The following is a 113,673-nucleotide window of genomic DNA, read 5'->3' as shown; positions in this document are numbered from 1 at the left end:
GTCGGCGAGAACCAGGTCCGGGCAGCGGTGGCGCTGCTGGACGAAGGGTCGACGGTTCCGTTCATCGCGCGGTACCGCAAAGAGGTCACCGGGATGCTCGACGACGCGCAGTTGCGCACGCTCGAGGAGCGCCTGCGGTACTTGCGTGAGCTGGACGAACGCCGCCAGACGGTGCTCGAGTCGATCGAGAGCCAGGGCAAGCTCGACGACGCGCTGAAGGCGCAGATCCTCGCCGCGGACACCAAGTCCCGGCTCGAGGACATCTACCTGCCGTTCAAGCCCAAGCGCCGGACGAAAGCGATGATCGCCCGGGAGAACGGTCTCGAACCGCTCGCCGACGGGCTGCTGTCCGACCCGGACGTGGAGCCGTTCGCGGCCGCGGCCGTGTTCGTCAGCGCTGAGGTCCCGGACCCGCAGGCCGCCCTGGACGGTGCCCGGGCGATCCTGGTCGAGCGGTTCGCCGAGGACGCCGACCTGATCGGTGAGCTGCGCGAGCGGCTGTGGTCGCAGGGCCGGCTGGCATCGGCCGTGCGCGAGGGCAAGGAGACCGACGGCGCGAAGTTCTCGGACTACTTCGAGTTCGACGAACCGTTCACGAAGATGCCGTCACACCGGATCCTCGCGCTGTTCCGCGGGGAGAAGGAGGACGTGCTGTCGCTGACGGTCGAGCCCCTGCCCGCAGGTGTCGAGGTCGACGGACCGACCGAGTACGAGGCGGCCATCGCCCGCAAGGGCGGCGTCGACAACCAGGGCCGCCCGGCCGACAAGTGGCTGGTCGAGACGGTGCGCTGGGCCTGGCGGACCAAGATCCTCGTGCACCTCGGGATCGACCTGCGGATGCGGTTGCGGCAGGTCGCCGAGGAGGAGGCGATCCGGGTCTTCGCGGCGAACCTGCGCGACCTCCTGCTCGCTGCACCGGCCGGCACCCGCGCGACGATGGGCCTCGACCCGGGGTTCCGGACCGGCGTCAAGGTCGCCGTGGTGGACGCGACCGGCAAGGTCGTCAACACCGGCGTCATCTACCCGCACGTCCCGAAGAACCAGTGGGACGAGTCGATCGCCACGCTGGCGCAGCTCGCCGCCGCGCACCAGGTCGATCTGATTGCCATCGGCAACGGTACGGCGTCGCGCGAGACGGACAAGCTGGCCGCGGAGCTGATCGCCAAGCACCCTGAGCTCAAGCTCACCAAGGCCGTCGTGTCGGAGGCGGGCGCATCGGTGTACTCGGCGTCCGCCTTCGCCTCGCAGGAGCTGCCCGGGATGGACGTGTCGCTGCGCGGCGCGGTCTCGATCGCGCGTCGGCTGCAGGACCCGCTGGCCGAGCTGGTGAAGATCGACCCGAAGTCGATCGGCGTCGGCCAATACCAGCACGACCTCCCGGAGAACTCGCTGTCCCGCTCCCTCGACGCAGTCGTCGAGGACTGCGTGAACGCGGTCGGCGTCGACCTCAACACCGCCTCCGCACCGCTGCTGACCCGCGTCTCCGGGATCACGCCGGGGCTGGCCGACAACATCGTCCTGCACCGCGATCAGAACGGGCCGTTCGCGTCGCGTTCGGCGTTGAAGGAGGTCGCGCGGCTCGGTCCGAAGGCGTTCGAGCAGGCGGCCGGGTTCCTCCGGATCCCCGACGGCGCGGACCCGCTCGACGCGTCCAGCGTGCACCCCGAGGCCTACCCCGTCGTACGGCGGATGCTCGATGCGACCGGTCAGGAGCTGAAGGCGCTGATCGGGTCGGCCGAGCTCAAACGGCTGAAGGCCGCTGACTTCGTCGACGAGATGTTCGGTCTGCCGACCGTGACGGACATCCTGGCCGAGCTCGAGAAGCCCGGGCGGGACCCACGACCGGCGTTCAAGACGGCGGTGTTCGCCGAAGGTGTGGAGAAGCTCGCCGATCTCAAGCCCGGGATGACGCTGGAGGGTCAGGTCACCAACGTGGCCGCGTTCGGTGCGTTCATCGACATCGGCGTCCACCAGGACGGGCTCGCGCACGTGTCCGCGCTGTCGAAGAACTACGTCAAGGACCCCCGCGAGGTGGTCAAGCCCGGCGACATCGTCACCGTGAAGGTGCTCGAGGTCGACATCCCCCGCAAGCGCATCTCCCTCACCCTCCGCCTCGACGACGAGCCCGGCGCACCCGCCGGTCGCCCCGGCGACCGCGGCCAGACCGGCGGCCGAAGCGAGAGCGGCAGCCGCGAAGCCGGCCGTGGCGAAGGCGGCCGTGGCGAAGGTGGCGGGCGCGGCAACCGCGGGCCTGGCGGCCAAGGTGGCCGAGGTCCTGGCGGTCAAGGCGGTCCTGGTGGCCAAGGTGGTCGCGGCGGGCAAGGCGGTCGCGGCGGCCAGGGCGGTCGGGGCGGCCAGGGCGGTCGGGGCGATCAAGGTGGCAAGGGTGGCCGCGGTGGCCAGGGCGGTTCCCAGCCCGAGACCCCCATGGACGAGACCTCCCTCGCCGACGCCTTCCGCAAAGCCGGCTTCACCGTCCGCTGAGCGAGCACAGCACGGACCTTTGCGTCAGCAGGCAAAGGTCCGTGCTGTGAGCACCAAAGACTCCAGGCCGACTAGCATCGGCCGATGGCACGGATCGAGTACGCCGACCCCGCGACATTCACCGGAGAGCTGCGGAGTTGGGCCGAGCGGATGCCGCCCGACCCCCGGATGTTCCTCGCCTTCGGCCTGGCCCAGGGGACCGCGGAGCTGGTCATGCAGCTGGGACAGGCGATTCACGACAGCCTGGAGCTCAGCGAGCGGTCGGTGGAGATCGCGGCGGCGGTGGTCACGCACGCGACGGATTCGCCGTACCTGCGGTTCCGGCATCGACCGCCCACCGACGTGCTGACGACGGCGGAGCGAGACGCGCTGCTGGGTGGCGCCGACGACGTCGAGTCGTTCGACGAACGCGATCGTACTGTCCTGCGATTCGCCAAGGCACTGGTCGAGAACCCACACGTCGACGACGACACGTTCGCCACCGCCCGCCCGCACCTGTCCGATCGCGAACTCGTCGAGCTCGTCCAGAGCTTCAGCTACTACTGGATGCTCGGCCTCCTCGACGGCGCCCTCCAGCTCGGCGACCGCCAGCCGTAACTGGCTGGCAAGCTCTTGCGTGACAGCTCAAAGGTAGGTGCTGAGAGCAACGGCTTGGTTATCGTCGGCTCATGAGCAGACTCAAGCGAAGGTTCGTGACGGGCGGCGCGATCGCGGTGTTTGCGGCGGGAACGGCGGTGGCGACTCCGGTCGCCGCGTTCGCCAACCCGACCAACGAGGTGTACACGACGTACGCCGCTTGTGAAGCTCGCGCGGCGACGATCCGGGACGGGATCACCGGCGCCGAGTGCAAGCCGGAGGCGTCTGGGTGGCCGCCGCGCATCTACTGGCGTCTGTACGTCTACAACTGAAGTCAGCGCAGATCCGCGAGGTGGCCGCCGGGGTCGCCTAGGTGGACGGCGGTTGCCTTGGGTGCGTAGCCGAGTCGCCGGTACACGCGGTCAGCTCCGTCGTCGCCCGGCGTGAGCCAGGCGAGGGTGGCGCCGGCAAGCTCGAAGGCTTGCTGGGTCGCGTACGCCGTACAGATCCCGGCCAGCCCGCGCCGTCGGTAACTGTGAAGCGTCCCGACACCCGCAATCTCGGTGACGCCGTCCGCGACGGCGGTCCACGCAGCAGAAGCCGCCGGTACGCCGTCGACCCGGACGAGCACGCATCCGCCGTTCGCGGGATCCGGCTGGTACTCGAATGCGGACAACTCGTCCATCTCGTACGCCGCGGACGAGACGGCGTTCGCCTCGGCCTGCTGCTCGTCCGACTTCACCAACTCCGTCGTCACACCGGCCGCGGCTTCCGGGAACACCAGGTCGGCCGGCTCGACAACAAGCAGCGGCAGGTGCGAGGCGATCGTCATGCCATTGGCCTCGAGGGCCTCGGCCAGGCCCGGGTTGGCCTCCTCGACCAGTTCGGCGTGCAGCCAGCGGCCCTCGGCGCCGAAGGCCTGCCGGAGGGTGTCCAGCGCCCACGGCACCTCTTCGGGATCGAACGGCTGCCCAGGCTCGGCCGCGAGCACGCTGGACCGGTACCAGGCATCACTGTCGTGCAGCAGGCCGGCCAACGGCCCCGCGATGATCTGCCGCTTCGATCGCGACAATCCAGCCAGCTGAGCCGCAGCAATCCGCGCACCAATCTCCATGCTCGGACCCTACGTCCCCCGCCCAGACCCACTCGACCGGTTATCCACTCGTGGCGAGCAACAACAAGTCCAGCAGCCGATCGAGATCCGCGGCTACCGGCGGGCGAGCCAGTACGACGCTTAGTCCGTCGACAGCTCGTACGACGTCCGCCCGGACAACTGATCGAGGTCGGGCCTGTGCGGCGGCCAACCTGCTGATCACCTGATCAGCACGGCCCGAGCCCGCCAACAGCTCAGCCCCGACGGACGGCGGCTCAGGAGGCGGCTCATCTCCGATCCGCACCTCGAGCCGGGCACCCAAGGCGGTCGCGAGCCGGTCGAGAGCCGATACGGTCGGGTTGCCGCGCCCGTTCTCCAGATTGGCGATGTATGGCACCGACAACCCCGCATCAACGGCGACCGACGCGATCGTGCGTCCGGCCACCTTGCGTCGTTCGCGAAGGATCTCACCCAGTTCCACACCGCCAGCCTATTCTCACAGAACACTCTTGCCAAGATCTATCTCGTCAAGATAGCTTCCCGGACCGTGAGGCCACTACGGAACCGTGACTTCCGCCGCCTGTGGAGCAGCGGCGGGATCTCCGGGCTGGGCTCATGGCTGCTGGTGGTTGCGATCCCGTTCCACGTGTTCACGCTGACCGGATCCACCGTGGCGACCGGGCTCGCACTTGCACTCGAGGCGCTGCCGGCCTTGCTGCTCGGACCGTGGGCCGGGGTGCTGCTCGACCGATGGGATCTGGCCCGCGCGATGTGGATCGCGGATCTGGTCAGCGCCGCGGCGGTCGCGCTCATCTTGTTCGCCGACGCGGACCGGATCTGGCCGATCTACCTGGCGATCCTGGTGGAGAATTCGGCCACCACGGTCTTCCGGCCGGCCGCACGTGCCTTGCTCCCCGCGGTCGTTGGCACCGGCAACGAACTCGCCGCGGCGAACGCCCTGAACGCCTTTACCAGCAGCGCAATCCGGCTCGCGGCACCACCGCTCGGAGCGCTCCTCCTCGCCGGGCCGGGGATCACTTTCGTTCTCGCCGTCGACATCGCCAGCTATTCGTTGTCAGCAGCAATCATCACGACCATCCGAACCCACAGGCACCCGACCACCACCTCGTCGGCAGACAAGGCCCTGGAAGGCTTCCGGTACGTCGCCAACGACCGGACCCTCCGTGGAATCCTGCTCGGCCAAACGATCTTCCTGACCGCGAACGCCGGCCTGACCGCCTTGCTCGTTCCGTTCACCGTCGACCGCCTGCACGCGCCCGGCTACGTTGTCGGCTACCTCATCTCCGGTCTCGGGGCTGGTTATCTGGTCGGCGCCGCGCTGAGCACCAAAGCCTGGCTGGGCATTCGCAACCGCCTCGCCCTCACCCAGTTCGCCACGGCCGCGGCCTTCTTCGCCCTCTTCAACGCGCCGACAATCGCCACCGCAGTCATCGCCGCGATTCTGATCGGACTCCCCGGCAGCATCTTGTTGATCACGGCGGAGACGGCGATCCAGCGGATCACTCCGGTCGCCATGCTCGGCCGCGTCGGCGCGCTCTTCTTCGCCGCGGATTCGCTGGCCCTGCTGGTCGGCGCACTCACCGCTCCGGCCGTGACCCTGCTGCTCGAGCTGCCCCTGACGCTCAATCTCCTGGCAGGATTCGCGATTGTCGCGGTGCCGGTGACGCTGATCGTCGTACCGATGCGTGATCGAGTGCGTGCCAACAGTTAGCAGGACGTCATAGATTTCGACTCAGGTGGAAAGGCTCCGGGGTGTCCGAATCGTTATTGGCAAATAGCTGCAAACATTCTTGACAGGGCTTTCCAGCGGCCGTGGAGTGGACTGCCGCGACGGCCCTGACCAGCGGATTCGCAGGGTTCCCCTACTCTCCGTCAAGGGTGTGTAAAGGTCCTTTCGGAAGTATTCCGGGGCACGGTCCCGGTGAGGTGTTCTTTTCTCAGCACCGGACAAAGCCGTCCGGGGCACCGACACCACTGCAGAAGGACCGCTGATGCCCGAGACGCTCGAAACCCCCGCTATGCACCGCCGGGTGCGGGTCTGGTTCGGCGCTCACCCGATCGCGGACCACACCGCCGGCGCGGAGCAGGCAGCACAGTACGAGGAAGCCATGCGGCGGCGCTTCGCCTCCTGCCGGGTGACCAGCGAGCCAGTGCTCGCCGACACCCTGAGCGGCGGCCGCGGCGACACCATGGTGGAGCCAGGGCGATGACCACCCGGCCGACGCTGCTCGGGTACGTACGGGCCGACGCGCTGAGCTGCGCGGAGGAGCTGGCCGCGGCGACGGATTCACTCGTCGCCTTCGCCACGGCCGAGGGGTTCACCCTCGGCACCGTCTACACCGAGCGCGATGCGGCCGAGTCCGCGGCATTCCACGCACTGCTCGAGGAAGTGAAGCGGTCCGACGTCCGGGCGGTCGTCGTACCGACGATGAACCACCTCGGGGCGGTCGGTACCCCGGCGGCGCTGGGTCAGCTGGAGCTGTACCAGGCCCAGAAAGTTGCCCAGAAAGTTGCGCAGACAACTCCATAGACAAGCGGAGCTGACGTCTTGACCCCTGCATCGGCGTCGGTTCCGCTCTCCACCTCCACAGCTGCACCGGGAATGCCCGGGCGGTAGTGGACCACCAAGGCCCCACCGGCTGCTACCGGTGGGGCTTTGTCGTTTGGTGGGTCAGCCCACCAAGTCAGGGGTTTGTGACCCGGAACCTGGGTCACAAACCCCCGATCTGGTGGGCTGGCCAGGCAAATTGGGTGGTGATGGCCTGGCGTGGGGGTCGGGTCAGGCGACTATTTTGTAGCCGTAGCGTTTCATTACGGCGGCTACTGAGGTGTTGAAGATGCCGGTGACCTCTAGCTTGAAGTGGAGCTGGACGGCGCGGATCACTCGCTGGAAGTGCAGGTGCTTCGAGACCCCCGCCGCTGGGACGGTTTCGGCCTTGGTGATCGCGCCGACCTTCGGGTGGGCCGCCCAGGCGATCACCCGGGCCCGATCGGCTCCCCACACCCCGGTCATCACGTCATGGGTCCGCGCGTACGCCATCGCGGCCAGCGAGATGGTCGAGTCCGGCACGGGCTCCTTCGGCGGATGCCCCTTCAGGTACAGCTCCCAGGTCATCCCGTAGAACCCGGCCGGCCCGTCGTCCTTGCCGCGGTTGGCCAGCCCGTTCCGCTTGTGGTGGTACTCGACGACCTGCGTCGCCGCACCCCGGGACAGATCCTTGTCGCCGACCGCGATCGCGTGCACGTGATACGGCCAGTTGCCCTGCGACGGCGTCCGCAGCCAGGCGGCGAACCCGACCTTCCGCAGCGCCGTCACCACCGCGACCCGCTGCGCGGCGCTCTTGGTCCGGACGTCGATGTCGACCGCCCCGCCCCCGTCATGGGTGCCGGACGACGCCTCCACCCCGCCCTTGTTGTACGAGCCTTGCAGGATCGCGAACTTCGAGTGGTAGATCCCCTCGGCCGCCTCCACCATCGCGACGGTCCGCTGGTTCATCGTCCAGCCCCGCCACGAGATCCTTGCCTCAGGCATCTTCTTCCCCGATCGCCCGGGCTGCCCCGAAGCCCGCCGCGAGGATCGCGTCCGCGTCCTCCGCAGCCCCCAGCGCCTCCAGCTCGTCCAGGTCGGCGTCGGTCAGTTCGTCGTCGAACACTTCCGGCATTGCGCGTCCTTCCCCCTTGACGTCCGCGTGCTCCCCTTGGCACGCGAAATCGCCGTCCAGCGTAAGACGCCCGCAGGCCATGGGTCGAGGGACTTCTGGGCATCCAAGGTTCGGGGAACGTAAGGTTTTCTGTTCGTCCCGCGCGCCGGGGGGTGTGGGATCGGCGTGAGTGGGGTACCTCTAGGTGGTCCCGCGGTTCGGTCAAAGCCATTCGGGCATGGGTGGTGTTCACCGAGCCGCGAGTTCTCCCACTGAGGGGCGGGAGAACGACCGGTCCGGCGGGCGCATCTCTCCCAGGATGCGCTCGCCGAGCTCGGTGCCTCGGCCGCCGGGCCGCTACAGGGCCGACGCCACGAACAGGTAGCGGTTCAAGCTGAAGAAGTAGCCGGCCCCGAGCCCGCGCAGATCATCGGCCCACGCCTGCGCCTCGTCCGCGGTGATGCCACCATGACCGGGCACGAACCGGGCCACGATGTCGATCAGACCCGCGCTGTACGTGCGATCGTCGTACCCTGTGTTGAGGATCGGCACGACCTGCTGATGGGTCAGCGTGAAACCGGACTTGTCCAGTACGTCGGCCATCGTCCGGGGCAGATGCGGATCGACCAGATGGTCCTCGAACGCCGTCAGCACCCGCGCCATCCGCGCGTCGTCGCTCGACCGCCACACCACCGATCCCCAGTCGGTGTCGAGCAGGACGACGCGACCCGCGGGCCGCAGCACCCGTCGTACCTCGTCCAGGGCGCCCGCCACGTCGTCGACGTACTCGAAGACCTGCGTGGACACGACCACGTCGAAACTCTCGATCGGATGCGGGATCCGCGCGACTGTCGCCGCCTCGAGCTCGATTCCGGGCCCGTCCGGTCCGTCGGCGCGCGTACTCGCGATGGCCAGCATGCTGTCGCTGATGTCGATCCCGCAGATCCGCCCGGTCGTCCCGACCTCGGCGGCCATCTCCGCCGCCAGCAACCCGGGCCCGACGCCGACGTCCAGCACCCGGTCACCCGGCCGCAAGGCGAGCGCTGCCCGGACCACCCGCCGCTGCTCGACCACGTCCGGTGTCGTGTACATCGCCTCGATCTGTCGCGACACCTCCGGGTCGAACTGCAACCCGTCCGTCTCGACCTCGCCCAGCTCAACTTCTCCGCCCATGCCCACATCATGGTCCGCCATCCCTCATACCGGGAGGGCATTTGGAAATCCGGGCGCGCTGCCCCGGGTTGCCCCGCTACCGTCGCAGGGTGATCGAGCTGCCCGAGACGTTCCTCCGGATGCCCCGCTGGTGGACCGAAGGGCGGGCGTGGCTGGCGTCACTGCCCCAGGCCGTCGACGATCAGTGCCGCCGCTGGAACCTCACCATCGACGGCCCGGTCGTGCACGGGTCGAACGCGATCGTCGTTCCGGTTGTCCAGGACGACCTGGCGCTCGTACTGCGGATGTCGCTGCCCGGAGACGAGATCACGCAGCAGGCCCGTGCGCTGACATGGTGGGACGGCCGCGGGATGGCCATCCTGTACGACGCCGACGTAGCAGCCGGGGCGATGTTGCTCGAGCGGTTGTCGACGCCGCTGTCGACCCGGCCGATCGACGAGGTGATCGCCGTACTCGGGCAGCTGATGCGCAGGCTCGCCGTGCCCGGACCGGACGACGCGCGCTCGACCGACGAGATCGTGCGGACGCGATCGGCCGAGCTGGAGCCACAGTGGGAGCGGCTCGCCCGGCCGTTCGACGCCGCGATCCTGCGCGAGGCCCTGGACGTCGCCCCGACCGAGACCACGTCGACGGCCGCGGTCAACGGCGACTTCCACTCCGCTCAGGTACTCGCGGGGCACCGGGAGGCGTGGTTGACCGTCGACCCGCTGCTGTACCGCGGCGATATCGAGTTCGACCTCGGTCGCGTCCTGTGGTGGGACCTCGACAAGATGGCCGACATCGTCCCGTACTTCGAGCTGGCGGTCCGCGAAGCCGGTCTGGACCGGGACCGGGCGCGCGACTGGGTGATCTGGCGAACGGTCGACTACTGGCTGTACGGCTTGGACGCCGGCCTGACCGAGGATCCGGTCCGTTGCGCCCGCCTGATCAAGGCCCTCTCAGGCTGAAGAAGCCTTGTAAATGAAGCGGCTGCGCATCATCCGGGGCGTGTCGGCCGCGTTGGGTGCGATCGAGTGCAGGATCCACGGATGGGTCAGGAACACGTCACCGGCCTGACCGGTGAGCTCAACCACGCGAACCGGCAGACCGTCGACGTCGGCCGGCTCCATCGGGTCTACCGACCGCTCCTCCGAGGTCAGGTTGCGGAACCACGGATCCGACCGCAGTACGGCGTCCCGCACAGCCTTGAACTCCCGCTCAGCGGCGGTGGTCAAGAACCGCTCGATCACCTTGTGCGAGCCCGCGACCTGCGGTGTCCCGCCGCCACCCGGGACGAGGTCGCCGATCAGCGCCCAGAGCTTCACGGCCTCGGGCGGCTCCTCGTAGCCCACGTCGGTGTGCCACTGGCGATGCGGCACCGCCCACGGCACACCCTCCGGCATCGTGACGAGGACCTGCCCTTGATGCCGAGGCTCGATCCACTGGCCGAGCAGCCCGTCGAGCGCCGATCGCACCCGCGGTCCCATCGCGGCGAGCGCCCCGCGGGACGACTTGGTGGTCTTCAGCCCGACCGGCCGCAGCGTCGTCCAGGTCGACCGGTCGTTGCGATCCATCCCGTGCCGGGCGGACAGCTCCTTCCACAACACCTCCCGCATCCGCGCGGCGTCCTCGGTGGAGAAGGCGGCCGGGAGCTTCACGATCCCGTCCCGCTCAAAGATCTTCAGCTCTTCGTCGGTGAGCATGCCCTCCATGCTGCGCCCGGCCGCCGCTCACCTCCACCGAATTAACAGCCCCTGCCCACCCCCCGTTCTCTTTCCTTCCTTGACCTAGCACCCCCTGCCTGCCGGCAGCTTCCCCTCCAGCAGGTACGTCGAGATCGCGTCCCGTGCGCACTCCGAGTTCAGGAACGCCGTGTGCCCGTAGGTGTTCTTCGCGACGAACAGCTTGCTGTTGTCGATCTGCCGCGCGAGGCTCTTGGCACCGGTCAGCGGCGTCGACGGGTCGTTCGACGTCGAGGTGATCAGGATCGGCGGCACGCCGTGCACCGGCGTCGGCTTCCACGCGTTGCTCGGCGGGATCGGCCAGCCGGAGCAAGCGGCCGCGGTCGCCCATCCCTCGACCGCCGCACCGACGCGGGGTGCGACCACGTTCGCGAGTGCGAGCCGTGCGCGGGCGTCGGCGTACCCCTTGATCTCGCCGGGCAGATCCATGCACGAGACGGCGGTGTACGTGGTCTCGGGATCGCCGACGTAGCTCGCCGCGGCGAAGTCGCTGCCGTCACCCTTCGCGGCCTTGGCCAGCGCGGTCGCGAGGTCGGCGAAGTTGTTGCCGAACAAGGCCAGCGACGGCAGCATCGACGGCAACGCCATCCGGAGCGTGTCCCCGCTCACCGGCCCGTTGGGCCCGGTCAGCGGAGTCTTGTCGGCCTTGCGGACCGTCGCGTCCCAGAGTGCGCCGACGTCCTGCCCGTGCAGTGCGCACGAGGCGTCCTGGTCACACCAGGCGATGAAGCGGTTGAAGCCGCCTTCCATCTGCTTCGCCTCGTCGAGCATCAGCTTCGTCGAGCCCTGCGCGTGATCGAGAATCCCGTCGAGCACCATCCGCCCGACCCGCCGCGGGAACAGTTGCGCATAGGTCGTGCCCAGGTAGGATCCGTACGAGATGCCGAGGTAGTTGAGCTTCTGCTCGCCCAGCCCCGCCCGAATCGCGTCCATGTCCCGGGCCGCGGTCCGGGTGTCGAGGTTGCGCATCAGCTCGCCGTGCTGCTTGATGCACTGCAGACCGGTGGCACGGCTGGACGCGACCATCGCGTCGTACTGCGCCTTGGTCTTCGGGAACACGGGTACGCCGGGGCGCAGGTTCGGACCGCAGTCCAGCGAGCTGCTGTTGCCGGTGCCCCGCGGGTCGAAGCTCACCAGGTCGTAGCGATCCCGGAACTGCGGCGCGAACAGATCGGCCAGACCGTTGGCGAACAGCGTGCCGCCGGCTCCACCCGGACCGCCAGGGTTGAAGAACAACGCACCGAGCTTGTGCGCCTGATCCTTGGCCGGGACCTTCGAGACGAAGATCGTCGTCGTCTTACCGGTCGGTTTCGACCAGTCGAGCGGCACGGTCAGATTGGCGCAAAGCTCGACCGCGTCGGGTTTGCAGGGCGCCCAGTCGAGGCCGGCGGCAGTCGCGGTCGCCGTACTCGCGGGCGCCGCCGCGAACACCAGGGCCCCCACAACCGTTGTCACAGTCAACGATTTCCACATGGGGACCAATCTAGGCCGGAGTCAGTGCTCCGGGGCGAAATCGTGGAAGCCGATGAGCTTCTGGATCTTTCGGTCCTCGGTGAGGACCACGATGTCGGTCCCTCCGGCCACGGGTTCCTGCCCTTCCGCCTGCAGGAACCAGGTCCAGCGCAAATAGGTGTGGTGCTCGTCGATGTCGCCGACGCGGACGAAGGACAGGCCGGGGAACATCTGCTGCGCGGCGCCGATCAGCTTGTTCAGCTCGTCGTGACCGTTGGTCTCGAAGCTCGGGTCGACGAAGGTGGCGTGCTCGGTCCAGGTGCCGGCGATCAGCTCGGCGCGGCGGTCGGCGTCGGTGGTGTTCCACAGCGCGAAGTACTGGTCGGCGAGAGCGTTGGCGTTCATGGTGTCTCCTCCTCGGAGTGTTGATGCCGAGAACCTTGCCGCCGCAGGCCGAATCTGGTCGATGACGTCGGAGGTAATGGCGTTGTCTACGGCAGCGGTTACGGTCGGACCATGGCAGCGACGATCGAGGAGACGTTCCAGCGTCCTGTGGGTGAGCTTCTGCGCGGTTGGCGGGAGCGTCGCCGGCTGAGCCAGTTGGAGCTGGCGAACCGGGTCGACGTGTCCACCCGGCACGTGAGCTTCGTCGAGACCGGGCGGTCCCGGCCGAGTCGCGAGATGGTGCTGCGGCTGGCGGAGCATCTCGACGTACCGCTGCGCGATCGCAATCAACTGCTGCTGGCCGGCGGATTCGCGCCTGTCTACAGCGAGGCGTCGCTGCACTCACCCGCGATGCTCGCGGTCCGGGCCGCGCTGCGACGGCTGCTCAAGGCCCACGAACCGTATCCAGCGTTGGTGGTCGACCGCTGGTGGAACGTCGTCGAGGCGAACGCCGGCCTTCGGCTCTTCACCGACGACGTCGACGAAAAGTTGCTTCAGGCACCGATCAACGCGCTCCGGCTGACCCTGCACCCGGACGGCCTGGCCCGCCGGATCGCCAACCTCGCCGAGGTCCGCGCCAGCGCCCTCGCCGGCCTGCAACGCCAGGCCGCCGCCACTGCCGACCCCGAGCTCCAGGACCTGTACGACGAACTCCGCGCGTACGCCGTGGACGACGCACCGACCCACCCCGGGCCGGCCGAGGTCGTCGTACCGTTCCGGCTGACACACAACGGGAACGAGCTCTCGCTGCTCACCACGATCGCCACCTTCGGCACCCCGCTCGACGTCACCGTCTCCGAGCTGATGATCGAGTCCTTCTATCCCGCCGACGACCGAACCACCGAGTACCTCAGGGAGTTGGGATGAATCCGGCGCGCGAGACCGCCGACACGATCGAGCTGCATCTGCAATATCTCGACCGGTATCGCGGGATCATCGAGACGAAGTTGTCCGGACTGGACGAGGCCGGCTTGCGGACGAGCCCACTGCCATCAGGGTGGACGCCGCTGGAGTTGCTGAAGCATCTGGTGTTCATGGAGCGGCGCTGGCTGCGCTGGGGATTCGCCGGCGAACAGGTCGACGAGCCGTGGGGTGATTCGGGCGGCGACCCGGATGGAGCCTGGTCGGTGCGCGAGGACGAGACGCTCGCGGACTTGCTCGGTCGGCTGCACGCAGGCGGTGCGATCACGCGGCAGTTGGTGACCGGAGCCGACCCGGCCGCGCTAGGTGCGGTCGGTGGACGGTTCGGGGCGGACGACCGCCCGACGCTGAACTGGATTCTCTTCCACGTGTTGGAGGAGTACGCGCGACATGCCGGGCACCTGGACGTCGTCCGGGAACTGACCGATGGGGTCACCGGCGAGTAGGGCAGGGGGGGTGACCTACTCGCCGGTGGTCGCGTTCCTTACCGGATCGAGGAGGGATGACCGGTGGGGAACGCGGTGGGGAAGCTCGGCGTGGGGATGCCGGGCTTCGTCGGAATGGTCGGCTTGGTCGTCGGGAAGGACGGCTGCTGGTGCTGCTTGCCCGGGTCGACGGTGATCGTGACGCCACCGGAGACCTTCACCGTCGGGACGGCCGGCTTCGGCGCGGACGGCTTGACCGTCGGCAGCGACGGCTTGGCCGGCAGGGACGGCAGCGACGGCTTCGGGCCCGGCGCGGTCGGCTTGTCGGTCGGTACGCCGTGCACACAGTCGGGCAGCGCGGTCGGGACCGGCTCGACCGGCACGTTCGGCAGCTTCGTCGACGGCAGGCTCGGCTTACCCGTCGGCAGCGAAGGCTTGGCCGGGAGGGACGGCTTCGTCGGGAGCGACGGCTTGGTTGTCGGCAGCGTCGGCTTGCCCGGCAGCGTCGGCTTGGTCGTCGGGAAGCTGGGCTTGGACGGCAGCGTGGGCTTCGTGGTCGGGAAGGTCGGCTTCCCCGGCAGGCTCGGGTGACCCGACGGCAGCGACGGCCTACTGGTCGGGATCGACGGCTTACCCGGCAGGTTCGGCGTGCTCGGCAGGTTGGGCTTGCCAGGCAACGACGGGTGGAAGGTCGGCACGCTGCCCGGCAGGTTGGGCTTGCCAGGCAACGACGGCTTCGTCGTCGGCAGGCTGTTCGGGTCGATTGTCTTGTTCACCGAGACGGTCACCTTCGGCAGCGCCGGCTTGCCGGGCACCTTCGGCAGGCACGTCGGGTCGACCGACGGCTTCGGAACCGACGGGACCACGGTCGGCACCGGTGGCTTGCCACCGCCGGACAGCAAGTCCTTCACGGGGGCAGGTCCCCCGACCGCGGCGGACACCGTCGCAACGGTCCCGGCCAGGGCGGTGACACCCGCCGCCGCCAGTCCACGGCGAACCCAGGTCAACCGCGTGCCGCGCCGCATCAGGTCGGCACTGTCGGGCTGCCACGGCTCCAGGTCGTACGCGAGAGCGTTTCGTAGGCGCTGCTCGTCACTCATCAGTTTCCTCCAACTCCGGTATCGATCAGGTCGGGTGCCAGACGCAGCTTGGCCAGCGCCCGGGAGGCCGTGCTCTTGACGGTCCCGGGTGCCATGCCGAGCAGTTCGGCGGTCTCGGCCTCGGAGAGATCCTGCGAGTAGCGCAGCGCGACCACGGCTCTCTCCCGGACGGTGAGACCAGACAGGGCCGAGAGCACGGCCTCCCTGGTCTGCACCTCCCCGGCGAAGTCCGCCACCGCTCGCTGGTCCCAATCGTTCTGCACCGGATCGCTGGGTACTTCGTTGTTCCAGCGCCGGCGGGCCTGGGAGAGGAATCGGTTGACCAGCACCCGTCGTACGTAGCGCAACGGGTCACCGCTCAGCCGGTGCCATTTCGGATAGGACCGCATCAACGCTTGCTGCACCAGGTCCTCGGCGGTGTGCCGATCGCCGCACAGCATCTCCGCGAAGCGGAGCAAGGGGGTCGACTGCGCCAACACGAAGCGCTCGAAATCGGCGTCCGCGGTCCGAGTCATCGAATCTCCTCTGCCTCTGTCACACCGGTCCAAACCCGTTGAGTGACCGATCGGGTTCTGTCCGGAAAGGAGAAATTAATTCACGGGCTATACATAGGCAGTGTTTGTTTGTCACATTGGGTGCACACAGCCTCACCGCCCCGGAGGTTCCACCCATGCGTATCAGTCGTCCTGCCGCGCTCGCCGCCTGTCTGGCCGTGACCGCCGCGATCTTTACCGCAACCTTGCCCAGCACCGCCGCCGTGCCGGATCCGGTCGCGATCTCTGCCGTCGCCGACTCGAGCAACGTCAAGCTCGAGGGAACCCGGATCATCCTCGGCGACGCTCCCGCCGCGATCGGGTCGACCGAGATCAGGCAACGCTCGGGTCTGGCCGAGCTCGCCCCGGTCCACTTCGGCTCCGCCACCTCAGCTGTCGTGGTCGGCTACACAGCCGGTACGCCGGACAGTTCGTCGGCGGAAGTCGACGTACGGGCGTGGGTCAACGACAGGTGGTCCGAGTGGACCGCAGTCACGGCCGGTACGCCGACGGCACTCGCCGGCGCCACCGACCAGGTCCAGCTGCGAATCATCATCAGTGCCCCGCCCGCCGGCGCGAACCCATGGGTCGGCGACCTGACCGTCCAGCCCACCGACAAGGCGGACCCGAGCCGGATGACCGTCCAGGCCGCGCCGCTGAAGTCCCGCGTCTTCGCCACCCGCGAGGGCCTGGTCGGCGGTACGACGGCCAACGGCCACGTGATCGTGAGCCGCGATCACTTCGTCGCCCTGCCGTCACGCCGCGGACTGTCCGGGAACGGGTCCGGTACGTACTCGGTCAAGGTCTGTACGGCGTCGCGGTGTGCGTTCGAGCCGGTGTGGGACGTCGGCCCGTGGAACACCAAGGACGACTACTGGAACCCGAGTGCCACCCGGGAGATGTGGAAGGATCTACCGCAGGGCAAGCCTGAGGCGCAGGCGGCGTACCAGGACGGGTACAACGGCCGGAAGGACCAGTTCGGCCGGACGGTCGCGAACCCGGCCGGGATCGACCTGGCCGACGGGACGTTCTGGGACGCGCTGGGGATGTCGGACAACGGCTTCGTGGACGTCACCTACCTGTGGACCGGCGACGGTGGCCGTGGCACGGTCTCGATTTCGTCCGGCTACCTGAACCTGCGGAACTCGGCGAGCTCCTCCGGCGCGGTCGTCGGGATGGCCGGCAAGTCGGCGCAGGTGACGGTCGAGTGCCAGACCACCGGCCAGAGCGTGACGGGATCGCAGGGCACGAGCAACGTCTGGCTCCGGGTGAACGCCGGCATGTACGCCGCCAAGGCGTGGATTGCCGCGGGCACCTTCGCCGCCTGCTGAACCGGCCACTGCGATCTCCAGGCCATCACAATCACGCGCTCCGCGGGATCCGCTGCGGCGAGCCGCGCGGAGCGGCCGATTGTGATGGCCTGGGGATCGGGCTACTTACCGATCGGGCTTGGCGTCGGTGGCATCGGCGTCTGTCGCGGCGCCTTCGTCGGCGGGCGAGTCGGCGCCGGCTGCGGCGTCGGCGGACGGCTCGGCGTCGCCGTCGGCGGCCGCATCGTCGGCGGAACGCTCGGGGTCTGCCGCGGAGTCGGGTACGGCTGCGGCGTCGGCGGCACGGTCGCCGGGCCCGGCCGGCTGCACTCGTCGGTTGGCGGGGCCGGATGCGGCACTGACGGCGAGGCGGACGGCGCGACCGGGGTCGCGGTCGCGGTCGGCACCTTCCTCGGCTGTTGCGGAGTCGCCGGCAGCGGTTGCGTCGCCGTCGGCGGGACGTTCGGCTCGTAGCAGGTGGGCGTCTGCCGCGGCGTGGGGGCCGGCACCGGCGTCGGTCCGTCCGCGCTCCGGGTCGGCGTGTCCGTCGGCGCAGGCCGTGGGGTCTGGGCAACTGACGGCGTCGCGACCGGACCGCCACGGACCGCTGCGTCGGCCGCCGAGCCCCCGCTGCGGGCAATCGCCGTACCGGCCACCGCGACGCCGATCACCGCCGCGGCCGCGAGCCCACTCAGCACCAGCCGGGTGACTCGCCGATTCCGGCCTGCTTCGTTCATTGTTGCCCTCCGCACCTATTTGACGTTCGGTCGGGCTGAAGGACGCAGGCTTGTGCACAAAAGGTTCTGCCTGAGCAGAACTTTGCTCAGCGCGGCGTGCTGGGAACGCTGGTCGGCGGGTTGGGGACCTTGTCCGGCGTGTTCTTGGACACTGACTGAGGGATCGGCGGATCGGGCGTGCCGGTAGGCGGAGCCGACGGGCCGACCCGAGGAGACGGAGTGCGGGGATCCGCCGGCGGCGGCACCGGGGTCTGATTGGTCGTCGGAGTCGGCCGCAGCGGAGTCGGTGTCGGCGTCTGTGTCGGCGTCTGTGTCGGCGTCTGTGTCGGCGTCTGTGTCGGCGTCGGTGTCGGCGTCTGGGTCGGCCTCTCCGTCGGCGCTGTGGGAATTCTCGGGACCGGCTCGCTGGGCGCGGGCGGACCGGGCTGGGCCGGCTGAGGTACGTCACCCCGGAGCTGATTGCTCCCCACGATTCCTGCCGCCGCGACCACAGCAACCGCCGCGGAGGCCACCAGCGCTGTGGCCACGCCACGGACCTTCCGGCGGCGGCGCGCCCCCGCGATGACCCGATGCGGGTCGAGCGGCGCGATGGCGTCGTCCGGCGCCAACGCGACGCGGATCTCTTCCTCGGTCACCGACCGGTGTTCGTCGTTCATGCTCTCTCCCCCACACCGCTCAGCTCCGGCGCGGACCGCAGTTTGTCCAGGGCTCGCGCGTTCGCGCTCTTCACCGTGCCGAGCGCCACCCCGAGAACCGCGGCCGTCTGTCGCTCGGTCAGATCCTCGACATACCGCAGTACGACGACCGCCCGCTCCCGACGGGTCAACGTCGCGAGCGCCGCACCCATCGCCATCCGCTGATGAACCCGGCCCGACTCGTCGGCCTGCGTCCGCTCGAAGTAGAGGTCCAGCTCGGCTGCGTCGCCGCTAGGCCGTTCCCGCCACGGCCGTCGTCGTACCCAGGACAGGTGCTGGTTGACCACGGCCTGCCGGACGTACCCGAAGGGGTCGGCCATCTCGATCCGGTCCCACCGCAGGTACGCCTTCTCCAACGCGGTCTGCACAAGATCCTCGGCCAAACCGGTGTCGCCGCACAACATGCGCGCGAAGTGCAGCAACCGTCCCGACCTGGCCAGCACAAACGCCGTGAAGTCGTCGTCACGACTCCCCGCTTCCGCCATTCGCTCTCCGTCCGCAGCCCTCATCACTCAGGACGCGGTGACCCGGCAAAAGGTTCTGCCGAGGTCAGGATCGATCGGTCGGCGCCGCCGCGACCGGGTCGGCCGGGACTGAGGTGGGCGCTGAGGTTGAGGCTGAGGTTGAGGCTGGGATCGCGCCGGCGAAGCGTGCGAGCGGTACGGCGTCGGCGGCCAGCCGGACCCGGTTGCGACCGGCGGCCTTCGCCGCATACATGGCCCGGTCGGCGCGGAGCAGCAGGTCGTCGACGGTGCTGCCGTCGGACGGGAAGATCGACACACCGATCGACACGGTCAGACGGAACGTATCCGGGTCCAGATCGGGCTCGTCCAGTACGCCGGCGCACATCGCGGCCAAGGGGCTCGCGGCCACCGCGTTGCGGAGCCGGTCGGCGGTCACGGTCGCCTCGTCGATCCCGGTGTCGGGCAGCGCGATCACGAACTCCTCGCCGCCGAACCGGCCGATCACGTCCTTCGCCCGGATCGCACTACGCAGAATCGTCGCCACCGCGCGGAGTGCCTCGTCGCCGACCAGATGCCCGTACCGATCGTTGACCACCTTGAAGTGGTCGATGTCGATCAGCAGCACCGCCATCGGCTCGCGCTGGGTCCGCGAGGTCCGCAACATCTCCTCGGTACGGCGACGCCACCAGTCGACTCTGGTCAGGCTGGTCTTCGGATCCGTCTGTGCCTCGGACTCCAGTTGGCCGAGCAGCAAGGCCCGCTGCGCGGTGAGAGTGATCGGGATGGCCACGAACGCGAACCACGGGCTGATCAGGCAGGCCGCGGCGAGCAGGCAGCCGAGGGTCGCGGCGGTCACATCCGTCAGCACGTCGTCCAGGCCGCCGACCGCCTCCCGCCGGCTGCTGCCGGGAATGATCAGCGAGATCGCCAGCCCACACAGGAGGGTGTCGGTCACGACGTACGTCAGCGCGCCGGCCACCATCGAGACGGCCAGGCCGAGCCCGCTGTCGCCGGTGAGCTCGCGGGCCGAAACGAAGACCGCATGCGCGGCGCCGACCGCGAGCACGCAGACCGCGGTCGAGAAGGCCCACCGGTACGGGATGCACTTGCCGGCGCGGATCCGCCACCAGATCCGGAGCAGAACCGCGACCAGGATCGCCAGCGCCGGGTGCAGGATGATCGCGGCCGCGATCATCCAGGCCGGGGCGAGGTCCTTGTGCAGCGCGCCACCACGGCGACGCCGGTTCTCCACCCGGCGGGCGCCTTCGACCGAGATCAGCGCCGACGCGGTCAGCGCGAAGACGACGTCCAGTCCGCGCCAGCTCGGCAGCTCGGTGAAGACCTGAACGCAGGATCCGATCGCGGCCAGGTCGACCAGCACCACGAGAGCGAACGCCGGGACCGTCAAAGTCCACAGCGCCCAGGAACGGACCGCTCGCCTACTCTGCGCAACCATCCGTACCACAGTACGACGAGTAAGCGTCTCGTCCCAATCCGCGACGGCATGCCGACCGATGACGAGTTGGAAACGATCGACAACGGCCGCCGGATTCAGTCGTTTGATCAACGATCAATCGGGCTCCCCCGCAGGTTTTCCCTTGCGCAGCAGGGAGAACCCGCAGTTCTCGGAAAAGAAGAACACAGGAGAGGAGAAGAGAAAGAGAGATCCTCAGCGACGCTTGCGGGCCGCTCCGAACAGTCCTCGGACGATCTCCCGGCCGGCCGAGCGGGCGAACTGCTTGAACGCCGACGACCCCACCACCTGCTCGACCATCGACTTCTCCTGCTTCTGCGCCCGCGGCCTCGGCTCGGGCGCGGAGGGCGCCTGCTGCTTCTCGGCCTCGGCCTGCTCGGCCCCCGCCTGCACCGCCGCTGCGAGCTTCTCGTACGCGGACTCCCGGTCGATCACCGCGGTGTACTTCGCGTTGTTCGGCGATGCCTGGACCGACGCCGTCAGCTGCTCCGCGGACGCGGGCGCCATCAGCGACTGCGGCGCCCGCAGCCGGGTCCACGCCACCGGCGTCGGCGCGCCCTTCTCGTTCATCACGGTCACGATCGCCTCGCCGATCCCGAGCTGCGTCAGCACCTCACCCAGGTCGTACGACGAAGTCGGGAACGTCGACACCGTTGCCTTCAGCGCCTTCGCGTCGTTCGGCGTGTGCGCCCGCAGCTGGTGCTGCACCCGCGAACCGAGCTGCGCGAGGACGTCGTCCGGCACGTCCTTCGGCGTCTGGGTCACGAAGAAGACGCCGACACCCTTCGACCGGATCAGCCGGACGGTCTGCGCGATCGAGTCCAGGAACGCCTTCGAGGCGTCGTTGAACAGCAGGTGCGCCTCGTCGAAGAAGAACACCAGCTTCGGCTTGTCCACGTCGCCGACCTCGGGCAGGTCGTGGAACAGGTCGGCCAGCAACCACATCAGGAACGTCGAGAACAGCGCCGGCCGGTCCTGCAGGTTCGGCAGCTCGAGCAGCGAGATGAGGCCCTTGCCGTCGCGCTGCTGCATCAGGTCCGCGGTGTCGAACTCGGGCTCCCCGAAGAACGCCTCGGCGCCCTGGTCGGCGAATCCGATCAACGACCGCAGGATCACCCCGGCGGTCGCGGCGGACAGCCCGCCGAGCTCCTTCAGGTCGTCCTTGCCCTCGTCGGAGGTGAGGTGCTGGATGACTGCGCGGAGGTCCTTCAGGTCGAGCAACATCAGCCCGGCCTTGTCCGCGTAGTGGAAGATCAGCCCGAGCGAGGACTCCTGGACCTCGTTCAGCCCGAGCACCTTCGACAACAGCACCGGCCCGAACGACGTGATCGTGGCCCGGACCGGAATCCCGGTGCCCTGCCCGCCGAGCGCGTAGAACTCGGTCGGGAAGCCGGACGCGGTCCAGTCCTGGCCGATCGACTTGGTCCGCGCCAGCAGCTTGTCGTTGCCCTCACCCGGCTGCGAGACACCGGACAGGTCGCCCTTGATGTCGGCGGCGAACACCGCCACGCCGGCCGCGGACAGCTGCTCGGCCATCAACTGCAGCGTCTTCGTCTTCCCGGTACCGGTGGCGCCGGCGACCAGGCCGTGCCGGTTCACCATCGCGAGTGGGATCCGGACCGCAGCCTCCGGTTTCGGCTCGCCGTCGACCAGCAGCGCACCGAGCTCGATCGCCGCCCCTTCGAACGCGTAGCCCTGCTTGACGGTCTCGACGACGTCGCCTGTCTCAGCCATGGCCGCATGCTATTACCTCACGTTCCTACAACCTGGGTATGACGTCGCACTCATCCGAAAGGTTGACTCTTTGTTCCGGACTGTTCCGGTGACGTTTATGACCTCTCGCTGGACCTTCGACCCCGCTAGACTTCGGGGGGTGATCTTCAAGCGCGTCGGGGAGGAACGGCCGTACCCGGACCACGGGCTCAAGCCGAAGGACTGGTCTGCTCTGCCGCCACGGCAGGTGCGGCTGGACCAGCTCGTCACGACCAAGGGCACCCTCGACCTGAACGCGCTGCTCGACGAGGACTCCACCTTCTACGGCGACCTGTTCGCGCACGTCGTGGAGTGGAAGGGCGAGATGTTCCTCGAGGACGGTCTGCACCGCGCCCTCCGGGCGGCGCTGCAGCAGCGCCTGGTCCTGCATGCCCGGGTCTTGGTCGTGGACTGACCACATGCTTGCTCACGGGGGGTTGAGCCGATGACCGCGATCCATCCGCAGCCGCGGCCGCACTCGCGGATCCAGTGGCGTACGCCGATCACGATGGTGATCCTGCTGGCGATCCTGGTCGGCGGTGGCTGGTGGGGCTGGAAGTCCCTGATCGACAGCAGCGCCGAGCCGACCTGCGTCGAGCAGAAGCTGCCGAACAACCGACTCCTGCCGAAGAACGTCGTGGTGAACGTCTACAACGGCGGCGCCAAGGCCGGCTCGGCGGCCCGGGTCGCGGAGGCGCTGAAGCAGCGCGGGTTCAACATCCGCAAGGTCTCGACCGAGCCCAACGGCGACAAGATCGACATCGTCTCGGTCCGCGGCAGCGCCGACAACTCCCCCGAGCTCCTGCTCATCGCCGGCCAGCTGAACCAAAAGGCCCTGACGGTAGGCGACGGCCGCACCGACCACACCGTGGACCTCGTCATCGGCGCCGGCTTCACCTCGGTCCGCCGCAAAGGCGCCCCCTCGGTAGCCGTCCCCGCCAACACCCTCGTCTGCCTCCCCGTGGTCCACCCCACCCAACCCATCCCCAAGGGCCAAAACCCCAACTAGCCAGACAGGTTGCTGGGTCCTGACAGACGAGCAAATTGCCTGGTCTACCCATCAAATCGGGGGTTCGTGACCCTGATAACGGGTCCGGAACCCCCGATTTAGTGGGTATGCCAGGCAAATGGGACTTCAGGAATGGGCTGCTGCAGCGCGGAGTCGCGGCGCTTGGGCGGCCGTGAGGTAGTTCAGAACTCACCCTCCGGCAAACCTGGTTCAGAGCTGTTCGCGGCCTCGTTCGCCGAACCAGCCGGCTAGGCGGCCGGCTCGGGAGACGGCTCGGAGACGTCGGACTGTGGGTTCGCGGAGGGGGCTGGGGGCGACGACCAGGAGTGAGTCGCCGGCACGGAGGACGGTTCGGCGGTCGGGGACGAAGGCTCGGTCGCCGCGGATGACGAGAGAGACCGACACGCCCGCCGGGAGGCGGAGCTCGGCGATCTCGACGCCGGCCAGGCGGGACTCGCTGGGGACGTGGACCTGGAGCATGTCCGCGCCCAGGGATTCGAGCGGCGCCACGTCGATGTCGACCTCGTGAGCGGCGTTCTCGTCGAGGACCTTGAGCCGGCGCGCAAGCCAGGGCAGGGATGGGCCTTGGAGCAGCGTGAAGAGCAGGACGAGCACGAAGACCACGTCGAAGATCCGGTCGGCCTGCGGCACGCCCTCGGCGAGCGGGATGGTCGCGAGCACGATCGGCACCGCACCCCTCAGCCCGGCCCAGGCGATGAAGGTCTGCTCGTTCCAGGGCAGCCGGAACGGCGCCGCCGACAGCGCGACCGACGCGAACCGCCCAACGACCGTGACCGCGATCCCGATCACGAGAGCGACCAGTACGTCGTTCAGCCGGAACCGCCCCGGCGACGCGAGCAGCCCGAGCATCACGAACAATCCGATCTGCGCGAGCCACGCGATCCCGTCCACGAACGACCGGGTCGCGACTCGATGCGGTAGCTCGGCCCGTCCGAGCACCAACGACGTCACGTAGACGGCCGCGAACCCGGACACGTGCAGCAGGACCGAGCCTCCGGCGTACGAAATGATCGCCAGCGACAGGACCGCGAGCGGGTACAGGCCGGCCGAGCCGAGCGCCATCCGGCGGATCAGGCCGACGCTGAGCCAGCCGATCACGAGCCCGAACAGCGCGCCCACCACGAGCTCGTAGAGCACCAGGCCGGAGAAGTACAGCAGGCCCTTCTCGCCGACCTCGCCGGTGCTGACCAGCGTGACCAGCAGCACGGTCGGCGCGTCGTTCAGCCCGGACTCCGCCTCGAGCGCACCCCGCAACCGTGGTCTGACCGGGACCCGCCGAAGCACCGAGAACACCGCGGCCGCGTCCGTCGGCGACGTCACCGCCCCCAGCAGCACGGAGATCTGCCAGTCCAACCCCAGGATGTAGTGCGCCACACACGCCACCACACCAACGCTGACCGCGACCCCGACGGTGGCCAGTACGACGCCCAGCGGCATGACGGGACGTACTTCGTTCCACCTGGTGGTGAGACCGCCCTCGGTCAGGATCACCACCAGCGCGGCGAACCCGAGCGCATGCGCCAGCTGCGCGTCCTCGAAATGGATGTGCCCCGGCCCCGACTCGCCGAGCACGAGCCCCATCCCGAGGTAGATCAGCAGCGAGGGCAGCCCGAGACGCCCCGACAGCCGCACGGCCACCACAGCGACCAGCAACACCGCGGCTCCGGCCAGCAGGATCCGATCAAGCTCCGTCACGTCCATGGTGGGGCCCTCTCGTCGCGAGCAAGGGTCCAGAGAGACGAAAACCCTGACGCATCACACAGCATCAGGGTTTCCGGATCTCTTCCACCCCGAGGGGCGGTTTTTGGCGGTGGCGGAGGGATTTGAACCCTCGGACGGGGGTTGCCCGTCACGCGCTTTCGAGGCGCGCTCCTTCGGCCGCTCGGACACGCCACCGCCGAGGACAATATCAAGGTCGATGACGAATGAAGAAATCGCGCAGCCGCGCACCCGCCTCGTCGGCCATCACTCCACCCACGACCTCGGGCCGGTGGTTCAACCGCCGATCGCGGACGACGTCCCACAACGACCCGACCGCGCCCGCCTTCTCGTCGTACGCCGCGAAGATCAGCCGCTCCAGCCTGGACAGCACAATCGCGCCGGCGCACATCGTGCAGGGCTCCAACGTGACGATCAGCGTGCAGCCGGTCAGCCGCCACTCACCCACGTGCCGGGCGGCCGCCCGGATCGCCAGAACCTCCGCGTGCGCGGTCGGGTCCCCGGTCAGCTCACGCTCGTTGTGGCCGCGCCCGATCACCTCGCCGGCGGCGTCGACGACGATCGCCCCGATCGGTACGTCGGGCAGCGCCTTCTCGCCCTCGTCCAAGGCGAGGCGCATCAGCCGCGCGAACTCGCGCGTCAGAGCCGGACTAACCAAGAGCTTCGATCGCCTCATGGAACTGGTTGCCGAACCCGAGCGTCTCGGCGATCTCCTCGAGCATCTCCTCCGGGTAGAGGTCGACGTCGTCGCACAGCGCGCCGAGGTCCATCGCGCTCAGGCCGAGATCGGCGAGGATCGCGAGGTCGCCGGCCGGGACCTGTTCGTCGTCGTCCTCGGCGAGCGGGATGTCGAGCTCGTCGACGACCTGCCGGGCCAGCGGCCACTCGGTCGCCGCGGTCACGTCGGAGATGAGCAGTCGCGCCCGGCCGCCGAGCACGCGGACCAGGACGAAGAAGTCCTCGTCGACCGAGATCATCCCCAGGACGCCGGCCTCACCGGGGTACCGCCGCAGTGCCGACACCAGCGTGGACAGATCGGGCTCACCGCGCAGCACCAGCGGTGTGACGGTCCAGACCCCGTCTTCGGTGTAAGCGGCGACCGCGAAGTCGAGATCGGTGGTCATCGGCCCAGCCGTGGCATCAGACACCGGTTCATCGTCGCAGACTCCCGCCGTACACGGGAGGTTTCTGCGATCTCGACGTGGTATCAGATCCACCAACGGTCAGTGATGGTACGTCGCTCTCCGCATCGCCTCCCGGAGTTGCCGCACCCTGGCCCGGCGCGGCGCGATCCGGTCGCGGAGGGCGCGGACCTCCTCGCGCTCGCGCAGGAAGGCCGCTCGGCGGCGCAGACGATCTAGTTGCTCAGGGCTCTTGGCGTCGGTCATCGGGTCGACTCCCTGGGGGCGAGGCAGGCAGAATCCAATGCACTTTCGAGTCTGACAGCGCGCGAGGTTTCCCGCGCCGAATCGCCGACCGGTACCGTTCGGACTTATGCAGATCCTCGTCGTGGACCATCCGCTCGTCGCCCACAAGCTCACCGCGCTGCGGGACGAGCAGACGGATTCGCCGACGTTCCGGCGACTGACCGAGGAGCTCGTCACGCTGCTCGCCTACGAGGCGACCCGGGACGTCCGCACCGGACCGGTCACCGTCCAGACCCCGGTCGCTGAGGCGCAGGGCGTCAAGCTGACCGCCCCGAAGCCCTTGGTCGTTCCGATCCTGCGCGCCGGACTCGGCATGCTGGAAGGGATGTCGCGGCTGCTCCCGACGGCAGAGGTCGGCTTCCTCGGCATGATCCGGAACGAGGAGACCCTCGCGGCGTCGACGTACGCCGAACGCCTGCCGGAGGACCTGTCCGGCCGCCAGTGCTACGTACTCGACCCGATGCTCGCAACCGGCGGCACGCTGTCCGTGGCGATCCAGTTCCTGGTCGACCGCGGTGCCGACCACATCACCGCGATCTGCCTGCTCGCCGCCCCCGAAGGCGTCGCCCGCATCGAGGCGGAGCTCGCAAACCTGGACGTCCCCTGCAACCTGGTCATCGCCGGCCTCGACTCCCACCTCAACGAAAAAGGCTACATAGTCCCCGGCCTAGGCGACGCCGGCGACAGGTTGTACGGCGTAGCGCAATGAAGGAAAGAACAGAAAGCTGAAGTAAGAGGAGGCGACGCCGGCGACCGCCTGTACGGCGTAGCGCAGTAAAGCGAGTTGGTGTCGCAAACACCTCGGACACCGCTGCGCGGCTGATCTGTTGCCGCCTTCGGCGGGCGCGCGAACTGCAGATCCGCGCTCATCTCGTTTGCGCGCAGAGGATGTGGTTGCGCGGTCTCCGGGCTGCTTGATCGTGCCAGTCGAGCTGGCGTGCCTCAAGGGCGCCTTCGGCGTCGCTGCGCGATCTTCGACCCTTGACCCACACCACCCCGACCAGGGAAGGACGCAGCTATCCCGGAGCCGCTCACCCGAGTGGTCGCGCGCCGAGGTGTGAACACGGCGGCGGATCGGTGTGAGGGTGGTGGGACGGGTGTGGTGGCATGCGGGTCACGGCGAGGGATATCCCATGAGATTGACCGTTCTCCCGTCGGGATTTCACGGGAGAACCAACCATCTCGTGGGATAACTCATGAAATGGAGGCCGCCGGGGTCGGGTTCGTGGTCGGTGGCGGGATTCGCCTTGTGGGGAAGGGGGTTGGGAGGATGTTTAGCCCGGATTGGGAAGAGATCCTCCCCTGGCTGGCTGTTTGCTAGACGGTGGTGGGGAGGTCGGCGGATTCCAGGGAGACTAGTTGGGCGGGGGTGGGGGTGGTTAGTTCGGCTAGGCGGTGGGCTTGGCGTTCGGTCATGGCTTGGAAGATTTGGCGGGCTGAGCGGCCGTTGCCGAAGCCCTCGCCGCGGGGGAGTTGCTCGAACAGGGTGGACAAGGCTCGGTGGGCGTCGGGGCTGAGCTCGTACTGGTGTTCGCGGGCCTGGAGTTCGACGATGGCGACCAGTTCGGCGGCCGTGTAGTCGTCGAACATCAGCGTCCGGGTGAAACGGGACGACAACCCGGGGTTGGACCCGATGAACCGCGACATGTCCTGCACGTACCCGGCCACGATCACGACCAGGTCCTCGCGGTTGTCCTCCATCATCTTGACCAGCGTGGCAATCGCCTCGGCACCGAAGTCGTTGCCGATGCCAACGGGTGACAGCGAGTACGCCTCGTCGATGAACAGCACCCCACCCATGGCCTGGGTGACCGCCGCGGTCGTCTTCGGCCCGGTGTGACCGACGTACTCGCCGACCAGCGACGTACGGTCGACCTCCACCAGGTGACCGCGCCGCAGCAACCCAAGCGCCTTCAGCACCCGCCCGTACAACCGAGCCACCGTGGTCTTACCCGTCCCAGGGTTGCCCGCGAAAACCAGGTGCCGCGACAGCGGCGGCGCCGGGAGACCGGCCTCCTGCCGCATCCGGACGGCCTGCATCAGCTTCACCATCGACTGGACATCGCGCTTGACCCGATCCAGGCCGATCTGGTCGTCGAGCTCGGCCAGCACGTCCTCGAGCGTCTCGTCGTCCGGCGGCATGCTCTCGGCCAAAGCCCCGATCGGGGTGATGGAAGCCATGCCGGCGGCGGCCGCGAGTGGCGTCTCGTCAACCATCGGTACGCCGTCGACCGTGCAGTCCTCGAAGACCGGACTCGCCCCGTCCTCCTGCCCGACCGCCTCAACGCACTCCCGAATCCGCAGGTGCTGGAAGACCGGCGCGGACCCCTTGCTCAAATGCAACGCCGGGAACTTCGTGCCCGTGACGTCACAGTCGGCGTAACTACCCCCAGCCTTCTCAGCCAGGAAGATCCCGTTCTTGGCAACCGACGCCACCCGCAACGCCCGCACGGTCGGCGTCGCGCCCGACCACACCACCAGGCCCGTCCCGGCGCAGTCCTCGATCGTCGACGCAGCGATGTCCGCCGCCGCACCGGCGCCGACCACGATCCCCGCCGCCTTCGCGTCGCTGACCCGAACCGCGTCGATGCTGACCAGGCCCGCGCCCGCCAACTCGATGCCGGTGGCCCCGGTTCCGCGGACCGAGGACGACCGGAAGCCTGTCGCCGCCGTGGATTCGAGGTGCAGGCCGGTCTCACCGCCGACGATCCGGCAGTCTTCCGCCTCCGTCGTGGCCGCGTCGATCACCGACAGTCCGGTCAGGCCGACATCGTTGATCCCGCACCTGGTCAGCTCAACTCGCGACGACGCGGTCGCGTGCACGCCGTGCTCCGCGCCTTCGCGGACGAGACAGTCCGTCAGCCGTGCAACCGCCGTACCAGTCAAATGCACAGCGCTGTACGACGGCCGATCGAGGCGACTGTCCGTCAGTGTTGCAGTCGCGGAATCCGTGACCAACAAGGCGTTAGCGCCCGCATCAGCAACCGTGCACCCGGCCGCCACCAGCTCGGCCTGATCCTGGACCACCAGCCCACTGGCCCGCGCATTCCGCACCCGGCAATCCATCAACTCACCACGCGCTGTCCCGGCCGCATGCACCCCAGGGCCGCCAGACTCGTCGATCCGTACGTCGATCAACCCGGCCGTCGACCCGTCTTCGAGCAGGACCCCCGCCATCCCGGTCTGCCGAATCACCCCATCAGTCGCATCAAGCCGACTCGAACCCCGCAACCGGAATCCGTACCCGGAGACCCCCGTCAGCCGCAGCCGCGATGCCTCCAGAAACGCAGTGCCCGACAGCACCACCCCGATCCCGTCGATCGACTCGATCACGGTGTCGTCGGCCTTGGCCCGAACCCGCCCGGACAGATGTACGGCGGCCAGTCGCCCCTTCTCCACCCGAGACCGATTGAGCATCAGCGTGGTCACGCCGTACCCGGTCAGGTCGGAGCCCTGCTCGGTACCTTCGTTGCCGCGGGCATGGATCCGCCCGCCGCTCACGACACAGTCGTCGAGCAGGAGACCGGCACCGGGCGCGACCCCGATCGCCGGGGTGTTCCCGCTGTCCTCACCGCTGGTCCGGATCGCCAGTCCACGCAGCGAACATTCGAGGCCCTCGGCAACCACCGTCGGTTCCCCGGGTACGCCGGTCAGCGTCACGCTGCCCTGGCCCTGTTCGGCCATCACGATCACCGACCGATCCAGCCGGAGCTGTTCGACGTACTCGCCGGGGCTCACGACAATCACGTCACCAGGCGCGGCGGCCCGCAGCGCCTCGGAGATCCGGCGGAAGGTTCCCCGCCCTTTGGGGGCGACGTAGCGGTTGGTCACTCTGCTCCTTGCACGCCCGGTGGTACCCACAAGCCGGAGTTCGTCGTCATCGTCTGCGGCACCGTAACACTGCCCGGAAGCACCAGGTTCGAGGTGGGCGACTGGTACCACGACGGGTTGATCGAGGCCCGGTAGGCGTTGGTCAGGAAGATCCCCTGGATCGACTTCTCGAACATCTTGAACGGAATCTGCACGAAGAAGTCGCCGACGCCCTGGCGGTGGAAGAACCGCGACCCGCCGAATCCGGTGGTCAGGTTCTTCACCAGGCCGGTGCTCACACCGGTCGTCAACGAGGCCACCGCGTTGATCGCGCCGTCGCCGACCGCATCCCAGCCCGACAGCTTGACCGTCTTCCCATCGGCGTTGGTGACCCCGAAGATCGCCGCGTTCATCGTGCCGTTGACGAAGCCGCCCAGTACGGACGAACCCAGGTTGAAGCCGTAGTCGAAGACGCCGCCGCGCCAACGCAGCGCAGCTTCGTTGCCGGCCCACTCGTTGGACCAGGTCCTGTCGTTGTTGATCGGCCGCCGGTTGAAGTGCTTACCGCCGTCGACGTTGGCGAGCCCCAGCTTGAGGTTGCGCAGTTCGCCGCCGAGCTTGGTCTCGAGCAACGCCGTGGAGACGCCGGTCTTGATCGCCCCGCTGACGGCGGCGTTCATGAGCGCCTTCAGCGCGTCCTTGCCGGTGAACGGCCGGTTCTGCGCGGCCGCGACGATCGCGTTGACGATCAGGTTCGCGGTGAACTCGAGCACGAACTCCTGGCCGAACTCGATCAGCGCCTTCTGCCAGATCAACCTGGACCCCGGCGCGTACCGTGCCTCCCGGAACGCCGCGCCGCCGGGCGGGGTGACCAGGTTGCCGTTGAGGGTCCAGTCGGACTGGGTCAGCCACGGCATCCGCTGCGGCTCCCGCACCCGCCGGCCCCAGCCACGGACCTCGCTCAGGGCGCCCCGGAAGTCGTACTCGTTACCGGTCAGCCGCAGCTGCCCGCCCTGCAACTCGAAGACCAGACCGTTGTCGGCCCGCTCACCGAGCAGATTCCCGTCCCGGTCGTACAGCTTCCACTGCCCGTGCCACGCGTCGGACTCGAGGAAGTTGTCCCCGAACTGCATCCGCTCCCGTACGACGGTGCCGTGGTCGAACTCCTTCCACCGTCCGAGCTGCGTGATCCCGTTCTCCAGCTGGTACTCACGAATCCGGACCGGCCCATCCAGGTGCAGCGGCGTTTCACGCACCACCTGTGCGGCCGCGCCGTCGACCCCCGGCATCAGGTCGCGACTGTAGTCCGCGCCCCTGACCCAATCGGGTCGCCAGCCACCCGTGCCCGTGCTCCACATCCGTTCCAGGTGCACCGACCCGGCCACCGGGTTCCCGAACTTGTCGAACTCGCCGCTGCGCCAGCCGTTCGGCGTCCACCACGAGTCGACGTACCGGCCGCCGTCGAGCATCCGCCGGTCGCGAACAAGGTTGCCGGCGGCATCGAAATCACGGAACGAGTCGTCCCACGAGAGCCTGTCGTCGGTGGACCCCCGGAACGAGAGCCGCTCGCCGCCACGACCGCCGATCGCAACCCCGTTGAGATCGACCTCGCGCCAGGTCCACCGCGACGAGGTGGTCGAGCCGATCGCCTCGATGAAGACCCCCTCGCGATCGGGGCTCCGGAACGAATGGCCGACCAGGTTGCCGTGCGCGTCGCGGTCCTTCCAGATCGTCTGGATCGACGGATCCGAGTACTCGCGGACGACGCCACCCGGCTTGCTCTCCCGGACGACGACCCAGTTCCCGTCCACGTCCTTGACGTCCTGCCAGCCGTCGCGGCCGAACAGCCGCCACCCACGATCGGCACCGGCCTCCCACCCGACGCCACCACTGGGGTGCGCCACCGGCGGTGCACCCGCGAGGTCGCCGACCTTGATCTTGGTGCCGTCCCCGAGGGTCCCGGACGCGCGGACGAAGTTGCCTCCTGCATCGAGATCCACCAGCCCGCCGTCGTTGCCGACGTACCGGGTGCCGTGCTGATCGCCCTTGCTCCAGCTGAACAGCTGGAACTTGTTGTCGCTGTGAAGGTACGCCGACGGCCCGGCCGGACGGGCATTGTCGAAGAGCGGTCCGTTCCGGACCAGGACCGGCGGCCGTTGCTCGCCCTGCCGGATCACGGTCAGCAGCTCGTTGCCGCCGTTCATGGCGCTGCCGGATTCCTTGCCCTGGCGGGCGAACTGAAGCCATGTGCCGTCGTGGACCGCCGCGCCGTCGATCCCGCGGGTCATCGTGTACTCGCGGAACTGGTCGGCAAGCTCCGGTCGATGCCAGGCGCCCCACTTCTGCTGCGCGACCACGGTCTCGACGCGGGTTCCGACCGTACGCGTGAAGGTGTCGGTCCAGCCGTCACCGATGCGCTCAAGCGTCCGGTTGCCTTGGGCAATCAGTCCACCGTGGTCGTCGTACCGGAACCAATGCCAGTTGCCGTCACCCTGCTTGATCGCCAGCACATGCCCGGTGCCGGCGTTGTACTTCTGCAGCCCGTCCCGGTACTCACGGATGGTCCGCATGGAAGTGTCCACATCGCGCCACCCCGACCCGGTGTTGTCGAAATGCCGCGTACCCCAGCCGGTCAGACCACCCGTCTGGTCGTACGTCGCCCATCCGGTCCGGCGACCGAACCACCCGAAGCCCAAGGTGTCCGTACGCCGGAAGCTGTCCAGCACCGAGCCATCAGGCAGCCAGCGCCGCTCGAACACATCCACCGGCTTGCCGGTCGAGCTGAGCAACTTGATCTGCCCATTGCCCGCACCCGACACATCCACGCCACCGTGATGGAAGATCCCGGTGCCGATCGCACCCGTCCGATCGACCCGGTGCCAGGTCCCGTTCAAACGGTCGACAACATAGGTGTACGGCGTCGCCCGCCCACCCTGGACGACCGGGAAACCCTGCTCTGCAAGGGATCCGGTCCGGGTGAACTGGTGGTACTCGCCACCCCGCGGCCCCGGCCCGGTGAGCTCGAGCCGCACGCCACCGTCCGCGTCGATCGTGACGGTGTGCGGCGCGGGCATCGCCCTGCCGTCGCCCGTGGTCCAGGTGACGCGACCGTTTTCGCGCGTGACCTGGCCGCCGGCAGTGCCGAGCGCGTGGCCGTCGAGGTTCGTGACTTCGCGGACCACACCGCCCTGCAGGTTGAAGACGTCGTACCCGCCCGGTCTGGTGACCCTGATCTCGCCGGTAGCCGCGTTGAAGGTGACGTCCCGGCCGGGGATGGGCTGGAAGGTGTCATCCAGTCGCCGCGCGCCCGTTGCGGTGATCTCCAGGAAGCCGGTTTCGCCGGGCAGGTTGACGGTGTGGCCCTGGGCCTGGAACGTCCCGGTGCCGTCGTACACCCGATAGTTGCCGCCATCAACGACTCTGTAGCCGCCGGCAACGTGGTCGACAGTCCCGGTACCACCTGCCGGGTCGTGCAGGAGGAGGTTGTGGTTGGCGTCGTGGATGACGATCCGCTGATCCGGTAGCGGGATCTGCCGGTCCAGGTAGAGGCCGGCGTCGTCGAAGGTCCGGGCGATGCCGGTGTTCTCGGTGACGCGGAAGCCGCCGTCGAACGTGGTGACGTCGCCGGACAACCTCGTCCCCGCGTCGTCGATCAGGCCAGGCTCCATCCCGTGCGCGCGGTAGAGGAAGACTTGGCCGAGATGGTCCGGATCGGCGACCCGGATGCCCGTCCCGGTCTGGATGCCGTTGCGGCCGTACCAGCTGACGCTGCCGATCGAGTCGTCGCTGATCCGGATTTGGCCGTTGCCGAGGAGGTCGGCTCGATGGTTCGGGACCGGCTTGCCCTGGAAGTCGACCAGCCGGATGCCACCGCGTGGGTCGGGCTCGGTGAACAGGGTGCCGTGGACGTTGAACTGGTCGGAGAGCACCCGGCCGTCGGCGACATGTACGCCGTTGACGTCGTACCGCTGCATGTGGCCGTTCGGCCCGAGGACGCGGAAACCGCCGTCGTCCAACTCCTGCACGCGGAAGCGTCCGGCGTCCAGTCCGGTCACCTGCGGGCGCCCGGCGTTCGGTCGGACCACGGTGAAGTGCTCGTACTGCCCGGTCAGCGGGAACTGCCGCTCGGGCTGTATGTGCACCATCTGAACAATGACCGGCTCCGGGTTGATGCCAAGAGCGGTCTTGCCGGTGATGTCGTCCCACATCCCCGGGTGGTGCGTCATGATCCACTCGGCCTTGGCCTGGGCGGGTGCGATCTTGACGACCTTGTCCGTACTCCAGCCCGCGAACCGCCGTGGCTCGCCGGTGTCCTTCGGGAACTCGACGCGGTACCAGTCCGCGAACGCATCCCGGTTACCCGGACCGGAGACGAAGTCCTGGATCTTCGCGACCCCGGCCGTTCGGCCCGCACCGAGCTCGGCGAGTGCGTCCTTGATCTCCGCGACCGCGACTTTCTGCTGCGGCACCAGGTGTTTCAGCCCGTCCGGCACGGTCCGGAACTCGAACAGCAGCGCGCTCTCACCGGCGATTGTGACGTCGTTGATGCCGTGCCCGGCCACCTCGCCGCCACCCAGGATGTACGCGCGGACCTCCTTGGCGATCGCCGGGTCGTCGAAGATCGAGGTCTCCCGCAGCAGCTTGAGCACCTGAGCCCGGTCGCCGGCCGACAAGCCGTCCAGGATCGTGCTCGGCGCCGTCCGCGGCAGCACACTCCACTCGTTCTTGACGGCCGGATCGGTCAGGCCCGGGAACGGCGACCGGCCGGGGAAGTCACCGATCGGGATGCCGTGCTTGTCCACCTGCTTCGCGGTGAACGACATGATCGACTTCAGATACGTGTACGACGATTCCACCTTGGCGGGATCGTCGAGCAGGTTCGGCGGCAGGTTGCGCAGGGCGTCGTCGGTGCGGAACTCCGGCTTGTACCAGGGGTTGTCCCGCAGCAGCCGCAGTTCGTTGGTCGCGTCAGTCCCGAACTGGGTCGCCTTCACGCCGACGGTCAGCTGCTGGCCGCCCAACGGCATCGAGACACTGCCCGGCTCGTCGAGATGGAGGCCGCTGCCGGGGGCGAGGACGTGGCGCTCGTTGGTGATCTGTAGCGCGAACTTCCCGTTGGTGATCGCTTCCAGCGGCTCGTGCGGGTTCGTACCGATCCGGCCCTTGAAGACATCCAGCACGAACTGCGTGGCGTCCTGCCGCAGGGCGGTCGACGCGATGTCGTCCAGGTGGGACGGATACGTGACCAGCTCGACCGTGTGCGTCTTCCAGGCGCCGCCGTCGGCTCCGGCGATTCCCTTCGGGTTGCGGTACGTGCCGGTGCTCATGTCCTTGGTGATCATGATCACCGGCGCGTCGGTGTCCACGTGCTTCACGAACGCGAACACCCGATCCGTGCCCTCGCGCAGCGCGACCACGAGCCCACTCAACTCGCTCTCGCTCCCGAACGACACCCCGTCGAACGTCTTCCCGAACCCAGGCGCCACCGCCCGCCTGCCGACGCCAGGTACGACGGCCCCCGGCGCATGCCCGGCATTAGTCGCCGCAGGCAACCGCGGCGCCGGCGGCGGCACCATCAGCTGCGGCGGAGGCGGAGGTGGCGGCGGCGCAACCTGCCCCGCAGCGGGCGGCGGCGTCTCGACGTGCGCGGCGGGCGGGGGTGGTGCGAGGTGTTCGGTGGCGGCTGCGCCTTGGAACTGGCCGTCGCGGGCGTACCGGAACTCGCCGTCGGGCGTCGTGACGAAGACGTCGTCGCCGAGGGCTCGGGTCGACGAGCCGGTGTCGCCGAGGGTGCCGTCCATCCGGCCGGCGCCGCCGCGCAGGTTGACGACCTCTCCGGCCAGCGGACCGTCGGTCAGGTGGATCGACTGCCCGACCAGGTTCGGCCGGTCGAAGCCCTGCTGGAAGTCCCACCGCGCCACGGTCTCGCCGTTCGAGCCGATCTTGGTGACCGTGATGTCGCGCCCGTTCACAGACCCGGTGAACGACTCGGCGCGCGACCCGGCGAACTGAACCTCGCCGTTCTCGACCTTGAACGAGACGCCACCCGCCGGAACCTCGTGGAAATCGCCGGCCCCGTCCAGCTTCGGCCGCTTCTGCACGCTCTTGACCTCGGCACTGACGACATCGAAGTCCAGATCGTGCGCGCGCTTGAACCCGGCCTTCGCGATCTCCAGATCCGCCTTGGCCGAATCCAGGTCCAGCTTGACCTGATCCCCGACCACCGGACCCGAGCTCGGCCCGTCGTTCCGCCCGCCGTGCAGGTCGAAGGTGTGCGAGGCCTTGGTGAGGTTCGCCTCCGTCTGCTGGATCCGCGCGAGGTCCTCCAGCTTCGCGTCGACCATCGGCCCGGTGTCGCCGGGGCGCCGAACCACATCGGCCTTCAGGCCCCGATCCATCGCCCAGGTCTCGTTGAACGACTGCGCCTTCCACTCCGTCGGTGTGAGCTTGAGGAACAGGTCGTTGTTGTGCAGCGTCCCGGCTCGCAGGTCGGTCGCGATGTTCGCGAAGCTCTCCCCGCTCCACCCGTGCTCGAACGTCGTCCTGTCGCCGATCTTCGCCGTCACCGAGACCGAGTCACCGGCCACGTCGTGAGTGACCGTGATCTCCAGGTCCTTGCCGAAACCTGGCTTGGTGACCGTGATGTGGTTCGTCAGCCCGTCCGGGTCCAGCTTCGAGATCGCCGTGACATCGTGCAAATCGTCGAACTTCTGCAGCTTCGCGACCTCGAACGCACCCGCGAAGTCGTCGAACGCCGTCTCCGCGGACAACCCCGGCCAGCGCTCGTTGATCAGGTCGTCCAGGTAGTTGTCCGGAATCTGGTTGGCCCGGACCGGGATCACCGTCAGCCCGTCGCGCTCGAAGATCGGCTCGTCGGTGCGCTGCAGGATCGACGGCGACAACGTCACCTCGAACTGCTCCGCGTTGAACGGCTTCCCTTCGCCGCCGACCGGGTGATAGCCCTCCGGATACGACAGCGCCAGCTTCCCGTGTGAGGGCGGAACCTCGATCTTGAACACGACCCGCTTGGCCGGATCCGCGCCCTCGGCCCACTGCGGCTGGAACTTCCAGTCGCTCGAGGTCGACATCGGCAACCGTTCGATGAAGTGTTCCGACTGCGCCGCGAGTGGGTCCATCGCCATCCCGCGATAGACGGTCGTCGTACCGACCGGTCCGTCGGTGAGCAGGCTGTCGGCGACGTCGTTGAACTCGCGGACGTCGCGAAGCAGGTTCTGGGTGGCGAGCTCCGGGTGGACGTACCCGCCGAAGCCGCGCTTGCCGGTGAACGTGGACGTGCGGATCTTGACCATCATCTCGCTGACGAAGGTGTACTTGTCGGCCGCCGTCAGATGGGTCCGAGAGATCTCGGCCTGCGCGACCCAGTGGGCCAGGTCCTCGCCTTGGAGGTGCGCGGGCGGTGTGAGGTCGGGCAGGTCCCGGGTCAGACTCGGGCCGAGCCCGACGAAGGAACCCGATCGGTCGTAGACCATCGCGCCCTGGCTCGACGGCACCTTGAAGGTGTCGTTCGCGTACTGGACCCGCACCTCGCCGAAGTCGTCGGTCGTCCGCACACTGTCGGGCCGTCCGTTGCTGATCGGAATGTCGAGCTTGTCGCCGTCGAACGGTCCACCGGTCAGCGTGAGCTGGTCGTGCTTCAGCACCGGCCAGTTACGGGCATTCAGCTCGTACGACAACGTTCGTACGGCGGAACCGTCCGCGCCGTACTCGGTGATCGTCAGCGCCCGCCCGTCCAGCACGCCCTCGAACTGATCGGCCTTCGCCCCGGTGAAATGGACGTTGCCGCCATCAACGATCTTGAACGCCGCTCCGCCCTCGGGGATCGGGAACTGGCCGGGAGCACCGCCGAGGAGTCGTGGCCGTTCCTTGAGCGATTGATTCAGCAGGTCGTCCAGGTGGAGCTGGACGTCGTCGGCGTTCGCGCCCCACTTGGCCTCGAAGGTGTTCTTCGCCGTACTCAGCTCGGCCTCGGCCCCGTGCAGGTCGGCACGCACCAGGTCGCCGATCGACGGACCGGTGGACGGCCCGTCCACCCGGCCACCGTGAACCTCGACGTCGCCGGCCAGGGTGTCGATGTTGGCCTGCGCCTGACGGATCTGGTGGAAGTCGTTCTCCCACCCGGTCCCTTCCGGCGCCTTGCCCTTGCCTGCGACCTCGGACCACTTCGCGGGCGTCGGCATCGACTCGAGGTCGATATGACCGTGCAGCACGTTCGCGCGCAGGTCCGAGGACAGATGCGCGAACTGCTGCGCGTTGAAGGTCCGGTCGAACGTGTGCACGCCGTCGGCCGCCCAGACCACCCGGACCGTGTTGGCCTTCGGATCGCGCAGGACCGTGATCACGATCTCGTCGGTGAAACCCGGCTTGCCGACGTGAACGGTCCGGGACAACCCGTCGACGCTCGTCGTCACATGGACCGTGACACCGTCCATACCGTCGATCTTCTGGAGAGCAGCGGCGTCGAAGGACTTCGCGAAGTCGTCGAAGACCGACGCCGAGTCCAGCCCGGTCACCTTCGAGTTGACGACCTCGTCGAGCTTCACGGCCGGCAGCGGCCCCGCGGTGCGCAGATCCGTCGTGACGTTCATCGCGTCGGTATCACCCGGCTTGTGGAACACACCGGCGTGGCCGGCCACGTCGGTATCGCCAATGTTGCCGCTGGTCGGGGTCTGCAGCTTGCCCTGCCCGTCGTAGTGCCACTGGGCGCCGTCCGGGCCCTTCACCTGGACCACGCCGTGGTCGAGCTGCTGGATGACGAGCTTGTCGGACAGCGCGCTCCCGTCCAGCGCGGTGATCCGGAAACCTCCGTCAGGAGTCTGGATCAGGACCCGGTCGTCGATCCGCGGCATACCGTCGGCCTTCGTCAGCCGCACGCCCTGATCGATCGCCATCCCCGTGCTGTCGAACCGCGTCGTCACTCCGGTCGAGGTGTCGGTGAACCGCAGCCCGCCGCCGCCGAGCGAATCCAGGCGACCGTTCGGCCCGCCACCGTGCAGGTCGAAGGTGGTCATCCCGTGAAAACGTTCGACCTTGACGACCGCGTTCGGGAAGTCTGCCAAGCCCTGCAACGCAACGTCGGTCTGGCCCGGTCCGAACGCGTGGTCGCCCTTCCCGTGAAACGTCGACGGCGGGAGAGGTACGTCGGTCTTCGGTACGGCGACCGCCTGAACATGCGCGGGTGGTGGGGTGGCCAGGTTCTGCATCCCGGCCAGGTTCACGTCCTGGAGGTGAACGTTGCCGGTAGCACCTAGCTTGAGGTCGGCGGCGCCACCGTCCAGCAGGTTGAAGGCCGCCTTCAGGTGCTGCACCATCGGCGAATCGAGACCCTGCATCGGGACGTGCGCCGGAGCCGGCCCGAGCGCGATCTCATCAAGCGATTTCCAGGCGTGGGCGGCCTGGAAGCCGTGCGTGATCTGGTCGCCGATCGAGGTCGCGAAGTGCGGGGAGATCGCTGGCACGTTGGCCCGCAGGCTGCCACCGACCAGGTCGTTGACGGTGCTCGCGGGCGGTGCCGCGATATGCATCGAGCCGACGTTGCTCGTCGCCGGCGCCGCCACGTGCACGCTCGCATCGACGTGAGTGAAGGTCGGTGACACCGGGACCGCGAGGTTGCCGGTCACACCGTGCAGAGCAGGCGAGGCGAAGTTCCCCGTGGTCGGCAGGCCGTCGACCAGCCCCTTGATCCCGTTGACGCCGGCCGTGGCGGGCTGTCCGATGTGCATCGCGGGCAGGTCGGTCTTCAGGTTGCCCGCCAGCCCGGTGGTCTCCGGGACGTGCAGACCGTTCTGCAGGTGGGTCTCGGGGACGGCGCTGAAGCCGATCTTGTCGGGCGTCATCCCGGCTGGATCGATGTGGATCTCGTCGGTCGCGGTGAAGATCTTGCCGGCCTTGAAACCACCTTCGGTGGCCAGGCCCAGGTTGTTGATGTGGATCGCCGGGATCCGCACCTCGGGCGCGGTGAGGTGGTCGAGGAAGGCCCGGCCGAACGACGGGGCCGGCGGCGGGACCGGGACCTGGCTGACCCCGCGGCCGACCGCGCCGATGACCTCGTCCGGGAGCTTAGTGGGCAGGCCGAACACGTGCTGCCCGGCGAATCCGCGCCCGATCACGCCGACCTTCAGCGCCTTCGTGAACGCCTCGAACTCGGTCATGTTGGGCATCGCCCGGAACGCCCGGAGGTCGTCGGCCGCGACCGGCAGGAAGATCCGGGTCCACTGCAGGCCGCCGAAGTGCGTACCGATGAACTGGCCGGTCCCGACGACGAACTTGCCGATCCCCCGGCCCACGGCGCTCAGTCCCGAGCCGATCGCGACGGTGAGCTTGTCGAAGCCAACGCCCAGCTTGGTGATCGCGCTCAGCGTGAACGCGCCGAAGTTGGTGGTCAGGTTCACGACCTGGATCGGGAAGGTCCGGATGTTCTTGATCACCGTCAGGCCGGTGTCGGCGAACTTGACGATGGTCGCCACGATCGGCAGTCCGCGCAGGCCGGTCAGCCCGGTCAGCAGGAAGTCCTTGGTGAAGACGTTCCGGAAGCCGTTCGCGACGCCCTTGACGATCGAACTGATGCCCTTGCCGATCCCCGACATGATGCTGAAGATCGGTAGCGCCTTGGTGGTCGGCGCGATCAGTCCCAGGCCGGCCAGGAACACGTCCAGGAAGCTGCCGTCGCCCTTGGCCATGTCGACGACGGCCTTGATGAACAGCGCGAGGTTGACCCCGAGCGCCAGCAGCGCGATCGGGCCGCCGAAGATCAGCGCCGGGATGATCAGGATGATCGCCAGCCACTTGAACGCTTCCCAGAAGAGCTCGCAGGACGAGACCGGGAGGTCGATGTTGACGCTCTTGATCCGCGCGGCGTAGCCGGACGCCTTGTCGCTCTGGTCGGTTCCGGCCTGCTTGGCGAGGTTCTTCTGGTGTTCCCGCTCCGGGTCGTCCTCGGCCAGTCCGCGGCCGGCGTTCAGCGCGGCGTCGGCGATCCGCTGCTGCTCCTCCACCACGCCGCGCCACTCCGTCAAGGCGGTACCCGCGGTCTCGAAGGCGTTGGCCACGTCCTCGATGTGGTCCTTCAGCTTGCCGTCCACCTTGCCGCGGAGCGCATCCGCGGTCGCACCGACGAAGACGGCGTCGTTGTTGGTGTTCATCACCGAGTTGATCGCGTCGGAGATCTTGCGCGCCTTGCCGCCGAGATCCGACAGGACCGTGGCCAGTTCGCCGATGGTGGCGGGTTCACCGGGCGTCGGGTCCGCGTCGAGTCCGATCGCGTCCCAGTCGGTCGGCCGCCCCATCCAGCCCTCCTCGGTCCTGTGCCCCAGCTGACCCCGTCCATGGCGGCCCCGAGGGGTCCTCCGTACTGACCACGCGGGACCGGCCCTCCGGGTTCAGATCGAAATGAACCGAACCAGGTGCCCTGGCGTGGTCAGTACGGAACCGTCGGCTGTCAGGAGGGGTTTGTGGGAGACCGGCTGAAGATCGACTACAACATGCTCAACGATGCCAAGCGCGATCTGACCGCGCTCTCGGACACCATCGACCCGACGCTGAACGGCAGCATCTTCAGCACCCTCGCGACCGAGGACAGCTCGTCGATCCTCGGCGCCTTCGACATCTACTCGGCCGTCTATGACCTGCACGACAACGCGGGCAACACGATGGACCGGGCCAAGAAGAAGATCAAGGAGCTGGCCGACTCGTTCGGCTCGGTCGGCGAGGCGTTCCTGCAGTTCGACGCAGAGCTCAGCCAGGGGATGTCGATCACCGGCAACAACCTGAAGCTCGGGAACTACAACCGGGACAAGGCGAACTGGGAGTACTACCAGGAGCACAAGTCCGAGTGCGAGAACATCCCGCCCGGCCAGGACGTCCCGGGGTTCTGCAGCGCCACGGATCCCGGTGACCCGCCGCTCGATCAGACCATCACCACCGATCGCGGCAACATCCACACCCATCTCACCCTCGACGACTCCGGCCAGGTCGTGAAGGAAGAGAGCACGGTCACGTACGACGGCAAGACGTACTACTCCGTCACCACGTACAGCGACGACCGGCACCACGCCGTCACCGACACCACGTACCCCGACGGCAGCACGGTGCACAACGACACCCACCTGAACGACGACGGCAGCGGCACGATGAAGACCACGAACAGCGACGGGACCTGGAAGGAATACACGCGCGGCGCCGACGGCTCCGACAACCCCGACCATCTCCCGGCCAAGTGGGTCGAGACCCAGGCCAGCATCGACGCGAACAAGCCCGACGACCCCGACGACACCCCGGAAGGCCCGCCGCCGCGCACCTCCGGTGGCGGCAGCAAGCTGAACTGACCCCCGATGTCCGGTACCACCCGTACTCCGACCCGATGGAAGGTACGCAGAATCCATGGCCTACAACGGCATCAACCTCGACTACGACAAGATCACCAGCGTCGTGAACCTGCTGCACAACGCCCACGAATTCATCATTCCGAAGGTCCAGGAGCTGCACACGCGGGTCGACGAGCTGGTCAACGACGGTCTGGTCTTCAAGCAGGCCAGTGACGTCATCCGGGACACCTACAAGCAGTTCGACACCAGCCTGACCCAGGCGGTCCAGGGCATCGAGTCGTTCAAGTCGATGTTCGACTCGATCAAGACGAACGCCGAGGACTTCGACAGCGGCATCGTCAAGGCGCTGAACGAGAAGAAGTAGCGGGCCACCGGCCGAACAGGGGCTCCAGGCTGGTTGCCTGGAGCCCTTTTTATTGGGGCCGGAGCACTGTCAGCGGGACCTGGACGGCGATCGGCTGCGACCCGGGCCCGGTGGTCAGGCCCCGACCGAGCCGCGGGGTCCCGCGGACGATGTTCATGCCGAGACGTACGCCGATCAGGTCGCCGTCGCTCGGCGTTCTTGCCTCCAGCAACAGACCGCGCCGGGCCCGCCGGGCGGCCCCCGCCCAGCTGCTCATCCCGCTCTGGAAGCCGTCCGTGGTCGCGCCGAAGACCAGGCCCAATCCCTCGTCGCGGCCGGAGACGACGATCTCCTTCAGCAGCTTGTCGGCCGACGGCGACATCATCAGATCGGCGTCGTCCATGATCACGACCTTCGTGCCGGGCAGCTGCTGCAGCACCGCTTGCAGCTGGTCCAGGCCCGGGTCGCTGTCCTCCATCAGCACTACGTGGGGATGGCGTTGCAGCATCCGCAGTGGCGACTCGCGCGGCGTCATCACGACCACCGACGACCCGCCGGCCAGCAGCGACACCGCGAGACAGGACAGCGCGTTGCTCCGCCCGCTTCCCGGCGGACCGAGCACGGCGAACGACGAACTGACACCGGCCAGGTCGACGCCGAGCGCGCCACCCTCGTCGCCACCGAGGCCGACCAGACCCCACAAGGGCCGCTGGTCCTGCGTGCGGACCTTCTCGTAGGCCTCGGCGAACTCGACCGACGTCGGCAGCGGCGCGACCGGGAACGGCCGGCGCGCGGGCGACACCTTGGCATCGCGCTTGCGCGCGTCGGCCGCGATCGACCGGATCGCGTCCACCTGGGCGGAGCCACCACCCTCGGCCAGTACGACGACCTGCGTCTCGGTTCCCGTGAGTACGTGCCAACCGCGGCCCGGCGGGACCAGCATCGGCACCTTCGCGTTCGGTAGCCCGGCGGCCTGGTAGTCGGTCCGGTCGGCCTGGCGCAGCAGCAGCTTGTGGTCGTTGTGCGCCGCCAGCCGGCCGCCGAGCAGCGTCCGCTCCGAGGTGCCGATCAAATGAATGCCGAGGGCACCGCCCTCACGCAGCAACCGGGTCAGCTGTCCCATCAACTGGCCGTGGTCGTGATCGTCAAGGATGGCCGCCAACGCGTCCCAACCGTCGACGAGGACCAGCACGTGCGCCGGCCGCTCGGCCTTCGGCAGCAGGGTGCGCAGCTCCGTCAGGCCGGTCGCGTTGTGCTCGCCGGCCAGCTCCTGCCGTTCGGTCAGCTCCTGGTTCAGCCGCTGGAGCAACCGCGTCAGGCGTTCCATGTCGTGCCGCGACACGATCGCACCGCAATGCGGCAAGGTCTCCAGCGGAGCGAGCCCACCACCGGCCGCGTCGATGCCGTGGATGTGCAGGTCGGCGACGCTGAGCCGCTTGGCCGCCGAACCGGCGATCGTCCGCAGGACCTGCGTCCGCCCGGATCGCGGCGACCCGATCACGTACAGATGGCCGAAGGTGGCGAAGTCGATGCCGGCGACCCGCCGTTCCTGCAGCGCGGGGATGTCCTCGAGCGCGTAGGGGACGAACATCTGCTGCTCGCTGGTGTCGGGCAGGTCGTCGAGGAGGACCTGCTCCGCCAAGGCCGGCTGCCACGGCTGCGGCTGCGGGGAGAAGTCGTCCAGTTGATCGGCCGCCGCGCGCAACGCCTGGACGAGGACGAGCAGGTCGGTCGCCGGAAGTTCGGTCCGTGAGCTCTCGTCGGGCTCCGGCGCGGCTACCTCCTCGACGGGCCTGCCGAGCTCGGTCCACGGCAGTTCGGTGACCTGCACCTGATCGGGGTCGACCGGCGTATCGGGCTCGGCGACCTCGGTCCGCTCCGCCCCGACCCACGCGGTCTGGAACAGGTCGGCCATCCGTGGGCCACGCCGCATCAGCGCCCGCCCGGGATTCGAGGGGCTGATCGACGCCGCCTCGTTCACGTCGACGATGTCCTGGCTCTCGGTCTGGTCGGTGACGCGGAGCGCGATGCGCAGGTTGGTGTTGGCCCGGATGTCCGCGGTGACGACACCGGCCGGTCGCTGCGTGGCCAGGATCAGATGGATGCCGAGCGATCGGCCGCGCTGCGCGATCCCGATCAGGCCGGGCACGAACTCCGGGATCTCCTTGACCATCGCGGCGAACTCGTCGATCACCAGCAGCAGGCGCGGCAGCCGGCGGAGCTTCGGATCGACGGTCCGCTTGTTGTGATAGTCCGGCAGGTCCTTGGCGTCCGCCGCGGCCAGGATCCGCTCGCGCCGCCGCAGCTCGGCGTCCAGCGACGTCAGCACGCGCTGGACCAGGTGCGAGTCGAGGTCGGTCACCATCCCGAGCGTGTGCGGGAGCCCCGCGCATTCCTTGAACGCGCTACCGCCCTTGTAGTCGATCAGGACGAACGTCAACTCGTCCGGCCGGTTCGCCACCGCGAGCGAGGCGACCAGGGTCTGCAACAGCTCCGACTTCCCGGATCCCGTCGTACCGGCGATCAGTCCGTGCGGGCCGTCGACGACCAGGTCGACGGTGAACTTGCCGTCGAAGTCCGCGCCGAGGACGAACGACGTACTCGCGGGCTTGCGCTGCCACCGTGACACGAGCTCGTCGGCGGTCGGCGGGTCGAGGTCGAGCTGCTCGAGCAGCTTGGTCGTCCGCGGCAGACCCGCGTCCTGATCCGGGCTGATATCGCGGACCGGCGCCAACGCGCGGGCGATCTGTTCGGACCACTCGGGCGTGACCAGGTCGGCCCGTACGTCCTCCTGGTCCGGGATCCCGGGCCGCCGTACGGTCAGCGTCTCGGCCTCCGCCGCGACCACGGCGCTGCACTCCTGCGGAAGCAACCGCTCGTCGCGATCGAGGCAGACGGCGTACACCCCGACCGACGGCCCGTCGGCCAGCACCTGGACGAAGCCGGGAACGTCGCGCAGCCGGCGCGAACCGTCCGCGATCACCACGGTCTCGGTGTCGACGACCTCCGTCGAACTCGACGAGGTCTCCGCAAGCCGGCGGCGGCTCTGGACCTGCGACACCAGCTCGCTGATCCGGGCGTTCGTCGTGGTCTCGTCGTTCGCGATCAGCACTGCCGCGGGAGCATGGTCCGGGCGCAGATGCGGCAGCCAGCGGACCCATTCCCACTCCGCCGCATGCTCGGCCTCGGCGAGTACGACGATCCGCAGCGCCTGCGGTGAGTGAAGTACGGCGGCCTGCACGGCCATCCAGCGGGCGAGTCCGCGGATCGTGTCGGCCGGACCGGCCAGGCCGACCACGCCGTGTCCGCGCAGCGGCAGGGCGATGGGCGCGTCCGGAATGGTCCAGCGAATCTGCTGATGGTTGTCCTCACGGCTCTGGTCGTCGAGGATCTTCAACGACGACTGGTCCGCGGTGCCGACGCGCAGCAACAGGTAGTCCGGATCGCTGCGACGGCGTTCCCACAAACGGCTGCCGGGCCTGGTCGCGAGCTGGGCGATGCGGACCGGATCCGGCGCGGTCACGTTGCGGATCAGGCGTTCGCGCGTGACGGCCGCCGCGATCTCCTCCTCCAGCGCGACCTTGCGGCCGAAGTAGCGACGCCTCGCCTCGATGTGTTCGGCCCGGTTGGTCCGACGGCTGGAGAAGAAGTTCATCGCCATCATGACCGGGCTGAGCATCGTGAAGACGAGGAAGTAGTACGACTTGAAGATCCCGACCATGACGAGTCCGAGCACGATCGGTCCGAGCACGACCGGCCACGCGAACGGCCGGTTCTGCGGCGGCCGCGGCGGCGGTGGTAGCCGGAGGCGCTCCTCGTCGAGGTGCGGCGCGAGCCGCGGCGGCCGGTTGTAGTCCAGGGTGAACCCGTCGTCGGCGAGGCGAACGGCGGCCAGCGGCTCGAGCACTCCGTTGCGGCGCAGCAGCACCGGGCCGACCGCGAGGTCCTCGTCCGGCGGCCAGTCGTTCACCTGACCGATCGCGACCTGGGCGGAGTCGACGATCCGTCGCCCCGGCCGCTCGTGCGCGGTCTCGGTGTCGTGCGTCCGGATGGCGCTGGTCGCGGCGTCGTCCTCGGGCGGACCGATCCGCCGGCTGATCACCTCGCCGGGCACCTCCTCGGTCCGATGCCACTGCGCGTCGCCGTCGGGTCCGACCGTGATCCACAGCCCCCGAGCCGGTACGCCGTTCCCGTCGAGCCGGATCTCGCAGAGCGGATCCGCGCCGATCTCGTGGCTGCCGGGTCCGACCCGCCACACCCGTCCCGATTGCGGTCCGGAGACCGCGTGCAACTCCACCACGACCGGCGCCTGACCGGTCGGTGCCTTCTGCAACAGATCGGGTACGTCGACCGGCCCGCCGACCCCGATCACGCCACCGGCACGCACTCCGGACTTGGACAGCGGCATGGCCGGGTCCAACCGGTTGCGACCGAGGAAGAGCGTCGTACCGGGCAGGCCCATGCCCTCGGCGAGACCGCCGACGGACAGGCCGGGCGGGATCTTCACGATCCGGTCGGCGCGGGCACCGGACCTGGCCTCGACCGTGGTCAGGCTCAGCTCCACGATGCCGCCTTCCGGCCGTTCACAGGCTCGCCCTGGGCCGGTGTCGGCTGCGGGACGGCCGAGACGCCGATCGGGCCGGCCGGCAACTCCAGGTCGCCCAGGTCGTCGGTGCTCGTGGCCGGGTCGAACGGCGCTCCGCCGTCGAAGTCGTGTGGTGGCATCCGGTGGATCGACCGCGCCACGGCCTTTGCCAACGGCAACGGATCGATGCGGAGCCAGGACGCGCCACCGTGCAGCCGCAGGCTCTGGTCGGGTAACGCCTCCAGCAGCCGGCTGGTGCCGCGGGCAACCCCCAGCGTCACCATCCGCCGCCCGGCCGCCAGCTGTCCGTTCAGCGGCCCGCGACCCACGACGAACCAGGCACCGAGCCGCCGGGAGGCCTCGTCGAGCGGCATCCCGTCGTGTCGCGGGTGGATGCCTTCGGCAACTTCGACGGCGCCGACGGGCAGCCTGACATCGAGCTGGGCAGCCAGCGCCTGGACCACCGCCTGCGCGGTCCGGTCGACGCCGTACACGGACAGGGTGCGCGGCCCGGAGAGGAGATCGAGCATGATCACCGTCGCGCCACCCGCGTCCGTACCGATGCAGGCCAGCAGCGGCGACTCCCGCACCGACGGACTCTCCGGCACGTGGTTGCGATCGATCCACCACAGGCGTGGATCCTGCGGTTCGGCACTCCAGGGCTCGGGCGGCTCGAGTTCGGAGCCGCCGGCAACGAAGACCCCGATCCGCTGCTTGCCGAGGGCAACGGCGTACGGCGTCATCCGCGGGCTGACGGCGGCTGCGGCGACGATCGCGCGTTCCGCCTCGATCCAGCCCTTGCTGTCCTGCAGGACCTGGGTGAGCAGCCGGAGCCGGCGGCGATACCGACGCCGGGCCGCGATCGGCTCGGTGAAGGCCCGCACGGTCCGCTTGGTCTCGCGGCCGATCCGGCCGAACATCCGCTTCCAGCCACCGAAAAGGCGGCGAACCAGCAGGCTGAGCAGGATCACCAGCAGCAATCCCAGTCCGATGTACCCGAGCAGGACCCGCACTCCCGACCCCGCGGACCCCATGTTCACGCGGCGGCTCCGGCCCAGTCTCCGCGATCGAGCCGGGCGCGGATCAGGCGGACGCCGTTGTGGGCCCGCGACTTCACGGTCCCGACCGGTACGCCGAGCACCGCGGCGACCTCCTCGCCCGCATGCCCGAGCAGATGAACGCGCGCCACCACCTCACGATGTGCCGGAGACAGCCCCCGGAGCACATCGACCAGGACCTGACGATCGATCACCTGCTCGGCCGGATCGGGCTCGCTGACCGGCTGCTCGAGCTCGGTCGCGCCCAGCCCGACGGGTACGGCCCGGCCGTCGCGGCGATGGTGGTCGATGACCAGGTTGCGGGCGACGCGGAACAGCCACATCCGAACCGGGCGGTCCTGCCAGTCGATCCGATCGGAGAGCTGCCAGGCGCGCAGCAGCGTCTCCTGGACCACGTCCTCGACGGCATAGCTGTCGCGGGAGAGAATGCTGGTGACGTACCGGCGGAGGCTTTCCCGTTCGGCCAGACACAGGTCGATGACGGTGGTCCGGCGAGTGCGCTCGTCGATGATGGATCTCCCTCGTTGGGCGACTCGGCGGAGAACCTGCTTAATCGTCAAAATAGATTGAGAACGCTCTCATCGCAAGAACGTATGGTGAACACCGCGCAACAGTGCCATCTCTTTCGGTAATCGCAGCCCGTTACCGACCCGTGGTTTGACGCGGACGGGGTCGCCGGGTGATTCTCGATTCGCCGTCCCCTTTCCGCCCCCTCTGAAGGACAGCTGAGGAGCTGACGTGCGGTCACCCCGAGACCCCGGCCGACCGGCCAAACCCGGCTCGTCCAGCCGCTTCGCGGAGACTTTCGCGCGGCGTCCCGGCGTTCCCAGGATCAGTCGTCTGCCCGACCGGCGGGCCTGGTCGACGACCGCCGTCGTGGCCGCTCTGATCGCCGGGATCGCGATCGGCGCGTCGATGATCACCCGCGGTGGCTCGGGTCCGGCGTACACCTCCGATGTGGCATTCAGCACATCGAGCACACCCGCCCCGACCTCGACCGTCACCCTGACGCCGGGCGAGACACCCGGGCCGACCTCGACCGTGACAGAGACCACAACGACCAGGCCGGACGTGAATCAGGTCGTGAAGACCGTGGTGATGCCGGGCGTGACCGTGACGTTGCCGCCGACAACAATCACCGCGCAACCGCCACTGGCACCGAAGCAGCCGACGGCAACGGTCACCGCGACCACGACTGCCACGGCGACCACCACGGCTACTACGACCGCGCGGACGACCACCACGGTGAAGGTGCCGGCCGGCGGAGTGAGCACAGACACCCGCCCGAACGTGCAGGGCGGTGGGTCTGGCGCACCGGCCGAGTTGAAGAGCGCCGCCAGCACTCAGCGCTGCGTCGACGTCAAGGGCGCCGGTGACGGCGTCGGCCACGACGGGACGCCGCTGATCGCCTGGGACTGCACCGGCAGCGCGAACCAGAAGTGGACGTTCATGCCCGACGGCACCATCCGGTCGATGGGCATGTGCATGGACCTGGCCTTCGCCGCGACCGCCGACGGGACCCAGATCCAGCTGGTCAACTGCAACGGCTCGGTGGCTCAGCAGTTCGAGCTGACCAGCAAGCAGGAGCTGATCAACCCCGGCGCCCGCAAGTGCGTCACCGCCGCCTCCACCGACAACGGCGCCAACCTGACCATCCACACCTGCACCGGCACCCAGACGCAGAAATGGAACAAGTCCTAGAACGCGTAGGGGTAGGGCGACCAATCGGCTGGACGCTTCTCCAGGAAGGAATCGCGGCCCTCGGCGGCTTCGTCCGTACCGTAGGCCAGGCGGGTCGCCTCGCCGGCGAACAACTGCTGGCCGACGAGCCCGTCGTCGATCAGGTTGAAGGCGTACTTCAGCATCCGCTGGGCCGTCGGTGACTTCGCGCAGATCTTCTTGCCCCACTCCAGCGCGACCGTCTCGAGCTCGGCGTGCGGCACGACCTTGTTCACCATGCCCATCCGGTACGCGTCGTCCGCGGAGTACTCGTCGCCGAGGAAGAAGATCTCCCGCGCGAACTTCTGCCCGACCTGCCGCGCCAGGTACGCCGAGCCGAACCCACCGTCGAACGACGCGACATCGGCGTCAGTCTGCTTGAAGCGCGCGTGTTCGGCCGAGGCCAACGTGAGGTCCGCGACGACGTGCAGGCTGTGTCCGCCACCCGCGGCCCAGCCCGGGACAACGCAGATGACGACCTTCGGCATGAAGCGCATCAGCCGTTGCACCTCGAGGATGTGGAGCCGCCCGGCCTTCGCGGGGTCGATGCTGTCCGCGGTCGTGCCCTCGGCGTACTTGTACCCGTCCTTGCCGCGGATCCGCTGGTCGCCACCGGAACAGAACGCCCATCCGCCGTCCTTCGGCGACGGGCCGTTGCCGGTCAGCAGCACGCAGCCGACGTCGCTCGACATCCGGGCGTGATCCATCACCCGGTACAACTCGTCCACGGTCTGCGGCCGGAACGCGTTGCGCACCTCGGGCCGGTTGAACGCGATCCGCACCACCCCGGCGTCCACCGCCCGGTGATAGGTGATGTCGGTCAGGTCGAACCCGTCGACCTGCTTCCAGGCGGACGGATCGAAGATCTCGGAAACAGCTCGCTCTGCTGGCACGCAGCGAGCATATTTCAGCCGCGCGCGGTGCTCTCCCGCAGGACGACTTCGGCCTTGAAGGTCTCGGTGGTGATCTCGCCGCCCTGGATCGCGAGCTCCAACGCCCGCCGGCCCATCTGCTCCAACGGCAACCGGACAGTGGTCAGCCCCGGCCACACGTCCCGCAGCGTCGCGATGTCGTCGAATCCGGCCACACCCAACCGCCCTGGTACGTCGACGCCACGCGCCCGGAACGCGGACATCGCGCCGACCGCCATCACGTCGTTCACCGCGAACACACAGTCAACCTCGGCATGCCGATCCAGGAGTCCCTCGGCCGCGGCGTACCCACCATCGCGGGTGAAGTCACCGGTCTCCACCGACACCGGCGACAACCCGGCCTCGGCCAGGCCCGCGACGAATCCGTCCCGCCGGTCCCGCGCGGTCGCCAGCGCATCCGGTCCACCCAGTACGGCGAACTTCCGCCAGCCGAGGCCCGCGAGCGCACCGGCCAGTGCCGCCGCGCCGGCCCGGTTGTCCGGCTCGATCGTGTGGGCGGGCATGCCGGACTGGCTGACCAGCGCCAACCCCGCGCCGGAGTTGAGGAACGTCTCGACCTCGCTCGCCGTCCGGGCCAGGCTTTCGGCGTCGGTACGGCGGCTGCCGATCATGACCGCGGCGCGGGCCCGTTGCGCCCGTAACGACGACAGGTAAGCGATCTCGCGGTCCGCGTCGCGGAAGGTACTGGCCAGCATCACCAGCAGATTGCGCTCGTCGGCGGCGCGCATGACGCCGTTCGCGATCGCCGCGAAGTAAGGGTCCTCGATGTCGTGGACCAGGATGCCGACCACGTTGGTCGAGGACTTGGCCAGGGCCTGGGCCTGCGCGTTCGGCGTGTAGCCGAGCTCGTCCGCGGCCGCCTTCACCCGCTCCTGCAACTCGGGCCGGGGCACGCGGTCCCCGCCGTTCAGCACACGCGAGGCGGTCGCCACCGACACGCCCGCACGCTGTGCGACGTCCAGCAATGTCACCGGTGCTCGCAGATTCACTGGCCTACCCTTCCTGCTCTCCCCCCAGGGGTGGTGGCGGTCACCCTATCGGAATCGGCCGATTGTGACGCTGTGTCATGGCAGGTGGCTGTCAAATGTTGTTGAACCTGGCTTTGCGGCCGTGGAGTGACTAGCCTTCCCAGCCATGACGACCGTCCGCGCCAGGGTGACGATCCTGGTCTCGTCCACCGTGCTCAGCCTCGCGACCATCGGCGCTCCCGCCCTGGCCGCGCCGCTCCCGGACGACCTTGGCGCCACCGATGCCGTGCCTTCGGCTTCCGGCGCAGCAGGCGCCGCCGCAGTGCCCGAACACATCAACCCGAGCACGAAGAGCACGCAGCCGGTCTACGACTACGCGGCCGCGATCCGCGAGTCCGTGTACGTCGACACGACCATGGACACCGACTCCGACGGTTCCGACGACGTGATCGCCGTCGACATCGTCCGTCCGAGCGAAACCCAGGCAGCCGGCGTTCGCATCCCGGTGATCATGGACGCCTCGCCGTACTACTCCTGCTGCGGTCGCGGCAACGAGGGCGAGAAGAAGACGTACGACCCCGACGGCGTGATCCAGAAGATGCCGTTGTACTACGACAACTACTTCGTCCCCCGTGGATACGCGATGGTCGGCGTCGACATCGTCGGCACCGGCCGGTCGACGGGGTGTGGTGACGTCGGCGGGAAGAACGAGATCGACTCTGTGGTCGACGTGATCGATTGGCTGAACGGCCGCAACACCGCGCACGACGCGCAAGGCAATGTGGTCAAGGCGTCCTGGACCACCGGCGCGGTCGGCATGATCGGCAAGTCGTACGACGGGACCCTCGCGAACGGGGTCGCCGCGACCGGAGTCAAAGGCCTGAAGACGATCGTGCCGATCTCCGCGATCTCGTCCTGGTACGACTACACGCGGTCCGGCGGCGTCCCGTACTCCGACGACTACATGCCGTGGCTCGGCGGGTACGTCGGTCACGACACGCCTGCGTGTGACGAGGTTCGCGGCGAACTCGGCGACAACGACGACGACGAGACCGGCGACTACACGGCCTTCTGGGCCGAGCGGGATTACTTGAAGGACGCTTCAAAGGTCAAGGCCTCGGTCTTCATGACGCACGGGCTGAGCGACTACAACGTGCAGACCAACCACTTCTCCCAGTGGTGGGCCGCGCTCGCCAAGAACAACGTGCCCCGCAAGCTGTGGCTGGGCCTGGAGGATCACGTCGATCCGTTCGAGTTCCGGCGCGACGCGTGGGTGGACGAGCTGCACTCGTGGTTCGACTACTGGCTGCAAGGCCTGCAGAACAACGTGATGAAGCAGCCGATGGCGTCGGTCGAGACCTCGCCGGATGTCTGGCGTGACTACAAGACCTGGCCGGCCGTGAACCATTCCGCCCCGGTGTCGCTGGCCGCCGGCAAACTAGGTGCCCCGGGCAAGGGTTCCGTCACGATCACCGACGACCCGGACCTGACCGAGGACGACATCGTCGCCGACCCGACCGAGGAGGTCGCCGGCCGGCAGGTGTTCCTGTCCGCGCCGCTGAAGGCGCCGATGCGGATCAGCGGCTCGCCGTCGGTCACGCTGAAGCTCAGGTCCGACTCGGCCACGACGCCCGTCACCGCGCGCTTGATCGAGTACGGCGACGCCGATCGCTACACCGGCATCCGGACCACCGACGACAGCACCTGCGAGGGCTCGAGCACCGACTACGACGACAGCTGCTACTTCACGATCGAGAAGCAGACCGCTGAGAGCGACCACGGCATCGTCAGCCGCGGCTGGGTGGACGCCGCCCACAGCAAGTCCCTGAGCAAGCCGACCCCGCTGGTCCCGGGTCAATGGTCCACGGTGACGGTCCCGCTCCGCGCCCAGGACGAGGTCATCCCGAAGGGCCGCATCCTGGCTTTAGCGGTGACGCTGTCCGACACCGAGTGGACCTCACCCAACGACACCGGCGCCACCATCGACATCGACCTGGCCGGCAGCACCCTCAACCTCCCCCTGGCCTCAGGCCGAGTCACCGCCCCCGCCACACCACCCCACCCCATCACCGTCAACATCACCACCCCCACCCAACGCCCCGACCTCCACGACCCCTCCAACTAACCCGTGGATCCTCGGCCACCAGCCCGCTGAGTCGTGGATTTTGGTCCGCCACAACCCCGAATCCAAACCTGATTCCACGACTCACGAAACGGGGGACGAACCACTACGCACGAGTCGATGGGGCCTGTGGATAACGGGGACGGCGAGGCGGCCGGATTCGGCACAATCGTCGGATGGTGTGCACGGCGGAGTGGGTGCGGACGCGTAGGCAACTGTTCACGGCGGCGCAAGCGCGGGCGGCCGGACTACCGCGTGGAGTGCTCCGTGGGAGCGGGTTTCAGTGCGTCCTGGGGAGTGTGTACGTCGCTGCCGACGTTCCACTGACAGCGAGGTTGCGCGCTGAAGCCGGCTTGCTCCTGCTACCTGATGCTGTGGTCAGCCACCACACCGCCATGATCTTGTGGGGCGCGGACGGCCCGGGCAGTACTGAAGTGCATCTGAGTGTCCAGCGAGACCCACATCGAACGCTGCCACGAGTCGCCGGCCTGCGAGTTCATGAGGTAGGCAACCTCGAGTCTGTGCTGGAGAACGGCGTACTCCTGACGCCTCCCCCGCGCACATTTCTCGACTTGGCGCCGTACTCCACCTTGACCGAGCTCGTCACGGCCGGCGATTCGCTGGTACGACGCGCTGGAGCTGACCCCGACTACCTGCGCGAGACGTCGTCAGCGGCAACCCACGTCCGCGGAATCCGACGGGCCCGCGAAGCCGCGGCGCTCGTCCGGCGTGACGTCGACTCCCCGATGGAATCCCGCCTCCGCCTTCTACTCGTCCTCGCCGGGCTGCCCGAACCAGAAGTCGGTCAAGTGATCTACGACCCCGACGGCGGGTGGTTGGCGAGACCCGACCTGTCCTACCCCCGTCTCAAGATCGCGATCGAGTACGACGGTCGCCACCACGTGACCGATCTGCGTCAGTGGCGGCGCGACATCCGCCGACGCGAGAACCTCGAACGCCAAGGCTGGCAGGTCCGTGTCATCACCGCACACGACCTCCTCCATGCACCTACCACGGTGGTCGCCCGTATCGCACAAGACCTCCACACCCGATCGATCGCGGCTTGACGTAGACCTGCCCGCTCGTCGAGTCGTGGATCTTGGTCCGCCACGACTCCGAATCCAAACCTAATTCCACGACTCACGAAACGGGGGACGAACCACTACGCACGACTCGACGGATGGTGTCGCGTTGCGTAGTACTGCGCATTGTGTAGTAGTGTGGTCGGTAGAGCACCGGGGGTGCGGTCTGAGGGGTCCGCGCTTCCGGTGCACCGAGGGAGGTCTGATGGATACGAGCCAACTGCTCAAGGGTGTGCTGGATCTGGCGGTGCTCGCGGTGCTTCGCGAGGCCGACGGATATGGGTACGACGTGTTGCGCCGGCTGCGGGCGGCCGGCCTGGAGGATGTCGCGGACGCGTCGGTGTACGGGACGTTGCGGCGACTGTTCGCGGCCGGCGCGTTGACGTCGTACGTGCAACCGAGCGAGGAAGGCCCGCACCGCAAGTACTACGGGCTGAACAAGACCGGCCTGGACGTGCTCGCGCAGTCCACCAAGACCTGGAACCACTTCGCCGACACCATGTCGGTGCTGCTGCTGGAGGAGGAGGCCGCGTGAACAGCACTCTGACCGGTGCGGTCGCGACGTATCTGGCCGAGGTGCGGGCCGAGCTCAGCGACCTGCCGCCGGGCGAACTGGAGGACGTACTCGACGACGTCAGCGGTCACCTCACCGAGGTCGCTGCCGAGTTCGAGGGCCAGCCGACGACCGCGGCCCTGCAGGAGCGCCTGGGCACCCCGCAGCAGTATGCGGACGAGTTGCGCACCGCGGCCGGCTACCCACCGCGGCCTGAGCCGGTCAGCGACGCACACCGCAAGGACGGCTGGAAGGCGCTGCGCTGGGGCCTGATCGCCGCCGTGGTCGGACCGATCTTCATCGTGATCGGACTCTTGTCCTGGCAGCCCGAAGTAGTCCTGTTCTTCGGCGTGGTCGGGCTCGCGGTGCTGTTCGGAGCCGCCTTCCTCGGCGTCCGGGCGTTGCACGGCAACGATCCACGGACCGTCCTCGACACCCCGCAGGGTGCTCGTGGCGCCGGCGCCATCCGCAACGGCATCGACCAGCTCCCGCCGTCGGTGCGCAAGGAACTGGTCGGTATCGGCCAGCCGGTCTGGTGGGTGGTCCGCGGTGTGATCGGCGGCGGTGGTTTCTTCTCGCTGTTCGGTTTCGGGCCGGTCACCGTGGTCGGTGCGATCGCCGGCGCCGCGGTCTCGATCTGGATCGGTCGCAAGACCCAGCAGGACCGGCGCTGGCTCTGGTACGTCGTGCCGCTCAACGTGCTGGCGATCGTTGCGGTCCCGGTGCTCCTCCTGACCGCGAGCGGGGCCACGCTCCCTTCGTACAACGGCAACCCCAGCGCCGCGTCGTACAACCCGCCCGGCCTGTCCCTGGACGGGACGCCGGTCACCAACATCTACCCGTTCGATGCCCAGGGCAAGCAAGTGGATGTTCGGTTGTACGACCAGGACGGCAGGCCGATCGGCCTGTCCCTGCAGGACTGCATCGCGAACTACGGCTACCCCAACGACAGCCAGGGTGACACCGGAATGCGGGAAGCGACCACCAACCTGTTCCCACTGGTCGCGGTGAGCTCGGACCCGAACGGCTACACGGACGCGGAGAACTGCAAGGACACCACCAAGGCGCCCTTCGTCCCACCCCCCGCGCCGGCCGTCCGTACGTCGCCAACCCCGACACCGACACCGAGCGCCAAGCCGAGCTCCGAGCAGAGCGGCACGCCGAGTTCCGGGCCGACCACGAAGCCGACCATCAAGCCGACCTCGGGGCGCGGCCCGACGCCGACTCCGGGCGTGACCCTGACGGTTCAGCCGTCCAGGTGAGCCGCGGCGACGCGCTGATAGGTGTAGCCCAGCTTGTGGTAGACGGCGATCGCGGCAGCGTTGTCGCCGTCTACCATCAGCGCCGCGCGCCCGTGTCGCTTGACCAGCTCGGCGGTCACGAAGCCGCACACCTGCCGCGACAACCCCTTGCCTCGGGCAACGGGTCGGGTAGCGACACCGGCCAGGAACCCGACCTCCGGCGCACTCCACGCATCGGCCGCGACACTCAGCAGCTCGCCGCGATCACCGTTCACCGCGGCCCATCGCCGTACGCCGGTCCGCCCCGGCCACGCGTACGACGAAGGCGACGCCTCGAGCAGTAAGGCCTCCACCCCGGCATCACCGTCGAGCCAGGCCGCCGTGGTCGTCGGAGACGGAATGTCACCCGTCTCCATCCATCCGAACGCGGCGGCAAACTTCAGCCCAGGCACCCGCGCGGCGACCTCCCGCACCAACTGCTCGGCGCCGAACGGCCGGAAGCTCGGCCCGACCTCGGCGATTGCCCCAGCCACCAGCCGCGCCACAGCCTCCAGCGGCCCGGCGACCGCGAGCCGGTCGTGCTTCGACAGATCCGGTGACGCGACGACGACCGCGTCTGCGTCGTACCAAGCCCGAACGCCGGGACCGAGCCCTTGCGCAGCCCAGGCGATGATCGAATCGCCGCCGCTGGCTCGGATCAGGTCAGCAGGGGTCAGGATCTCGCGCACGCACCTATTGTTCCTCAGCCCGCTGCAGCGCGTACGGGACCAGGTGGCTGTAGCCCCGGACCGAGACGCGCCGGAGCCGGCGGAGGCGATAGTCCGCGTGACCGTCAAGGGCGGCCGCGAGCTCGCGATCGACGAGGACCCGGCCGGGTTTGCACTCCGAGGTGAGCCGGGCGGCGAGGTTGACGACCTCGCCGTACACATCGCCGAGCCGGATCAGAATGGTGCCGTAGGCAACGCCGATGCGCAGCTCGGGCAGGTCCTCTGTAGCGCTCACCGCGTCCTGCAGCGCGAGCGCGACCGCCGCGCCCTGAGCCGCCGTGTCTGTGGCGAACAGCACCTCGTCCCCGATCGACTTGATGATGCGGCCGCCGTTCAGCGCGACCACGTCCGCGGCCATCCCCTCGAACCGCTCGATGAACTGCCCGAGCTCAGCCTCGGTCAGCCGCCGGGTCATCCGCGTGAACCCGACGATGTCAGCGAAGCCAACCGCCCGCACTCCGCGCGCCAGCTCGTCCGACCCGGCCACCGCTCGCCCGGCGGCCGCCGCGAGATGTCGACGCCAGACGTAGGTCTGCAACCGTTCCATCGCCGGGAGCAGCAGCCCTGCGACCTCGATGGCCTCGTCCGCGGACAGCTTCGTCCCGCCCAGGAACTCCACGAACATCGCCGACTGCCACGACGCCAGCCGCGACTGCGTCTGCCCGAGCTTCCGCGCCAAGGACGACTCGACGTCCTGGTCGATGAAGTTGTCGTCCTCGAGCGCGGCGACCAACCGCAGCGCCTCGACATCGTCGTCGGTGAACGCGACCTCGTCGTCCGGCACGGTCGCGAACCCCAGCGCATGCCACATCCGCTCGGCCCGCGCGATCGAGATCCCGGCCCGCTCGGACACCTCGATCCGGGTGAACTTCCGCTCCCCACCCAGCAGGGTCCGCTCGAACTCCCGCTGCAGCGCGGCGAGATCGGCGGGCGGAGGGTCAGGAGCCACCGCGGCGCTCGGCGATGGTGGCGTCGATGGCATCCCGGAACGCGGGCAGCCGCCGGGTCAGCTCGTCGAACTTCTCCCGGGTGAAGTGCAGCAACTGCAGCCGCGACTTCGCCGTCACGGTTGCCGTCCGCAACTGGTTCTTCCGGACCCCGACCTCGCCGGCGATGTCACCAGGCCCGAGCTCGGCGATCTCCGTGCCCTTCTCCCGGACCGCCGCCGTACCGCTGAGGATCAGGTACGCCGCGTCCGGTGCGGTCTGCTCCAGAATCAGCGACCACCCGGCCGGCACCGAGACCTCTTCGCCGGCCCGGAAGATGTCCCTGATGTCCTTACCGGACAGGTCCGCGAACAGCGGTAGGTCCCGCGGGGACGTCCTACCCAGTGCCACGTCGATCCTCCGAGCCCGCCGGGCCACCCCGGCGATCAGCCGATGTTTCCAGTCGGTAACTCTAACGGGTCGTCCGCACCAAGGTCACCCGCTGCACCGAAACACGCGAAATCGGCGGCCGGATCGTCGGTTGCCCAGCGCACATATCCGTCCGGCCGAACCAGCACCCGCGCCGCCGGCGCCCCTTGAGTCGCCAGGTCGAGCCGCACGGGCCGGCCCGTGCGGAGCCGCTCGGCCACCGTCGACCCATCGCTCAGCTCCAGGTCCGGCATCCGGCGCCCGACCAGGGGATGGTCGCCGGGCGCGTAGGCAACCCCGAGCCCGGAGACCTCCTCCGCGAGTCGGCGATTCGCCGCCGGAACCTTCAAGAGATCCACGAACGTCGCCCGCAGACACGCCACGTCGTCGTCCGGGATCATCAGGACACCCTGCGCCCGCGTGTTCGACAGTACGGCGGCTCCTGCAGGGTGGCGCTCGTCGTGGTAACTGTCCAGCAAGTCCTCGACACCTCGTATGTACGCGCCGAGCTTCCAGCCCAGGTTGAAAGCATCCTGCAAGCCAAGGTTCATCCCTTGACCGCCCGTCGGCGAGTGGATGTGGGCGGCGTCCCCGGCCAGGAAGATGCGACCCGCCCGGTAGCGCTCTGCCTGCCGCGCCGCATCGGTGAACCGCGATCCCCAGCGCACTTCGGTCAGTACGACGTCGTCGCCGTACCAGGCTGTCAACGCGGCCGCGACCTCCTCAAAGCCGACGGGCAGCTCGCGCGGCAGATCCTGTTGCTCCGGTCCGGTGAAGAGGACGCGATGGACGCCGTCACCCAGCGGAAGCATCGTCATCACCGCGCCCGCCCGCGGCACGAGCGACGGCAACTGCCACCCTTGGCTGCCGCCCGTCACCACGACATCGGCCACGACCGCCGTGAACCTGCCGTCCCGGCCCGGGAAGTCGATGCCGGCCAGTCTCCGCACCGCACTTCGGCCGCCGTCGCACCCGACCACCCAGTCGGCGCGGATCGTCGACCCGTCGGCAAACCTGGCCGTGACGCCGTCGTCATCTTGCGCAAGACCGGACAGCTCGAGACCCCGTCGTACGACGACACCCTGCGCAGCGAGGTGATTCTCGAGGAACTGCTCGAGACGCACCTGCGGAATCCCTACCTGGTAAGGGAATCTGGTCTCCAGAACGTCGTAGTCGAGCGGCACCGGCAGTCCGGCGAAATGCCCACCCCGGACCCGCTCGACGGCAGCCTGATCGACGGCAGCCTGATCGAGCAGCGGTTCGAGCAGGCCGCGGGAGTGCAGGATCTCCGCGGACCGCGGCTGCAGTGTCAGCGCCTTCGACTGCCCCGACCGCTCGAGCGCCTTGTCCACGAGCACTACCGACACGCCCGCCAGGACCAGCTCGGAGGCGAGCAACAATCCGGTCGGACCCGCGCCGACCACCAGTACGTCGTTCATGCGAGCAGGTCGTTCTTCCGCGAGTAGATCATCATGAATCCGTAGAGCAGGACGAACAGCACGATCCACTGCGCGGTCGTCACTCCAGGCACGGCGTCGAGCGGAAGCGCGTAGGCGATCACCACCCGGACAATCGCGTCGAACACCAGCCCGACACCCCACACGATCGTGATCAGCTGGATCCCGTGCCGGAACCGCGGCTCGCGATCCCAACGACTCGCCCAGATCTCGCCGCCGCCCTTGCCTCGCTTGGCCTCCGCGATCCCACGGCCGATCGCCAGCACCAGAGGCTTGCCCAAGGCAACGGTTCCGAGCATCCACGCTCCACAGAGCGCGGTGATCACGCCGTCCTTGGCCAGCAGCATCCGTGGGCTGTGCAGAGCCAGCGACGCGATCGTGCCGACGGCCAGCGCGACGATCATGAACACGGCCATCCAATCGACCTTCCGGCCACGGACGATCGAGTACGCCGTCCGCACAACTGGGATCACCGATCCGGCCAGCGTCGCGGTGACGACGCCGAAGCCAGCTTGGCGGAGGCCGTAGAAGATCAGCAGCGGGAGCACCAGGTCGATCACCACCGGCATCAGCACCGCGCCCCAGCGGGCCTTGGGCTGCACCTCCGTGGTCATCACGACTCCACCCGAGTCGCCCGGTCGAAGGTCTCGACCAGTTCCGCCGCGCAGGTCTCGGGGTCGGCGCCGGCGATCAGGCGACCGGCCACGGCGTCGATCGCGGCCCGCAGGGTGACCGCCATCAGCAGTGCATCGAATCGGCGGAACACCCCGGTTTGCTGGCCCGCCTCGAACAGTGCAACCAACCGCGCGATCGCGCCGTCCGCCTCCTCGGCAGGCACCTGCGCGCCACCGAAGACAATCTGCTGCACTGCCCGGACGTGATCGGGCCGCGCCACGATGAACTCGACGTTCGACCGGATGTACGCCGCGAGCTTGCCGGCCGGGGTGTCCGCCTGGTCGATCGCCGGGCGCATCACCTCGGCTGCATCGGACGTCACGCGGCGCAGCACCTCGGCGAGCAACTCGTCCTTGGTCGTGAAGTGGTAGGAGATCAGCCGCTTACTGCTCAACCCGGCCACCGCGCAGATCGCGTCGTACGACGTCGCCGCGTAGCCGCGCTCGGCGAGCACGGTGATGGTCGCCGCCACGATCTGGTCCCGCCGGGCCGCCGTACTCCCGGCCCGGTCCGAGGATTGTTTTATCCGCATGGGTAAAACTTATCCAGATGGATAAGAACTGTCAAGCGTCGGGCCTGTGCTCAGCCGTTGACCAGTGCTGGCGTGGCGGCTAGCTTCGTCAGAAATCGATTTCTCACTGAACCCGCAGCTAGCCGTTGTGAGGAGACTTCGTATGCGCAAGCACCTCTTGCTCGTTCTGCCGCTCCTGATCGGGGCGGCGCTGATCCCCGCCGATCAGTCGTCGCCGGCTCGAGCCTCGGCGATCCCCTCGCCGGCCGAGCGGGTGGCCAAGCTCACCGGGCCGGAGTCGATCAACGACACCGAGGCGCGGTTCGGGCTGAAGGCGACCGACCTCGGGATCCTGTGGGACAACGGCTCCGGCGAGATCCTGACGGCGTTCGGCGACAGCTACGGGAGCGGCTGGACAGGGCCGGGTGGCGGTGCCGGCGACCAGGCCACGATCGACTGGCGGTGCAACCTGCTCCTGCGCAGCAAGGACCACAACCTCGCTGACGGCATGACGCTCGACTCGGCCGCCGAGGATCGCCCGGGGCACGCGAAGGAGTTCCTCGGCTGCAAGAAGATCGACCGCGACGAGCACACCGTCATCCCGACCGCGGGGATCTCGGTCGGCAAACGCCAGTACGTGCAGTACATGTCCGTCAACTACTGGGGTCCGGCCGGTAGCTGGTTCACGAACTACTCGGGCTTCGCCTACTCCGACGACAACGGCGAGACCTGGACCAAGTCGCCGACCGCGCGCTGGCAGAACACGAAGGCCTGGGACGACAACTTCCAGATGGTTGCCTTGGTCAAGGACAAGGGTTTCGTCTACATGATCGGTACACCGAACGGCCGGTTCGGCAGCGCCCACCTCGCCAGGGTCCCGGAGAAGCAGGTCCTGGACAAGAAGGCCTGGCGGTACTGGGACGGCCGGACCTGGTCGGCTCAGGAGCGAGCCGCCGTACCGATCGCGGTCGGGCCGATCAGTGAGGTCTCGGTCCAGTACAACGCCTACCTGGGCAAGTGGCTGATGATGTATCTCGACGAGCAACGGGCGTCCGTCGTACTGCGTTCGGCGACGGCACTGACCGGACCGTGGAGCGGTGAGCAGGTCGTTGTCCGAGGCACCGACTTCCCCGGTCTGTACGGAACGTTCATGCATCCGTGGTCGTCCGGCCCGGATCTCTACTTCACGATGTCGCAGTGGGATCCGTACAACGTGTTCCTGATGCACACCAAGCTCACCGATGACGGACAGGTCACCAACCTGGTCACGGATCCCGGCTTCGAGGCGCAGACTTCGGGTACGCCGTCGCCGCCGTGGCAACTGAGTGGACGCGGGGGCATCGACCGTACGAACCTCGGCCACTCCGGTACCAACAACGCCTTCGTCCGCGACTCGATCGGCACCCATCAGCTCCAGCAGACCGTTGCTGTCCGCCCCTATCACCGGTACCGCCTGTCCGCCTGGATCCGGACCGCGGACAACAACTCCGAGACGATGCTCGGCGTACGCACGCTTCGCGGTCGGACGATCGCACAGCAGACCGGCGGTGCTCATCCGGAGTACACCAAGGTGAGCGTCGAGTTCAGCTCCGGCCGGGAATCCTTGATCCAGCTCTACGCCGGCTTCTTCGGCCATAGCCAGGACGTCTGGCTCCAGCTGGACGACGTCATCCTGGCGGAGGTTGCCTGAGACGGCGCCGTGGCCGGCTGGTGCGAGGACGCACCGGCCGGCGCGGGCCGATCAGGCGAGGACCGGCCAAGCGATCCTCGAGGCGGCGGGCCTCGCGGCGGATCGGCTGGGCGACGTACTCGCCGAGGATGACGCCGGACGCGAGGGCCACACCGATAGCGACCGCGGTCGCGAGGCTGACGATCCCGATCAGGTTGCCGAGGCCCATCAGCTCGTACAACCCCTTGTAAATGGTCAATCCCGGCAACAACGGAACCGTCCCGGAGACCACCAGGACCAGCGGCGGCACGCCGGACCGGCGACCGAGTGAATAGCTCCCGAGACCGATGACGAAGGCCGCCGCCGCTGTCGACCAGGCCGGTCCGAACGACGCCCGCGCCATCAGCGTGAAGACCAGCGACCCGGCCGCACCGATCGCCGCGACCGGAAGCAACGCCCGCGGCGGCGCGTACGACGCGAACGCGAACGCAACCGCCATCACCGCACCTGAGACCACCATCAGCGGCAGGTTCGCCAACTGGATCGTCTGGGCCTCGATGCCCACGTGCAACCCGAATTTGATCCCGATCGCGAGCCCGAGGCTGACCCCGGCGATGATCCCACCGGTGAGCAGCATCGCCTCCATGATGCGCGCGGCCGCGGTCACGTAGTACCCGGTGATCGCGTCCTGCACGGCACCGGTGAGGGCGATCCCGGCCAGCAGCATGATGATGCCGGCGGCAACGACCAGTGATGGCTTCACCGGCGCGTGGGTGGCGTACAGGATGAGCATCACCGCGCTCGCGACGAACGCGCCGGCCACCTGCTGGTAGAACGCCGGCAGCCGCTGCCGCTGGAACCAGCGGTTGCTCACATCGATCACGATCGCCGTCAACACCGCCACCAGCGTGATCAGCCAGCCACCACCGAGCAGCAGCGTGGCGCCACCGGCCATCACACCCCACGCCAGGACAGCGGCCCAGCGCGGGTACGGCGGACCCGCGGACGTCAGCCTGGCCAGCTCGCGACTCGCCTCTTCCCGGGTCACCTCGCCGCGGGCGAAGCGTCGTACCAGCCCGTCGACCTCGGTCAGCCGGGAGAAGTCCTGCGAGCGGTACCGGACCAGGCGAATGTGCGTCTCCGGCGCCACATCGGGCGCGGCCTGGTACGAGAGCGCCATCGACGTGAACGTGATGTCCACCTCACACCCACGCAACCCACCGGCCGCGGTGACGCCGAGGATCGTCGCGGTCGCATCCGCCGTACCCGCCCCACTCGACAGCAGCACCTCGCCGACCCGCAGCGCGAGGTCGAGCGTGCGATAAACCTCCTGCTGCCGCTCCCGCTCCGCCATCCAACCAGCACATCATGCCAACCGGCCCACCCCAAACCACGCCTCGCGGCCGGACACCGGCGAGCAGGAGAACAGGACGTATACGTCCACTACCGCCCGATTCTCTCGGCTCGACGCCTGCCGTGATGCGGCAGTGGCCGTATACGTCCTGTCGGGCTGTCCGAGGCCCTCGGTCAGCCACCTCAAGGCGGCTGGCGTGGCGCCCAGGTCCGGCACACTTGGAGATCGCTTTCCGTTGCAGGTTGACTCGCTGATTCCGCCCACTTAAGGTTGCGGTCACAAGCCTCGGAAAGCCCTTTCCAAGGCTCGGATCCGAACGGCGGGATCGTCGTACCGGGGATTGTCGTCGAGGGAGAACTGTGAACGAGCGACGCGTCGGCATCGTGATGAACGGCGTCACCGGCCGAATGGGCCTGCGCCAGCACCTCGAGCGGTCCATCGTGGCGATCCGCGCGCAGGGCGGCCTGCCCGCCGCCGACGGCACGATGATCATTCCCGACCCGATCCTGGTCGGCCGGAACGAGCTGAAGCTGCGGCGGATCGCCGAAGAGCACGGGCTGACCCGATGGACCACCGACCTGTCCGCGGCGCTGGCCGAGCCGGACGTCGAGATCTACTTCGACTCGCAGCTGACGCAGTTGCGGGAGAAGGGTGTTCGCGCCGCCGTCGAGGCCGGGAAGGCGATCTACTGCGAGAAGCCGATCGCCGAGAGCCTGGAGGCCGCGGTCGAGCTGGCTCGGCTGGTCCGGGACGCCGGGCTGAAGAACGGGATCGTCCAGGACAAGCTGTCGCTGCCAGGCCTGCGGAAGCTGAAGCGGCTGGTCGACGGCGGGTTCTTCGGACGGATCCTCTCGGTGCGTGGCGACTTCGGGTACTGGGTCTTCGAGGGTGATTGGCAGGAGGCGCAGCGCCCGTCCTGGAACTACAAGGAGGAAGAGGGCGGCGGGATCATCCTCGACATGTTCTGCCACTGGCGGTACGTGCTCGATCAGACCTTCGGATCGGTCACATCCGTTTACTGCCAAGGCGCGACGCATATCCCGAGCCGGGTGGACGAGCAGGGCAACTCGTACGTCGCCACCGCGGACGATGCGGCGTACGGCGTCTTCGAGCTCGAGGGCGGGATCATCGCGCAGATGAACTCGTCGTGGGCGACCCGGGTGTTCCGGGACGAGCTGGTCGAGTTTCACGTCGACGGGACCGAGGGGTCTGCGGTCGCCGGATTGCGGAACTGCCGGGCGCAACACCGGTCCGCGACGCCGAAGCCGGTGTGGAACCCGGATCTGCCGGCCACCGAGAAGTTCCGCGACCAGTGGGCGACGGTGCCGGACAACGAGTTCTTCGACAACGGGTTCAAGGTGCAGTGGGAGATGTTCCTGCGGCACGTGGTCGACGACGCTCCCTTCACCTGGGACTTCGTCGAGGCGGCCAAGGGTGTGCAGCTGGCCGAGCTCGGACTGCAGTCCTGGCGCGAGGGCCGCAAACTCCCGGTGCCGGCGCTGGACCTAGACGGTCAGCCGTGAAGCTCCCCACTGCAGGCGGCGCCCTGGAGACTTACCACCTGATCGGTAGGCCAGTTGCCTCCAGCAACTACTCACCGCCGGTGTCACGCCTCGCCTTCGCCGCCGCCCACGTCGTCGCCGACCCACTCGCCGACAACTCCCCCGGCGCCCCCGCAACCATCGACTGGGACCACACCCTCGCCTTCCGCCACCACCTGTGGTCGCTCGGGTTATCCGTCGCGGAGGCCATGGACACCGCCCAACGCGGCATGGGCCTCGACTGGCCGGCCACCCAAGAACTGATCCGCCGCTCCGCAGCAGAAGCCCCAGCGGGCAGAATCGTCGTCGGAGTAGGCACAGACCAGCTCACTACACAGAACCACTCGTTGGATGCAGTGACGGCGGCTTATGAACAGCAGTTGGGGGTTGCTGAGGAGGTGGGGGGTCAGCCGATTTTGATGGCTAGTCGGGGGTTGTGTGCGGTTGCGCAGTCGCCGGATGACTATCGGAAGGTTTATGACCGGCTGTTGGGGCAGTCGAGTCGGCCGGTGATCCTGCACTGGTTGGGGGCGATGTTCGATCCGGCGCTCGATGGTTATTGGGGTAGTGACTCGCTCGACGCTGCCGCCGATGTTGTTGTCGAGTTGATCGACGACAACGCGTCGAAGGTTGACGGGATCAAGGTTTCGCTGCTGGACGCGGAGCGGGAAGTTGCCTTGCGCAAGCGTCTTCCGGCGGGTGTCCGGCTCTACACCGGCGACGACTTCAACTACCCCGAGCTGATCAAGGGCGACGGCGAGCAGCACAGCGACGCGTTGCTCGGGATCTTCGCCGCGATCGCGCCGGCCGCCGCGGCCGCGCTGAAGGCGCTCGACGACGGCGACCTCGACACCTACGACCGCGTGTTCGCACCGACCGTCCCGCTGGCCCGACAGATCTTCTCCAAGCCGACCTACTACTACAAGACCGGAATCGCCTTCCTGGCGTGGCTCAACGGCCACCAGCCCGGCTTCTCGATGGTCGGCGGGCTGCAGACCGGCCGCTCCCTCCCACACCTCGCCGAAACCTTCCGCCTCGCGGACCAGGCCGGCGTACTCACGGATCCGGACCTGGCCGTCGACCGATTCCGACAACTGCTCCGCGTCGGCGGGATCGACGCGTGAACCGCTACAGCCTTAACCAAGCGACCACGAAGTACTGGCCGCTGGAGGATGTCGTCGCAGCGAGCGCCAAGGCCGATCTGTCCTGGATCGGCCTCTGGCGCGAGCCCATTCAGGAGTACGGCGTCGACCGCGCCGCCCGCCTCGTGGCCGACGCAGGCCTGAAAGTCTCGTCACTGTGCCGCAGCGGCTTCTTGACCGCGACCGACGCCACCGAACGAGCCGCGAAGATCGCCGACAACCGCCGCGCGATCGACGAGGCCGCAACCCTCGGTACCGACGTGCTCATCCTCGTCAGCGGTGGCCTCCCGGCAGGCTCGCGTGACCTCGACGGCGCCCGGGCGATGGTCCGCGACGGGCTCGCCGAGCTTGCGCCGTACGCAACGGAACGCGGCGTGAGACTCGGCATCGAAGCGCTGCACCCGATGTTCTGCTCCGACCGTTGTGTCGTCTCCTCGCTCGGCGGCGCGCTCGACCTCGCCGAGCATTTCCCCGCCGAGCAGGTCGGCGTGATCGTCGACGCCTACCACCTGTGGTGGGACGCGGACGTCTATCGGCAGCTCGAGCGGGCCGGCGAGCGGATCCTGTCGTACCAGGTCAGCGACTGGGTGGTACCGCTGCCCGCGGACACGTTGCTCGGACGCGGCATGATGGGTGACGGTTCGATCGAGCTCCGCCGGTTGCGAGCCGCCTGTGACGCAGCCGGGTACGGCGGCCCGATCGAGGTCGAGATCTTCAACCAGAAGCTGTGGGACGCGCCCGGCCAAGAGGTCTTCGACCTGGCGTACGCGCGGTATCAGGAGCACGTCATCTAGTTGCCGAGGAGCAGCCTGTATGAACATTCCCGCCGATGGGATCGGAATGCATCTCTACACCATGCGAGCTGCGCTGGCCGAGGACTACCCGGGGACGCTGAAGCGCCTCGCCGGGATCGGCTACCGCACGATCGGGGTGAGTGGGCGGTTCGATCACAGCGCCGAGGAGATCCGGTCGTTCGCCGACGAGGCGGGCCTGTCGATCGTGCTCGAGCACGTCGGCTACAACCGGCTGACCGAGGACTGGGCCGGCGCCCTGGCCGACGTACACACGTTGGGCGGCAAGTGGATCGTCGTACCGTCGGTTCCGGAGGAGCTGCGCTCGGTCGACGGCTTCCGTACGGCGGCAGCCGCGTTCACCGAGGCCGGTAAGGCGGCTCGTGACGCCGGGCTGAAGCTGTTGTTCCACAACCACGGTCACGACTTCACCGAGGAGGACGGGCAGATCCGGTTCGACATCCTGCTCGAGGTGGATCCGGAACTGCTGGGCTTCGAGTTCGACCTGTACTGGGCGGTCGAAGGTGGGCAGGACCCGGCCAAGTACTTCCAGGAGCACCCGGGCCGCTTCCCGGCGCTGCACGTGAAGGACATGGCCGAGGACGGTTCGTGGGAGGACGTCGGCGCGGGCACGCTCGACTTCGGCGCGATGTTCAAGCACGCGTCCGAGGGCGGGGTCGAGCAGTGGCTGGTCGAGCACGACAAGCCGACCGACGCGTGGGCCTCGGCCGAGCGCAGCTACCGCGGGTTGACCGAACTGCAGTACTGATGATGGCAAACGGTTGAGCGCATTCGCCGCTCACACCTGGTGAGATCGGCTTATTCTCGACCCGTGCCCAACGAGCCAACGATCCGGCTGTCCGCCGTGCGCCGCCTCTACGAGGTGAGCGCGCGGATGGGCGCGGGCCGGAGCCTGGCCGAGACCCTGCAGGCCGTCGTCGACGGGGTCGTCGACGGCCTCGGGTTCGGCATCGCGGTGCTGAACCTGCGGCACGAGGACGGCAAGTTCGAGGTGTTCGCGGTGGCCGGCTCCGCGGAGGCGCGGGCGGCGCTGCTCGGAGCGGTCAGCGCGGCGGACATCTTCGAGCCGGAGTTCGCGATCGCGGACGAATGGGGTGCGCTGCGCTTCGTGCCGCACGAGCGGCTGCCCGAGGGTGAGGTGGTCGGCTGGATTCCCGACGTACCGATCTCCGATGATCCGGCCGCGTGGCATCCGCTCGACGCCCTGTTCGCGCCGCTGCATTCGCCGAGCGGTGAGCTGGTCGGGATGCTCTCGGTCGATCTGCCCGAGGATCAGCGCCGGCCGGGGCCGATCCATCGCGAGCTGCTGGAGATCTTCGCGACCCAGGCCGGGCTGGCGATCGACAAGGCCCGGCTGACCGATCAGCTCCGCGCGGAGAAGGAGCGGTTGGAGGCCAGCGAGACGACGTTCCGGATGGTCTTCGAGGGCGCCGGGAACGGGATGGCGACGATCGCCTTCGACGGTCCCGAGCGCGGTCGCATCCTGCGCGTGAACGACGCGTTCTGCCGGATCACCGGGTATTCGGCCGAGCAGTTGCTCGGGGCGCGGATGGCCGAGTTCCTCCGCGACGAGGAGCCCCCGCAGACCCGCCAGGAGCTCGTTGCCGCTGGCAACGGTGGGTACCGGTTCGAACGGCTCTTCACGCATCCGACCGGGCACGAGATCTGGCTCGGCGGTACGGCGGCGATCGTCGAGCAGGGCGCTGATCAGTCCAGGATCCTGCTGGTCCAGATCGACGACGTGACCGCACGGAAGGACGCCGAGCGCGAGCTCCAGCACCACGCGGCGCACGACCCGCTGACCGGCCTGCCGAATCGCCGGAAGCTGCAGCAGCGGTTCAGCTCGGTCCTGGACCGGACGCGCGGGTCCGGGCGACCGGGCGCCTTGCTGTTCTGCGATCTGAACCACTTCAAGCTGGTGAACGATGGATACGGCCATGAGGCCGGGGACCGCGCTCTCCGCGAGATCGCCGACCGGCTGACGGCCGCGGTCCGCCACGGCGACACCGTGGCGAGGTTGGGCGGCGACGAGTTCGCCGTACTCGCCGAGGACATTGCCGGAGACGACCTGGCCGCATTGATCGCCCGGCTAGAGGCCGCGGTCAGCCGCCCACTGCCGAACATCGCCGTCGAGGTCACCACCAGCATCGGCACCGTCCCGATCACCCCAGCCGCAACCGACCTGGACACCCTCCTCCACCAGGCCGACCAAGCCATGTACGCCGCCAAACACAACCGTCCGTAAACTGAGCCGCGTGGATGAGGAGCTGCCGGGCGGGTTCGTCAACACGGTGGTCCGCCGAGGCGACGCCGTACTGCGGAAGCCCGGCGACCGGGCCGAGTTCGTCCACTCCTTGCTCGGGGTGCTGGACGGGTGGAGTGGTTCACCGCGGTTTCTTGGAGTGGATGAGGGCCGAGAGCAACTGAGTTTCATCGACGGCTACGTCGCGTGGGAACGCCCGTGGAAGCCCGCGGTCACCTCGAGTGACACGCTCACGTCGGTTGGCCGGCTCGTCCGCGAGTTCCACGACCTGACGGCCGGTACGACGTTGGCCGGCGATCAGGAGGTTGTCTGCCACAACGACCTCTCCCCGAAGAACACCGTCTACACCGCCGACGGATCCCGCGCGATCGCCTTCATCGACTGGGACATCGCCGGTCCCGGTCCCCGCATTCACGACATCGCCTTCAGCTGCTGGCAATACGCCGAGCTTGGGGACGTTGAGCGCGTCGTACCGCAATGGCAAGCGCTCCTCACCGGCTACGGCCCGACCGACCTCGCGGACCTGATCCCCACGATCCTCTGGTGGCAGTCTCGAGCCGCCGACGGCATCGAGGCCGAGGCCCGGACCGGCAACGCCGCGATGCAGCACCTCCGCGATCTCGGCGTACCGGCGGAGATCCGCCGGGCTCACGACTGGGTCCGGGCGAACGCCGGCGAGCTGCAGGAAGTTGCAGCGCGCGTCTCTTGAAAGTCGGGCCTCAAGTGTGATTGAAAGGAGGCCGACTATCTGGGGGACCGTGGTGCGTACACCAATGGGGCTGGCCGCTGTTCTGGTCGCGGGCCTGCTCCTCGCAAGTCCGGTGCCGACGGCAACCGCCGGCGTGACCGCTGACACAACTGCGGCCGCGGCGCCGTGCGTTCAGCGCATCGGCTTCGACCAGGCCGACGGGACGTTCAGCGGGTGGAACGTCACGTACGGAAGCCCGCCCAAGGTCACTCCGGTCAAGCCGGAGACCGGCTTCCCGCCCGCGACGACCAGCGCAACGTGGTACTACACGGCGAACTCCGATTACGCCCGGTGGTACAGCCACTCGATCCGTGGCACCGGTTTGTATCTCGACTCGTTGACCTACCGTCCCGGCGCCGCTCAGCCGGAGGTGCTGCAGCATCGGGTCAGCGGTGGTTGGGGGTCGTTCACCCAGCTCGCGACCTCGGACGTCTCCGTCTACCACTCGTTCATGTACGGCCTCCGGAACGACGGCGTCCTGCTTCGCTACGACTGGGACACCGGTGTCCACTCCCTTGGCTCCGCAACAGGCTTCAGCTCGATCAAGGCCATGACAGTCATCAGCGAGACCCCGGCGTACGACACCCTCCTGGCGACCACCCGCGGCGGCGCGCTCTACACGATCCGCATCCCGGTCACCTCGCCGATGAAGCCGGTCGTCAAGCGCGTCCGCGACAAGACCTGGCAGATCTTCGAGTCCCTGGTCGCCGAACAATGCGGCACCGGCACCCTCCTGACCGCCATCGACCAGGACACCCACACCGCCTACCTCTACACCCTCAGCCACGCCAACGGCCTCGCCACCGTGATCCGAACCGCCGGCAAACTCCCAACGCCCGTCCCCGGCCAAGCCCCCGCCGCCATGACCCGAGAGTTCAAGGACCTCCGCGGCGAGTAGGCCCTACGAGCCCAGAGTTGTGAGGGCTTCGTCGGTCAAGCGGTAGATCGTCCATTCGTCTTGGGGATGGGCGCCTAGGGAGTTGTAGAAGTCGATGGCTGGGGTGTTCCAGTTCAGGACGGACCATTCGAGGCGTTCGTAGTTGTTGAGGACGCATTCTTGGGCTAGCGCGGTGAGTAGGGCCTTGCCCAGGCCGGTGCCTCGGGTTCCGGGGCGGACGTAGAGGTCTTCCAGATAGATGCCGTGGACGCCGCGCCAGGTGGAGAAGCTGAGGAACCAGATCGCGCAGCCGGCTACCTCGCCCTCGTGTTCGGCGACGTGGCAGAAGACCGCGGGCGCGTCGCCGAACAGGGCGGTCTGGAGTTGGCCCGCGGTCACGTGACACTCGTCGGCCGCGCGCTCGTACTCGGCCAGGCCTTGGATCAGCTCCACCAGTGCCGGGACGTCTTCCGGTCGCGCCCGGCGGACCCGCTCGTCAATCTGCATGGAGCCATCCTGCCGCCTGGCCGATCCACCGAGGGTCAGATCCGTGCGTTGACGGAGACGCCGCCGTCGACCGGCAGCACAGCGCCAGTCACGTACGACGACCGGTCGCTGAGCAGCCAGGCGGCGGCTTCGGCGATCTCCGTGGGCTCGGCGCCCCGGCCCAACGGCGTGTGCGAGTTCAACGTGTCCATGACGCCGGGGCGCTCCGCTGTCCACGCCAGCAGCAGCTCGGTCAGCGTCGTACCGGGTGCGATCGTGTTGACCCGGATTCCCTCCGGCCCGTAGGCGACCGCAGCCGACTCGCCGAGGCTGTTGCCGGCCCGTTTCGCGGCGGCGTACGCCGGCAACGTCGGGTTGCCCGACAGGCTCGCCACGCTGGACGTGTTCACGATGCTCCCGCGGCCGGCGGTGACCCGGATCGCGTCCACCTCGGCCACCATCGCGCTCCACAGGCCGCGCAGGTTCACGGCGTACATCTGATCGAACTCGGCCGGGGTCAGCTCCTCCATCGGACCGGGGGCCTGCGGTACGCCGGCGTTGTTGAAGGCACCGTCGAGCCGGCCGTATTCCACCACGGTCTGATCGACGGCGGCGCGGACCGAATCGGGCTCGGTCAGGTCACAGACGACATAGGCGGCGTCGAGTTCCTTCGCGACGACGACGAGCTCGGATTCGGTGCGCGCCGCGAGCATCAGCTGGGCGCCCTCGGCGGCGAACAGCCGGGCCGCCGCGGCACCGATTCCGCGTCCGGCGCCGGTGAGGAAGATGACTTTGTCTTGGAGCAGTTTGGACATGCTGTCGAGCCTTGCCGCGACTCCGCTGCGTAGCCAGACACCAGGAGTACCTGGTTAATTCCGTGGCAGTCGGCAGACTGGATGGTATGGACAAGCCTGAGCTGGCCGCCTTCCTGCGCAGCCGTCGGGAGCGGCTCACCCCGGCGGCAGTCGGCCTGCCGCCCGGACGACGCCGCCGTACGCCGGGACTCCGCCGGGAAGAGGTCGCCCAACTGGCGTTCATCTCCACCGAGTACTACACGCGGCTCGAGCAGGCGCGCGCTCCGCATCCGTCGGTCGAGGTGCTCGCCGGGCTGGCCCGCGCCCTGCGGCTGTCCGATGCCGAGCGCAACTACTTGCATCGGCTCGCGGGCGCCACGTCGACCCCACCCGGACCGTCGCGGGTGGTCCGGCAGAGCATCCTGGACCTGATCGAGCGGCTGCCCGTGACCGCGGCTCTGGTCCTGTCGGCGACGTACGAGGTGATCGCCTGGAATCCGCTGGCCGCCGCGCTGCTGGAGGACTTCTCAGTCCGATCGCGGCGCGACCGCAACCTGATCCGGCGCGCCTTCCTCGGCCCGAGCGCCGACCGGCTCTTTTCGGTCGAGGACGCGGGGCTGTTCGCCCGCGACGCCGTGAGTCATCTGCGCACGATCGCGGCTCGCTACCCCGACGACCCCGAGGTCGACGGGCTGATCGGCGAACTGCTTGCCGGCAGCAAAGAATTCGCCGGCCTCTGGGCCGCGCACAACGTCGCCGCGGAGCCGACCCTCTGCACGATGTTCGAGCACGCCGAGGTCGGTCCGATCACCGTGAACTGCGACGTACTCGCAATCCCTGACGAGGACCAGATGCTCGTCCTGTACACCGCGCCGCCCGGGTCCCCGGCTGAACGATCCCTCCAGCTACTGTCCGTCATCGGCACCCAGGAGCTCACCGCGACCGCGGGATGATCCGGCATTCAGTAGTTGGGGTGATGAGTGTGTTCGGTTATTGCTGTTGGAATAGTTGAGGGGCGCGCGGGACTGTGGATGTATGGCAACAGAAACGAAGCACACGCGTCGGATCGGTGCAGTTGAGGTCAGCGCGATCGGACTCGGCGGCATGCCGATGTCGATCGAGGGCCGCCCTGATGAGGAGCGGTCGGTCGCGACCATTCATGCCGCGCTCGATGCGGGGATCACCTTCATCGACACTGCGGACGCGTACCACCTGACCGCGACGGACGTCGGTCACAACGAGTCCCTGATCGCTAGCGCGCTGGCGTCGTACGGCGGTGACACCTCGAACGTGCTCGTCGCCACCAAGGGCGGCCACCTGCGTCCCGGCGACGGCAGCTGGACCCTGGACGGCTCACCGAAGCACATCTTCGAGGCGGCCGACGCGTCGCTGAAGCGGCTCGGGGTCGACGCGATCGGGCTGTACCAGTTCCACCGGCCCGACCCGAAGACGCCGTACGCGGACTCGATCGGCGCGATCCGCGACCTGCTCGACGCGGGCAAGATCCGGATGGCCGGCATCTCGAACGCGAACCCGGAGCAGATCAAGCAGGCCAACGAGATCCTCGGCGGCCGCCTGGTCTCGGTGCAGAACCAGTTCTCGCCGGCATTCCGGTCCAGCGAGCCGGAGCTCGAGCTGTGCGACGAGCTCGGCATCGCCTTCCTGCCCTGGGCACCGCTCGGCGGCATCTCGAACGCCGGAGAGCTCGGCAGCAAGCACCCGGCGTTCCACCAGCTCGCCACCGAGCTCGGGGTCAGCACGCAGCGCCTGACGCTCGCGTGGTTGCTGGCGAAGTCGCCGTACGTCATCCCGATCCCCGGTTCCAGCCGCCCGGAGACCGTCCGCGACTCGTACGCCGCACTCGACCTCGAACTCACCCCCGACCAGGTCGCGACGCTGAACGCCGCCTGATCGCGCACGCACACCGAGGGCCCGCGATCCACCGGATCGCGGGCCTTCGTACTGCTGCCCGGGAGAGGATGGAATGACACACCGGCGATTGGCGTTCTGGTGGACAGAGTAGTTTAATTATGAACTATCTAGACCAGGAGGACGGATGCAGTTCGGTGTGTTCAGCGTCGGGGATGTGACCGAGGACCCGACGACCGGCAAGACCGTGAGCGAAGGCGAGCGGATCAAGGCGATGATCACCATCGCCCAGAAGGCCGAAGAGGTCGGGCTCGACGTGTTCGCGCAGGGCGAGCACCACAACCCGCCGTTCGTGCCGTCCTCGCCGACCACCATGCTCGGATTCATCGCCGCGAAGACGTCGAAGCTGATCCTGTCCACCGCGACGACCCTGATCACCACCAACGATCCGGTGAAGATCGCCGAGGACTACGCGATGCTGCAGCACGTCGCCGACGGTCGCGTCGACCTGATGATGGGCCGTGGCAATACCGGTCCGGTGTACCCGTGGTTCGGTCAGGACATCCGCAACGGCATCGCGCTCGCGGTCGAGAACTATGCCCTCCTGCGCCGGTTGTGGCGTGAGGACGTGGTCGACTGGGAAGGCAAGTTCCGTACGCCGCTGCAGGGGTTCACGGCGACACCACGGCCGCTCGACGGCGTACCGCCGTTCGTCTGGCACGGCTCGATCCGGTCGCCCGAGATCGCCGAGCAGGCGGCGTACTACGGTGACGGGTTCTTCCACAACAACATCTTCTGGCCGATGTCGCACACCAAGCGGATGATCGAGCTGTACCGCACGCGCTTCGAGCACTACGGTCACGGCGCCGCGGACCAGGCGATCGTCGGACTGGGTGGTCAGGTGTTCATGCGCAAGAACTCGCAGGACGCCGTACGCGAGTTCCGGCCGTACTTCGACAACGCGCCGGTGTACGGACACGGGCCGTCGCTGGAGGACTTCACCCGGGAGACGCCGTTGACGGTCGGTAGCCCGCAAGAGGTGATCGAGCGGACCCTGAGCTTCCGGGAGGATGTCGGGGACTACCAGCGGCAGCTGTTCCTGATGGACCACGCCGGGTTGCCGTTGAAGACGGTGCTCGAGCAGCTGGACATCCTCGGCGAAGAGGTGGTTCCCGTGCTGCGCAAGGAGTTTGCGGCGAAGAAGCCGGCCCACGTGCCGGATGCGCCGACGCACGAGTCGCTGAAGGCCGCGGCCGAGCGGGCGCACGACCTGGAGTCCCTCGAGGCCGAGGTCGTCGAGGAGCCGACCCGATGAGCGCGCCGGCGAACCGTGACCGCGTGATCGCCGTGGTGACGGCCGGGTTGACGACACCGTCGTCGTCCCGGCTGCTCGCCGACCAGCTCGCGGCCGCGGTCAAGGACGACCTGGCCGGCCGCGGGATCACGGCGCGGATCGAGCTGATCGAGGTACGTGATCACGCCCACGACCTGACGAACAACCTGCTCACGGGCTTCCCGACGGCGTCGCTGCAGACCGTCCTCGACACGGTGACGTCGGCCGATGCCCTGATCGCGGTGAGCCCGACCTTCAGCGCGTCGTACTCGGGTCTGTTCAAGACGTTCTTCGACGTACTCGACGACCAGGCGCTGGCCGGCAAGCCCGTCCTCCTGGCCGCCACCGGCGGTACCGAGCGGCACTCGCTGGTCCTGGACTACGCCCTCCGACCGCTCTTCGCCTACCTCAAGGCCCTTCCGGTCGCGACCGGCGTCTACGCCGCCTCCACCGACTGGGGTCCGAACGCCGCCAAGCTCCACACCCGCATCACCCAAGCGGCCACCGAACTGGTCGCCGCCCTCCAGCACGACGCCCCCACCCACACCGACCCCTACGCCAACCCCACCCCGTTCGAAGATCTCCTCAACGGCTAGTTCTTGCGCTCCTGGATCAGAAGCGCGACGCCGTCGAGGATCCTGGTGAGGCCGAAGGTCAGGGCGTGGCCTGGGTCCAGGGTGGATTGGAAGTGCTCGCCGACCGCGGTGCCTACGCGGCCGGCGGTGGGGAAGTGTTGGGCCGTGCCGGCCATGACGGTGGTGAGGGTGGGCGCGATCTGACGCCACCACTCCTCATCGGTCAGGCCGGAGTCGCGTTGGGTGCGGAGTTGCTCCGCACCCGCGCGAGCGGTGCCCTGGACGTGGGTGAGAACCAGGGACAGGGTGGAGTCCATCTCGACATCGGTCAGACCGAGGCCGTCGAGCGGTCGTAGCTCCGCCTCGTACTTCATCGTGATGTTCGGACCCAGCGCCGTCCGCATCGTCGGGACCTCGTGGATCCACGGATGCCTGGTCAGGACGTCCCAGTTGCGGTGGGCAATGAACTCCACCGCCCCGCGCCATCCGCCGGCCTGACGGGCCGGCTCGTCGACATCGGCGTACAGATCGCCGTACACGCGGTCGAACATCAGGTCGGTCAGCTCACCCTTTCCCGGCACGTGCGTGTACAGCGACATCGTGCCGGCCTTCAGCCGCTCGGCGATCATCCGCATCGAGACGGCCTCGAGCCCCTGCGCGTCGGCCAGCTCGACGGCGACGTCCACGATCGCGCGGACGGTCAGGCCGGAGCGGCCGGGCTTGGTGTGACTGCCCCACAGCAGCGCCAGACTGCGCGCCGGATCGGGCGCCGCCACCTTTTTTCCAGTCACGGGGAACATTCTCCAGCCGGTCGTCGTTGACCCGATCGTACCTGAGCCGTACGGTGTACGGTACACTCTACGACTCAACCCGGGCGAGAGGTGGGAAGTGGCTACGGAACGTGTGATCGAGGCTGTCGGCGTACGGAAGCACTACAAAGGCGGCACCGAGGGGGCAGGTCTGAACGGGTTCGACCTGGAGGTCACGGCCGGCACGGTGACTGGCCTGCTCGGCCCCAACGGCGCCGGCAAAACAACAGCGGTGCGGATCCTGTCCACACTGCTCGAAATGGACGAGGGTACGGCGACAGTCGCGGGGTACGACGTTCGCCGCCAAGGAGCCGACGTCCGGCGGCGGATCGGACTCGTCGGCCAGTACGCCGCGATCGACGAGATCCTCACCGGGCGGCAGAACCTGGTCATGTTCGGCCGCCTCAATCATCTAGGGCACGCAACCGCCGGCCGCCGGGCCGACGAGCTGCTGGAGCGATTCAGCCTGACGGAGGCGGCCGGTCAGGCGGTGAGCAAGTACTCCGGCGGGATGCGGCGGCGGCTGGACCTCGCGGCCAGCCTGATCGTGGCGCCGGCGGTCCTGTTCGTGGATGAGCCGACGACCGGTCTGGACCCGGCCGGGCGGCTCGAGGTGTGGTCCGCCGTACGGCAGCTGGTCGACGGCGGCACGACCGTACTGCTGACGACGCAGTACCTGGAGGAGGCGGATCAGCTGGCGCACCGGATCTCGATGCTCAAGGCAGGCAAGGTCGTTGCCGAGGGCACCCCGGACGAGCTGAAGACCCAGCTCGGCTCGGACTGGCTCGATCTGGTCCTCACCGATCCGGCCGACGTAGCGCGGGTCGTCGAACTCGCGGGACCGTTGGCGGACGGGGAGATCCGGGTCAGCGCGGAACGGATCAGCGTGCCGGTGAAGGACCGGACGCGGGCACTCGTGGTGATGGCGAATTCGTTGCATGAGGCAAATATCGAACCGGAGGACATCACGTTACGCAGACCGACGCTGGACGAAGTGTTCCTGCAGCTGACCGGACCGGAGGTGGCGGTATGACCACCGTCGGATGGGCGCTGGCGGACAGTTGGACGATCGCGCGCCGGACGCTGGTGCACTGGCGGATGCAGCCCGCGCTGATCATCTTCAACTGGGCCTTCCCGGTGCTGATGCTGCTGATGTTCGGCGGGCTGCTCGGCGGGGCGATGGTCTCGCCGGAAGGTTCGTCGTACTACGAACTCCTGGTGCCGGGGATCTTCGCGCTGGCGATGCTGTTCGGGCTGGAAGGCACGATGACCGCGGTCACCACCGACGCGTCGAAGGGCGTGACGGATCGCTTCCGGTCGCTGCCGATCAGCTCGGCGGCGGTCGTGCTGGGCCGCTGCATCGCGGACATGCTCGACTCGGTGGTGACGCTGATCGTGCTGGCCGGGACCGGGCTCGTCCTCGGCTGGCGGTGGCACGAAGGGTTGCCGTCCGCGGTGGCGGCCTTCGGGCTGCTGTTGCTGCTGCGGTTCGCCTTGCTGTGGGTGGGGATCTTCATCGGGCTCAGCGTGCGGAACGCGCAGAGCGTGACGATGGTGCAGGTCCTGGTCTGGCCGGTCGGGTTCCTGTCCAGCGCCTTCGTCGCCACCTCGACGATGCCGGCCTGGTTGGGCACGATCGCCCAGTGGAACCCGTTGTCGGCGACGGCGACCGCATCCCGTGAGCTCTTCGGCAACCCCGATCCCTCGTCGACGGCGACCTGGATCGGCACGCACGCCGAGATTGCCGCGATCATCGCCCCGCTGGTGCTGATCGCGATCTTCCTGCCGTTGTCGGCACACCGCTTCCGCACCCTGTCGCGGTGACGGCCGGGCCGCCCGGGTGACCTCGTCATCCGGGCGGCCTCGCCTACGGCATCAACTGGCCGCCGTTGACCTCGATGATCTGACCGGTGACGTACGACGCCATCCGGTCGGAGGCGAGGAACAGGATGGTGCCGACACACTCGTGCGGCGTACCGGTCCGGCCCATCGGGATGGTGGCGATCATCGCGGTCAGCTGCTCGTCGCCGGTATGCCGCTCGTGGAACGGCGTCTTGATGACGCCCGGCGAGATCGCGTTCACGCGGATCCCATCCGGGGCGAGCTCCTTGGCCAGACCACGGGTGAAGGTACTGACCGCACCCTTGCTGGTCGCGTACACGACCGATCCGCCACCGCCGCCGTGCCGACCGGCGATCGAGGTCACGTTGACGATCGCGCCGCCGCCCTGTCCGCGGAACACCGGCACGATCCGGCGGCTGAGCGCGAACACCGAGGTCAGGTTGACGTCCAGGATCCGGTGGAACTCCTCGTCCGGTACGTCGGCAATCGGCGACCGGTGGACCAGGTCGCCGGCGTTGTTCACGAGTACGTCGATCCGCCCGTGCTGCGCGAGTACGTCGTCGATGAACGCGTCCGCCGACTTCGAGTCAGCCAGGTCTGCCTGGTGCAAGGACGCCGTACCGCCTGCCGTCTGCACCGCGCCGACGGTGTGCGTCGCGCCCTCCTCGTTGCGGTGGTAGTGCAGCGCCAGCGTCGCGCCGGTCTCGGCGAACCCGACCGCCGCCGCGGCCCCGATCCCGCTGCTGGCCCCGGTCACGACGACGACCTGATCCCTGAAGTCCAGATATCCCATGGGGACCATCCTGCCCGACCTGCTGAGGTGACGCCTCGTCGATGGACACCGGTCTCGACCGGAACGCGCCGGAACGGGTTTGCGGAGCCGGATCCGGCGGTAGATTCGATGGATGGGATACGCGCTTGGGCAGCTGGGGCTGCGACGGTGGCGGACGTCTGATGCACTGCGGTTGGCGGCAGCGCACCAGGATCCCGAGATGCGCATGCAGGTCGGGGTGGTGGACCGGGCTTCCGCGGTGGACTGGATCGGGCGGGTCGCCGACCTGGACAACGGACATGTGTACGCCGTTGCCGACGCCGAGGATCACCCGATCGGGTGCGTGGCCGTGACGAACATCGACCGGCATCAGGTCGGCTGGACGTGGTACTGGACCGTCGCCGACGCCCGCGGCCACGGCGTCGCTCGCGACGCACTCCGCGCCCTGGCCGACTGGGCGCACCACGACGCCGGCCTCTACCGGCTCGAGCTCGGCCACCAGGTCGACAACGCCGCCTCCTGCGCGGTTGCCTCCGCCGCAGGCTTCCTCTCCGAGGGCGTCGAACGCCAGCGCCTCGCGTACGACGGCACCCGGTACGACGTAGAACGCCACGCCCGCCTGGTCACCGACCCGCTGCCCACACCCCACCGGCCGGTCATCGTCTCGGCCTGAAATGTCGGCAGGGTCGGTTAACGTCCTGAGCGTGACCATTGATGTCGTACTGACCGATGAGCCCAGTGATGCCGACGTCGCCGTGATCTCGGCCGGGCTGGACGAGTTCAACCTCACGGCCGCCGGGATCCAGGATCGACAGTCGCTGGCTGTCCTGGTGAAGGAGGGGGATCGGACCGTCGGCGGTCTGTCCGGCCGCACCTCGCTCGGGCTGTGGTTCGTCGATCTGCTCTACCTGCCGGACTCGCTGCGCGGCTCGGGTCTCGGCAGCCGCGTCCTCGAGCAGGCCGAGACCGAGGCCCGGCGCCGCGGGTGCGTGAGCGGCTTCGTGTTCACGATCGACTTCCAGGCTCCGGACTTCTACGCGCGGCACGGCTGGAAAGAGTTCGGCCGGATCCCCAGCAGAGGCGGCATCAGCCGGGTCTTCTTCCAGAAAAGCCTTACAGAGTGAGCCTCGGATGCCTGTTCACGTCTTTGTAGAGGAGATAGCGGAAGGGGCCGGGGCCGCCGGCGTAGCAGGCCTGCGGGCAGAAGGCGCGTAGCCACATGAAGTCGCCTTCCTGGACCTCGACCCAGTCCTTGTTGAGCAGGTAGACGGCCTTGCCTTCGAGGACATACAGGCCGTGCTCCATCACGTGCGTCTCCGGGAACGGGATCACCCCACCCGGCTCGAAGCTGACGATGTTGACGTGCATGTCATGGCGTACGTCGTCCGGATCGACGAACCGCTGCGTCTTCCACCGGCCGTCGGTGTCCGGCATTGCCCGACCCTCGACGTCACCCTCGTTCGTGACGAAAGCAGCCGGTACGTCGATGCCCTCGATCCGCTCATAAGCCTTACGAACAAGGTGGAACCGGGCCACCGCATCACTGGTGTTGCGTAAGGTCCAGTCCCCGCCGGGCGGCAGGAACGCGTACCCACCCGGCGAAAGCGCGTGCTTCTCACCGGCGACCGTGAGTACCACGTTGCCCTCGACAACGAACAGGACCACCTCGGCACCGGGATCGGTCTCCGGCCGGTCGCTGCCACCGCCCGGCGCGACCTCGACGATGTACTGCGAGAACGTCTCGGCGAACCCGGACAGCGGCCGCGCGATCACCCACAGCCGGGTGTCGTCCCAGAACGGCAGCCGGCTGGTCGTGATGTCCCGCATGGTGCCGCGCGGGATGACGGCGTACGCGGTGGTGAAGACCGCGCGGTCGGTGGTGAGGTCGGTCTGCGCGGGCAGCCCACCCTTCGGGGCGTAGTAGCTCATCGTGATGCTCCTCGGGTCAGCAGACGGCCGCGCGGGCCGGCGTCGATGTCGACGGGCTCGCCGCGGAGCCACGTGGCGCGAACGACGCCGTCCAGCGTGCGCCCGTCGTACGGCGTGATCGCGTTCTTGTGCTGCAGGGTGTGCGCATCGACGACAAAGGTCTCGTCGGGGGCGAAGACACAGAAGTCGGCGTCGGATCCGATGTCGATCCGGCCCTTCGTTGCCAGTCCGACCTGTGCGGCCGGGGCAGCGGACATCCAGCGGGCCACGTCGTTCAGGGTGAAACCGCGGCGGCGGGCCTCGGTCCAGACCGCGGAGAGGCCGAGCTGGAGGGACGCGATGCCGCCCCAGGCGGTGCCGAAGTCACCGGTGTCCAGGTGCTTGAGGTCGATCGTCGACGGTGAGTGGTCGGAGACGACCAGATCGATCACGCCCGTTTTCAGCCCGTCCCAGAGCTGCTCGCGGTTGGCGCCCTCGCGGATCGGCGGGCAGCACTTGTACTGTGTCGCGCCGTCGGGGATCTCCTCCGCGGTGAAGGTCAGGTAGTGCGGGCAGGTCTCCGCGGTAATCCGTACGCCGGAGGCACGTGCCGCAGCGATGATCGGCAGCACCTCGGCGCTGGAGACATGCAGGATGTGCACTCGGCAGCCCGTCCGACGAGCGAGCTCGATGACGTTGGCAACGGCCTCGTTCTCTGCTGCCCGCGGGCGCGAGTTCAGGAAATCGAGGTAGCTGGCGCCATCAGCGGGTGGGGCCTGATCGATCCGGTGAGCGTCCTCCGCGTGCACGATCAGCAGCCCGTCGAAGGCACTGAGCTCGACCATCGCGGCCTCGAGTTGCTGCGGGTCGAGCGGTGGGAACTCGTCGACGCCGGAATGCAGGAGAAAGCACTTGAAGCCGAAGACTCCCGCGTCGTGGAGTGGACGGAGATCGGACCGGTTGCCCGGGATCGCGCCGCCCCAGAAGCCGGTATCGACGTACGCCTGCGTCTGCGCGGTCTTGCGCTTGAGATCGAGCGCCGGTACGTCGCACGTCGGCGGGATGCTGTTGAGCGGCATGTCGACAATCGTGGTCACGCCGCCCGCCGCGGCTGCTTTCGTGGCGGTGGTGAAACCTTCCCACTCCGTCCGCCCGGGATCGTTGACGTGCACGTGGCTGTCGACGAGGCCGGGCAGCAGCACCTCGTCGTCCGCGAGCCGAACGTCCGTGGCCGCCGCGAGGTCGGCGTCGTACGGCGCGATGGCAACGATCCTGCCGTCACGCACGCCGATCGCACCGGCCTGTTCACCGGTCGGCCGCACCACCCGCCGAGCCCGAACCACGAGGTCCAGCGCGCTCATGCCAGTCCCCTCTCAGTTCCGTTCATCGTAAGGTGCTCCACCGCGATCCGTTCCCCAAGCCGCTCGAGCAACGGCACCGGCTCGGCAATACACCGCCCTACATCCGCCTCGAGCTCCGTCAACGCATACGCCGCCCGCACCCCCGCAGCCTTCAGTTGATGCTGCGACAGCCGGTTGACCCCACACACCGCAACCACCGGAATCCCGGCGGTTCGAGCTTCCGCCGCTACACCTGCAACGGCTTTGCCGTGAAGCGTTTGCTCGTCGAGAGCACCCTCGCCCGTGACCACCAGATCGGCACCCACCATCTGCTCGTGGAAGCCGACGAGCTCCAGCATCAGCTCGATCCCCGGCCTCAGCTCGCCCCCAAGCACTGCGAGCGCCGCAAAACCGACTCCACCCGCAGCCCCCGCACCCGGCGCATCCCGCAGATCCCGCCCGGTCTCACGCGCCACCAGGTCAGCCCAAGCCGTCAGCGCCGCATCCAGCTCAGCTACCTGTCCAGGGTCGGCGCCCTTCTGCGGCCCATACACAGCCGCGGCACCCATCGGCCCAGTCAACGGATTGTCGACATCACACGCGACGACAATCTCCACCCCCTCGAGCCGTCGTCGCAGCGCCCCCAGGTCGAGAGATCCGGCCAACCCGGAGATCAGCCCGGCACCACCATCGGTCGACGCACTCCCGCCGATCCCAAGGATCACGCGAGTACATCCACCATCGATCGCAGCACCGATCACCTCACCGGTCCCGTACGACGTCGCCGTCATCGGCGCCGACCGGCCACCAGGCAGCCGCACCAAGCCCGACACGTCCGCGAGTTCAACCACGGCAACCTGACGACGACGCGCATACCCCGTCTGGACAGGCTCTCCGGTAGGACCCGAGGCCGTCACCGGCACGAGTTCGAACCCAGCAGCCACGGCTGCCGCTAACGTCCCGTCACCGCCATCAGCCACCGGGATCGCGACCACAGTCGTCTCCGGGCGGACTCGCCGTACGCCCGTGCCGACCGCGGCCGCGACCTCAGCACTCGCCAGACTGCCCTTGAACTTGTCAGAGGCAACAATCACCCGCATCAATTGAGCGCCATCAATCGAGCAGGGCGAACGCCGCCGGCGACACCGCGGTCGGCGCGTCGGCCGGTCCGTCGGCCAGGTCCTCGAACTCGACGATGTTGTCGATCTCCAGGCCCATCGAGACATTCGTGATGCGTTCGAGGATGACCTCGACCACCACCGGCACCCGATGCTCGGCCATCAGCTTCTTCGCCAGCTCGAGCGCAGGCAGGATCCCGTCCGGCTCGGAGACCCGCAAAGCCTTACAGCCAAGGCCTTCCGCGACCTTGACGTGGTCGACGCCGTACCCGTTGACCTCGGGACTGTTGATGTTCTCGAACGACAGCTGCACGCAGAAGTCCATGTCGAACCCGCGCTGCGCCTGCCGGATCAAGCCGAGATACGAGTTGTTCACCACGACATGGATGTAGGGGATGTTGAACTGCGCCCCGACCGCCAGCTCCTCGATCAGGAACTGGAAGTCGTAGTCACCCGACAGCGCGACCACCGTGCTGTCCGGATCCGCGACCGCGACGCCCAAGGTGGCCGGCACGGTCCACCCGAGCGGGCCGGCCTGGCCGGCGTTGATCCAGTGCCGTGGGCGGTAGACGTGCAGCATCTGCGCGGCCTGGATCTGCGACAGACCGATCGTGCTGACATAGCGCACCTCCGGTCCGAAGGCCCGGTTCATCTCCTCGTACACCCGCTGCGGCTTGATCGGCACCACATCGAAGTGCGTCTTGCGCTCCAACGTCGTACGCCGTTCCTGACACTCCGCGGCCCACGCGGATCGATCGGGCAGCTTGCCCACCGCGTCCCACTCGCGCGCGACCTCGACGAAGGCCTCCAGCGCGGCGCGCGCGTCGGACACCACGCCGTAGTCCGGCGCGAAAACCCGGCCGATCTGCGTCGGCTCGATGTCGACGTGAATGAACTTCCGGTCGCCGCGATACACATCCAGACCGCCGGTGTGCCGGTTCGCCCACCGGTTGCCGATGCCGAGGACCAGGTCGGCGGCGAGCAGGGTCGCGTTGCCATAGCGATGCGAGGTCTGCAGCCCGACCATTCCCGCGCTCAGCGGGTGGTCGTCCGCGATCGCACCCCAGCCCATCAACGTAGGTACGACGGGAATCCCGGTCAGCTCGGCGAATTCGACCAGCACGTCGGCCGCGTCCGCGTTGATGATCCCGCCGCCGGCGACGATCAATGGGTTCTCGGCCGACGCCAGCATCGTGAGGACCTTCTCGGCCTGCGCCCGTGTCGCTGCTGGTCGGGCCACCGGCAGCGGCTCGTACGTCTCGATGTCGAAGTCGATCTGGGCCAGCTGCACGTCCAGCGGCAGGTCGACCAGCACGGGACCCGGACGGCCCTCGCGCATCAGGTGAAACGCCTTCTGGAACGTCCCCGGTACCTGCGCGGCCTCCATCACCGTGACCGCCCACTTCGCGACCGGCTTGGCGATCGAGGAGATGTCGACGGCCTGGAAGTCCTCCTTGTGCAGCTTCGCGACCGGCGCCTGACCGGTGATGCACAGGATCGGGATCGAGTCCGCCGACGCGGAGTAGAGGCCGGTGATCATGTCGGTCCCGGCGGGTCCCGACGTACCGATGCAGACGCCGATGTTGCCGGCGCGAGCACGGGTGTACCCCTCGGCCATGTGCGAGGCGCCTTCGACGTGGCGGGCGAGAACATGCTTGATCCCGCCGTGCTGCCGCATCGCGCTGTAGAACGGGTTGATCGCCGCGCCGGGCAGGCCGAACGCCTGCGTGGACCCTTCCTTCTCCAGGATCAGGACCGCGGCGTCGACCGCGCGCATCCGGGCCATCAGGCGATCGCCGAATCAGTCGAACGCAGCCCGGACAGGCGCTCCACGCCCCGCAACAATGCCGAGTGGTCAAGACCACCATCGCCGTTCGCGCGCGCCGATGCGACCAACTGCGCGACCAGAGCACCAAGCGGTACGACGACGCCCGCCTCGCGCGCGGCCGCGGTGACGATCCCCATGTCCTTGTGGTGCAGGTCGATCCGGAAGCCCGGCTCGAAGGAGCGCGTGAGCATGTTCTCCTTCTTCTGGTTCAGGACCGTCGATCCGGCGAGTCCACCACCGAGCACCTCGAGGGCAGCCCGGGTGTCGACGCCGTACGCCTCCAGGAAGACGACGGCCTCGGCCACGGCCTGGATGTTGGCGGCGACGATGAGCTGGTTGGCGGCCTTGACCGTCTGGCCCGAACCGCTCGGGCCGACGTGAACGACGGTCTTGCCGACGACCTCGAAGAGCGGCTTGGCGGCGGCGAAGTCGTCCGCCTCGCCGCCGACCATGATCGAGAGGACCGCGTTCTTCGCGCCGGCTTCGCCACCGGAGACCGGGGCGTCGAGCAGGCGGAAGCCGAGCGCGCGGGCCTGCTCGGCGAGCTGCTGGGTAACGTCGGGTCGAATGCTGGAGAAGTCGATGATCAGCGTGCCGGTCTCGGCGTGCTGGAAGACACCGTCCTCTCCTTCGAGGACGTCTTGTACGTCGGGAGAGTCCGGGACCATCACGCAGATCACGTCGGCGCCCTTGACCACGTCGCTGATCGACTCCGCCGCGCGGCCGCCGGCGTCGACGAGCGCTTGGGTCCGCTCCGGGCTGCGATCGAGGCCGGCCACGGTGTGACCGGCGTTCGCGAGGTGGATGGCCATCGGGTTGCCCATGATGCCGAGCCCGATGAAGGCGATATTCGTCATTCGTTGTTCTCCCGATCGAAGGAAAGCCAGCTGAAGCTTTCGGCGGTGCTGCTGGAGGGCTTGTACTCGAGGCCGACCCAGCCCGCGTAGCCGTTCGCGGCGAGGGCGGTGAGCTGGCGATCGAGCGGCAGCGAGCCGGTGCCAGGCTCGTTGCGGCCCGGCGCATCGGCGATCTGTACGTGCGCGATCCGGTCCGTGTGGTCCGCGATGACCCGGTCGACGTCATCGCCGTTGACCGCGAGGTGGTAGAGATCCGCGAGCAGACCGACGTTCGGTACGTCGTACGCCGTGTGGACGCGATGGATCACCGTGAGCGCGTCGGCCGCCGTCCGCAGCGGGTACCGATCCGCGCCGCTGACGGGCTCGACCAGCACGGTCGCGCCGATCCGGGCCGCGGCACGCGCTGCCAGGGCGAGGTTCTCGACCGCGAGCTCGTCCTGCTCGCGCTCGGAACTCGTCTCGTCGCGATTGCCGTACAGGGCGTTGAAGCCGCCCGTCCCGAGGCGTTCGCCGATGCCGACGGTGACGTCGACGTTGTCGCGAAACTCGCTCGCCCGCTTCGGCCAGGACACCAGCCCGCGGTCGCCGCCGGGCATGTCACCGGCGAAGAAGTTCAGGCCGGTGAGCTGCACGCCGGCGTCGGAGATCGCGGTGACGAACGCGTCGACCTGGCGGTCCGGCGGCACGGCCTCGACGAACGGCCACCAGAACTCGACCGCACTGAAGCCGGCGCGCCGAGCGGCCGCGGGCCGTTCCAGCAGAGGCAACTCGATGAACAGCAGCGAGCAGTTCACGGTGTAGCGCAGCGGGTCGCTCATTCGACACTCTTTTCCGTATTGCGGAATTTCAATTCTGTTCTGCGAAATGACCATAAGACGGTCGCGTCGAGAGCGTCAAGCGTCCGGACAAGCTGACGGGCAAGAAGCCGCACCGATCGTCGGAATCGCTGTCTCGTGTGCGGGCGCGCGTTGTACGTTCCTCTAAAGGAGGTTGGCCGTGCTCTTGTCGGAGCTGCTCGATGCGCCCGAGCTGGGGCTACGGCTGCTGCATTCGGCCGGGAGCGCGCTGGACCGGCCGATCGGGCGGTTGGTGACGACCGATCTGCTCGACCCGGGCCGCTACCTCAACGGTGGTGAGGTGGTGCTGACCGGGCTGGTCTGGCATCGCGGGCCCTCCGACAGCGAGGTGTTCGTCGCCTCGCTGGCCGATCGCGGCGCTACCACGGTTCTGGCCGGGAAGGCGCAGCTCGGCGACGTTCCAGCCAGCCTGCTGGAGGCGTGCCGGCGGCATGAGGTCACGCTGATCGAGGTGCCGATCGAGATCGCGTTCGCGGACGTGACCGAGTACGTCGCCGCCAAGGGCTCGGCCGAGACCGGCGCCCGACTGTCCGCGAGCCTGGTCCGTCAACGTCAGCTCCTGTCGTCGATCGCGGCGGGCCGGAGCCTCGACGAACTCGCGGCCCGGATCTCGGCGGAGATCGGCCACGACTGCCGGGTGATCACCGCCACCGGCCGGCACGTCGTACCCGGTCCTGGCGAGCTGGACGACGCGACGCTGGATGCGGTGACCCGGCGATTCCTGACCGCGGATCGCACCCCTGCGTTGGCCGATGCGGACGGTACGCCGTACAGCCTGTTCCCGGTCGGATCAGGGCTGGGCAATCGGCTCACGGCCTGGGTGCTGGTCATCGAGGGCAACCACGCGCAGTGGTCTCGCGACCATGTCGAGGCGGTGCAGGAGCTGTGCGCGATCGCCGCGCTGGACCGTGCGCGCCGGGACGAAGGACGCCGTGCACTGCGACCGCTGGTGGCGGATGCGCTGACGCTGGTCGAGTCCGGCGCACTGCATACGGACGTTGCCGCACGTCTCCGGCAGGCCGGGTCCCACGCGGACCGGCCGATGGTGGTGGCGGTCGCCGAACTGCGCGACGACGGTCCGAACGAGGTGGCTCTCAGCCTGTTCGAGGACGTCGCCCTGATGGTCGGGCCGGCTGTCGTCGCGGCCGGTCGCGACGGCCTGCTGGTCGGATTCCTCCCGTTCGTACCCGGGCTGCCCGAGCGGTTGCGCCGGGCCTTCGGGCGGCTCGCTCCGGGTCTGCATCACGCCAGGCTCTCGGTCGGGATCAGCGGCGAGACCAGCATCGAGGCACTCGCCGGCGCTCTCGAAGAAGCCAGGTTCGCCCAACGTGCGGCCAGAGCCGGGCGAGCGCCGGTCTCCGTCGTCACCTCGGACGAGGTCGCCTCGCATGTCCTGCTGCTCGCGACGCTGCCCGACGACATCCGGCGCACCTACACCCAGCGCGTACTCGGCGCGGTGCTCGACCACGATCGCCGGACGCACGCCGACCTGCTCGCCACGCTGCAGGAGTTCCTCGCCTGTTCGGGCTCCTGGGCGCGGACGGCGGAATCGCTGCATCTGCACGTGAACACGGTTCGCTACCGGATCGAACGCGTGGAGCAACTGACCGGCCGCGATCTGTCGCAGCTCGAGGACCGGGTCGACGTGTTCCTGGCGCTGAAATCGCTCTGATTGTGTGATCCTCCAAAGTGCTGGGTTCATCGGCCGTTCAACTTCGGAGGTTTATCGGGTGCAATCGGGGCGTCGCTGAGCCGATGCTGGCGTGCAGGTTCAAAGCTGTACTGCCGAACGCCGAGGAGCGTGCCCGATGAAGGCCACCCTGCGACCGAACCGCACCAGTCGCCACCCTGTCGATCAGGTCCTGCCGCCGGGGAAGCTGCTCGTGTACGGCACCCAGCATGTCCTCGCCTTCTACGCCGGCGCGGTGATCGTCCCGATCCTGCTGGCCAACGCGATCGGCCTGAACACCCAGCAACTGATCCACCTGATCAACGCCGACCTCTTCACCTGCGGGATCGCGTCGATCATCCAGTCGGTCGGGTTCTGGAAGGTCGGTGTGCGGTTGCCGCTGCTGCAAGGCGTCACGTTCACGGCGGTGTCGCCGATGATCGCGATCGGTCTCGCGGCCGGTGGCGGGACCCAAGGCCTGCTCGTCATCTACGGCGCCGTCCTGGTCGCCGGACTCGCGACCTTCTTCATCGCGCCGTTCTTCAGCAAGCTGATCCGGTTCTTCCCGCCGGTGGTGACCGGCTCGGTGATCACGATCATCGGCCTCGCGCTCCTCCCGGTCGCTGCCGGCGATGCCGTCGGTGGCGCCGGCCCCACGGCCGCGCCGACCAGCGGCAAGAACCTGGCGTATGCGTTGGGGACGCTCGCGCTGATCGTGTTGATCCAGCGCGTGTTCAAGGGTTTCATGGCGACCATCGCCGTACTGGCCGGACTGGTCGTCGGCACGCTGGTCGCGTGGGCGTTCGGGGACGCGCACTTCGGTTCGGTGGGTGAGTCGGCCTGGGTCGGCGTGACCACGCCGTTCCAGTTCGGCTGGCCGAAGTTCTCGATCGCGGCGATCATCTCGATGGTGGTGGTCATGTTGATCACCGCGGTGGAGACGACTGGTGACGTCTTCGCAACCGGTGAGATCGTCGAGAAGCGGATCGGACGCGACGACATCGCCCGCGCGCTGCGCGCCGACGGCCTGGCCACCACGATCGGCGGCGTCTTCAACTCCTTCCCCTACACGTGTTTCGCCGAGAACGTCGGCCTGGTCCGGCTGACCCGGGTCCGCAGCCGCTGGGTGGTCGCGGCCGCGGGCGGGCTGATGATCCTGATCGGCCTGGTCCCGAAGGCCGGCGCGGTCGTTGCCGGTATCCCCCATCCGGTGCTGGGCGGCGCGGCGCTCGCGATGTTCGCCACCGTGGCCGTCGTCGGCTTCCAGACGCTGACCAAGGTCGACTTCCACGATCACCGGAACGTCGTGATCGTGGCGACCAGCGTCGGTCTGGCCATGTATGTCACCGCGCAACCGCAGGTCTCGCAGGCCGTGCCGGGGTGGGCCGAGATCATCTTCGGGAGTGGCATCACGCTCGGCAGCCTGACCGCGATCGGTCTGAACATCGTGTTCCACCACGTCGGCAAGGACTACGGACCCGCGGTGGCCGGTCAGCCCGGTGACTCGATCCGGCTGGACCAGGTCAACACGATGAGCCGCGACGAGTTCGTCTACACGTTCGCCGGTCTGTTCCAGGGGCCGCGCTGGATGGTCGAGCGGGCGTGGGACATGCGGCCCTTCGCCGACACGCATGCGCTGCGACGTTCGTTCCAGGAGGCGCTGTTCTCCGGTTCGCACGACGAGCAGCGCGAGCTGATCGAGGCGTACCCGCAGCTCGGTTCGCAGTTCGTTGCCGACGGCCTCAGTGGCGAAGCGTCGCTGCGCGACCAGTCGGACAAGGGATTGACGTACCTGGCCGACCCGGACCGCGACGAGCTCGCCACGATCACTTCGGCGTACAAGGAGCGGTTCGGCTTCCCGCTGGTCATCTCGGTCCGCGACGCCGAGTCGTTCGACCGGATTGTCGAGCAGGGGCGCGAGCGACTGGGAAACTGCGAGAACCAGGAACATGCCGCCGCGCTCCTCGAGATCGCGAAGATCGCCGGCTACCGCTTCGACGACTTCGTCTCCGACGCCAATCCGATCCACAGTGCGAGAACCCGCTGGAGTAGCAACCGATGACCACACAAGCGCTGCGCGCACCCGCTCTCAAGGTGAACGGCGAGGACACCGCGATCGGCGACGTCTCCGTCCACACCACCGCCCTGGACTGGCTCCGCAACCGCGGCCTCACCGGCGCCAAGGAAGGCTGTGCCGAGGGTGAATGCGGCGCCTGCTCGGTGCTCGTCGCGCGGCCCGGTACGGACGCCCCGACCGAGTGGGTCGCGGTGAACGCCTGCCTGCTGCCGATCGCCTCGCTGGACGGCCAGGAGCTCATCACCTCCGAGGGACTGGGTACGCCGGCCGCCCTGCACCCCGTCCAGCAGGAGATGGCGGTCCGCGGTGGTTCGCAGTGCGGCTACTGCACACCAGGCTTCATCTGCAGCATGGCCGCCGAGTACTACCGTCCTGGTCGTGCTCCGGTCGTTGAGGACCACGAGCATGGTCCGAACGGGTTCGACCTCCACTCGCTCAGCGGCAATCTCTGCCGCTGCACGGGCTATCGACCGATCAAGGACGCGGCCTACGCCCTCGGTGAGCCGGCCGTGAACGACACCCTCGCCGTCCGCCGCGACTCGCCACCACCTCCGCCGGCCACGACCGGGATGGTGACAGGCGAGGCCGAGTTCGTCCGACCGGCCTCGCTCGACGACGTCCTGGGGCTGCTCGCCGATCGGCCGGATGCGCAGATCGTTGCCGGGAGCACCGACCTCGGCGTCCAGGTGAACCTCTTCGGCTCCCGGCCGCCGCTAACCGTCGCCGTGGACCGGCTGGCGGAGCTCCGTGAGTTCTCCTTCGGTCCCGACGAGGTCCGGCTCGGCGCGGCGCTGACCTTGACCGAGATCGAGCGGCAGCTCGGTGGGCGGGTGCCGTTGCTGGCCCAACTGTTCCCGCAGTTCGCGTCCCGCTTGATCCGCAACGGCGCCACGATCGGCGGCAACCTCGGCACCGGCTCACCCATCGGAGACACGCCGCCGGCACTCCTCGCGCTCGACGCATCACTCGTGCTCGCGTCGCGACGAGGCGAGCGAGTGGTCCCGCTCGCTGACTACTTCACCGGGTATCGGCAGACCGTTCGGACAGCCGACGAGCTGATCAAAACCATCGTGTTTCCGTTGCCCCTGGCACCAATGACGGCGTTCCACAAGATCGCCAAGCGCCGCTTCGACGACATCTCCAGCGTCGCGATCGGGTACGCCGTCGACGTCGCGGACGGCGTGGTCACGCAGGCCCGGATCGGCCTCGGTGGAGTCGCCGCGACCCCGCTCCGCGCCCGCGCGACCGAGGCTGCGCTCATCGGTCAGCCGTGGAACGAGACCACTGTCCGCGAGGCGGCCGGAGTAATGGCCGGCGAGGGTACGCCGATGGACGATCACCGCGCGAGTGCGTCGTACCGGTCGGCCATGCTCGGCCAATCGCTCCTCCGGTTCTACGCACAGGGGGTCGGCGCATGAGCTCGTTGTCCGAACGGCCGGCGCAGGCGGTTGTCGGCGTACCGATGCCGCACGAGAGCGCAGCCCTGCACGTCACCGGGACGGCGCTCTACACGGACGACCTCGTCCAGCGCACGCGCGATGTCCTGCATGCGTGGCCGGTCCAGTCACCGCACGCCCACGCGCGAATCACGGCGCTCCGGGTGAAACCGGCGTACGACGTCCCTGGCGTGGTGCGGGTGTTGACCGGCGACGACGTGCCCGGGGTGAACGACGCGGGGGTGAAGCACGACGAGCCGCTGTTCCCGGATGTGGTGATGTTCCACGGGCATGCGGTGTGTTGGGTGCTCGCCGAGACGTTGGAGGCTGCGCGCCTTGGTGCGTTGGCGGTTGAGGTCGAGTACGAGCCGCTGTCCTCGCTTGTCGGTGTACGCGAGGCCATTGCGGCCGGGAGCTTCCAGGGGATCGGTCGACATCTGGAGCGCGGCGACGTGGATGCTGCGTTGGCGGGGGCGGCCCATGTGTTCCGGGGTGAGTTCGAGTTCGCCGGGCAGGAGCACTTCTATCTGGAGACGCACGCGGCGCTGGCGCTGGTCGACGAGGGCGGTCAGATCTTCGTGCAGAGCAGTACGCAGCATCCGTCCGAGACGCAGGAGATCGTCGCGCACGTGCTCGGTCTGGCCAGTCATGCGGTGACCGTGCAGTGCTTGCGGATGGGCGGCGGCTTTGGTGGCAAGGAGATGCAGCCGCATGGGTTCGCCGCGATCGCTGCGCTCGGCGCGACGCTGACCGGTCGGCCGGTGCGGTTGCGGCTGAACCGGACGCAGGACATGACGATGTCGGGGAAGCGGCACGGGTTCCACAGCGCGTGGACGGTGGGATTCTCCGACGACGGGCGGCTGGTCGCGCTGGACGCCACGCTGACCGCAGACGGCGGGTGGAGCCTGGATCTGTCCGAACCCGTGCTGGCGCGGGCGATCTGTCACATCGACAACTCGTACGAGATTCCGCATATCCGGGTGGACGGGCAGATTGCCAAGACGAACAAGACCTCGCAGACCGCGTTCCGCGGGTTCGGCGGGCCCCAGGGCATGCTCGTGATCGAGGACATCCTCGGGCGGTGCGCGCCACTCCTCGGGTACGACGCTCTCGAACTGCGCCGGCGCAATCTCTATCGGCTGGGCGACGCCACGCCGTACGGGCAGCCGGTCCGGCACGCCGACCGGCTGGAGTCGTGCTGGAGCCAGGTCATCGACGGCGGCGACGTCGTACGGCGAGCTTCGGAGATCGAGCGCTTCAACGCTGAGCATGCGCACGTGAAGCGGGCAGTGGCGATGACTCCGGTGAAGTTCGGGATTTCGTTCAACCTGACCGCGTTCAACCAGGCCGGGGCGCTCGTCCACGTCTACAAGGACGGGTCGGTGCTGATCAATCACGGCGGTACCGAGATGGGCCAAGGTCTGCACACGAAGATGCTGCAGGTCGCCGCCACCTCGCTCGGCGTGCCGTTGGCGCGGGTGCGGCTGGCGCCGACGCGGACCGACAAGGTGCCGAACACCTCGGCGACCGCCGCCTCGGCCGGCGCAGATCTGAACGGCGCGGCCATCAAGAACGCGTGCGAACAGATCCGGGAACGGCTCGAACAGGCCGCGGGCGGACGGCTCGGGATCAGTCCTCGTGACGTGCGATTTGTCGACGGCGTCGGGCGCGGACTGTCCGGCGACGGCGTGCCGTGGGAGGAGATCGTCGGCATGGCGTACATGCAGCGCGTGCAGCTGTGGGCGGCCGGCTTCTACCGCACCGAGGGCTTGCACTGGGATGCGAACGCCATGCGCGGCGAGCCCTTCAAGTACTTCGCGTACGGCGTTGCCGCGGCCGAGGTCGAGGTGGACGGGTTCAGCGGCGCCTACACCTTGCGGCGGGTCGACATCGTGCATGACGTCGGCGACAGTCTCAGTCCGCTGATCGATATCGGTCAGATCGAGGGTGGATTCGTGCAGGGGACGGGCTGGTTGACGCTCGAGGATCTGCGCTGGGACGAGAGCTCGGGTGACCGGCGCGGGCGACTCGCGACGCAGGCGGCGAGTACTTACAAGCTGCCGAGCTTCTCGGAGATGCCGGAGGTGTTCAATGTCCGGCTGCTGGAGAAGGCGCATGAGGACGGCGCGGTGTACGGGTCGAAGGCCGTGGGTGAGCCGCCGTTGATGCTGGCGTTCTCTGTCCGTGAGGCGCTGCGGCAGGCTGCGGCCGCGTTCGGTCCGCCGGGGACGAGCGTGGACCTGCCGTCGCCCGCGACCCCGGAAGCTGTGTATTGGGCGCTCGATCGGGCGCGAGGTGGGATCACATGGAATGGATGAGAGCCGTCCAGCGGCTGCGAGCGCAGCGGTTGCCCGGCGTACTGGTCACGGTGGTGTCGGTCCGCGGGCATGCCCCGCGGGAGGCCGGCGCGAAGATGGTCGTTGCTGTGGACAACGTTTGGTCGACGGTCGGCGGCGGGAATCTCGAGGCGGTCGCGATCGAGCGGTCGCGGGCCATGATCACCGCTGGGGAAGGCGTACCCGAGGTGCTCGAGGTTGCGCTGTCGGACAAAGCGCCGTACCAGCATGGTGTGCAGTGCTGCGGTGGTGAGGTGCGGTTGTTGCTGGAACCGTTGCCGGTGGTGCCTTCCGTGGCGATCTTCGGGGTCGGCCACGTCGGGCTCGAGCTCGCGCGGATCCTGGCGCGGCACGACGTCGAGCTGCATCTGGTCGATTCGCGGCCGGATCAGCTCACGCCTGAACGACTCGTGGTCGTTGCCGACGCGGTCGCGCAGGTGCACGTGCACAACGTGCCTGTGTTGCCGGAGCTGGTCGTCGGGGAGCTGCCGCCGGGCACGCACGCGCTGGTGATGACGCACGATCACGCCGAGGATGCGGCGCTGTGTGACGCCGCGATCCGCACCGAGCAGCTCGCTACGATCGGGCTGATCGGGTCGCGCGCGAAGTGGGCCCGGTTCCGCCGCAAGCTGAGCGAGGACGGCAACTCCGACGCCGCGATCGATCGCATCACCACCCCGATCGGCCTGGCCGATCTCCCCGGGAAAGAACCAGCGGTCATCGCGGTCAGCGTCGCCGCCTGGCTGCTCCAACAGTTCGTCACCGAGCGCACTGCCGCGCCGGTCCCATCCGCCGCGCGTCGCCCTGCGCCGGCTCAGCGTGAGGCGAAGGCATGACCATCTTCCGAGGCACGTTCCTCGATACTCCGGAAAGTCCGTTCGCCGGGGGCGGCCTGCGGGTCGAGGCCGACGCCGGCGTCCTGGTCACGGACGGCGTCATTGTTGCCCGCGGCCCTTTTCTGGAGCTCCGGCAGGCACATCCGGCCGAGCGGGTGATCGACCTGACCGACGGCGTCGTACTGCCCGGGTTCGTCGACACGCACGTGCACTTCCCGCAGATCCGCGCGGTCGGCGGACTCGGGCTGCCACTGCTCGAGTGGCTCGACCGGTACGCGCTGCCGGAGGAGGCGCGGATGGCCGATTCGTCGTACGCCGCAAGTGTCGCCGCCGAGTTCGTCCGTGGGCTCGCGGCGGCGGGCACGACCTCGGCCCTGGTGTTCGGCGCTCACTATGCCGACGCGATGGACACACTCTTCAGCGCCGCCTCCGAGGTCGGCCTGCGCATCACCAGCGGACTCGTGCTGAGTGACCGGCTGCTCCGGCCGGACCTCCTGACGACCCCGGTCCGCGCGTACGCCGAATCGCTTGCCCTGGCCAACCGTTGGCACGGCGTCGGCCGCAACCGGTACGCCGTGACACCGCGCTTCTCGTTGTCCTGCACGGACGACCTGCTGGCAACGTGTCACGACCTGATGGACGCGATCCCCGGCGCGCTCTTCACCTCGCACGTCAATGAAAGCGAGGCCGAGGTCGCTACGGTGGCCGACCTCTTCGGGGGCAGCGACTACGTGACGACGTACGACCGGCATGGCCTGGTCGATCGCCGTTCGATCCTCGCCCACAACGTCCACCCGACCGACGTCGAGCTCAAGATGCTCGCGGTTGGCGGCGCCACCGTCGCCCACTGCCCGACCAGCAACGCGGCCCTCGGCAGCGGACTGTTCCCACTGGGCCGGCATCTGCAGCACGGCGTACGCGTCGCCCTGGGCTCCGACGTAGGCGCCGGCACCGGCTTCTCCCTCCTGAAAGAGGGCCTGCAGGCCTACTTCTGCCAGCAACTACTGGGCGACCACGGCCTCGCCCTCAGCTCCGCCCACCTCCTCTACCTGGCCACCGCCGCCGGCGCCGACGCCCTAGGCCTGACCGAGGTAGGCGACCTGTCCGTAGGCAAACGCTTCGACGCCCAACTCGTCCGCCCCGCCGACGGCTCCCCCCTGGCAGTAGGCCTCACCCACGCAACCGACGCCGACGAAACCCTCTCCCGAATCTTCACCCTAGGCACCCCCGCCGACATCCAAGCAGTCTGGATCGACGGCACCCTCCTCAACCCCTGAACCCCGCCACCCGGATCTCGAGTCGTGGATATTGGCACAAACACACGAAGAACCGCAGCCAAAACCCACGACTCGAAATCACGCCCCTAACCAATCACCACGACTCATCGAACCCGCCGTCCGCCACCCCCCCCATCTCATGGGCAATCCCATGAGATGGCTGGTTCTCCCATGAAATCCCCATGGGAGAACGGACAATCTCATGGGATATCCGGCCGTCTGTCGTTGCCCTGGGCCAGGTATGCAGCCGAACGCCGCTTGGCGGGCGAGAGCGGACCGCCACCACTCACCAACCCGACCGTTCAGCACCCATCCACGCTCACGACCTCGCCCAGCAGAGCCGGATCCGCTGTTGACGAGTGGCTGGAGTCCGCCCACACCGATCCCCAGGGCCATCACAATCGCCACCCAACCCAGCCGCCACGCCTACCACCCAGCCAACCGACTGATTGTGATGGCCTGGAGCTCCGCATTGCACAGGTGAAGACGCGCGAAGCGGACCTGCGCCACTCATCAACCGGCGGTCCGTTGCGGCCGGGGTGAGTACTCGAGCCTGTACGGGGTGTGGCCCGGTGCTCGTCGGCCGCTTAATGAGTGCCGGCGATCCGCACATCAGTCACAAGAGCCGGATAGCCCCTCATCTTCAGCGTCCGTAACCCGCACCCGACCTGACCACACCGGATCGTCAGCCTCACCACGATCCCCCCCCGTGATCACATCCAGCGCGCGACCACTCGGGTGAGCGGCTCCGGAATAGCTGCGATCCTTCCCTGGTCGCGGTGGTGGGGGTCAAGGGTCGAAGATCGCGCAGCGACGCCGAAGGCGCCCTTGACGCACACCACCGCGACCAGCACCATCACGCAGCCCGGAGACCGCGCCACCACAGTCGCCTCGCGCAAACCACACGAGCCGGCGAATCCACCACCTGCGCCCCGCCGAAGGCGGCAAACGGACCAGCCGCCGCGCAGCGGCGACCAATCAACCCACACACCCGTCACAAGAGCCGGATAACCCCCCAGGTTGTCCGTTCTCCCCCCGAAATGCAGTGGGAGAACGGACAACCTGATGGGACATCCCATGAGATGGCTAGCGACGGATCGCGCACTTCGCCGGAGGATCCGGCTGCTTCTCGGCCTGTGGGCTCCGAGCTCGCGCCGAGTCTGCGGCGGACATGACCCGGCGCCGGCCAGACCCTCCCGGCGCCAACCGGCACCTCGGCCGTAGCCCGCGATCTCGCCGCTCAGGGCAGCCGAGCGCTGGCCGATCCGGAACAGGCCGGCAGCCCGGGCGGCACCCAAGCACCTAGCCGGTAGCCGGAGGGTGCCGGGGGGAAGAATCAGCGGTTATTCAACATTGACTAGTCAAGGTTGAGTGCTTCAGACTTGGGGGCATGATGATCGAAGCACGCGGGCTTGTCCGCACCTTCAAGACCAAGCGTGGGCCGGTGCAGGCCGTGCAGGGGGTTGACCTGACGGTGGCCGACGGGGAGATCGTCGGCTTTCTCGGTCCGAACGGGGCCGGTAAGACCACGACGATGCGGATGCTGGCGACGTTGATCACGCCTACCAGCGGGACCGCGAGCGTGGCCGGTTGTGACTTGGCGAAGGATCCGGTGGGGGTTCGGCGCGGGATCGGCTACGTGCCGCAGAGTGGGTCGACGCTGCCCGAGGCGGTGGCCGGCGACGAGGTCGTGGATCACGCGCGGTTGTACGGCGTACCGAAGGCCAAGGCGATCGCGGACGGTCAGCGGCTGTTCGAGGAGCTGGATCTGCCGGGTCTGTGGCGGCGGCAGTGCAAGACGTTGTCGGGTGGGCAGCGGCGTCGCCTCGACATCGTGATGGGGTTGATTCACGACCCGAAGCTGATCTTCCTGGACGAGCCGACCACGGGCCTCGACCCGCAGGCGCGGGCGAACCTGTGGGAACACATCCGCGGCCTCCGCGATCGCGGCGCCACGATCTTCCTCACCACGCACTACCTGGACGAGGCGGACGCGCTCTGCGATCGGATCCTGGTCATCGACCACGGCAAGATCGTTGCCTCCGGCACCCCGGAAGCCCTGAAGCAGCAGGTCTCCGGCGACGCGGTCCGGATCAGCCTCGCCGACGCCACTCAAGCTCCCGCGGTGAGCAAGATCGTCCGTGAACTGGAAGGCGCGATCGAGGTCGAGACCGACGGCGACGTGGTCGGCTTCCGCATCCCGCGGGGTGGTTCGATCCTGCCGGGACTGCTCCGCTCGATCGATGCCCAGGGCATCGAGCTGCACGGTGTCGAGGTCCACCGACCGACGCTGGACGACGTGTTCCTGACCATGACCGGGCGGTCCCTGCGCGAAGAGGACGCCGGCGCTGCACCTGAGAACGAAGAGGAGTCCGCGGCATGAAGGTGCTGACAGAGACCTGGATCGTGTTCCACCGCGCGATGCGGCTGTCGCTGCGCAATCCGATGTGGTCGATCCTGATGCTCAGCCAGCCGCTGATGTACCTGTTCCTGTTCGGCCCGCTGCTGAAGCCGATCACCGCACAGATCAGTCAGGGCGCGACCACGAACGCCTACCAGGTGTTCATCCCCGGCCTGATCGTCCAGCTCGGCATGTTCGGCGCGATGTTCGTCGGCTTCGGACTGATCGCCGAGTACCGGGCCGGCGTGATCGAGGCAGACCGAGTCACACCGGCGTCCCGGATCGCCTTGATGGCCGGCCGAGTACTGCGCGACGTCGTCGTGCTCGTGGTCCAGTCGATCCTGCTGCTGGTCGCCGCTCTCCCGCTGGGTCTCAGAGCGCCATGGGCCGGCGTGCTGTTGTCGCTGGTGATCGTCGCCCTCCTTGGCGCCACGTTCGCCTCACTGTCGTACTCGGTCGCACTGATCACCAAGAGCGAGGACGCACTGGCACCACTGCTCAACGGGATCGCGATGCCGCTGCTGCTGTTGTCCGGCATCCTGCTCCCGATGCAGATCGGGCCGACCTGGCTGCAGCGACTGTCCGACATCAGCCCGCTCAAGCACGTCGTCAACGGCGTTCGAGCGCTGTTCCGCGGCGACATCGGCAGCAGTTCGTCGCTGTGGGGGCTCTTCTGGGTGGTCCTGCTGACAGTGATCGGCCTGGCCGTCGGAGCCCGCACCTTCCGTAAGGAAAGTGCCTGAGCCTGTCAGGAAAGGGCCTGACGCTACGCGCTGTTCATTTTGGTGTCGCTCTGACCCGTTACGGTCTGCACATGCGTTCGCCGATGGTCCGTGGGCTGGTCGGCTCCATCGTCGTCGCCCTGGCCAGCCTGGTGACGTCGGTGGTGCCCCAGTCCTCGTGGGTTGCCACCCTGCCGATCACCGGCGATCTTCGTCACACGTTGCTCGGCCGGATGGTCGGACTCTCGTTCATGGTCGCCGGGCTCGGGCTGATGGCCTGGGCCTGGCTGACCGTGGGCCGGCAGGTGATGGTCGGTATCAAGCCGCCGCTGCTGCGGATGGCGGCGTGCTGGAGCGCACCGCTGCTCCTGATCCCGCCGCTGTTCAGCCGCGACGCATGGAGCTACGCGGCGCAGGGCGCACTCGTCGCCAAGGGCTACAACCCGTACGACGTCGGCCCCGGCGTACTGTCCGGCCACATCATCGAAGCGGTCGACCCGATGTGGATGCAGACACCCGCGCCGTACGGTCCACTGCCTCTCGCGTACGGCGGTCTCCTCGCGCACCTGACCATGAACCCGTACCTCCTGATGCTGGCGCACCGCCTGCTCGCCGTGCTGGGGTTCGTGCTGATCGCATGGGCGATCCCGCGGATCGCAACCGCCTGCCGCGTGGACCCGACGTTCGCACTCTGGCTGGTGGTGCTCAACCCGATGCTGATCACGCACGGCATCGGTGCGGCCCACAACGACGTGCTGATGCTCGGTCTGGCCTGCAGCGCGTTCGCCATCGCCCTCACCGGCCACTGGGGTACGGCGGCAGTCGTAGCGGGCGCTGCGGCTGCGGTGAAGCTACCGGGCGGGCTCGTGGTGATCGCCATTGCCGCAGTGATGAGCCCTCTGGCCGGACGGGCGTTGCGGTTCGCCAGTCTGGTCATTGCGGGCGCGGTCTCGGTGCTCACCCTGGTCACAATTGGTGAACTGGCCGGAGTGGGTTCGGGCTGGATGGGTGCGCTCGACGTACCCGGTCTGGTCCGTTCACCCTTCTCGATCGCGAACCTCATCGGTATGGCGGCTTCCGGCGTACTCGAGTGGTTGGGTGACGACTCCGCCGCTCAACAGGCGCTCGCGATCGTCCGTCTCGTTGGAATGCTCGTCGCGCTCACTCTGATCGCCGTACTGAGTCTGCGCTCGTCGATCCACCACGCCGCCCGCGCAGTGGGGATCGCACTGCTCGCAGTGGTCGTGCTGGGTCCGAGCGCGCACGACTGGTACTTCCTGTGGTGCCTGCCGTTCCTCGCGGTCGCCCGGCCCGGACGCCGGCTGATCACGATCATCACCGCGGTCAGTCTGATCTTCACCATCGCTGCGCCACTCAACTCGTCACTGCGCGGCGCGACGATCCCGATCCTGACCACGACCGCGCTGATCATCGCCGCGGTCCTGCCGCTGCTCAACCACCTGCGCACCCTGCAGCCGTTGAAAAAGAAGGCCAAAGAGCCGGTAGCGGCCGCCTAATCCTTCAGGACGGCAACAAGAGCTTCAGACAACGGCCGGTGACCGCTGCGCGGGATCCGCGCCTCCACCACGTCCATCCCGGCGACGGTCGGCGTCAACGCGGCTCTGAGTGCGTCGGCCGTCTCCACCAGCTGGTACGGCGTACTCGTGGCAGCGCAGAGTGCGGCCAGGTCCACATTGTGCGGCGTGCCGAAGACGCGCTCGAAGTGGGTGGCGTGGGTCGGGTCACCCTGCTCGAGAGTGGAGAAGATGCCGCCCCCGTTGTCGTTGACGACCACGATCCGCAAATCCGGCCGGGCCTCGTCCGGGCCGATGATCAGACCGTTGCTGTCGTGCAGGAAGGCCAGGTCACCGATCAGCGCGTACGTCGGACCCGCGTTCGCCAGCGCCGCACCGACCGCGGTCGAGATCGTCCCGTCGATCCCGGCCAGGCCGCGGTTCGCGATGGTCCGGATCGGGACGACCGGTGCAAGGTCGAGGTCGCGGATCGGGTTCGAGGAGGCGACCACCAGCATGCCGTCGGCGCCAACGGCCTCACCCACGATGGCCGCGACCCGGGGGCCGCTGAGGGCGTCCGCGAGTACCTTCTCGATCTCCGGGCGGGCGGACTGATCCGCCTGCTGCCATCTGTCCAACCAGTTGGTTGGATCGGGTCCGGTGACCTCGAGGCCCGTCACCACCGACGCCGCCCGACGCGCCGGGTCTGGCCACAACCCGGTCGGCGCGACCACGATCACCTCGACGTCCGGCCGCGCCAACAGCTTCGAGATCGGCCGGGACAGCGTCGGGTGACCGAACACGAGCACCCGCTCGATCTCCCCGGCCATAGCGTTTGCCTGCAGCAACAATCGGTACGCCGAGATCACCGACGGGCCGATCCGGGCCCTACTCGACGGCTCCGCGAACAGCGGCCAGTGGCCCGCCTCGGCCGCCAACCGCGCTGCCTGCGAGGCGCCATCTCCTGCGACCACAACAGTCTTAGGACCTGGTGACACAGCGGACGGCTGCCCAGCCGCGGCGTGGATAGCGGTCCAGGGCCCAGTGCTGCGCCCGTCCAACCGCTCCGGCCACTCCGGACCGTCCGTAGGTACAAGCGGCTCCGACAACGGGCAGTTGAGCTGCACCGGCCCCGGATCCGCAGACCGTGCACCCACCGCGTTGGCCACGGCCCGCGCGACCTGTGAGCGCCAGTACGCGACCTGGCCGACCTCCCGGACCGGCGTACCCAGCTCGTGGAACAGCCGGACCGCAGAGCCGAAGACCTTCAGCTGATCGGTCGCCTGGTTCGCACCGACCCCCCGCAACGCCGGCGGCCGATCCGCACTCAACACGATCAGCGGCAACCCACTGTGCGACGCCTCCAAGACAGCCGGGTGCAGGTTGGCCACCGCCGTACCCGACGTGGTCACCACCGGCACGGGCAGACCAGTCCCCCGGATCAACCCGATCGCCAGGAACCCCGCCGTACGCTCATCAATCCGCACGTGCAGCCGCAGCCGCCCCTCGCGATCGGCGGCAGCTAAAGCCAGGGCCAACGGGGCACTCCGGGACCCCGGCGCCACCACAGCCTCTCGAACCCCGTTCCGGATCAGCTCATCGACCACCACAGTGGCAAACGCCGTGGACGGGTTCATTCGGCACTCCTCATTCGTACTCGGGTCATGCGCTCTTCCCACACGGCAGTCCTGGTCGCATCGGCACGTGCCGCGGCCAGCAGCACAGGGTCCGGCTGGAGGCGTTTGACCGGCAGGAAGCCGTCGACCGGCAGCAGGGGGTCGGTGACTACTTCCTGGGTGAACATCGAGACGGTAGCCAGGCCGCAGGCGTATGGCAGCTCCGGGAGCGCGCCGGCGAGGGCGAGGCCGGCCGCGATGCCGATCGAGGTCTCCAGGGCAGAGGAGACGACCACTGGGAGACTGATCTGTTCCGCGATGTCGAGACAGGCCCGGACTCCACCGATGGGTTGAACCTTGAGTACGGCGATGTCGGCGGCCTCGAGCTTCTTGACCAGCAAGGGGTCTTCGGCGCGGCGGATCGACTCGTCGGCGGCGACAGGAACGCTAGTGCGTCGGCGTACGGCGGCCAAGTCCTCCACGGCGGCGCACGGTTGCTCGACGTACTCGAGGGTGAAGCGGTCGAGTTCGCGCAGTGCTTGGACGGCTTCGTCGACCGTCCAGTTGCCGTTGGCATCGATTCGGACCTGACCGGTGCCGATCGCGTCACGGACGGCCTCTACTCGTTCGAGATCGTCGGCCAGCGTTTGGCCCGGCTCAGCCACCTTCACCTTCGCTGTGCGGCAGCCTGACGCCTTGACGATCTCTGCTGCCTTCAGCGGGCTGACCGCGGGCACAGTGCAGTTCACCGGTACGACGTCTCGCACCGGCGCCGGCCATCCGTCGACGGCCGCCTCGCGCGCCGCCCGCAGCCAGGACACACAGGTCGCGTCGTCGTAGTCCAGGAACGGACTCCACTCGGCCCAACCGGCCGGCCCCTCGAACAGCATGCCCTCGCGCACGGTGATGCCACGGAACTTGTTCTTCAGCCCGATCGCGTACGTGATCACCGCACGCCGTCCCGCAGCGCCTGGCGATCGACCTTGCCCGAGGCAAGCATCGGCAACGCGTCCAGCCCGATCACCTCGCGAGGAGCCCACGTCCGCGGCAACGTCTCCGCCACGAAGTCACGCAACTCGCGCTTGCCCGGTTCACCGACCACGAACGCGACGACGCGCGTCCCCCACTCCGCATCGGGCACACCCAGTACGACGGCGTCCTTCACCCGCGGGTGCTCGAGCAAACGAGCCTGGACGGTCGTCAGCGTGACATTGACGCCACCGGAGATCACCACATCGTCGACGCGGCCGATCACCCGCAGCCGCCCGGCCACGATCTCGCCGCGATCCTGGGTCCGGAACCACCCGTCCCGCATCACCTCAGCAGTCAGCTCAGGCCGCAGCCGGTATCCGGAGAACAGCGTGCTGCCCTTGATCAGGATCCGTCCCTCATCCAGCCCGATCGACGTACCACTGAGCGACACACCCGCATACACACAGCCACTGCCCGTCTCGGTCATCCCGTACGACGGAATCGCCGTGACGCCGGCCTCCGCCGCCCGTGCCTTCAAGGCCTTCGGCGTCGCCGCACCACCGATCACAATCGCGTCGAAGGACCGCAATGCGTCCAGATCCGTCTCCAGATAGCGCGCCAGCTGCGTCGGGACCATCGCCGTGTACCGGCGTACTCCCGTCATCGACGCGGCCGCCGCGGTGAGGCTGTCTTTGAGCATTACAGGCGTCTGTCCGGCCAAAACCGAGCGAGTGAGGATTTGTAGGCCACCAACGAAGTACGGCTTCATCGGGAGCAACCACTGGCCCGGTCCGCCTAGTCGGTCGTGCGTGGCGACTGCAGAGGCGACCAACGCCGCACGCGACAGCAACACACCTTTGGGCTCACCAGACGACCCGGAGGTGGTCAGTACCACCGCACAGTCGTCCTCCAACGGCTCATCCGGTGCGGCAGCCTGCCGGAAGCGAGCCGCCTCCGCAGGCTCGGACGGCATCGGCGCGAACGGCGTACCGCTGCCATCCAGTACGCCGGTAAGCGCTGACAGCACGGCATCCGGCGTACCGGGGACCAGTCGCAGAGTAGACATGTCAGTCCGAGCGTACGGCCCTCCCTGCGGACGTCCGCGGAGTGGCTGACAGAATCGCCGTTCATGGCCTCCCTTGCCCAGTGGATCGAAGGCGCCCGCCCGCGCACGCTCCCCGCAGCGATCTCCCCAGTCCTCGTCGGAACGGGTGCCGCTGCGTACCTGGACGGTTTCGTCTGGTGGAAGGCGCTGCTGGCTCTTGGCGTCGCGCTTGCCCTGCAGATCGGGGTCAACTACGCCAACGACTACAGCGACGGCATCCGCGGGACGGACGAGAACCGTGTCGGCCCACTGCGGCTGGTCGGCTCCAAGGTCGCCACTCCGGGACAGGTGAAGACCGCAGCGTTCACCTGCTTCGGGGTTGGCGCCGTACTGGGCATTGTGCTCTGTGCGACGTCCAACTGGTGGCTCTTGATCGCAGGAGCGGCCTCACTGGTCGGAGCGTGGTTCTACACCGGCGGGAAGAAGCCTTACGGCTATCGGGCCCTTGGTGAGGTCAGTGTGTTCCTCTTCTTCGGACTGGTCGCCGTACTAGGCACGACGTACGTCCAGGCCGAGAAGCTGAGCTGGTCGGCCGTAGCCGGCGCCGTGTCGGTCGGTTCGATCGCATGCGCGCTCCTGGTCGCCAACAACCTCCGCGACATCCCCACCGACACCGTCACCGGCAAACGCACCCTGGCCGTCGTACTGGGCGCTCCCCGCTCCCGCCAGCTGTACGCCGCTCTCGTAGCGCTGGCCTTCGTCCTAGCGGCTGTGTCGGTCCTGGCGACTCCGTGGACCCTGCTGGCCTTCATCGCCCTCCCCCTCGCGATCAAGGCAATCCGGATAGTCACCAGCGACGCCGTAGGCCCAGCCCTCATCCCCGTCCTCAAGGCCACCGGCCAAACCGAACTCCTCTACGCCATCGGCCTAGCCGCCGGCCTCGCACTCGGAGCCTGATACCCCGCCAACACCAGAGTGCCGGGCGAAGCTACTCGCCGGGTTCGGACCAGCGGCCGGTGGTGGCGAAGGTTTCCAGGGTGGTCAGGTACGGGGTGATGTCGATGCCGCTCGTGCGGAGCCAGGCGTCGTCGTAGTAGGTGTTGCCGTAGCGTTCGCCGCTGTCGCACAGCAGTGTGACGATCGATCCGCGGGAGCCGGTACGACGCATCTCCGCGGCCAACCGCAGCGAGCCCCAGAGGTTGGTGCCCGTCGACCCACCGACCAGCCGGCCAGTGACGCGGGAGCAGAAGCGCATCGCGGCGATCGAGGCGGCGTCGGGGATCGAGATCATCCGGTCGACCACGCCGAGGACGAACGACGGCTCCACCCGCGGCCGGCCGATGCCCTCGATCCGGGACGGGCGGCCGGTGGAGAAGTCGTCGTCGCCGGCCTCGAACGCGGGGAAGAACGCCGAGTTCTCCGGGTCGACGACGGCGACGGACGTGTCGTGACGCTGGTAACGGACAAAACGGCCGATGGTTGCCGACGTACCTCCGGTCCCGGCGCCGACGACGATCCAGGTCGGTACCGGGTGATCCTCGAGCCGGAGCTGCTCGAAGATCGACTCGGCGATGTTGTTGTTCCCGCGCCAGTCGGTCGCCCGCTCGGCGTAGGTGAACTGGTCCATGTAGTGGCCGCCGGTCTCCTCGGCCATCCGCTTCGCCTCGCCGTAGATCTGGCCGGACCGCTCGACGAAGTGGCAGCGGCCGCCGTAGAACTCGATCAGCTCGACCTTCTCGGGGCTGGTCGAGCGCGGCATCACCGCGACGAACGGGAGCCCGAGCAGCCGGGCGAAGTACGCCTCGCTGACCGCCGTCGACCCGCTGGACGCCTCGATCACCGTGGTGCCTTCGGTGATCCAGCCGTTGCACAGCGCATAGAGGAACAGCGACCGGGCCAGCCGGTGCTTGAGCGAGCCGGTCGGGTGCACGGACTCGTCCTTCAGATACAGGTCTACCCCGGTGCCTTCCGGCATCGGGAACACATGCAGGTGAGTGTCCGCGCTCCGGTTCGCGTCGGCGTCGACGATCCGGATCGCCTCCGACACCCAGGCGCGCGACTTCTCGTCGCGCCGGTCCACCTCACGACATACCCCGTCAACCTCACTCATGCGGGTCAGGCTAGTGCACCGCGTCGGAAGTTCCGTTAGCGATAGCGGTGTTCAGGTGCGTGCATCGCGGTGGCGGAGGAGCGGCCTCGATGCTCTTCCATCGTGGCTGTTCCTCCGCTGCCGCGAGGTGCGTGCCTGGGCGCCGGTAGCGCAAGGGAACTTCCGACGCGGTGCACTAGGGCATGCAGCCGTGTCCCGCACTTGCGGATGAACTGGTCCGTACCGGTGGGCGCGACCCCGGAGACGAGCTAGGTTGGGGGGACCAATCGACTGGGCAGGGGGAGCGGATGAGCGAGAACGACGACCGGCCGACGCGGCAGCGGGCGACGCTGACCGACATCAGTTCGCGGGCGTGGGAGCACCCGGCGGACCGTGGTGCACTGGTGGCGCTGCGGCAGCTGAAGGGATTCGACTTCGTCCTGCGCAAGCTGTCCGGGCTGATCAACGAGCGAGCCTTCCGGCTGCAGTTCCTCGGGTCGGCGATCCGCGTCGACGAGCGGCAGTTCCCGAACGTTCACCGCCTCTATACCGAGGCCGGTACGACGCTCGACGTTCGCAAACTCCCCGAGTTGTTCGTGACCAACAGCCCGGTCTGGAACGCGGTCACCATCGGCATGGACCAGCCGTTCATCGTGGTGAACAGCGCGCTGCTGCAGGGCATGGACGAGGAGGAGATCCGGTTCGTCCTCGGTCACGAGCTCGGTCACGCGCAGAGTGGCCACGCGCTCTACCAGTCACTGTTGTTCTGGCTGATGCGGCTGACCGGTGCGTTCCAGTGGATGCCGATCGGCGCGCTGGGGATCCGGGCGATTGTCGCCGCCCTGCACGAGTGGTCCCGCAAGGCCGAGCTGTCCGGCGACCGCGCCGGTCTGCTCGCCGTCCAGGACCCGGCGGTCGCGCTGCGCGTGCAGATGAAGCTGGCCAGCGGCGGTCAACTGCACGAGCTCGACACCACGGCTTTCCTTGCACAGGGCACCGAGTACGAGAGCGCCGGCGACCTGCGCGACAGCGTCCTGAAGCTCCTGCTGCTCGAGGCGCAGTCGCACCCGCTTGCCGTCATCCGCGCGCACGAGCTGCGCCGCTGGGTCGACGAGGGCGAGTACACGACGATCGTGTCCGGCGACTACCCGAAGCGTCAGGACGACGACGGCGCCTCGATCTCGCAGGAAGCCAAGAACGCGGCCAAGTCGTACTCCGACGCCTTCGCCCGCTCCCAGGACCCGCTGGCCAAACTGCTCCGCGACCTCGGCGACGGCCTCGGCGGCGTCCGCGACTGGGTCTCCTCGAAGTTCCCGCCGCGGTGACCTCCGGCGGGGTGATGAAGACCTCCCGCCTGGAAGCATTCAGCGACGGGGTCTTCGCGATCGCCATCACCCTGCTGGTCATCGAGATCAAGGTCCCGGAGGACACGCATCACCTGCTGACCCAGCTGCGTGAGCTGTGGCCGTCGTACCTGGGGTACGTGATCAGCTTCCTGGTGATCGGTTTGATCTGGGCCAACCACCACGCGATGTTCGACCACATCGTCACCGCGGACCGGATGCTGCTGCTCCTCAACACCCTGTTGTTGCTGCTGGTCGTGCTGATCCCGTTCACCGCCGGGGTCTTCGCGTCCGCGTTGCGCAACGGGGAGTCCGAGCGAACGGCGATCGTCCTGTACGGCGTGGTCCTGGTCGCGGGCGGTCTCCCGTTCAACGCGATCTGGGAGTACGCCCGCCGGGGTCACCGCCTGCTCGGTCCGGAGATCACGCCCGCCGAGGCCCGCGCGATGAGCCGCCGCTTCCGGTTCGGCCCGATCCTCTACGCGCTCGGCACGATCCTCGGCGCGATCCTGCCGGTCCTCGGCATCGTCGCGTTCGCCCTCCTGATCCCGTTCTACTGGCTTCCCCCGCTGCGCGCCCGCCGGGAGAAAGTCGCCTGACAGTAGGCCGGACGCGGGAGATGCTGTCGGCATGATCGAACTACACGAGGTCGGGCCGGACGACTGGCGGCTCTGGCGCGAGCTGCGGTTGGCGGCGCTCGAGGAGGCGCCGTACGCCTTCGGGTCGCAGCTGGCCGACTGGATCGACGCGCCCGAGGAGCGGTGGCGGCAACGGCTGAGCGTGCCCGGGGCGCGTCAGCTGATCGCGAGCCTAGACGGTACGCCGGTCGGCATGGCCGGCGGATTCACCGACGACGAGACGGCGACGGCCGAGCTGGTGTCGATGTGGATCGCTCCGGCCGGACGCGGCAAAGGGATCGGCAACACGTTGATGGCAGCCATCGAGTCGTGGGCCCACAGCACCGGCGCAACCGTGCTCAAGCTATCCGTTGCGGATGGCAACGATTCGGCGTACAAACTCTATCTCCGGAACGGATTCCGCGACACCGACGAGCTGGGTGACCTGATGCCGGACGGCGTACGCCGGGAGCTCGTCATGAGCAAGCGGATCTGACCGGAACGAACGAAGGGCCCGCTTCCCCCCTCCCGGGAAGCGGGCCCTTCGAGTCTTCGGAGCGTCAGCCGATGTGGACGGGTCCACTCTGGCTGTCGGAGCCCAGATCCTTGGCCTTGACCGACAGGCCGATCAGCGTGACGATCGCCGCGCCCAGGGCCAGGAACGTCGACCACAGGAACGCGCGGGTGAATCCGTGCGTGGTGGCGACCGCGGTGAACTGGCCCTGCAGCTGCTTGATCTGCTCCGGCGACTGCCCGGACTGTGCCGCCTGCTGCAGGCCTGGGGCCAGCTCGGCGAACTTGTCCTTGATCGCGCTGGTGGAGATCGTGCCCAGCAACGCCAGGCCGACCGCACCACCGATCTGCTGGACCGTGTTCAGTACGGCGGAACCGACGCCGGAGTCCTCGTTCGCGACGCCACTGACCGCGGTCAGCGTGAGCGGCACGAAGATCAGACCCATACCGAACGAGAGCAGCAGGATGAACGGCAGCAGGTGGGTCAGGTACGTCGAGTCCACCTCGAGCCGGCTGAATCCGAACATGCCGGCCGCGACGAACACTCCACCGGCACCGGCGAGCCAGCGCGGATCGATCCTGGCGATCAGGGTCGAGGCAACCTGCGCCGCGATCACGATGCCGAGGCTGAACGGCAGGAACGCGAAGCCGGTCTTGATTGCGCTGTAGCCCATGATGTTCTGCACGAAGATGCCCAGGAAGTAGAACATCGAGAACATCGCCGCACCGACGACCAGCATCACGAAGAAGCTGACCCCACGGGTCCGGTTCGCAAGGATCCGGAACGGCATCAGGGCGTGCTTGGAGCGGGACTCGATCGCGAGGAAGATCCCCAGCAGGGCCAGACCGCCGATGATGAACAGCAGCGTCAGGCCGTTGGTCCAACCGTCCGTGGAGGCGTGGGTCAGACCGTAGACCAGCGAGGTGAGACCGAGCGTGCCGGTGATCGCACCAGGCAGGTCGAACTTGCCGGTCTGGCGGGCCGACTCGCCCAGGTACCGGATCGCCAGCACGGCCACGATCAGGCCGATCGGCGTGTTGATGAAGAAGGTCCAGCGCCAGGACGCCTCGGTGAGAACGCCACCCAGGATCAGACCGACGGCCGCACCGGCCCCGGACATCGCGGCGTACACGCCCATGGCCCGGTTGCGCTCCTTGCCGGCCGGGAACGTGGTGGTGATCAGCGCGAGCGCGTTCGGCGAGGCCGCCGCGGCCGCGAGGCCCTGCAGGATCCGGCTGGCGAGCAGCACGCCCTCGTTCTGGGCGATACCACCGACGAACGACGCGAGCCCGAAGAGCACGACGCCGAAGATGAACACCTTGCGGCGGCCGAGGATGTCCCCGATCCGGCCGCCGAGCAGCAGCAGACCACCGAACGCGAGCGCGTAGGCGTTGACCACCCACGGCAGCGTGGCGTTGCTGAAACCCAGATCGGTCTGGATGTGCGGCAGGGCGATGTTGACGATGGTGCCGTCCAGCACCACCATCAGCTGCGCCATGCAGATCAGCGCGAGCGCGATGCCGAGGTTGCGGTGGCCGTGACCGGCGCTGGAACCCGTAGCGGCCGGACCCGACACCGTGTCGGCCGGCCGGCCTTCCGGCGGATCGGCCTTGACGACGTCTTCGGACATAAGAATATTTCCCCTCTTGCGTGTAACTGGCTGGATCGCGGACCGGCCCCTCACCGGTCAGCTCGCCTGCGACCCCCGCGCCGCAGGCAGAATCACGTGGTCGATCACTCGGAGGACCAATTCGTCGTTCGGCTCGAGACCGAGGACGTAAGCGTGGTGAACGATGATCGCGGGCAGCGTCATCGAGAGCAGTTCGACATCGGCGTCCGGCCCGATCTCGCCGCGTTCGACGGCGCGGGCGTAGACGTTTGCGACGAGTTCCTGCCGAGGTGCCAGGAACCGCTCCCGGAACGCCGTCTGCAGGTCGTTGTCGCGGTGCAGGGCGGTGATGAGGCCGGCGATCACCGACATCGGCAGCTCCTCGGTGAAACCACCGTCACCACACGCCATCGAGACCAGGTCGCCGCGCAGGCTGCCGGTGTCGACATCCTCTGGCATCGGGCAGCCCTTCGCCCGGCTGATCGCGTCGACGACCAACTCGGCCTTGGTGGTCCAGCGCCGGTACAGCGTCGCCTTGCTGGCCTTCGCCGCCGCCGCGACGGCATCCATGGTCAACCGGTCGTAGCCGAGCTCGGCCACCAACGCGACGGTCGCATCGAGGATCTCCTCCTCGCGGCCACCCTCGACCCGCGGCCGCTGCCGCACCCCGGCTGTCTCCACCATGATCACCCTGTGTCATCGAACGATTGCTGATAGAACGAAACGGTTTCGTTTCATCAATCACAGTACGACTCATGTGAAGGAATGCACAAACGATTTTCGAAGAAATCCCCGAGTGGCCTAGGTCACTCTCCGTACCAGTCGTCCCGGTGGTACGCACCCCTCAGGCGTAAAACACGATCCTTGCGACGCGTGAGTATTGATCGGACACCGCTCCGCGGCGGCTGTCTTGTTGCCGCCTTCGGCGGGGGCGCGAAGTGCTGATACGCCGCTGATCTGGTTTGCGCGGAGCGGGATGTGGTGGCGCGGTCTCCGGGCCGCGTGATCGTGCCAGTCGCGGCGGCGTGCCTCAAGGGCGCCTTCGGCGTCGCTGCGCGATCTTCGACCCTTGACCCACACCACCGCGACCAGGGA

98 protein-coding genes and 1 tRNA gene (1 of these 99 only partly in view) are annotated in these 113,673 nt (G+C 68.3%); 49 read left to right on the top strand and 50 right to left on the bottom strand.

The features are described from left to right. The 3 genes from ACWF4Z_RS28710 to ACWF4Z_RS28700 form a co-directional block, all read left to right on the top strand. On the top strand, positions 1-2,484 hold the 3' portion of the coding sequence (locus ACWF4Z_RS28710) for a Tex family protein (protein WP_452246270.1). It extends 117 nt beyond the left edge of the window; 2,484 of the gene's 2,601 nt are visible here — the last part of the coding sequence; the start codon falls outside the window, past its left edge; its stop codon occupies positions 2,482-2,484. 84 nt (positions 2,485-2,568) lie between these two features. Continuing rightward, positions 2,569-3,081: a carboxymuconolactone decarboxylase family protein gene (locus tag ACWF4Z_RS28705; RefSeq protein ID WP_452246269.1), complete on the top strand. Its 513-nt coding sequence runs from the start codon at positions 2,569-2,571 to the stop codon at positions 3,079-3,081. A 71-nt stretch (positions 3,082-3,152) separates the two neighbouring features. Continuing rightward, on the top strand, positions 3,153-3,392 hold the full coding sequence (locus ACWF4Z_RS28700) for a hypothetical protein (RefSeq protein WP_452246268.1): 240 nt from the start codon (positions 3,153-3,155) through the stop codon (positions 3,390-3,392). Between the two features lie 2 nt (positions 3,393-3,394). Here the strand turns inward: ACWF4Z_RS28700 and ACWF4Z_RS28695 are convergent, their stop codons facing one another. Both ACWF4Z_RS28695 and ACWF4Z_RS28690 read right to left on the bottom strand, forming a co-directional pair. Continuing rightward, entirely contained in the window at positions 3,395-4,174 is a 780-nt protein-coding gene (locus tag ACWF4Z_RS28695) for a GNAT family N-acetyltransferase (protein ID WP_452246267.1), read from the bottom strand. Between the two features lie 40 nt (positions 4,175-4,214). Beyond that, positions 4,215-4,634: a helix-turn-helix domain-containing protein gene (locus ACWF4Z_RS28690; protein WP_452246266.1), complete on the bottom strand. Its 420-nt coding sequence runs from the start codon at positions 4,632-4,634 to the stop codon at positions 4,215-4,217. 66 nt (positions 4,635-4,700) lie between these two features. Here ACWF4Z_RS28690 and ACWF4Z_RS28685 point away from each other — a divergent pair, with 66 nt between their 5' ends. The 3 genes from ACWF4Z_RS28685 (at position 4,701) to ACWF4Z_RS28675 (ending at position 6,704) form a co-directional block, all read left to right on the top strand. Further along, entirely contained in the window at positions 4,701-5,885 is a 1,185-nt protein-coding gene (locus tag ACWF4Z_RS28685; RefSeq protein ID WP_452246265.1) for an MFS transporter, read from the top strand. 280 nt (positions 5,886-6,165) lie between these two features. Further along, the gene (locus ACWF4Z_RS28680) at positions 6,166-6,384 is read left to right on the top strand and encodes a hypothetical protein (protein WP_452246264.1); all 219 of its coding nucleotides are present in this window, start codon (positions 6,166-6,168) and stop codon (positions 6,382-6,384) included. Then, the gene (locus ACWF4Z_RS28675; protein ID WP_452246263.1) at positions 6,381-6,704 is read left to right on the top strand and encodes a hypothetical protein; all 324 of its coding nucleotides are present in this window, start codon (positions 6,381-6,383) and stop codon (positions 6,702-6,704) included. Before ACWF4Z_RS28680 ends, ACWF4Z_RS28675 begins: the two co-directional genes overlap by 4 nt. A 249-nt stretch (positions 6,705-6,953) precedes the next feature. On the opposite strand, the gene ACWF4Z_RS28670 is transcribed toward ACWF4Z_RS28675, so the two are convergent. The 3 genes from ACWF4Z_RS28670 to ACWF4Z_RS28660 form a co-directional block, all read right to left on the bottom strand. After that, positions 6,954-7,706, bottom strand: a complete 753-nt coding sequence (locus ACWF4Z_RS28670) for a hypothetical protein (protein ID WP_452246262.1) — start codon at positions 7,704-7,706, stop codon at positions 6,954-6,956. After that, positions 7,699-7,836 carry a hypothetical protein gene (locus ACWF4Z_RS28665; protein ID WP_452246261.1) on the bottom strand — a complete coding sequence of 46 codons (138 nt, stop codon included), beginning with the start codon at positions 7,834-7,836 and terminating at the stop codon, positions 7,699-7,701. Before ACWF4Z_RS28665 ends, ACWF4Z_RS28670 begins: the two co-directional genes overlap by 8 nt. A gap of 336 nt (positions 7,837-8,172) precedes the next feature. Then, positions 8,173-8,988 (bottom strand): methyltransferase domain-containing protein, encoded by an 816-nt coding sequence (locus tag ACWF4Z_RS28660; protein WP_452246260.1) that lies wholly within the window; start codon positions 8,986-8,988, stop codon positions 8,173-8,175. 89 nt (positions 8,989-9,077) lie between these two features. Here ACWF4Z_RS28660 and ACWF4Z_RS28655 point away from each other — a divergent pair, with 89 nt between their 5' ends. Further along, positions 9,078-9,935, top strand: a complete 858-nt coding sequence (locus ACWF4Z_RS28655) for an aminoglycoside phosphotransferase family protein (RefSeq protein WP_452246259.1) — start codon at positions 9,078-9,080, stop codon at positions 9,933-9,935. Here ACWF4Z_RS28655 and ACWF4Z_RS28650 read toward each other — a convergent pair. The 3 genes from ACWF4Z_RS28650 to ACWF4Z_RS28640 form a co-directional block, all read right to left on the bottom strand. Further along, entirely contained in the window at positions 9,927-10,670 is a 744-nt protein-coding gene (locus ACWF4Z_RS28650) for a phytanoyl-CoA dioxygenase family protein (RefSeq protein WP_452246258.1), read from the bottom strand. The two genes, ACWF4Z_RS28655 and ACWF4Z_RS28650, sit on opposite strands and share 9 nt — an antisense overlap. A gap of 84 nt (positions 10,671-10,754) precedes the next feature. Further along, positions 10,755-12,182: an alpha/beta hydrolase gene (locus tag ACWF4Z_RS28645; protein WP_452246257.1), complete on the bottom strand. Its 1,428-nt coding sequence runs from the start codon at positions 12,180-12,182 to the stop codon at positions 10,755-10,757. 21 nt (positions 12,183-12,203) lie between these two features. Beyond that, positions 12,204-12,566, bottom strand: coding sequence for a nuclear transport factor 2 family protein (locus ACWF4Z_RS28640; RefSeq protein ID WP_452246256.1), 363 nt, complete (start codon positions 12,564-12,566; stop codon positions 12,204-12,206). A 111-nt stretch (positions 12,567-12,677) separates the two neighbouring features. Here ACWF4Z_RS28640 and ACWF4Z_RS28635 point away from each other — a divergent pair, with 111 nt between their 5' ends. Continuing rightward, positions 12,678-13,472 carry a helix-turn-helix domain-containing protein gene (locus tag ACWF4Z_RS28635; protein ID WP_452246255.1) on the top strand — a complete coding sequence of 265 codons (795 nt, stop codon included), beginning with the start codon at positions 12,678-12,680 and terminating at the stop codon, positions 13,470-13,472. Further along, positions 13,469-13,972, top strand: coding sequence for a DinB family protein (locus ACWF4Z_RS28630; protein WP_452246254.1), 504 nt, complete (start codon positions 13,469-13,471; stop codon positions 13,970-13,972). The genes ACWF4Z_RS28635 and ACWF4Z_RS28630 overlap by 4 nt, the downstream gene beginning before the upstream one ends. 38 nt (positions 13,973-14,010) lie before the next feature. Here ACWF4Z_RS28630 and ACWF4Z_RS28625 read toward each other — a convergent pair whose 3' ends face one another. Further along, positions 14,011-15,051: a hypothetical protein gene (locus tag ACWF4Z_RS28625; RefSeq protein WP_452246253.1), complete on the bottom strand. Its 1,041-nt coding sequence runs from the start codon at positions 15,049-15,051 to the stop codon at positions 14,011-14,013. Continuing rightward, complete coding sequence (locus ACWF4Z_RS28620) at positions 15,051-15,566, bottom strand: SigE family RNA polymerase sigma factor (RefSeq protein WP_452246252.1); 516 nt, start codon at positions 15,564-15,566, stop codon at positions 15,051-15,053. The genes ACWF4Z_RS28625 and ACWF4Z_RS28620 overlap by 1 nt, the downstream gene beginning before the upstream one ends. A 155-nt stretch (positions 15,567-15,721) precedes the next feature. On the opposite strand from ACWF4Z_RS28620, the gene ACWF4Z_RS28615 reads away from it, so the two are divergent. After that, entirely contained in the window at positions 15,722-16,915 is a 1,194-nt protein-coding gene (locus tag ACWF4Z_RS28615) for a hypothetical protein (protein ID WP_452246251.1), read from the top strand. 101 nt (positions 16,916-17,016) lie between these two features. Here ACWF4Z_RS28615 and ACWF4Z_RS28610 read toward each other — a convergent pair whose 3' ends face one another. The 5 genes from ACWF4Z_RS28610 to ACWF4Z_RS28590 all read right to left on the bottom strand — a co-directional run bounded on the left by ACWF4Z_RS28610 (position 17,017) and on the right by ACWF4Z_RS28590 (position 21,998). Then, the gene (locus ACWF4Z_RS28610) at positions 17,017-17,631 is read right to left on the bottom strand and encodes a hypothetical protein (RefSeq protein WP_452246250.1); all 615 of its coding nucleotides are present in this window, start codon (positions 17,629-17,631) and stop codon (positions 17,017-17,019) included. A gap of 86 nt (positions 17,632-17,717) precedes the next feature. Further along, positions 17,718-18,287, bottom strand: coding sequence for a hypothetical protein (locus ACWF4Z_RS28605; protein ID WP_452246249.1), 570 nt, complete (start codon positions 18,285-18,287; stop codon positions 17,718-17,720). Continuing rightward, a complete protein-coding gene (locus tag ACWF4Z_RS28600) occupies positions 18,284-18,811 on the bottom strand; it encodes a SigE family RNA polymerase sigma factor (RefSeq protein WP_452246248.1) in 528 nt (175 codons plus the stop codon). The genes ACWF4Z_RS28605 and ACWF4Z_RS28600 overlap by 4 nt, the downstream gene beginning before the upstream one ends. Positions 18,812-18,875: 64 nt before the next feature. After that, a complete protein-coding gene (locus ACWF4Z_RS28595) occupies positions 18,876-20,246 on the bottom strand; it encodes a diguanylate cyclase (protein WP_452246247.1) in 1,371 nt (456 codons plus the stop codon). A gap of 213 nt (positions 20,247-20,459) precedes the next feature. Continuing rightward, entirely contained in the window at positions 20,460-21,998 is a 1,539-nt protein-coding gene (locus tag ACWF4Z_RS28590) for a helicase HerA-like domain-containing protein (protein WP_452246246.1), read from the bottom strand. Positions 21,999-22,137: 139 nt separating this feature from the next. Here ACWF4Z_RS28590 and ACWF4Z_RS28585 point away from each other — a divergent pair, with 139 nt between their 5' ends. Together ACWF4Z_RS28585 and ACWF4Z_RS28580 are read left to right on the top strand one after the other, a co-directional pair. Continuing rightward, on the top strand, positions 22,138-22,431 hold the full coding sequence (locus tag ACWF4Z_RS28585) for a type II toxin-antitoxin system VapB family antitoxin (RefSeq protein WP_452246245.1): 294 nt from the start codon (positions 22,138-22,140) through the stop codon (positions 22,429-22,431). Positions 22,432-22,461: 30 nt separating this feature from the next. Beyond that, a complete protein-coding gene (locus ACWF4Z_RS28580; RefSeq protein ID WP_452246244.1) occupies positions 22,462-23,025 on the top strand; it encodes a LytR C-terminal domain-containing protein in 564 nt (187 codons plus the stop codon). 210 nt (positions 23,026-23,235) lie between these two features. Here ACWF4Z_RS28580 and ACWF4Z_RS28575 read toward each other — a convergent pair whose 3' ends face one another. The 5 genes from ACWF4Z_RS28575 to ACWF4Z_RS28555 all read right to left on the bottom strand — a co-directional run bounded on the left by ACWF4Z_RS28575 (position 23,236) and on the right by ACWF4Z_RS28555 (position 26,153). Beyond that, entirely contained in the window at positions 23,236-24,747 is a 1,512-nt protein-coding gene (locus tag ACWF4Z_RS28575; protein ID WP_452246243.1) for a potassium/proton antiporter, read from the bottom strand. A 104-nt stretch (positions 24,748-24,851) separates the two neighbouring features. After that, positions 24,852-24,942: transfer RNA gene (locus ACWF4Z_RS28570), tRNA-Ser, on the bottom strand. Between the two features lie 13 nt (positions 24,943-24,955). Beyond that, positions 24,956-25,384, bottom strand: coding sequence for a nucleoside deaminase (locus ACWF4Z_RS28565; protein ID WP_452246317.1), 429 nt, complete (start codon positions 25,382-25,384; stop codon positions 24,956-24,958). Positions 25,385-25,415: 31 nt separating this feature from the next. Next, a complete protein-coding gene (locus ACWF4Z_RS28560) occupies positions 25,416-25,913 on the bottom strand; it encodes a tRNA adenosine deaminase-associated protein (protein WP_452246242.1) in 498 nt (165 codons plus the stop codon). Positions 25,914-25,988: 75 nt separating this feature from the next. Then, positions 25,989-26,153: a hypothetical protein gene (locus tag ACWF4Z_RS28555; RefSeq protein WP_452246241.1), complete on the bottom strand. Its 165-nt coding sequence runs from the start codon at positions 26,151-26,153 to the stop codon at positions 25,989-25,991. A 106-nt stretch (positions 26,154-26,259) separates the two neighbouring features. On the opposite strand from ACWF4Z_RS28555, the gene upp reads away from it, so the two are divergent. After that, on the top strand, positions 26,260-26,901 hold the full coding sequence (gene upp / locus ACWF4Z_RS28550; protein WP_452246240.1) for a uracil phosphoribosyltransferase: 642 nt from the start codon (positions 26,260-26,262) through the stop codon (positions 26,899-26,901). A 608-nt stretch (positions 26,902-27,509) separates the two neighbouring features. Here the strand turns inward: upp and ACWF4Z_RS28545 are convergent. After that, positions 27,510-30,023, bottom strand: coding sequence for a right-handed parallel beta-helix repeat-containing protein (locus tag ACWF4Z_RS28545; RefSeq protein ID WP_452246239.1), 2,514 nt, complete (start codon positions 30,021-30,023; stop codon positions 27,510-27,512). After that, positions 30,020-41,305, bottom strand: coding sequence for an actin cross-linking domain-containing toxin (locus ACWF4Z_RS28540; RefSeq protein WP_452246238.1), 11,286 nt, complete (start codon positions 41,303-41,305; stop codon positions 30,020-30,022). Before ACWF4Z_RS28540 ends, ACWF4Z_RS28545 begins: the two co-directional genes overlap by 4 nt. Positions 41,306-41,470: 165 nt before the next feature. Between ACWF4Z_RS28540 and ACWF4Z_RS28535 the strand changes: the two genes are divergently transcribed. Next, positions 41,471-42,343: a hypothetical protein gene (locus tag ACWF4Z_RS28535; protein WP_452246237.1), complete on the top strand. Its 873-nt coding sequence runs from the start codon at positions 41,471-41,473 to the stop codon at positions 42,341-42,343. A 55-nt stretch (positions 42,344-42,398) separates the two neighbouring features. Continuing rightward, on the top strand, positions 42,399-42,707 hold the full coding sequence (locus ACWF4Z_RS28530) for a hypothetical protein (protein WP_452246236.1): 309 nt from the start codon (positions 42,399-42,401) through the stop codon (positions 42,705-42,707). Between the two features lie 49 nt (positions 42,708-42,756). Here ACWF4Z_RS28530 and ACWF4Z_RS28525 read toward each other — a convergent pair whose 3' ends face one another. From ACWF4Z_RS28525 to ACWF4Z_RS28515, 3 genes are read right to left on the bottom strand one after another with little or no spacing between them, the layout of a single operon-like run. Continuing rightward, positions 42,757-47,250 (bottom strand): FtsK/SpoIIIE domain-containing protein, encoded by a 4,494-nt coding sequence (locus tag ACWF4Z_RS28525; RefSeq protein ID WP_452246235.1) that lies wholly within the window; start codon positions 47,248-47,250, stop codon positions 42,757-42,759. Further along, a complete protein-coding gene (locus ACWF4Z_RS28520; protein ID WP_452246234.1) occupies positions 47,241-48,311 on the bottom strand; it encodes a hypothetical protein in 1,071 nt (356 codons plus the stop codon). Before ACWF4Z_RS28520 ends, ACWF4Z_RS28525 begins: the two co-directional genes overlap by 10 nt. Further along, positions 48,308-48,889: a sigma-70 family RNA polymerase sigma factor gene (locus tag ACWF4Z_RS28515; RefSeq protein WP_452246233.1), complete on the bottom strand. Its 582-nt coding sequence runs from the start codon at positions 48,887-48,889 to the stop codon at positions 48,308-48,310. Before ACWF4Z_RS28515 ends, ACWF4Z_RS28520 begins: the two co-directional genes overlap by 4 nt. Before the next feature lie 178 nt (positions 48,890-49,067). Between ACWF4Z_RS28515 and ACWF4Z_RS28510 the strand changes: the two genes are divergently transcribed. Further along, positions 49,068-50,030, top strand: a complete 963-nt coding sequence (locus ACWF4Z_RS28510; protein WP_452246232.1) for a ricin-type beta-trefoil lectin domain protein — start codon at positions 49,068-49,070, stop codon at positions 50,028-50,030. On the opposite strand, the gene ACWF4Z_RS28505 is transcribed toward ACWF4Z_RS28510, so the two are convergent. Together ACWF4Z_RS28505 and ACWF4Z_RS28500 are read right to left on the bottom strand one after the other, a co-directional pair. After that, a complete protein-coding gene (locus ACWF4Z_RS28505; protein ID WP_452246231.1) occupies positions 50,027-50,941 on the bottom strand; it encodes a 1,4-dihydroxy-2-naphthoyl-CoA synthase in 915 nt (304 codons plus the stop codon). The genes ACWF4Z_RS28510 and ACWF4Z_RS28505 overlap by 4 nt on opposite strands. 14 nt (positions 50,942-50,955) lie before the next feature. Continuing rightward, positions 50,956-51,969: a LacI family DNA-binding transcriptional regulator gene (locus ACWF4Z_RS28500; RefSeq protein WP_452246230.1), complete on the bottom strand. Its 1,014-nt coding sequence runs from the start codon at positions 51,967-51,969 to the stop codon at positions 50,956-50,958. Positions 51,970-52,114: 145 nt separating this feature from the next. Here ACWF4Z_RS28500 and ACWF4Z_RS28495 point away from each other — a divergent pair, with 145 nt between their 5' ends. The 4 genes from ACWF4Z_RS28495 to ACWF4Z_RS28480 all read left to right on the top strand — a co-directional run bounded on the left by ACWF4Z_RS28495 (position 52,115) and on the right by ACWF4Z_RS28480 (position 56,967). Beyond that, positions 52,115-54,073 (top strand): Xaa-Pro dipeptidyl-peptidase, encoded by a 1,959-nt coding sequence (locus tag ACWF4Z_RS28495; protein WP_452246229.1) that lies wholly within the window; start codon positions 52,115-52,117, stop codon positions 54,071-54,073. 392 nt (positions 54,074-54,465) lie between these two features. Beyond that, positions 54,466-55,137, top strand: a complete 672-nt coding sequence (locus ACWF4Z_RS28490) for a DUF559 domain-containing protein (RefSeq protein WP_452246228.1) — start codon at positions 54,466-54,468, stop codon at positions 55,135-55,137. A 220-nt stretch (positions 55,138-55,357) separates the two neighbouring features. Next, the gene (locus tag ACWF4Z_RS28485; protein WP_452246227.1) at positions 55,358-55,687 is read left to right on the top strand and encodes a PadR family transcriptional regulator; all 330 of its coding nucleotides are present in this window, start codon (positions 55,358-55,360) and stop codon (positions 55,685-55,687) included. Next, positions 55,684-56,967, top strand: a complete 1,284-nt coding sequence (locus tag ACWF4Z_RS28480; protein WP_452246226.1) for a DUF1700 domain-containing protein — start codon at positions 55,684-55,686, stop codon at positions 56,965-56,967. The genes ACWF4Z_RS28485 and ACWF4Z_RS28480 overlap by 4 nt, the downstream gene beginning before the upstream one ends. On the opposite strand, the gene ACWF4Z_RS28475 is transcribed toward ACWF4Z_RS28480, so the two are convergent. The 6 genes from ACWF4Z_RS28475 to ACWF4Z_RS28450 are packed head-to-tail and all read right to left on the bottom strand — an operon-like array spanning position 56,952 to position 61,732. Further along, positions 56,952-57,674: a GNAT family N-acetyltransferase gene (locus ACWF4Z_RS28475; protein WP_452246225.1), complete on the bottom strand. Its 723-nt coding sequence runs from the start codon at positions 57,672-57,674 to the stop codon at positions 56,952-56,954. The two genes, ACWF4Z_RS28480 and ACWF4Z_RS28475, sit on opposite strands and share 16 nt — an antisense overlap. A 4-nt stretch (positions 57,675-57,678) precedes the next feature. Then, a complete protein-coding gene (locus ACWF4Z_RS28470) occupies positions 57,679-58,662 on the bottom strand; it encodes an adenylate/guanylate cyclase domain-containing protein (RefSeq protein WP_452246224.1) in 984 nt (327 codons plus the stop codon). Then, positions 58,652-59,050, bottom strand: coding sequence for a cyclic nucleotide-binding domain-containing protein (locus tag ACWF4Z_RS28465; protein WP_452246223.1), 399 nt, complete (start codon positions 59,048-59,050; stop codon positions 58,652-58,654). The genes ACWF4Z_RS28470 and ACWF4Z_RS28465 overlap by 11 nt, the downstream gene beginning before the upstream one ends. A 35-nt stretch (positions 59,051-59,085) precedes the next feature. Continuing rightward, entirely contained in the window at positions 59,086-60,507 is a 1,422-nt protein-coding gene (locus ACWF4Z_RS28460; RefSeq protein WP_452246222.1) for an FAD-dependent monooxygenase, read from the bottom strand. Further along, the gene (locus ACWF4Z_RS28455) at positions 60,504-61,139 is read right to left on the bottom strand and encodes a VC0807 family protein (protein ID WP_452246221.1); all 636 of its coding nucleotides are present in this window, start codon (positions 61,137-61,139) and stop codon (positions 60,504-60,506) included. Before ACWF4Z_RS28455 ends, ACWF4Z_RS28460 begins: the two co-directional genes overlap by 4 nt. Further along, on the bottom strand, positions 61,139-61,732 hold the full coding sequence (locus tag ACWF4Z_RS28450; RefSeq protein ID WP_452246220.1) for a TetR/AcrR family transcriptional regulator: 594 nt from the start codon (positions 61,730-61,732) through the stop codon (positions 61,139-61,141). Before ACWF4Z_RS28450 ends, ACWF4Z_RS28455 begins: the two co-directional genes overlap by 1 nt. Positions 61,733-61,874: 142 nt before the next feature. Here ACWF4Z_RS28450 and ACWF4Z_RS28445 point away from each other — a divergent pair, with 142 nt between their 5' ends. Continuing rightward, a complete protein-coding gene (locus ACWF4Z_RS28445; protein ID WP_452246219.1) occupies positions 61,875-63,401 on the top strand; it encodes a DUF4185 domain-containing protein in 1,527 nt (508 codons plus the stop codon). On the opposite strand, the gene ACWF4Z_RS28440 is transcribed toward ACWF4Z_RS28445, so the two are convergent. Further along, entirely contained in the window at positions 63,379-64,734 is a 1,356-nt protein-coding gene (locus ACWF4Z_RS28440) for a threonine/serine ThrE exporter family protein (protein WP_452246218.1), read from the bottom strand. The genes ACWF4Z_RS28445 and ACWF4Z_RS28440 overlap by 23 nt on opposite strands. 359 nt (positions 64,735-65,093) lie before the next feature. Here ACWF4Z_RS28440 and ACWF4Z_RS28435 point away from each other — a divergent pair, with 359 nt between their 5' ends. The 7 genes from ACWF4Z_RS28435 to ACWF4Z_RS28405 all read left to right on the top strand — a co-directional run bounded on the left by ACWF4Z_RS28435 (position 65,094) and on the right by ACWF4Z_RS28405 (position 72,138). Further along, complete coding sequence (locus ACWF4Z_RS28435) at positions 65,094-66,257, top strand: Gfo/Idh/MocA family protein (protein WP_452246217.1); 1,164 nt, start codon at positions 65,094-65,096, stop codon at positions 66,255-66,257. Beyond that, positions 66,254-67,399 carry a dihydrodipicolinate synthase family protein gene (locus tag ACWF4Z_RS28430; RefSeq protein ID WP_452246216.1) on the top strand — a complete coding sequence of 382 codons (1,146 nt, stop codon included), beginning with the start codon at positions 66,254-66,256 and terminating at the stop codon, positions 67,397-67,399. Before ACWF4Z_RS28435 ends, ACWF4Z_RS28430 begins: the two co-directional genes overlap by 4 nt. Beyond that, entirely contained in the window at positions 67,396-68,211 is an 816-nt protein-coding gene (locus ACWF4Z_RS28425) for a sugar phosphate isomerase/epimerase family protein (protein ID WP_452246215.1), read from the top strand. The genes ACWF4Z_RS28430 and ACWF4Z_RS28425 overlap by 4 nt, the downstream gene beginning before the upstream one ends. Before the next feature lie 19 nt (positions 68,212-68,230). After that, positions 68,231-68,977 carry a sugar phosphate isomerase/epimerase family protein gene (locus tag ACWF4Z_RS28420; protein WP_452246214.1) on the top strand — a complete coding sequence of 249 codons (747 nt, stop codon included), beginning with the start codon at positions 68,231-68,233 and terminating at the stop codon, positions 68,975-68,977. A gap of 63 nt (positions 68,978-69,040) precedes the next feature. Next, on the top strand, positions 69,041-70,474 hold the full coding sequence (locus ACWF4Z_RS28415; protein WP_452246213.1) for a diguanylate cyclase domain-containing protein: 1,434 nt from the start codon (positions 69,041-69,043) through the stop codon (positions 70,472-70,474). 10 nt (positions 70,475-70,484) lie between these two features. After that, positions 70,485-71,201 carry a phosphotransferase gene (locus tag ACWF4Z_RS28410; RefSeq protein WP_452246212.1) on the top strand — a complete coding sequence of 239 codons (717 nt, stop codon included), beginning with the start codon at positions 70,485-70,487 and terminating at the stop codon, positions 71,199-71,201. Between the two features lie 52 nt (positions 71,202-71,253). Then, positions 71,254-72,138 carry a hypothetical protein gene (locus ACWF4Z_RS28405; protein WP_452246211.1) on the top strand — a complete coding sequence of 295 codons (885 nt, stop codon included), beginning with the start codon at positions 71,254-71,256 and terminating at the stop codon, positions 72,136-72,138. Positions 72,139-72,141: 3 nt separating this feature from the next. Here the strand turns inward: ACWF4Z_RS28405 and ACWF4Z_RS28400 are convergent, their stop codons facing one another. Continuing rightward, positions 72,142-72,624, bottom strand: coding sequence for an N-acetyltransferase family protein (locus tag ACWF4Z_RS28400; protein WP_452246210.1), 483 nt, complete (start codon positions 72,622-72,624; stop codon positions 72,142-72,144). Between the two features lie 35 nt (positions 72,625-72,659). Continuing rightward, complete coding sequence (locus tag ACWF4Z_RS28395; RefSeq protein ID WP_452246209.1) at positions 72,660-73,418, bottom strand: SDR family NAD(P)-dependent oxidoreductase; 759 nt, start codon at positions 73,416-73,418, stop codon at positions 72,660-72,662. 86 nt (positions 73,419-73,504) lie between these two features. Here ACWF4Z_RS28395 and ACWF4Z_RS28390 point away from each other — a divergent pair, with 86 nt between their 5' ends. From ACWF4Z_RS28390 to ACWF4Z_RS28375, 4 genes are all read left to right on the top strand, one after another. Next, positions 73,505-74,350, top strand: a complete 846-nt coding sequence (locus tag ACWF4Z_RS28390; RefSeq protein WP_452246208.1) for a helix-turn-helix transcriptional regulator — start codon at positions 73,505-73,507, stop codon at positions 74,348-74,350. 82 nt (positions 74,351-74,432) lie between these two features. Beyond that, complete coding sequence (locus ACWF4Z_RS28385; protein ID WP_452246207.1) at positions 74,433-75,308, top strand: aldo/keto reductase; 876 nt, start codon at positions 74,433-74,435, stop codon at positions 75,306-75,308. A gap of 145 nt (positions 75,309-75,453) precedes the next feature. Further along, on the top strand, positions 75,454-76,581 hold the full coding sequence (locus ACWF4Z_RS28380; protein ID WP_452246206.1) for an LLM class flavin-dependent oxidoreductase: 1,128 nt from the start codon (positions 75,454-75,456) through the stop codon (positions 76,579-76,581). Beyond that, positions 76,578-77,195: an FMN reductase gene (locus tag ACWF4Z_RS28375; RefSeq protein WP_452246205.1), complete on the top strand. Its 618-nt coding sequence runs from the start codon at positions 76,578-76,580 to the stop codon at positions 77,193-77,195. Before ACWF4Z_RS28380 ends, ACWF4Z_RS28375 begins: the two co-directional genes overlap by 4 nt. On the opposite strand, the gene ACWF4Z_RS28370 is transcribed toward ACWF4Z_RS28375, so the two are convergent. Then, positions 77,192-77,965, bottom strand: a complete 774-nt coding sequence (locus ACWF4Z_RS28370) for a TetR/AcrR family transcriptional regulator (protein WP_452246204.1) — start codon at positions 77,963-77,965, stop codon at positions 77,192-77,194. The two genes, ACWF4Z_RS28375 and ACWF4Z_RS28370, sit on opposite strands and share 4 nt — an antisense overlap. A 97-nt stretch (positions 77,966-78,062) precedes the next feature. On the opposite strand from ACWF4Z_RS28370, the gene ACWF4Z_RS28365 reads away from it, so the two are divergent. Both ACWF4Z_RS28365 and ACWF4Z_RS28360 read left to right on the top strand, forming a co-directional pair. Continuing rightward, on the top strand, positions 78,063-79,016 hold the full coding sequence (locus ACWF4Z_RS28365; protein WP_452246203.1) for an ATP-binding cassette domain-containing protein: 954 nt from the start codon (positions 78,063-78,065) through the stop codon (positions 79,014-79,016). After that, positions 79,013-79,807, top strand: coding sequence for an ABC transporter permease (locus ACWF4Z_RS28360; RefSeq protein WP_452246202.1), 795 nt, complete (start codon positions 79,013-79,015; stop codon positions 79,805-79,807). Before ACWF4Z_RS28365 ends, ACWF4Z_RS28360 begins: the two co-directional genes overlap by 4 nt. Positions 79,808-79,850: 43 nt before the next feature. Here the strand turns inward: ACWF4Z_RS28360 and ACWF4Z_RS28355 are convergent, their stop codons facing one another. Next, a complete protein-coding gene (locus tag ACWF4Z_RS28355; protein ID WP_452246201.1) occupies positions 79,851-80,618 on the bottom strand; it encodes an SDR family NAD(P)-dependent oxidoreductase in 768 nt (255 codons plus the stop codon). 112 nt (positions 80,619-80,730) lie between these two features. Here ACWF4Z_RS28355 and ACWF4Z_RS28350 point away from each other — a divergent pair, with 112 nt between their 5' ends. Continuing rightward, positions 80,731-81,270, top strand: coding sequence for a GNAT family N-acetyltransferase (locus ACWF4Z_RS28350; RefSeq protein ID WP_452246200.1), 540 nt, complete (start codon positions 80,731-80,733; stop codon positions 81,268-81,270). A 31-nt stretch (positions 81,271-81,301) separates the two neighbouring features. Then, positions 81,302-81,721 (top strand): GNAT family N-acetyltransferase, encoded by a 420-nt coding sequence (locus ACWF4Z_RS28345; protein WP_452246199.1) that lies wholly within the window; start codon positions 81,302-81,304, stop codon positions 81,719-81,721. Here ACWF4Z_RS28345 and ACWF4Z_RS28340 read toward each other — a convergent pair. Genes ACWF4Z_RS28340 through ACWF4Z_RS28315 form a run of 6 tightly spaced genes read right to left on the bottom strand, consistent with a single transcriptional unit; the run spans position 81,711 to position 88,466 of the window. Further along, positions 81,711-82,526 (bottom strand): bifunctional allantoicase/(S)-ureidoglycine aminohydrolase, encoded by an 816-nt coding sequence (locus ACWF4Z_RS28340; protein WP_452246198.1) that lies wholly within the window; start codon positions 82,524-82,526, stop codon positions 81,711-81,713. The two genes, ACWF4Z_RS28345 and ACWF4Z_RS28340, sit on opposite strands and share 11 nt — an antisense overlap. Then, complete coding sequence (gene allB, locus ACWF4Z_RS28335; protein ID WP_452246197.1) at positions 82,523-83,866, bottom strand: allantoinase AllB; 1,344 nt, start codon at positions 83,864-83,866, stop codon at positions 82,523-82,525. The genes ACWF4Z_RS28340 and allB overlap by 4 nt, the downstream gene beginning before the upstream one ends. After that, the gene (locus ACWF4Z_RS28330) at positions 83,863-84,945 is read right to left on the bottom strand and encodes a glycerate kinase (RefSeq protein ID WP_452246196.1); all 1,083 of its coding nucleotides are present in this window, start codon (positions 84,943-84,945) and stop codon (positions 83,863-83,865) included. Before ACWF4Z_RS28330 ends, allB begins: the two co-directional genes overlap by 4 nt. A 13-nt stretch (positions 84,946-84,958) precedes the next feature. Next, positions 84,959-86,749, bottom strand: a complete 1,791-nt coding sequence (gene gcl, locus ACWF4Z_RS28325; protein WP_452246195.1) for a glyoxylate carboligase — start codon at positions 86,747-86,749, stop codon at positions 84,959-84,961. Continuing rightward, entirely contained in the window at positions 86,749-87,648 is a 900-nt protein-coding gene (locus ACWF4Z_RS28320; protein ID WP_452246194.1) for a 2-hydroxy-3-oxopropionate reductase, read from the bottom strand. Before ACWF4Z_RS28320 ends, gcl begins: the two co-directional genes overlap by 1 nt. Beyond that, positions 87,645-88,466, bottom strand: coding sequence for a hydroxypyruvate isomerase family protein (locus ACWF4Z_RS28315; protein WP_452246193.1), 822 nt, complete (start codon positions 88,464-88,466; stop codon positions 87,645-87,647). Before ACWF4Z_RS28315 ends, ACWF4Z_RS28320 begins: the two co-directional genes overlap by 4 nt. A 178-nt stretch (positions 88,467-88,644) precedes the next feature. Between ACWF4Z_RS28315 and ACWF4Z_RS28310 the strand changes: the two genes are divergently transcribed. The 9 genes from ACWF4Z_RS28310 (at position 88,645) to mptB (ending at position 102,776) form a co-directional block, all read left to right on the top strand. Beyond that, positions 88,645-90,177 (top strand): PucR family transcriptional regulator, encoded by a 1,533-nt coding sequence (locus tag ACWF4Z_RS28310; protein WP_452246192.1) that lies wholly within the window; start codon positions 88,645-88,647, stop codon positions 90,175-90,177. A gap of 136 nt (positions 90,178-90,313) precedes the next feature. After that, complete coding sequence (uraD, locus tag ACWF4Z_RS28305) at positions 90,314-92,236, top strand: 2-oxo-4-hydroxy-4-carboxy-5-ureidoimidazoline decarboxylase (protein WP_452246191.1); 1,923 nt, start codon at positions 90,314-90,316, stop codon at positions 92,234-92,236. After that, on the top strand, positions 92,233-93,669 hold the full coding sequence (locus ACWF4Z_RS28300; RefSeq protein ID WP_452246190.1) for a xanthine dehydrogenase small subunit: 1,437 nt from the start codon (positions 92,233-92,235) through the stop codon (positions 93,667-93,669). Before uraD ends, ACWF4Z_RS28300 begins: the two co-directional genes overlap by 4 nt. Next, positions 93,666-96,005: a xanthine dehydrogenase molybdopterin binding subunit gene (gene xdhB / locus ACWF4Z_RS28295; RefSeq protein ID WP_452246189.1), complete on the top strand. Its 2,340-nt coding sequence runs from the start codon at positions 93,666-93,668 to the stop codon at positions 96,003-96,005. The genes ACWF4Z_RS28300 and xdhB overlap by 4 nt, the downstream gene beginning before the upstream one ends. Beyond that, positions 95,993-96,859 (top strand): xanthine dehydrogenase accessory protein XdhC, encoded by an 867-nt coding sequence (gene xdhC, locus ACWF4Z_RS28290; RefSeq protein WP_452246188.1) that lies wholly within the window; start codon positions 95,993-95,995, stop codon positions 96,857-96,859. Before xdhB ends, xdhC begins: the two co-directional genes overlap by 13 nt. Further along, positions 96,856-98,136, top strand: a complete 1,281-nt coding sequence (locus tag ACWF4Z_RS28285) for a guanine deaminase (RefSeq protein ID WP_452246187.1) — start codon at positions 96,856-96,858, stop codon at positions 98,134-98,136. The genes xdhC and ACWF4Z_RS28285 overlap by 4 nt, the downstream gene beginning before the upstream one ends. A gap of 1,390 nt (positions 98,137-99,526) precedes the next feature. Beyond that, positions 99,527-100,519, top strand: coding sequence for an ABC transporter ATP-binding protein (locus ACWF4Z_RS28280; RefSeq protein ID WP_452246186.1), 993 nt, complete (start codon positions 99,527-99,529; stop codon positions 100,517-100,519). Next, complete coding sequence (locus ACWF4Z_RS28275) at positions 100,516-101,280, top strand: ABC transporter permease (protein ID WP_452246185.1); 765 nt, start codon at positions 100,516-100,518, stop codon at positions 101,278-101,280. The genes ACWF4Z_RS28280 and ACWF4Z_RS28275 overlap by 4 nt, the downstream gene beginning before the upstream one ends. A gap of 71 nt (positions 101,281-101,351) precedes the next feature. Then, a complete protein-coding gene (mptB, locus tag ACWF4Z_RS28270; RefSeq protein WP_452246184.1) occupies positions 101,352-102,776 on the top strand; it encodes a polyprenol phosphomannose-dependent alpha 1,6 mannosyltransferase MptB in 1,425 nt (474 codons plus the stop codon). Here mptB and menD read toward each other — a convergent pair. The 3 genes from menD to menE are packed head-to-tail and all read right to left on the bottom strand — an operon-like array spanning position 102,773 to position 106,427. After that, complete coding sequence (gene menD / locus ACWF4Z_RS28265) at positions 102,773-104,410, bottom strand: 2-succinyl-5-enolpyruvyl-6-hydroxy-3-cyclohexene-1-carboxylic-acid synthase (protein WP_452246183.1); 1,638 nt, start codon at positions 104,408-104,410, stop codon at positions 102,773-102,775. The genes mptB and menD overlap by 4 nt on opposite strands. Continuing rightward, the gene (locus tag ACWF4Z_RS28260) at positions 104,407-105,339 is read right to left on the bottom strand and encodes an o-succinylbenzoate synthase (RefSeq protein WP_452246182.1); all 933 of its coding nucleotides are present in this window, start codon (positions 105,337-105,339) and stop codon (positions 104,407-104,409) included. Before ACWF4Z_RS28260 ends, menD begins: the two co-directional genes overlap by 4 nt. Continuing rightward, on the bottom strand, positions 105,336-106,427 hold the full coding sequence (gene menE / locus ACWF4Z_RS28255) for an o-succinylbenzoate--CoA ligase (RefSeq protein ID WP_452246181.1): 1,092 nt from the start codon (positions 106,425-106,427) through the stop codon (positions 105,336-105,338). Before menE ends, ACWF4Z_RS28260 begins: the two co-directional genes overlap by 4 nt. Before the next feature lie 63 nt (positions 106,428-106,490). Here menE and ACWF4Z_RS28250 point away from each other — a divergent pair, with 63 nt between their 5' ends. Next, positions 106,491-107,363, top strand: coding sequence for a 1,4-dihydroxy-2-naphthoate polyprenyltransferase (locus ACWF4Z_RS28250; protein ID WP_452246180.1), 873 nt, complete (start codon positions 106,491-106,493; stop codon positions 107,361-107,363). Positions 107,364-107,394: 31 nt separating this feature from the next. Here ACWF4Z_RS28250 and ACWF4Z_RS28245 read toward each other — a convergent pair whose 3' ends face one another. Beyond that, on the bottom strand, positions 107,395-108,516 hold the full coding sequence (locus ACWF4Z_RS28245) for a PLP-dependent cysteine synthase family protein (RefSeq protein ID WP_452246179.1): 1,122 nt from the start codon (positions 108,514-108,516) through the stop codon (positions 107,395-107,397). A 287-nt stretch (positions 108,517-108,803) separates the two neighbouring features. Between ACWF4Z_RS28245 and ACWF4Z_RS28240 the strand changes: the two genes are divergently transcribed. Genes ACWF4Z_RS28240 through ACWF4Z_RS28230 form a run of 3 tightly spaced genes read left to right on the top strand, consistent with a single transcriptional unit; the run spans position 108,804 to position 110,951 of the window. After that, positions 108,804-109,820 carry a M48 family metallopeptidase gene (locus tag ACWF4Z_RS28240; RefSeq protein WP_452246178.1) on the top strand — a complete coding sequence of 339 codons (1,017 nt, stop codon included), beginning with the start codon at positions 108,804-108,806 and terminating at the stop codon, positions 109,818-109,820. A gap of 14 nt (positions 109,821-109,834) precedes the next feature. Continuing rightward, complete coding sequence (locus ACWF4Z_RS28235) at positions 109,835-110,437, top strand: TMEM175 family protein (protein ID WP_452246177.1); 603 nt, start codon at positions 109,835-109,837, stop codon at positions 110,435-110,437. A gap of 31 nt (positions 110,438-110,468) precedes the next feature. Further along, positions 110,469-110,951: a GNAT family N-acetyltransferase gene (locus ACWF4Z_RS28230; RefSeq protein ID WP_452246176.1), complete on the top strand. Its 483-nt coding sequence runs from the start codon at positions 110,469-110,471 to the stop codon at positions 110,949-110,951. A 64-nt stretch (positions 110,952-111,015) separates the two neighbouring features. On the opposite strand, the gene ACWF4Z_RS28225 is transcribed toward ACWF4Z_RS28230, so the two are convergent. Further along, on the bottom strand, positions 111,016-112,599 hold the full coding sequence (locus ACWF4Z_RS28225; protein ID WP_452246175.1) for an MFS transporter: 1,584 nt from the start codon (positions 112,597-112,599) through the stop codon (positions 111,016-111,018). Between the two features lie 57 nt (positions 112,600-112,656). Continuing rightward, complete coding sequence (locus tag ACWF4Z_RS28220; protein ID WP_452246174.1) at positions 112,657-113,262, bottom strand: TetR/AcrR family transcriptional regulator C-terminal ligand-binding domain-containing protein; 606 nt, start codon at positions 113,260-113,262, stop codon at positions 112,657-112,659. Positions 113,263-113,673 lie beyond the last annotated feature (411 nt).

The sequence above is a fragment of the Kribbella sp. NPDC055071 genome (assembly GCF_053608045.1).
The sequence above is the reverse complement of the archived record's forward strand: the minus strand, read 5'-3'. Positions and strand labels throughout refer to the sequence as shown.

What these genes read in the sequence shown, in the direction of transcription:
- ACWF4Z_RS28705 (WP_452246269.1), top strand. Translation starts at nt 2,569, where the DNA reads ATGGCACGGATCGAGTACGCCGACCCCGCGACATTCACCGGAGAGCTG.
- ACWF4Z_RS28700 (WP_452246268.1), top strand. Translation starts at nt 3,153, where the DNA reads ATGAGCAGACTCAAGCGAAGGTTCGTGACGGGCGGCGCGATCGCGGTG.
- ACWF4Z_RS28695 (WP_452246267.1), bottom strand. Translation starts at nt 4,174, where the DNA reads ATGGAGATTGGTGCGCGGATTGCTGCGGCTCAGCTGGCTGGATTGTCG.
- ACWF4Z_RS28680 (WP_452246264.1), top strand. Translation starts at nt 6,166, where the DNA reads ATGCCCGAGACGCTCGAAACCCCCGCTATGCACCGCCGGGTGCGGGTC.
- ACWF4Z_RS28675 (WP_452246263.1), top strand. Translation starts at nt 6,381, where the DNA reads ATGACCACCCGGCCGACGCTGCTCGGGTACGTACGGGCCGACGCGCTG.
- ACWF4Z_RS28670 (WP_452246262.1), bottom strand. Translation starts at nt 7,706, where the DNA reads ATGCCTGAGGCAAGGATCTCGTGGCGGGGCTGGACGATGAACCAGCGG.
- ACWF4Z_RS28665 (WP_452246261.1), bottom strand. Translation starts at nt 7,836, where the DNA reads ATGCCGGAAGTGTTCGACGACGAACTGACCGACGCCGACCTGGACGAG.
- ACWF4Z_RS28660 (WP_452246260.1), bottom strand. Translation starts at nt 8,988, where the DNA reads ATGGGCGGAGAAGTTGAGCTGGGCGAGGTCGAGACGGACGGGTTGCAG.
- ACWF4Z_RS28650 (WP_452246258.1), bottom strand. Translation starts at nt 10,670, where the DNA reads ATGCTCACCGACGAAGAGCTGAAGATCTTTGAGCGGGACGGGATCGTG.
- ACWF4Z_RS28645 (WP_452246257.1), bottom strand. Translation starts at nt 12,182, where the DNA reads ATGTGGAAATCGTTGACTGTGACAACGGTTGTGGGGGCCCTGGTGTTC.
- ACWF4Z_RS28640 (WP_452246256.1), bottom strand. Translation starts at nt 12,566, where the DNA reads ATGAACGCCAACGCTCTCGCCGACCAGTACTTCGCGCTGTGGAACACC.
- ACWF4Z_RS28635 (WP_452246255.1), top strand. Translation starts at nt 12,678, where the DNA reads ATGGCAGCGACGATCGAGGAGACGTTCCAGCGTCCTGTGGGTGAGCTT.
- ACWF4Z_RS28630 (WP_452246254.1), top strand. Translation starts at nt 13,469, where the DNA reads ATGAATCCGGCGCGCGAGACCGCCGACACGATCGAGCTGCATCTGCAA.
- ACWF4Z_RS28625 (WP_452246253.1), bottom strand. Translation starts at nt 15,051, where the DNA reads ATGAGTGACGAGCAGCGCCTACGAAACGCTCTCGCGTACGACCTGGAG.
- ACWF4Z_RS28620 (WP_452246252.1), bottom strand. Translation starts at nt 15,566, where the DNA reads ATGACTCGGACCGCGGACGCCGATTTCGAGCGCTTCGTGTTGGCGCAG.
- ACWF4Z_RS28615 (WP_452246251.1), top strand. Translation starts at nt 15,722, where the DNA reads ATGCGTATCAGTCGTCCTGCCGCGCTCGCCGCCTGTCTGGCCGTGACC.
- ACWF4Z_RS28610 (WP_452246250.1), bottom strand. Translation starts at nt 17,631, where the DNA reads ATGAACGAAGCAGGCCGGAATCGGCGAGTCACCCGGCTGGTGCTGAGT.
- ACWF4Z_RS28605 (WP_452246249.1), bottom strand. Translation starts at nt 18,287, where the DNA reads ATGAACGACGAACACCGGTCGGTGACCGAGGAAGAGATCCGCGTCGCG.
- ACWF4Z_RS28600 (WP_452246248.1), bottom strand. Translation starts at nt 18,811, where the DNA reads ATGGCGGAAGCGGGGAGTCGTGACGACGACTTCACGGCGTTTGTGCTG.
- ACWF4Z_RS28595 (WP_452246247.1), bottom strand. Translation starts at nt 20,246, where the DNA reads ATGGTTGCGCAGAGTAGGCGAGCGGTCCGTTCCTGGGCGCTGTGGACT.
- ACWF4Z_RS28590 (WP_452246246.1), bottom strand. Translation starts at nt 21,998, where the DNA reads ATGGCTGAGACAGGCGACGTCGTCGAGACCGTCAAGCAGGGCTACGCG.
- ACWF4Z_RS28580 (WP_452246244.1), top strand. Translation starts at nt 22,462, where the DNA reads ATGACCGCGATCCATCCGCAGCCGCGGCCGCACTCGCGGATCCAGTGG.
- ACWF4Z_RS28575 (WP_452246243.1), bottom strand. Translation starts at nt 24,747, where the DNA reads ATGGACGTGACGGAGCTTGATCGGATCCTGCTGGCCGGAGCCGCGGTG.
- ACWF4Z_RS28565 (WP_452246317.1), bottom strand. Translation starts at nt 25,384, where the DNA reads ATGCGCCTCGCCTTGGACGAGGGCGAGAAGGCGCTGCCCGACGTACCG.
- ACWF4Z_RS28555 (WP_452246241.1), bottom strand. Translation starts at nt 26,153, where the DNA reads ATGACCGACGCCAAGAGCCCTGAGCAACTAGATCGTCTGCGCCGCCGA.
- upp (WP_452246240.1), top strand. Translation starts at nt 26,260, where the DNA reads ATGCAGATCCTCGTCGTGGACCATCCGCTCGTCGCCCACAAGCTCACC.
- ACWF4Z_RS28540 (WP_452246238.1), bottom strand. Translation starts at nt 41,305, where the DNA reads ATGGGGCGGCCGACCGACTGGGACGCGATCGGACTCGACGCGGACCCG.
- ACWF4Z_RS28530 (WP_452246236.1), top strand. Translation starts at nt 42,399, where the DNA reads ATGGCCTACAACGGCATCAACCTCGACTACGACAAGATCACCAGCGTC.
- ACWF4Z_RS28495 (WP_452246229.1), top strand. Translation starts at nt 52,115, where the DNA reads ATGACGACCGTCCGCGCCAGGGTGACGATCCTGGTCTCGTCCACCGTG.
- ACWF4Z_RS28490 (WP_452246228.1), top strand. Translation starts at nt 54,466, where the DNA reads ATGATCTTGTGGGGCGCGGACGGCCCGGGCAGTACTGAAGTGCATCTG.
- ACWF4Z_RS28485 (WP_452246227.1), top strand. Translation starts at nt 55,358, where the DNA reads ATGGATACGAGCCAACTGCTCAAGGGTGTGCTGGATCTGGCGGTGCTC.
- ACWF4Z_RS28460 (WP_452246222.1), bottom strand. Translation starts at nt 60,507, where the DNA reads ATGAACGACGTACTGGTGGTCGGCGCGGGTCCGACCGGATTGTTGCTC.
- ACWF4Z_RS28455 (WP_452246221.1), bottom strand. Translation starts at nt 61,139, where the DNA reads ATGACCACGGAGGTGCAGCCCAAGGCCCGCTGGGGCGCGGTGCTGATG.
- ACWF4Z_RS28450 (WP_452246220.1), bottom strand. Translation starts at nt 61,732, where the DNA reads ATGCGGATAAAACAATCCTCGGACCGGGCCGGGAGTACGGCGGCCCGG.
- ACWF4Z_RS28445 (WP_452246219.1), top strand. Translation starts at nt 61,875, where the DNA reads ATGCGCAAGCACCTCTTGCTCGTTCTGCCGCTCCTGATCGGGGCGGCG.
- ACWF4Z_RS28440 (WP_452246218.1), bottom strand. Translation starts at nt 64,734, where the DNA reads ATGGCGGAGCGGGAGCGGCAGCAGGAGGTTTATCGCACGCTCGACCTC.
- ACWF4Z_RS28420 (WP_452246214.1), top strand. Translation starts at nt 68,231, where the DNA reads ATGAACATTCCCGCCGATGGGATCGGAATGCATCTCTACACCATGCGA.
- ACWF4Z_RS28400 (WP_452246210.1), bottom strand. Translation starts at nt 72,624, where the DNA reads ATGCAGATTGACGAGCGGGTCCGCCGGGCGCGACCGGAAGACGTCCCG.
- ACWF4Z_RS28395 (WP_452246209.1), bottom strand. Translation starts at nt 73,418, where the DNA reads ATGTCCAAACTGCTCCAAGACAAAGTCATCTTCCTCACCGGCGCCGGA.
- ACWF4Z_RS28390 (WP_452246208.1), top strand. Translation starts at nt 73,505, where the DNA reads ATGGACAAGCCTGAGCTGGCCGCCTTCCTGCGCAGCCGTCGGGAGCGG.
- ACWF4Z_RS28385 (WP_452246207.1), top strand. Translation starts at nt 74,433, where the DNA reads ATGGCAACAGAAACGAAGCACACGCGTCGGATCGGTGCAGTTGAGGTC.
- ACWF4Z_RS28380 (WP_452246206.1), top strand. Translation starts at nt 75,454, where the DNA reads ATGCAGTTCGGTGTGTTCAGCGTCGGGGATGTGACCGAGGACCCGACG.
- ACWF4Z_RS28375 (WP_452246205.1), top strand. Translation starts at nt 76,578, where the DNA reads ATGAGCGCGCCGGCGAACCGTGACCGCGTGATCGCCGTGGTGACGGCC.
- ACWF4Z_RS28360 (WP_452246202.1), top strand. Translation starts at nt 79,013, where the DNA reads ATGACCACCGTCGGATGGGCGCTGGCGGACAGTTGGACGATCGCGCGC.
- ACWF4Z_RS28355 (WP_452246201.1), bottom strand. Translation starts at nt 80,618, where the DNA reads ATGGGATATCTGGACTTCAGGGATCAGGTCGTCGTCGTGACCGGGGCC.
- ACWF4Z_RS28350 (WP_452246200.1), top strand. Translation starts at nt 80,731, where the DNA reads ATGGGATACGCGCTTGGGCAGCTGGGGCTGCGACGGTGGCGGACGTCT.
- ACWF4Z_RS28340 (WP_452246198.1), bottom strand. Translation starts at nt 82,526, where the DNA reads ATGAGCTACTACGCCCCGAAGGGTGGGCTGCCCGCGCAGACCGACCTC.
- allB (WP_452246197.1), bottom strand. Translation starts at nt 83,866, where the DNA reads ATGAGCGCGCTGGACCTCGTGGTTCGGGCTCGGCGGGTGGTGCGGCCG.
- ACWF4Z_RS28330 (WP_452246196.1), bottom strand. Translation starts at nt 84,945, where the DNA reads ATGCGGGTGATTGTTGCCTCTGACAAGTTCAAGGGCAGTCTGGCGAGT.
- gcl (WP_452246195.1), bottom strand. Translation starts at nt 86,749, where the DNA reads ATGGCCCGGATGCGCGCGGTCGACGCCGCGGTCCTGATCCTGGAGAAG.
- ACWF4Z_RS28320 (WP_452246194.1), bottom strand. Translation starts at nt 87,648, where the DNA reads ATGACGAATATCGCCTTCATCGGGCTCGGCATCATGGGCAACCCGATG.
- ACWF4Z_RS28315 (WP_452246193.1), bottom strand. Translation starts at nt 88,466, where the DNA reads ATGAGCGACCCGCTGCGCTACACCGTGAACTGCTCGCTGCTGTTCATC.
- uraD (WP_452246191.1), top strand. Translation starts at nt 90,314, where the DNA reads ATGAAGGCCACCCTGCGACCGAACCGCACCAGTCGCCACCCTGTCGAT.
- ACWF4Z_RS28300 (WP_452246190.1), top strand. Translation starts at nt 92,233, where the DNA reads ATGACCACACAAGCGCTGCGCGCACCCGCTCTCAAGGTGAACGGCGAG.
- xdhB (WP_452246189.1), top strand. Translation starts at nt 93,666, where the DNA reads ATGAGCTCGTTGTCCGAACGGCCGGCGCAGGCGGTTGTCGGCGTACCG.
- xdhC (WP_452246188.1), top strand. Translation starts at nt 95,993, where the DNA reads ATGGAATGGATGAGAGCCGTCCAGCGGCTGCGAGCGCAGCGGTTGCCC.
- ACWF4Z_RS28285 (WP_452246187.1), top strand. Translation starts at nt 96,856, where the DNA reads ATGACCATCTTCCGAGGCACGTTCCTCGATACTCCGGAAAGTCCGTTC.
- ACWF4Z_RS28280 (WP_452246186.1), top strand. Translation starts at nt 99,527, where the DNA reads ATGATGATCGAAGCACGCGGGCTTGTCCGCACCTTCAAGACCAAGCGT.
- ACWF4Z_RS28275 (WP_452246185.1), top strand. Translation starts at nt 100,516, where the DNA reads ATGAAGGTGCTGACAGAGACCTGGATCGTGTTCCACCGCGCGATGCGG.
- mptB (WP_452246184.1), top strand. Translation starts at nt 101,352, where the DNA reads ATGCGTTCGCCGATGGTCCGTGGGCTGGTCGGCTCCATCGTCGTCGCC.
- menD (WP_452246183.1), bottom strand. Translation starts at nt 104,410, where the DNA reads ATGAACCCGTCCACGGCGTTTGCCACTGTGGTGGTCGATGAGCTGATC.
- menE (WP_452246181.1), bottom strand. Translation starts at nt 106,427, where the DNA reads ATGTCTACTCTGCGACTGGTCCCCGGTACGCCGGATGCCGTGCTGTCA.
- ACWF4Z_RS28250 (WP_452246180.1), top strand. Translation starts at nt 106,491, where the DNA reads ATGGCCTCCCTTGCCCAGTGGATCGAAGGCGCCCGCCCGCGCACGCTC.
- ACWF4Z_RS28245 (WP_452246179.1), bottom strand. Translation starts at nt 108,516, where the DNA reads ATGAGTGAGGTTGACGGGGTATGTCGTGAGGTGGACCGGCGCGACGAG.
- ACWF4Z_RS28240 (WP_452246178.1), top strand. Translation starts at nt 108,804, where the DNA reads ATGAGCGAGAACGACGACCGGCCGACGCGGCAGCGGGCGACGCTGACC.
- ACWF4Z_RS28235 (WP_452246177.1), top strand. Translation starts at nt 109,835, where the DNA reads ATGAAGACCTCCCGCCTGGAAGCATTCAGCGACGGGGTCTTCGCGATC.
- ACWF4Z_RS28230 (WP_452246176.1), top strand. Translation starts at nt 110,469, where the DNA reads ATGATCGAACTACACGAGGTCGGGCCGGACGACTGGCGGCTCTGGCGC.
- ACWF4Z_RS28225 (WP_452246175.1), bottom strand. Translation starts at nt 112,599, where the DNA reads ATGTCCGAAGACGTCGTCAAGGCCGATCCGCCGGAAGGCCGGCCGGCC.
- ACWF4Z_RS28220 (WP_452246174.1), bottom strand. Translation starts at nt 113,262, where the DNA reads ATGGTGGAGACAGCCGGGGTGCGGCAGCGGCCGCGGGTCGAGGGTGGC.